At 61.2% G+C, this 98969-nt stretch carries 100 protein-coding genes and 2 pseudogenes (1 of these 102 cut by a window edge); 49 read left to right on the top strand and 53 right to left on the bottom strand.

The genetic code is table 11. The annotated features are described in order from the left end of the window. The 3 genes and pseudogenes from BN1123_RS06450 to BN1123_RS06440 form a co-directional block, all read right to left on the bottom strand. Positions 1-216: pseudogene (locus tag BN1123_RS06450) on the bottom strand (DUF342 domain-containing protein); the annotation flags it as partial. A gap of 255 nt (positions 217-471) precedes the next feature. Continuing rightward, positions 472-1635, bottom strand: coding sequence for a competence/damage-inducible protein A (locus tag BN1123_RS06445; protein ID WP_042025937.1), 1164 nt, complete (start codon positions 1633-1635; stop codon positions 472-474). 51 nt (positions 1636-1686) lie between these two features. Continuing rightward, positions 1687-2925 (bottom strand): HD-GYP domain-containing protein, encoded by a 1239-nt coding sequence (locus BN1123_RS06440; protein WP_042025936.1) that lies wholly within the window; start codon positions 2923-2925, stop codon positions 1687-1689. 144 nt (positions 2926-3069) lie between these two features. On the opposite strand from BN1123_RS06440, the gene metA reads away from it, so the two are divergent. After that, entirely contained in the window at positions 3070-4020 is a 951-nt protein-coding gene (gene metA / locus BN1123_RS06435) for a homoserine O-acetyltransferase MetA (RefSeq protein WP_042025935.1), read from the top strand. On the opposite strand, the gene BN1123_RS06430 is transcribed toward metA, so the two are convergent. Next, the gene (locus tag BN1123_RS06430; protein ID WP_042025934.1) at positions 4021-4536 is read right to left on the bottom strand and encodes a cyclin-dependent kinase inhibitor 3 family protein; all 516 of its coding nucleotides are present in this window, start codon (positions 4534-4536) and stop codon (positions 4021-4023) included. It lies immediately after the preceding gene. A 135-nt stretch (positions 4537-4671) separates the two neighbouring features. Here BN1123_RS06430 and BN1123_RS06425 point away from each other — a divergent pair, with 135 nt between their 5' ends. Then, a complete protein-coding gene (locus tag BN1123_RS06425; RefSeq protein ID WP_026456350.1) occupies positions 4672-5142 on the top strand; it encodes an Lrp/AsnC family transcriptional regulator in 471 nt (156 codons plus the stop codon). A 61-nt stretch (positions 5143-5203) separates the two neighbouring features. Here the strand turns inward: BN1123_RS06425 and BN1123_RS06420 are convergent, their stop codons facing one another. Then, positions 5204-7168: an LTA synthase family protein gene (locus BN1123_RS06420; RefSeq protein WP_042025933.1), complete on the bottom strand. Its 1965-nt coding sequence runs from the start codon at positions 7166-7168 to the stop codon at positions 5204-5206. Between the two features lie 257 nt (positions 7169-7425). Here BN1123_RS06420 and BN1123_RS06415 point away from each other — a divergent pair, with 257 nt between their 5' ends. Together BN1123_RS06415 and BN1123_RS06410 are read left to right on the top strand one after the other, a co-directional pair. Next, positions 7426-7683: a DUF2442 domain-containing protein gene (locus BN1123_RS06415; protein ID WP_042025932.1), complete on the top strand. Its 258-nt coding sequence runs from the start codon at positions 7426-7428 to the stop codon at positions 7681-7683. A gap of 261 nt (positions 7684-7944) precedes the next feature. Continuing rightward, complete coding sequence (locus BN1123_RS06410) at positions 7945-9573, top strand: alpha-amylase family protein (RefSeq protein WP_042025931.1); 1629 nt, start codon at positions 7945-7947, stop codon at positions 9571-9573. Between the two features lie 77 nt (positions 9574-9650). On the opposite strand, the gene BN1123_RS06405 is transcribed toward BN1123_RS06410, so the two are convergent. Then, a complete protein-coding gene (locus tag BN1123_RS06405) occupies positions 9651-11093 on the bottom strand; it encodes a RimK family protein (RefSeq protein WP_042025930.1) in 1443 nt (480 codons plus the stop codon). Positions 11094-11278: 185 nt separating this feature from the next. Between BN1123_RS06405 and BN1123_RS06400 the strand changes: the two genes are divergently transcribed. From BN1123_RS06400 to BN1123_RS06390, 3 genes are read left to right on the top strand one after another with little or no spacing between them, the layout of a single operon-like run. Continuing rightward, positions 11279-11824 (top strand): GNAT family N-acetyltransferase, encoded by a 546-nt coding sequence (locus tag BN1123_RS06400; protein ID WP_042025929.1) that lies wholly within the window; start codon positions 11279-11281, stop codon positions 11822-11824. Next, the gene (locus BN1123_RS06395; RefSeq protein ID WP_042025928.1) at positions 11811-12056 is read left to right on the top strand and encodes a DUF3624 domain-containing protein; all 246 of its coding nucleotides are present in this window, start codon (positions 11811-11813) and stop codon (positions 12054-12056) included. Before BN1123_RS06400 ends, BN1123_RS06395 begins: the two co-directional genes overlap by 14 nt. A 42-nt stretch (positions 12057-12098) precedes the next feature. Then, on the top strand, positions 12099-12845 hold the full coding sequence (locus tag BN1123_RS06390; protein WP_042025927.1) for an SDR family oxidoreductase: 747 nt from the start codon (positions 12099-12101) through the stop codon (positions 12843-12845). A 65-nt stretch (positions 12846-12910) separates the two neighbouring features. Here BN1123_RS06390 and BN1123_RS06385 read toward each other — a convergent pair whose 3' ends face one another. Continuing rightward, positions 12911-14383, bottom strand: coding sequence for a C69 family dipeptidase (locus BN1123_RS06385; protein WP_042025946.1), 1473 nt, complete (start codon positions 14381-14383; stop codon positions 12911-12913). A gap of 451 nt (positions 14384-14834) precedes the next feature. Between BN1123_RS06385 and BN1123_RS06380 the strand changes: the two genes are divergently transcribed. Both BN1123_RS06380 and BN1123_RS06375 read left to right on the top strand, forming a co-directional pair. Then, complete coding sequence (locus tag BN1123_RS06380; RefSeq protein WP_042025926.1) at positions 14835-15287, top strand: hypothetical protein; 453 nt, start codon at positions 14835-14837, stop codon at positions 15285-15287. 141 nt (positions 15288-15428) lie between these two features. After that, a complete protein-coding gene (locus BN1123_RS06375) occupies positions 15429-16580 on the top strand; it encodes an iron-containing alcohol dehydrogenase (RefSeq protein ID WP_042025925.1) in 1152 nt (383 codons plus the stop codon). Positions 16581-16647: 67 nt separating this feature from the next. Here BN1123_RS06375 and BN1123_RS06370 read toward each other — a convergent pair whose 3' ends face one another. The 3 genes from BN1123_RS06370 to BN1123_RS06360 form a co-directional block, all read right to left on the bottom strand. After that, positions 16648-17106, bottom strand: a complete 459-nt coding sequence (locus tag BN1123_RS06370; RefSeq protein WP_042025923.1) for a methylglyoxal synthase — start codon at positions 17104-17106, stop codon at positions 16648-16650. A gap of 167 nt (positions 17107-17273) precedes the next feature. Further along, positions 17274-17750: a bacterioferritin gene (gene bfr, locus BN1123_RS06365; protein WP_042025922.1), complete on the bottom strand. Its 477-nt coding sequence runs from the start codon at positions 17748-17750 to the stop codon at positions 17274-17276. Positions 17751-17882: 132 nt separating this feature from the next. Continuing rightward, the gene (locus tag BN1123_RS06360; RefSeq protein ID WP_026456376.1) at positions 17883-18089 is read right to left on the bottom strand and encodes a bacterioferritin-associated ferredoxin; all 207 of its coding nucleotides are present in this window, start codon (positions 18087-18089) and stop codon (positions 17883-17885) included. Between the two features lie 137 nt (positions 18090-18226). Here BN1123_RS06360 and BN1123_RS06355 point away from each other — a divergent pair, with 137 nt between their 5' ends. Then, the gene (locus tag BN1123_RS06355) at positions 18227-18541 is read left to right on the top strand and encodes an HlyU family transcriptional regulator (RefSeq protein ID WP_042025921.1); all 315 of its coding nucleotides are present in this window, start codon (positions 18227-18229) and stop codon (positions 18539-18541) included. After that, positions 18538-20586 carry a tRNA(Met) cytidine acetyltransferase TmcA gene (locus tag BN1123_RS06350; RefSeq protein ID WP_042025920.1) on the top strand — a complete coding sequence of 683 codons (2049 nt, stop codon included), beginning with the start codon at positions 18538-18540 and terminating at the stop codon, positions 20584-20586. The genes BN1123_RS06355 and BN1123_RS06350 overlap by 4 nt, the downstream gene beginning before the upstream one ends. Positions 20587-20645: 59 nt before the next feature. Here BN1123_RS06350 and BN1123_RS06345 read toward each other — a convergent pair whose 3' ends face one another. The 8 genes from BN1123_RS06345 to BN1123_RS06310 all read right to left on the bottom strand — a co-directional run bounded on the left by BN1123_RS06345 (position 20646) and on the right by BN1123_RS06310 (position 31903). Beyond that, the gene (locus BN1123_RS06345) at positions 20646-21617 is read right to left on the bottom strand and encodes a SanA/YdcF family protein (protein WP_042025919.1); all 972 of its coding nucleotides are present in this window, start codon (positions 21615-21617) and stop codon (positions 20646-20648) included. A gap of 171 nt (positions 21618-21788) precedes the next feature. Next, the gene (locus BN1123_RS06340; protein ID WP_042025918.1) at positions 21789-24539 is read right to left on the bottom strand and encodes a collagenase; all 2751 of its coding nucleotides are present in this window, start codon (positions 24537-24539) and stop codon (positions 21789-21791) included. 216 nt (positions 24540-24755) lie between these two features. Beyond that, a complete protein-coding gene (locus tag BN1123_RS06335) occupies positions 24756-26150 on the bottom strand; it encodes an AMP-binding protein (protein ID WP_042025917.1) in 1395 nt (464 codons plus the stop codon). Between the two features lie 13 nt (positions 26151-26163). After that, positions 26164-27093, bottom strand: coding sequence for an o-succinylbenzoate synthase (gene menC / locus BN1123_RS06330; protein WP_042025916.1), 930 nt, complete (start codon positions 27091-27093; stop codon positions 26164-26166). Continuing rightward, positions 27093-27953 carry a 1,4-dihydroxy-2-naphthoyl-CoA synthase gene (gene menB / locus BN1123_RS06325; protein ID WP_042025915.1) on the bottom strand — a complete coding sequence of 287 codons (861 nt, stop codon included), beginning with the start codon at positions 27951-27953 and terminating at the stop codon, positions 27093-27095. Before menB ends, menC begins: the two co-directional genes overlap by 1 nt. A gap of 87 nt (positions 27954-28040) precedes the next feature. Continuing rightward, complete coding sequence (gene menH, locus BN1123_RS06320) at positions 28041-28844, bottom strand: 2-succinyl-6-hydroxy-2,4-cyclohexadiene-1-carboxylate synthase (protein WP_042025914.1); 804 nt, start codon at positions 28842-28844, stop codon at positions 28041-28043. Then, positions 28804-30549: a 2-succinyl-5-enolpyruvyl-6-hydroxy-3-cyclohexene-1-carboxylic-acid synthase gene (gene menD / locus BN1123_RS06315; protein ID WP_042025913.1), complete on the bottom strand. Its 1746-nt coding sequence runs from the start codon at positions 30547-30549 to the stop codon at positions 28804-28806. Before menD ends, menH begins: the two co-directional genes overlap by 41 nt. 34 nt (positions 30550-30583) lie before the next feature. Continuing rightward, entirely contained in the window at positions 30584-31903 is a 1320-nt protein-coding gene (locus tag BN1123_RS06310) for an isochorismate synthase (protein WP_042025912.1), read from the bottom strand. 208 nt (positions 31904-32111) lie between these two features. Here BN1123_RS06310 and BN1123_RS06305 point away from each other — a divergent pair, with 208 nt between their 5' ends. After that, complete coding sequence (locus BN1123_RS06305; protein WP_042025945.1) at positions 32112-33017, top strand: 1,4-dihydroxy-2-naphthoate polyprenyltransferase; 906 nt, start codon at positions 32112-32114, stop codon at positions 33015-33017. 105 nt (positions 33018-33122) lie between these two features. Further along, complete coding sequence (locus BN1123_RS06300; protein WP_042025911.1) at positions 33123-33341, top strand: DUF6500 family protein; 219 nt, start codon at positions 33123-33125, stop codon at positions 33339-33341. A gap of 79 nt (positions 33342-33420) precedes the next feature. Here BN1123_RS06300 and BN1123_RS06295 read toward each other — a convergent pair whose 3' ends face one another. Next, a complete protein-coding gene (locus BN1123_RS06295) occupies positions 33421-34818 on the bottom strand; it encodes a PepSY-associated TM helix domain-containing protein (RefSeq protein WP_042025910.1) in 1398 nt (465 codons plus the stop codon). A gap of 288 nt (positions 34819-35106) precedes the next feature. On the opposite strand from BN1123_RS06295, the gene BN1123_RS06290 reads away from it, so the two are divergent. Beyond that, positions 35107-35499: a hypothetical protein gene (locus BN1123_RS06290; RefSeq protein WP_042025909.1), complete on the top strand. Its 393-nt coding sequence runs from the start codon at positions 35107-35109 to the stop codon at positions 35497-35499. Here BN1123_RS06290 and BN1123_RS06285 read toward each other — a convergent pair. Both BN1123_RS06285 and dbpA read right to left on the bottom strand, forming a co-directional pair. Further along, positions 35496-35786 carry a YkgJ family cysteine cluster protein gene (locus BN1123_RS06285; RefSeq protein ID WP_026456947.1) on the bottom strand — a complete coding sequence of 97 codons (291 nt, stop codon included), beginning with the start codon at positions 35784-35786 and terminating at the stop codon, positions 35496-35498. The two genes, BN1123_RS06290 and BN1123_RS06285, sit on opposite strands and share 4 nt — an antisense overlap. A 74-nt stretch (positions 35787-35860) precedes the next feature. Then, on the bottom strand, positions 35861-37240 hold the full coding sequence (gene dbpA / locus BN1123_RS06280; protein ID WP_042025908.1) for an ATP-dependent RNA helicase DbpA: 1380 nt from the start codon (positions 37238-37240) through the stop codon (positions 35861-35863). 507 nt (positions 37241-37747) lie between these two features. Between dbpA and BN1123_RS06275 the strand changes: the two genes are divergently transcribed. After that, on the top strand, positions 37748-38953 hold the full coding sequence (locus BN1123_RS06275) for a NupC/NupG family nucleoside CNT transporter (protein ID WP_042025907.1): 1206 nt from the start codon (positions 37748-37750) through the stop codon (positions 38951-38953). Positions 38954-39006: 53 nt separating this feature from the next. On the opposite strand, the gene BN1123_RS06270 is transcribed toward BN1123_RS06275, so the two are convergent. From BN1123_RS06270 to BN1123_RS06255, 4 genes are all read right to left on the bottom strand, one after another. Continuing rightward, positions 39007-39507 (bottom strand): metal-dependent hydrolase, encoded by a 501-nt coding sequence (locus tag BN1123_RS06270; RefSeq protein ID WP_042025906.1) that lies wholly within the window; start codon positions 39505-39507, stop codon positions 39007-39009. An 88-nt stretch (positions 39508-39595) separates the two neighbouring features. Continuing rightward, positions 39596-40156 carry a cytochrome b/b6 domain-containing protein gene (locus BN1123_RS06265; protein WP_042025905.1) on the bottom strand — a complete coding sequence of 187 codons (561 nt, stop codon included), beginning with the start codon at positions 40154-40156 and terminating at the stop codon, positions 39596-39598. 46 nt (positions 40157-40202) lie between these two features. Continuing rightward, positions 40203-40472 carry a PepSY domain-containing protein gene (locus BN1123_RS06260; protein ID WP_042025904.1) on the bottom strand — a complete coding sequence of 90 codons (270 nt, stop codon included), beginning with the start codon at positions 40470-40472 and terminating at the stop codon, positions 40203-40205. Between the two features lie 120 nt (positions 40473-40592). After that, entirely contained in the window at positions 40593-41045 is a 453-nt protein-coding gene (locus BN1123_RS06255; protein ID WP_026458268.1) for a YaiI/YqxD family protein, read from the bottom strand. 118 nt (positions 41046-41163) lie between these two features. On the opposite strand from BN1123_RS06255, the gene zntB reads away from it, so the two are divergent. After that, a complete protein-coding gene (zntB, locus tag BN1123_RS06250; protein ID WP_042025903.1) occupies positions 41164-42129 on the top strand; it encodes a zinc transporter ZntB in 966 nt (321 codons plus the stop codon). A gap of 9 nt (positions 42130-42138) precedes the next feature. After that, entirely contained in the window at positions 42139-42657 is a 519-nt protein-coding gene (locus BN1123_RS06245) for a mechanosensitive ion channel domain-containing protein (RefSeq protein WP_026457682.1), read from the top strand. A 41-nt stretch (positions 42658-42698) separates the two neighbouring features. Here the strand turns inward: BN1123_RS06245 and BN1123_RS06240 are convergent, their stop codons facing one another. From BN1123_RS06240 to lpxL, 7 genes are all read right to left on the bottom strand, one after another. Beyond that, complete coding sequence (locus BN1123_RS06240) at positions 42699-42947, bottom strand: hypothetical protein (protein WP_042025902.1); 249 nt, start codon at positions 42945-42947, stop codon at positions 42699-42701. A gap of 65 nt (positions 42948-43012) precedes the next feature. Beyond that, positions 43013-43591 (bottom strand): DNA-J related domain-containing protein, encoded by a 579-nt coding sequence (locus BN1123_RS06235; RefSeq protein WP_042025901.1) that lies wholly within the window; start codon positions 43589-43591, stop codon positions 43013-43015. Continuing rightward, on the bottom strand, positions 43588-45375 hold the full coding sequence (locus BN1123_RS06230) for a cation:proton antiporter (RefSeq protein ID WP_042025900.1): 1788 nt from the start codon (positions 45373-45375) through the stop codon (positions 43588-43590). Before BN1123_RS06230 ends, BN1123_RS06235 begins: the two co-directional genes overlap by 4 nt. Positions 45376-45546: 171 nt before the next feature. Beyond that, a complete protein-coding gene (locus BN1123_RS06225; RefSeq protein WP_042025899.1) occupies positions 45547-46068 on the bottom strand; it encodes an MltR family transcriptional regulator in 522 nt (173 codons plus the stop codon). Positions 46069-46184: 116 nt separating this feature from the next. Next, positions 46185-47333, bottom strand: a complete 1149-nt coding sequence (locus tag BN1123_RS06220) for a mannitol-1-phosphate 5-dehydrogenase (protein ID WP_042025898.1) — start codon at positions 47331-47333, stop codon at positions 46185-46187. Positions 47334-47370: 37 nt separating this feature from the next. Continuing rightward, entirely contained in the window at positions 47371-49299 is a 1929-nt protein-coding gene (locus BN1123_RS06215) for a PTS mannitol transporter subunit IICBA (protein ID WP_042025897.1), read from the bottom strand. Positions 49300-49941: 642 nt separating this feature from the next. Then, positions 49942-50865, bottom strand: a complete 924-nt coding sequence (gene lpxL / locus BN1123_RS06210; protein ID WP_042025896.1) for an LpxL/LpxP family Kdo(2)-lipid IV(A) lauroyl/palmitoleoyl acyltransferase — start codon at positions 50863-50865, stop codon at positions 49942-49944. 204 nt (positions 50866-51069) lie between these two features. Here lpxL and hldE point away from each other — a divergent pair, with 204 nt between their 5' ends. Then, on the top strand, positions 51070-52497 hold the full coding sequence (gene hldE / locus BN1123_RS06205; protein WP_042025895.1) for a bifunctional D-glycero-beta-D-manno-heptose-7-phosphate kinase/D-glycero-beta-D-manno-heptose 1-phosphate adenylyltransferase HldE: 1428 nt from the start codon (positions 51070-51072) through the stop codon (positions 52495-52497). A gap of 101 nt (positions 52498-52598) precedes the next feature. Here the strand turns inward: hldE and tolC are convergent, their stop codons facing one another. Continuing rightward, complete coding sequence (gene tolC / locus BN1123_RS06200; RefSeq protein ID WP_026456748.1) at positions 52599-53921, bottom strand: outer membrane channel protein TolC; 1323 nt, start codon at positions 53919-53921, stop codon at positions 52599-52601. 309 nt (positions 53922-54230) lie between these two features. On the opposite strand from tolC, the gene nudF reads away from it, so the two are divergent. From nudF to parC, 9 genes and pseudogenes are all read left to right on the top strand, one after another. Next, on the top strand, positions 54231-54872 hold the full coding sequence (gene nudF / locus BN1123_RS06195) for an ADP-ribose diphosphatase (protein WP_026456747.1): 642 nt from the start codon (positions 54231-54233) through the stop codon (positions 54870-54872). Positions 54873-54968: 96 nt separating this feature from the next. Then, on the top strand, positions 54969-55418 hold the full coding sequence (locus BN1123_RS06190; protein WP_042025894.1) for a DUF1249 domain-containing protein: 450 nt from the start codon (positions 54969-54971) through the stop codon (positions 55416-55418). A 22-nt stretch (positions 55419-55440) separates the two neighbouring features. Beyond that, positions 55441-56259: a 3',5'-cyclic-AMP phosphodiesterase gene (gene cpdA / locus BN1123_RS06185; protein WP_042025893.1), complete on the top strand. Its 819-nt coding sequence runs from the start codon at positions 55441-55443 to the stop codon at positions 56257-56259. Positions 56260-56269: 10 nt separating this feature from the next. After that, positions 56270-56857, top strand: coding sequence for a YqiA/YcfP family alpha/beta fold hydrolase (locus BN1123_RS06180; RefSeq protein WP_042025892.1), 588 nt, complete (start codon positions 56270-56272; stop codon positions 56855-56857). A gap of 2 nt (positions 56858-56859) precedes the next feature. Next, a complete protein-coding gene (locus BN1123_RS06175) occupies positions 56860-57483 on the top strand; it encodes an NUDIX hydrolase (protein ID WP_042025891.1) in 624 nt (207 codons plus the stop codon). Positions 57484-57519: 36 nt separating this feature from the next. Beyond that, positions 57520-57633: pseudogene (locus BN1123_RS20765) on the top strand (GFA family protein); the annotation flags it as partial. A 114-nt stretch (positions 57634-57747) separates the two neighbouring features. Further along, positions 57748-59634: a DNA topoisomerase IV subunit B gene (gene parE / locus BN1123_RS06170; RefSeq protein ID WP_042025890.1), complete on the top strand. Its 1887-nt coding sequence runs from the start codon at positions 57748-57750 to the stop codon at positions 59632-59634. Between the two features lie 20 nt (positions 59635-59654). Further along, positions 59655-59966 carry an antibiotic biosynthesis monooxygenase family protein gene (locus BN1123_RS06165; RefSeq protein ID WP_042025889.1) on the top strand — a complete coding sequence of 104 codons (312 nt, stop codon included), beginning with the start codon at positions 59655-59657 and terminating at the stop codon, positions 59964-59966. 63 nt (positions 59967-60029) lie between these two features. After that, a complete protein-coding gene (parC, locus tag BN1123_RS06160; RefSeq protein WP_042025888.1) occupies positions 60030-62321 on the top strand; it encodes a DNA topoisomerase IV subunit A in 2292 nt (763 codons plus the stop codon). A 136-nt stretch (positions 62322-62457) separates the two neighbouring features. Here parC and BN1123_RS20760 read toward each other — a convergent pair whose 3' ends face one another. Next, on the bottom strand, positions 62458-62703 hold the full coding sequence (locus BN1123_RS20760) for a hypothetical protein (protein WP_082037479.1): 246 nt from the start codon (positions 62701-62703) through the stop codon (positions 62458-62460). Between the two features lie 447 nt (positions 62704-63150). On the opposite strand from BN1123_RS20760, the gene BN1123_RS06155 reads away from it, so the two are divergent. Next, the gene (locus tag BN1123_RS06155) at positions 63151-63363 is read left to right on the top strand and encodes a hypothetical protein (protein WP_042025887.1); all 213 of its coding nucleotides are present in this window, start codon (positions 63151-63153) and stop codon (positions 63361-63363) included. Between the two features lie 140 nt (positions 63364-63503). Here BN1123_RS06155 and BN1123_RS06150 read toward each other — a convergent pair whose 3' ends face one another. Further along, positions 63504-63755, bottom strand: a complete 252-nt coding sequence (locus BN1123_RS06150) for a hypothetical protein (protein WP_042025886.1) — start codon at positions 63753-63755, stop codon at positions 63504-63506. 690 nt (positions 63756-64445) lie between these two features. Here BN1123_RS06150 and tnaC point away from each other — a divergent pair. The 3 genes from tnaC to BN1123_RS06140 all read left to right on the top strand — a co-directional run bounded on the left by tnaC (position 64446) and on the right by BN1123_RS06140 (position 67499). After that, a complete protein-coding gene (tnaC, locus tag BN1123_RS22000; protein ID WP_082037478.1) occupies positions 64446-64565 on the top strand; it encodes a tryptophanase leader peptide in 120 nt (39 codons plus the stop codon). 179 nt (positions 64566-64744) lie between these two features. Next, complete coding sequence (gene tnaA, locus BN1123_RS06145; RefSeq protein WP_042025885.1) at positions 64745-66202, top strand: tryptophanase; 1458 nt, start codon at positions 64745-64747, stop codon at positions 66200-66202. A gap of 82 nt (positions 66203-66284) precedes the next feature. Next, positions 66285-67499 carry an aromatic amino acid transporter gene (locus tag BN1123_RS06140; RefSeq protein WP_042025884.1) on the top strand — a complete coding sequence of 405 codons (1215 nt, stop codon included), beginning with the start codon at positions 66285-66287 and terminating at the stop codon, positions 67497-67499. A 199-nt stretch (positions 67500-67698) separates the two neighbouring features. Here BN1123_RS06140 and BN1123_RS06135 read toward each other — a convergent pair whose 3' ends face one another. From BN1123_RS06135 to BN1123_RS06095, 9 genes are all read right to left on the bottom strand, one after another. Beyond that, positions 67699-68139: a hypothetical protein gene (locus BN1123_RS06135; RefSeq protein WP_197064454.1), complete on the bottom strand. Its 441-nt coding sequence runs from the start codon at positions 68137-68139 to the stop codon at positions 67699-67701. Positions 68140-68456: 317 nt separating this feature from the next. After that, on the bottom strand, positions 68457-69359 hold the full coding sequence (atcC, locus tag BN1123_RS06130; RefSeq protein WP_042025882.1) for a cold adaptation protein AtcC: 903 nt from the start codon (positions 69357-69359) through the stop codon (positions 68457-68459). Between the two features lie 11 nt (positions 69360-69370). Next, positions 69371-70138 carry a cold adaptation protein AtcB gene (gene atcB / locus BN1123_RS06125; RefSeq protein ID WP_042025944.1) on the bottom strand — a complete coding sequence of 256 codons (768 nt, stop codon included), beginning with the start codon at positions 70136-70138 and terminating at the stop codon, positions 69371-69373. Between the two features lie 12 nt (positions 70139-70150). Beyond that, entirely contained in the window at positions 70151-70681 is a 531-nt protein-coding gene (atcA, locus tag BN1123_RS06120; RefSeq protein WP_042025881.1) for a cold adaptation protein AtcA, read from the bottom strand. Between the two features lie 6 nt (positions 70682-70687). After that, positions 70688-70972, bottom strand: coding sequence for a cold adaptation protein ActJcold adaptation protein ActJ (gene atcJ, locus BN1123_RS06115; protein ID WP_026458058.1), 285 nt, complete (start codon positions 70970-70972; stop codon positions 70688-70690). Positions 70973-71271: 299 nt separating this feature from the next. Continuing rightward, entirely contained in the window at positions 71272-71793 is a 522-nt protein-coding gene (locus tag BN1123_RS06110) for a protein disulfide oxidoreductase (RefSeq protein ID WP_042025880.1), read from the bottom strand. A 3-nt stretch (positions 71794-71796) separates the two neighbouring features. Next, positions 71797-72543: a DsbA family protein gene (locus BN1123_RS06105; RefSeq protein WP_042025879.1), complete on the bottom strand. Its 747-nt coding sequence runs from the start codon at positions 72541-72543 to the stop codon at positions 71797-71799. Positions 72544-72553: 10 nt separating this feature from the next. Further along, positions 72554-74608, bottom strand: coding sequence for a protein-disulfide reductase DsbD family protein (locus BN1123_RS06100; protein WP_042025878.1), 2055 nt, complete (start codon positions 74606-74608; stop codon positions 72554-72556). A 51-nt stretch (positions 74609-74659) separates the two neighbouring features. Next, positions 74660-75034, bottom strand: a complete 375-nt coding sequence (locus BN1123_RS06095; RefSeq protein ID WP_042025943.1) for a hypothetical protein — start codon at positions 75032-75034, stop codon at positions 74660-74662. A gap of 164 nt (positions 75035-75198) precedes the next feature. Between BN1123_RS06095 and BN1123_RS06090 the strand changes: the two genes are divergently transcribed. The 4 genes from BN1123_RS06090 to pspG all read left to right on the top strand — a co-directional run bounded on the left by BN1123_RS06090 (position 75199) and on the right by pspG (position 77271). Next, positions 75199-75927, top strand: a complete 729-nt coding sequence (locus BN1123_RS06090; RefSeq protein ID WP_042025877.1) for a 1-acylglycerol-3-phosphate O-acyltransferase — start codon at positions 75199-75201, stop codon at positions 75925-75927. Positions 75928-76135: 208 nt separating this feature from the next. Beyond that, entirely contained in the window at positions 76136-76798 is a 663-nt protein-coding gene (pspA, locus tag BN1123_RS06085) for a phage shock protein PspA (RefSeq protein ID WP_042025876.1), read from the top strand. A 2-nt stretch (positions 76799-76800) separates the two neighbouring features. Next, complete coding sequence (locus tag BN1123_RS06080; protein WP_026457503.1) at positions 76801-77007, top strand: PspC domain-containing protein; 207 nt, start codon at positions 76801-76803, stop codon at positions 77005-77007. A gap of 45 nt (positions 77008-77052) precedes the next feature. Next, positions 77053-77271 (top strand): envelope stress response protein PspG, encoded by a 219-nt coding sequence (gene pspG / locus BN1123_RS06075; protein WP_042025875.1) that lies wholly within the window; start codon positions 77053-77055, stop codon positions 77269-77271. Between the two features lie 75 nt (positions 77272-77346). On the opposite strand, the gene BN1123_RS06070 is transcribed toward pspG, so the two are convergent. After that, complete coding sequence (locus BN1123_RS06070; RefSeq protein ID WP_042025874.1) at positions 77347-77682, bottom strand: GIY-YIG nuclease family protein; 336 nt, start codon at positions 77680-77682, stop codon at positions 77347-77349. A 44-nt stretch (positions 77683-77726) separates the two neighbouring features. Between BN1123_RS06070 and BN1123_RS06065 the strand changes: the two genes are divergently transcribed. Continuing rightward, positions 77727-78461, top strand: a complete 735-nt coding sequence (locus BN1123_RS06065) for a substrate-binding periplasmic protein (protein WP_042025873.1) — start codon at positions 77727-77729, stop codon at positions 78459-78461. On the opposite strand, the gene rarD is transcribed toward BN1123_RS06065, so the two are convergent. Further along, complete coding sequence (rarD, locus tag BN1123_RS06060; RefSeq protein ID WP_042025872.1) at positions 78443-79330, bottom strand: EamA family transporter RarD; 888 nt, start codon at positions 79328-79330, stop codon at positions 78443-78445. The two genes, BN1123_RS06065 and rarD, sit on opposite strands and share 19 nt — an antisense overlap. A gap of 98 nt (positions 79331-79428) precedes the next feature. Between rarD and BN1123_RS06055 the strand changes: the two genes are divergently transcribed. Further along, on the top strand, positions 79429-80010 hold the full coding sequence (locus tag BN1123_RS06055) for a uracil-DNA glycosylase family protein (RefSeq protein WP_042025941.1): 582 nt from the start codon (positions 79429-79431) through the stop codon (positions 80008-80010). A gap of 13 nt (positions 80011-80023) precedes the next feature. On the opposite strand, the gene BN1123_RS06050 is transcribed toward BN1123_RS06055, so the two are convergent. Continuing rightward, complete coding sequence (locus tag BN1123_RS06050; protein WP_042025871.1) at positions 80024-80881, bottom strand: DMT family transporter; 858 nt, start codon at positions 80879-80881, stop codon at positions 80024-80026. Positions 80882-80972: 91 nt separating this feature from the next. Between BN1123_RS06050 and BN1123_RS06045 the strand changes: the two genes are divergently transcribed. Beyond that, positions 80973-81890: a LysR substrate-binding domain-containing protein gene (locus BN1123_RS06045; protein WP_042025870.1), complete on the top strand. Its 918-nt coding sequence runs from the start codon at positions 80973-80975 to the stop codon at positions 81888-81890. Here BN1123_RS06045 and znuB read toward each other — a convergent pair. After that, the gene (gene znuB, locus BN1123_RS06040) at positions 81877-82656 is read right to left on the bottom strand and encodes a zinc ABC transporter permease subunit ZnuB (RefSeq protein WP_042025869.1); all 780 of its coding nucleotides are present in this window, start codon (positions 82654-82656) and stop codon (positions 81877-81879) included. The two genes, BN1123_RS06045 and znuB, sit on opposite strands and share 14 nt — an antisense overlap. A gap of 21 nt (positions 82657-82677) precedes the next feature. After that, entirely contained in the window at positions 82678-83442 is a 765-nt protein-coding gene (gene znuC, locus BN1123_RS06035) for a zinc ABC transporter ATP-binding protein ZnuC (RefSeq protein ID WP_042025868.1), read from the bottom strand. Between the two features lie 95 nt (positions 83443-83537). On the opposite strand from znuC, the gene znuA reads away from it, so the two are divergent. Both znuA and BN1123_RS06025 read left to right on the top strand, forming a co-directional pair. After that, complete coding sequence (znuA, locus tag BN1123_RS06030; protein ID WP_042025867.1) at positions 83538-84452, top strand: zinc ABC transporter substrate-binding protein ZnuA; 915 nt, start codon at positions 83538-83540, stop codon at positions 84450-84452. Between the two features lie 73 nt (positions 84453-84525). Further along, complete coding sequence (locus BN1123_RS06025) at positions 84526-85200, top strand: transglutaminase-like cysteine peptidase (RefSeq protein WP_042025866.1); 675 nt, start codon at positions 84526-84528, stop codon at positions 85198-85200. Here BN1123_RS06025 and BN1123_RS06020 read toward each other — a convergent pair. Then, complete coding sequence (locus tag BN1123_RS06020) at positions 85195-86124, bottom strand: TAXI family TRAP transporter solute-binding subunit (RefSeq protein WP_042025864.1); 930 nt, start codon at positions 86122-86124, stop codon at positions 85195-85197. The genes BN1123_RS06025 and BN1123_RS06020 overlap by 6 nt on opposite strands. After that, the gene (locus BN1123_RS06015) at positions 86121-87419 is read right to left on the bottom strand and encodes a LapD/MoxY N-terminal periplasmic domain-containing protein (RefSeq protein ID WP_042025863.1); all 1299 of its coding nucleotides are present in this window, start codon (positions 87417-87419) and stop codon (positions 86121-86123) included. The genes BN1123_RS06020 and BN1123_RS06015 overlap by 4 nt, the downstream gene beginning before the upstream one ends. Positions 87420-87679: 260 nt before the next feature. On the opposite strand from BN1123_RS06015, the gene mepM reads away from it, so the two are divergent. Beyond that, positions 87680-89017, top strand: coding sequence for a murein DD-endopeptidase MepM (gene mepM, locus BN1123_RS06010; RefSeq protein WP_026456082.1), 1338 nt, complete (start codon positions 87680-87682; stop codon positions 89015-89017). Positions 89018-89092: 75 nt separating this feature from the next. Here the strand turns inward: mepM and BN1123_RS06005 are convergent, their stop codons facing one another. Next, positions 89093-90037, bottom strand: coding sequence for a D-2-hydroxyacid dehydrogenase (locus tag BN1123_RS06005; RefSeq protein ID WP_042025862.1), 945 nt, complete (start codon positions 90035-90037; stop codon positions 89093-89095). 163 nt (positions 90038-90200) lie between these two features. Here BN1123_RS06005 and BN1123_RS06000 point away from each other — a divergent pair, with 163 nt between their 5' ends. From BN1123_RS06000 to BN1123_RS05980, 5 genes are all read left to right on the top strand, one after another. Continuing rightward, the gene (locus tag BN1123_RS06000; protein ID WP_042025861.1) at positions 90201-90782 is read left to right on the top strand and encodes a YjaG family protein; all 582 of its coding nucleotides are present in this window, start codon (positions 90201-90203) and stop codon (positions 90780-90782) included. A gap of 467 nt (positions 90783-91249) precedes the next feature. Continuing rightward, positions 91250-92440 (top strand): Na+/H+ antiporter NhaA, encoded by a 1191-nt coding sequence (gene nhaA, locus BN1123_RS05995; RefSeq protein WP_026456084.1) that lies wholly within the window; start codon positions 91250-91252, stop codon positions 92438-92440. Next, the gene (locus BN1123_RS05990) at positions 92437-92841 is read left to right on the top strand and encodes a hypothetical protein (protein WP_042025860.1); all 405 of its coding nucleotides are present in this window, start codon (positions 92437-92439) and stop codon (positions 92839-92841) included. The genes nhaA and BN1123_RS05990 overlap by 4 nt, the downstream gene beginning before the upstream one ends. Further along, positions 92828-93760 carry a transcriptional activator NhaR gene (gene nhaR / locus BN1123_RS05985; RefSeq protein WP_042025859.1) on the top strand — a complete coding sequence of 311 codons (933 nt, stop codon included), beginning with the start codon at positions 92828-92830 and terminating at the stop codon, positions 93758-93760. Before BN1123_RS05990 ends, nhaR begins: the two co-directional genes overlap by 14 nt. Before the next feature lie 48 nt (positions 93761-93808). Next, positions 93809-94111: an ArsR/SmtB family transcription factor gene (locus tag BN1123_RS05980; RefSeq protein ID WP_026457879.1), complete on the top strand. Its 303-nt coding sequence runs from the start codon at positions 93809-93811 to the stop codon at positions 94109-94111. Positions 94112-94160: 49 nt separating this feature from the next. On the opposite strand, the gene rpsT is transcribed toward BN1123_RS05980, so the two are convergent. After that, positions 94161-94424, bottom strand: coding sequence for a 30S ribosomal protein S20 (gene rpsT / locus BN1123_RS05975; RefSeq protein ID WP_042025858.1), 264 nt, complete (start codon positions 94422-94424; stop codon positions 94161-94163). A 191-nt stretch (positions 94425-94615) separates the two neighbouring features. On the opposite strand from rpsT, the gene murJ reads away from it, so the two are divergent. From murJ to ileS, 3 genes are all read left to right on the top strand, one after another. Beyond that, on the top strand, positions 94616-96181 hold the full coding sequence (gene murJ, locus BN1123_RS05970) for a murein biosynthesis integral membrane protein MurJ (RefSeq protein WP_042025857.1): 1566 nt from the start codon (positions 94616-94618) through the stop codon (positions 96179-96181). Between the two features lie 61 nt (positions 96182-96242). Then, positions 96243-97217, top strand: a complete 975-nt coding sequence (gene ribF, locus BN1123_RS05965) for a bifunctional riboflavin kinase/FAD synthetase (protein WP_042025856.1) — start codon at positions 96243-96245, stop codon at positions 97215-97217. Next, on the top strand, positions 97217-98969 hold the 5' portion of the coding sequence (gene ileS / locus BN1123_RS05960) for an isoleucine--tRNA ligase (RefSeq protein ID WP_042025855.1). The gene runs 1109 nt beyond the window's last position; only the first 1753 of its 2862 coding nucleotides appear in the window; its start codon is at positions 97217-97219; the stop codon falls past the right edge of the window. The genes ribF and ileS overlap by 1 nt, the downstream gene beginning before the upstream one ends.

Here is a 98969-nt window from a genome sequence, read left to right as displayed (position 1 = left end):
GGTAGAGACGGGGGCTGCGGGGTCAGTCAGCAGGGTATTGAGCAGGGCGATGGCCTGCTTGATCCCCTCGGTGAGCGGTTGGTAGCGGCGACAGTTGGAGGCGAGCAGCAGGCTCTGCACATCCTGTTCGGTGACCGGTTTGGTAAGGCCGGCGGCGATACGCAGGCAGACCTGTTCCATGTCGCTTGATAGCAGCAGCCACTCTTTGCGTAACACTCGCTCTCCTTGCCGACTCAAGGGGGTTGGACCCCGCTGGTCATTTACTAACCATTCAATGATGGATTATTCGATATGTGCCGGCAGTATCCAGAGATTTCTTCTGTTTGGTCAATGCATTAAGTGCGAATGAGTGATGCAGGCTGAAGAATTTCGGACGTGGGTGGCGCGCGTATCCGCCCCCCCAGGCAAGGGGACGGCAGCGCCCGTGGCCAGTGCCGCTGATGGCGTTGGCGGGTGGGGGATAGGCAATGCTTATGAGCGAAGTTGCGCCGTTCGGACCATGGTCAGATAGTCGCCCAGTTCGGGCAGCCCTTGCAGGTGACGGCGCAGCATATCGAGGGCGGCGAAGGCAATGATTTTGCGAAGGCTCTCCTGATCCGGATGGTTTGCCTTCAGCGTCTGGCCAACCCGATGGCCATCGGCGCAGAGCAGCAGCGGTACCCCGTCCGGGCCAGCCCGACCTATGGTGAGGCTCAGCCCGCTGGCGGAACCTGTCAGCTGCGCGAGATCGTCGCTCAGGGTGTGGCTGAAACCTGCTTCCAGCGCGGGGTGGTCATGACAGAGGGCGAGCAATGCACCCCGGCTCTCCCCTTCCTGCAGAGTGAGGGGGCGCTCCCCCAGCAGCGCCAGGATCTGCCGGGCTGGCTCCTCGTTGCCGCGGCCCACCAGCCAGGGTTGGATCTCCCCGAGCAGGCGCACCTCGGCGCCATCCATGTCTGCCGCGCTGGCTCCGTGGCCAATGAGTTTGAGTTCGATGAGGGGCATGGAGGAGCGGTAACCGAGCTCGATGCCGGCTGGCCAGGGGGCTGCATCCAGCTTGTCGCTGAGGGCGGATTCCGAGATGCCGAAGGTGTAGAAGCGGCGCAGTTCGGTGTCCGTCTGCTCACCCGCCAGGGATTTGAGGCGCGGCAAAATCTGCTCGCGCACCATCAGCTTGAACTCGAACGGCACGCCCGGGGTGAAGAAGAGCCGGCTCTGGCTGTGGTTGCTGGCATGGCTGACCACAAAGCCGCAGGCGGTGCCGACCGGATTGTCGAGGAGCTCGCACCCTTGCGGCAGCCAGGCCTGCTTGGTGTTGCTCTGTGGCATGATCCTGCCCCGGCTGGCATAGCGGGCCTCAATGCTGGCGAGCCACTCGGGGAACAGGGTCAGAGGTTGCCCGAAAGCTTCGGCGGCCGCCTGGGTGGTGAGATCATCGGCGGTGGGACCCAGGCCCCCGCATACCAGCACCACATCGGCGCGGCTCGCGCTCTCCTGCAGTGCGGTTTTCAGATCGGCGAGGTTGTCCCCGACCGTGATGCGACGGCGCACCTGCCAGCCTTGTTCCAGCAGCAGGGCGCTGAGCCAGGCGGCGTTGGTATCCACCACCAGTCCCGTCACTATCTCGTCTCCGGTGCTGATGATCTCGATGCGCATGGCGGGCTCCTCGGGGCTGGGGGTAAAGGGGTCGTGAGCCATGGCTGGCTATCAGGGTTTGTTGTGTTCGAAGTAGTAGCTGATCCGGGTACGCGGATTGAGGTACTCGAAGACGGCAGGGGGCAAGCGCTTGGGATGGATCACCTTGGCGATGGTCAGCTCGACCTGCTGCAGGTCGATGATGGCCGCCTCCTGGCGCGGAATGCGCGGGTCATACACCAGCACCGAGGGGTAGAGCAGACGGGAGGTATTCACCGACATCACCAGCCCGACCTGGCCGTTGGAGAGCTGCACCACGCTGCCTGGCGGGTAGATCCCCATCAGCCGGATCAGCATGCCGAGGTAGTCCGGATTGAACTGTGCCTTGCGCTGCTTGTAGAGGCCGCTCAGGGCCGAGTAGGGCACCTTGGCCTGGATATGGCAGAGATTGTCATACTCGTTGATCAGCGACACCATCTGGGTGAGGGAATCGAGCTGCCCCCCCTTGAGCCCTTCCGGCCCGCTGCCATCCAGGTATTCGTGATGGTGCAGCACGATGCCCTTCGCCTCGGCCGGGAAATCCTTGGCCAGATTGAGCAGTTCCAGCCCGTAGCGCGGATGCTGGGCCATCAGGTTTTTTTCCGGCTTGGTGAGGGGCTCGGTCTTGCGCAGGATCTGGCTCGGGATCTTCAGCTTGCCGATGTCGTGGAACAGGGCTCCCATGCCGATCTGGCGGATCTGCCCGGCGTCCATGCCGCACTCCCTGGCCAGCAACATGCTGAGCACGCTGACGTTGAGGGAGTGGAAGTAGAGGTTGTTGCCATCCTCGCTGTCTGAGACCAGGTGCAGCACCATCTCGTCCACCGCCAGCAGCTGATCCGTCATGGCGTTGACCAGCTCCTGCGCTTCGCCGATGGCGTTGAGGGGGCGGGACTGGATCTTGCTCATCACGTTGCGCACTTGCGCCAGGGATTGCTGGAATTGTTTCTCGCACTGCTGCAGGTTGCGTCTGTACTGCTGCAACTGTTCGATGCGGCGCAGCTTCTCCTGTTGCATCTGGATCTGGCGCAGGGCGGTGTCCGGCCCTTCGCTCGTTTGTGCCTGAACCTGGTTCAACGGCTTGGGCGGCGCGTCGCTCTTGTCCGGGATGATGGTCACCAGCTTGAGGCCAAGCCGGCGAATGAGCTCGATCTCCTCTTCATTCTTGAGCTTGAAGCTGGAAAACAGGAAGGGGTGTTCGCGCCAACCCAGTGGCAGAGAGACGAAATTGCCGACCTGCAGTCGGTCTACGGAGATCTTGATACCAGTCATTGTCCAGGCTGCGAGAGACACACTGAGCCGTATGCTAGTCAAACGCGGGATCGAATACAAAAGGTATCTGATGACAGGTCAGGCGCTTTATTATAGGCTTCTGGATGTCCAGACATATTTACCGATGCAGTACAGGGAGTAAGCATGCCGATCAAGATTCCGGATCAGTTACCCGCCGCCGAGGTGCTGGGGCAGGAGAACATCTTCGTGATGACGGAGTCCCGGGCCGTCACCCAGAATATCCGCCCGCTGCGGGTATTGATCCTCAACCTGATGCCCAAGAAGATCGAAACCGAGATCCAGCTGATGCGGATGCTCTCCAACTCGCCGCTGCAGGTGGATGTGGATCTGCTGCGCATCGACGATCGGGAGTCGAAGAACACGCCCCGGGCGCATCTGGAGAACTTCTATCACGACTTCGAACAGGTGCGTGGCAACAACTATGACGGCATGATTATCACGGGGGCGCCGCTCGGGCTGGTGGAGTTCGAGGAGGTGGTCTACTGGCCGCGCATCGTCGAGATCATCGAGTGGTCCCATCAGCACGTCACCTCCACCTTGTTCCTCTGCTGGGCGGTGCAGGCGGCGCTGAAAGCCCTCTATGGCATGGAGAAGCAGACCCATGGCGACAAGCTCTCCGGCGTCTATCGCCACCATCGCCTCGACGAGCACGAGCCGCTGCTGCGTGGCTTCGACGACGAGTTTGTCGCCCCTCACTCCCGTTATGCTGCGTTTGATGGCGACCTCATCCGTGCCCACACCGATCTGCAGATCTTTGCCGAATCAAAGGAGGCGGGGGTCTATCTGGCGGCGACCAAGGATTGTCGCCAGGTGTTCGTCACCGGCCATCCCGAATACGACGCCCTGACCCTGGATGGGGAGTATCAGCGGGATCTGGCGGCCGGGCTCGATCCCGCCATTCCGGTCAACTACTACCCGAACAATGATCCGAGCCAACCCCCGAGGGCCAGCTGGCGAAGCCATGGTCACCTGCTGTTTGCCAACTGGCTCAACTACTACGTCTACCAGCTCACCAGCTATCGGGTGGAAGATATCGGCAAGGTGTTTACCTACGAGAAGGGCGGCAGCCAGTGATCAACCGCCAGCCAGCCTGAGGGTCAGGGCATCCAGCCAGTGGCGATGGCAGGCCAGGGCAAACGCCTTGGGTCTGCGGGCCCTGATGGCTGCCATGGCCTCTTCTTGGGATTGACCGAGGGAAATCAGCAGGGCGGCGGCAACCAGACCGGTGCGGCCGCTGCCGCCCTTGCAGTGAATGACCAGGTGCTTGCCATCGCCAAGCAGCTCGCGCAGCTGCGGCAGCGTCTGCAACCAGGCCTGCTCGAATGCCGTGTCGGGGGCCTTGTCATCCTCGATGGGCAGATGGAACCAGCGCATGCCTTCACGCTCGACCTGTGTCCCCAGGTTGCCCAGGCCGTGGCTGATCAGCTCGGCCCCCGTCATCATGGTCACGACCCCATGAGCGCCGGCCAGCCTCAGCTGCTCGAGGGCCTGGGTCAGCGCAACCTGCTGGGTGCCCGGACAGGGGGTCAGCAGCAACTGGCCATCGACGCGGGGAACCTCCAGGCTCCAGAAGGGATGAGACGGGTGCATGGTGGATCCTCATGAATGGGGCGGGCCCGGTGAATGGCGCCAAGCATAGGTGGGCCGGGCGCGATGTCAACGGTCGTTGTGTTTGCCCGGGTTTACGGGCAGAGTCTAAAAAATTTAGCGGTTCAAGGAGTTAAGATGAGAAACCTGGATCAACTGGATTTGGATATCCTGGCCCATCTGTTTCGCGATGCGGGCATGACCAACAAGGATCTGGCTGCCCTGGTGGGCGTGGCCCCCTCCACCTGCCTGGAGCGGGTGCGCAAGCTGCAGCAAGACGATGTCCTCAAGGGGGCACACTGCGAAGTGGACTACCAGGCTCTCGGTGGCCACATCCAGGCCATGGTTTCCCTGCAGCTGGCCCGCCACAGCCGCCAGATCATCGATGCCTTCCGCGACGCCATCCTGGCGCTGCCGGAGGTGATCAGCCTGTTCCACATGGGGGGCAAGGACGACTTTCTGGTGCACCTCTGCGTCGCCGATACCGAGCACCTGCGCAACTTCGTGTTCGATCACTTCACCTCCCGCGAAGAGGTGGTGCATCTCGAGACCTCCCTGGTGTTCGAGCACAAGTTCAGCCGCTCCCTGCCCTGCTTTCCCCAGGCCTGATCTCCGTTTTCAAAGCACAAAAAAACCGCCGGCTGGCGGTCTTTTTGTGGGCGGTGATCGCTCAGTTGGCGGCGGTACGCTGATCCGGCGCCGTCCGGTAGAGCCCTTGCTGATAGGCCATGCTGCCCCACAGCACCAGCCCGAGGGCGATCTCCTTCATCGCCTCCGGTTGCGGAGCCGGGGTCAACTTCTCGCTGGCGGCGTCATAGACGAATCCTTCCGCTGCCCGCTCCGGCTGCAGGATCACCACATCCTTGCCACGCATCAGGGCAAAGTTCTTGTCGTACTGCATGATGGCCCGCCCCGGCCAGTCGGTGGGCATGCGGGTCAGATCCTTGCCGAGCATGGGGTAGTCGGCGCTTATCCCCATCAGGGAGAGCAGGGTCGGCGCCATGTCGATCTGGCTGACGATCCGTTTGTCCTTCTTCGGCGCTATGCCATCCCCCAGGATGACCCCGGGAATGTGGAAGCGGGGAATGGGCACCAGGCCGGCGCCGCTGATCCGGCTGTCGTGATCGGCGATGACCAGAAACAGGGTGTCTTTCCAGTAGTCGGACTGCTTCGCCTTCTTGAAGAATTCGCCGATGGCGTAATCTGCATACTTGGCCGCGTTGTTGCGGGTCTGCTTGGGCTGTTCATAGAGGGCGATGCGATTGTCCGGAAACTCGAACGGATCGTGGTTGCTTGAGCTGAACACCAGGCTGAAGAAGGGCTTGCCCTCCTTGTGCAGTGCCCGGAAGGTCTCGTCGGCCTTGGCCATCAGATCTTCGTCCGACGCGCCCCAGGAGCCCTTGAATACCGGATTGTCGAAGTCCTTCTGCTCGACGATGGTGGTGAAGCCATTGCCGAGGAAGAAGCTGCGCATATTGTCGAAATGGCTCTCGCCGCCGTAGATGAAGCTGGTGTCGTAACCGCGCTGTTTGAGCAGATCCGCGATGGTGAAGAAGTTGGTCTGGCTCTTGCCCAGCTTGACCACCGCCTGGGCGGGGGTGGGCGTGAAGCCGGTCAGCACTGCCTCGATACCGCGTACCGAGCGGGTACCTGTGGCATAGAGCTGCTCGAAGGCCCACCCCTCCTGCGACAGGGCATCGATATTGGGGGTGAGTGGCCGCCCGCCGAGGGAGCCGACAAACTGGGCGCCTAGGCTCTCCTGCAGCAGGATCACCAGATTCTTCGGCTGGCCGCCATAACTGGCCTCATTGAAGGTCTGGCTGGGCAGGCTGTCGGAACTGAATTCGTGGGGTTCGCGGCCGCTTTCCTGGCGCACCAGCTCCAGGATCCGCTGGCGTGGCAGCTCGCCGTAAAACTGGCTGGCATCCTCTTCGGCACCCATCTGCTTGATGGCAAAGAAGAGGGAGTAGGCGGAGTTGACGGTCAGGGAGTTGACCAGGGGATCATCGGCAAAAGCCACCATGGCCGGATTCAGGGCGCGGTGCCCCAGGCTGGAGCGGGCACCGAGAAAACCGATGGCCAGGATCAGCAGGGCAAACGCCGGACGCAGATACCAGCGCGGGAAGCGGATGCCGCGCATCAGTCGACCGCTGAGCCACCAGCTGCCCGTCAGCACGGCGCCGCTGAGCACCAGAGTCAGCAGCAGCTCTCCCTTGCGACCCGCCCACAGCATGGCGAACACCTCCTTCGGATAGATGAGGTACTCCACATAGAGGCGATTGGGGCGTACCCCGTATTCGCTGATGAAGGAGGGGGTGGAGATCTCGAGAAAGAGCATCAGCCAGAGCCCCAGGGTCAGCCAGACCCGCATCAGTTGCAGCCAGATCCTGCCAATGGCATGAGGGCCCGCCAGCAGCAGGGTCAGCATGGCGGGAACGCCCCAGACCCAGCAGAGGGTGGCGAAGTCGACTCTCAGCCCCTGCAGCAGCATTTCCTGCCAACCGGCGACGGCATCGACCCGCTCCAGCTGCCAGAGACCGAGAGTAATTCTGCCAAGGGTGAGCGAAAAAAGGGCGAGCGCACAGAAAACGGCAAAGGGCCAGAATGGCCCCAGCCGTTGCTTGAGGTTTGTCATAATTGTTCCTGAATGAGCCTGTAAACGTCTGTCCGCAGACGTTTTTTTATTTGTTGTGGCAATATGACAGGGGTGGTGCCGGAAGGTTGCATCCCGGTTTGAGAAAAGAGGTCATCCTCATGCCTCTAATGCAAAATTGTGAGTTTGATCGCCTCTGGTGGACAGCATATCCTGCTGTATGAAATGTGAGCTATGGCGCGAATGGGCGGGATATCCCTTCTTATAATGGCGAAAATTTCTCAATCGGAGCCGAAGGGATGCCGGTCTTTATCGATGTGGAATATTTGCAGGGATGGCGCCTGTTTGTCGTGCTCTCCGACGGCACCACGGGGGCGCTGGATCTCACTCCCTGGTGCACCCAGCCCCTGTTTGCGACGCTCGATTCGGAGCGGCGTGTTGCCCGTGTCTTCATCAACCGTTATCACCAGCTGGAGTGGCCAGCCGGTTGCACCCTGTCGGCCCACGAGGTCTACCACCTGATCATGCCCATCGACGAGCGGGAAGCCTTCAGCTAACAGGCTTTGCACTTGCTCTTCGTCCGTGCGTCGTTATGCCGGTCATCGCGAGTGACGGTTTCGCTCTGGTCACTTTCACCCTGTTTTCGAGAGCATGGCGAGCCTTTCGTTGCGTGCGCCCCATGGACGACTCCCGGGATAAGTCTGGCTAACCCACTGAGACAGATAACGTTTTCAGTCACAGACAGACACTGCCGGGGGCCACTATCATGGCTGAAAACGGGTGCATCAGGCACTTGCGCTCACAGCGGGAACATAACAATGAAACAGGGAACGTTGCGTCATGGCGGCCTCATCGGGGCCGCCCTGTTACTTTCTGCCTGTGGTGGCAGCGGCACGGCGGGCGGGGAGGCTGGCACACCGGTCGTCAATCCTCCGATTGCCCATCCTCCCGTGGTAACGGCCAGTCGCGCCTGTTACGGGGATGATCAGCCAGCCTGCAACCTGCGCATCTATCAGGTGATGGTGGAGTCTTTCGTGGATGGTGACGGGGCTGCCAACTACGGCGTCGGCTACGGCCCCTCACAGCACAACGGCGATCTGCAGGGGATCATCGACAGCCTGGACCACATCACGAGCCTCAACGTCAATGCCATCTGGCTGACTCCCGTCTTCGACTCCTGTGCCGGTCAGGGCGGCGACGACAGGCTGGACGCCACCGGCTACTTCGCCTGCGATTTTTTCAACGTGGACCCCCACTTCGGCAGCAATGCACTGTTCAAGAAACTGGTGGACGCGGCGCACCAGCGCGGCCTCTATGTCTTCCTCGACGGCGTGTTCGGCCACGTGGGCAAGGTGGGGGTGAGCAAGCCTTCGCCCGAGGGGCGCTTGCCTGCCCTCAAGAGTGGCGGCGCCGGCTACCCGGGCCAGCTGGTGGACTACGGCCAGCCCGAGAGTCTGGCCTACTTCAGGGAGGTGGCCCGCTACTGGGTCGAGCAGTACGGCATCGACGGTTGGCGCCTCGATCAGGCTTATCAGCTCGGCCTCGACGAGTGGCGCGCCATTCGCAGCGAGGTGGAGCGAGTCAGTGTGGCGCGCAAGGCGGCTGGCCAGCAGTGGGGCACCCTGGGTTACATGGTGGGGGAGGTATGGAAGGGGGCTGACGAGATCCGGGCCCAGGCCTACGGGCCGAGCGACAACCCGGCGCTCTCCTCGGCGTTCGACTTCCCGCTGCGCTACGGCCTGGTACAGACGCTGGCGGTGGAGGAGTCCGGCAAGGGCGGCCAGGGGGCCAGTGTGCTCGACGCCAGCTGGAACAAGGTGGAGAACTACCCGGACCACGCCATGCCGAATCTGATGTTGGGCAACCACGATCTGGTGCGCTTCGGCGATCTGCTGGAGCGCGGCAACTTCAACCCGGCGGACTACTGGCAGCGCCACAAGGCGACCTTCAGCTTTATGGCGGCCCGCTCCGGCCCTATCACCCTCTACTACGGCGAGGAGTTTGGCGACGAGGTACCCGGTTTTGCCAACCAGGTGACCACGGATTGTGCGGCCCGGGGGCTCTGTGACGATCACGTGGCCCGCAGCGACGGCAAGGTGCCCGGTGTCACCGGTTTTGTGCCGAGCGGTGAGCAGGCTGAACTCAAGCAGTGGCTTGGCGATCTGCTGGCCCTGCGCGCCGCCCACCCCGCCCTTTATCAGGGGGAGCGGGTCAAGCTGGTGGCCGAGGGCAGCGTCTACGGCGACATCAAGCAGACGGCGACTGAACAGATTGTCTACTTGCTCAACGTCTCTACCACGCCCCTCAGTTACAACCTGCCAACCGGCAAGTTGCGCAGCGGCAGCGCCCTGGTGGATCTGCAAAGTGGCGAGAGCCTGGCTCTGGGCGGCAGCAGCGTGACGGTGGAGTTGCCACCCCTGACCGGCCGCTTCCTGTTGTTGCAATGATTCGGTTGCAATAACACGGCAGCAATGATGACAGCGCAATAACGACAGGGCCCCATGACGGGGCTCTTGGCGTTTGCTCAGGCGGCAGCACTCTGGCCCCGGTTCTCCAACCGCTGGCGAAAGGCGCGGGCGAGGCGTTCATAGAGATCGGTTGCCTCCTTGTCTTCGATGTCTCCCCTGATCCAGGGGTTGTCGATGATCTCCAGCAGCACGCAATCGCGCCCCTGCTGGCGCAGATCCACCCCGAACAGACCGTTGCCAAGCTGGTGGACGGCGCGGCGAGCGGTCTGCAGCACTCGCTCCGGTACCTCGGTGAGTGGCTGCGCCTCGATCCGGCTCATGTCGAGGGGATGCTTGCGGCGGCGGATGCGGTTGCCGGGCTCAGGGCGATAGCGGCGGCAGGCAAACAGCGGTGAGCCGTCGAGAAAGCCGATGCGCCAGTCGAACTCGGCGGGGATCCGGCTTTGCACCAGCAGTAGAGCTGAGCGCCCCAAGCCTTCGTCCAAGAGGCGCGCTAGCTGCTGCTCGTCGCTGGCCATGGCGAGGTCGCGCCCCTGCGCCCCGTCGGGCACCTTCACCATCAGTGGCAGGCCGAGCCGCTGCACCAGCTCGTCCACATGGTGGCGACCGCGGCGGGTCACCACCATGGTGGGGGGCATGGGCACGCCGCTGCGCACCATCAGCTCGTAGAGGTAGAGCTTGTTGCTGCAGGCCAGGATGGCGCGGGAGCTGTCGATCACCGGCATCTTGAGCTGCTCGGCGCGGCGGGCAAACTCGAAGGTGTAGTGGCCGACCGCCGTCTCGGCACGCAGCCAGAGGGTATCGAACTCTGGCAGCCGCTCGATGGCGGAGGGCGCCAGGATCTCGGCCTGGATCCCTTGGGCGGCGGCGGCCTCGATGAAGCGCGTCAGTGCCAGTGCATCGCTGCTGGCGCGGCCGTCGGCGGGGTCGACCAGGATGGCGAGCTGATAGAGGGGGGCCGCCTGCTCCTCGTCGCCGGTCCCCACCAGCGCCTGGGCGTGGTGCAGCATCAGGGTCTTTTCGCTTTGGCTCAGCTCCAGCGGGGAGAGGCTCTGCTGCTGGCGCACCGACCAGCCGTGGCGGCCGCGCTTGAGGGTCAACTCCTGCAGCGGCAGCTGGCTCAGGCCGTAGTAATAGCGAGCCAGCCCCGCCAGCTCGCTCTGTTCGCTCTGGCCGAAGATGGCGCGCACCCGGATCCTGTCCTCGCTCTGCTGGGCCAGCCACCCCTGCAGCTTGCGCCACAGCTTGGCGGGCGGTTGCTGGGGTTGCAGCACGCTGATGGCCTGCAGGCCGGGCAGGCAGTGGTGGCCGCGGGCCTGGGCCAGCAAAGAGCAGTAATAACCCGCGCTCAGGTGATCCAGATTGCGACAGAGGTTGATGATGCGGGGGCGCCCGCCGGTAGTCGGCACGCCGTGTTGCAGGTAGGTGCGGGCGGTCAGCAGATAGTCGGCATGGCAGGGCCAGTCGCCCAGCTCTTCGACGATGACATAGGTACTCATATTTTCGGCTCCACAGAAAGGACTGCCGCAAACGGCAGGATCCCCAGTGGGCTTCGATGCACCGACAAGCACGACAATGGCGCGAGGGGAAACAAGAGGTTACAGTGCCTAATATCTGCCTTGGTAACTTGTGATACAAGTCGCATTTTGGGTGCTGAAGATAAATAACCGAACAAGGACTCCCCGTGTTGACCGTACGAGCGGCCCGAACCGATGATGTGGGCGCCATCGTTAAGCTGGAGCGTTACTGCTTCCCCCCCGAGATCGCCTTCGGCCGCAGCCGCTGGCACTATCTGCTCACCCGGGCCAGGGGGCGTACCCTGCTGCTGCTGGATGAGAAGGAGCAACTGATGGGGTATCTCAGCCTGCTGGAGCACAGGGGCTGGGATCGACTGGTGGTGCAGACCCTCGCCATCCGCTGGACGGTGCGCCGCCTCGGCTGGGCCCGTCGTCTGCTGGAGCAGGTGATCCGCGAGGGGCGGGAGGCCGGCTGGGGGGCTATCCGGCTCGAGGTCGGCGAGAGCAACGAGCCCGCGCAGGCCCTCTACCAAGGGCTGGGATTCAGGTTGCAGCAGAGGTTGCCGGATTACTATGGCCATGGCCAGCATGCCCGGCGGCTGGTATTGCCGCTGAGGGAAGAGGGGGCCAGCGGCCAAACGCGAGGACACCGGAGTGAGGCGGCACCCACCGCCGAAGGAAAGGGTCAGGAGCGCCGGGATGAGCTGCGATAACTGCCTGGCCACCGCCATCAAGGCCAAGCTGGGACGCTGCCCCGTGTGCGCTGCCCAAACCTTTGCCATCGGCCTCGCCGGCTGGCTGGCCTGGTGGTGGTTTGGCGCCGACAGCTCGGTCAATGCCCTCACCAGCCTGCTGTTTGCCCTCGCGGGATCGGGCTTGTTTGCGTTGCACCTGCTGGTGTTTCTTTGGCGCAAGGGGACGGGCCGCGAGCTGGATGATGAATGATATCGAATGGGTTCAAGAAGACAGATAACAATGGAGGTTCAGATGATAGCAATGGTAACGGGCGCGTCGTCCGGATTCGGGGCGGCCATCAGCCGCCTGCTGGTGCAGTCGGGCAACCGGGTGATCGGCACCGGTCGCCGCGCCGAACGGCTGGCGGCACTGGCGGACGAACTGGGGCCAGACTTTATGCCGCTGGTGTTCGACGTGCAGGACAAGGCCGCGACCCGGGCCGCCATCGAGGGGCTGCCTGCCGCTTGGTGTGAGGTGGATCTGCTGGTCAACAACGCCGGACTGGCCCTGGGGCTGGAGCCTGCCCACAAGGCACATCTTGAAGACTGGGAGCAGATGATCGCCACCAACATCAGCGGCCTCACCCTGTTGACCCGGCTGCTGTTGCCGGGCATGGTCGAGCGCAATCGCGGTCACGTGATCAACATCGGTTCCATCGCCGGCACCTATCCTTATCCGGGCGGCAACGTCTACGGCGCCACCAAGGCGTTCGTGAAGCAGTTCAGCCTGAACCTGCGCGCCGATCTGGCGGGCACCGCCATCCGGGTCACCAATGTGGAGCCCGGCCTGTGCGGCGGTACCGAGTTCTCCAACGTGCGCTTTCACGGTGACGATGCCAAGGCGGCCACCGTCTATCAGGGGGTCGAGGCAATCCAGCCGGAGGACATCGCCAATACCGTGCTCTGGGTCAGCCAGCAGCCCGCTCACGTCAACATCAACCGGATCGAGATCATGCCGGTGGCCCAGACCTCGGGCCCGCTCCATATCAGCCGTCGCTGAATCACGGTGGCGTCGAGCAAATGAAAGAAGGCACCCTCGGGTGCCTCCTTGCTTTGGTGAGCCCCTTACAGGCTCATGATCTTCTTGAACTCCTCTTCCGAATACTTTTTCTCCGTGCTCTTGGTGAGGTCTGTCATCAGCTTGTAGCGCAGATCCTTCGCCATCTGGTAGGTCTGCTCCAGCTGGCCGTAGGAGTAGTCGGAGGCCAGTTCCACCGCCGTAGCCTTGTCTTTGCTGTAGGCCTGTTTCAGCGTCTGATCGAGCAGCGCCACCTCCTTGTAGAGTTTGGCACTTTCCTTCTGCCAGACGCCCCGCAGCAGCGGCAGGTACTTGTCAGGATTGGTGCCGGCCAGTGCAGTCAGGCTGCGGAACTGCCAGTAGGCGGAGTCATCGGAATAGGTGTCGCTGCCGGCGCGATAGGGCAGGGGATAGGACTCCAGCGTGTTGTAGAGCGGCACCATCACGGATTCCGCGAGCACGCCGTAGCTTTGCCAAATCAATCCCTGGAACTCCCTGGGCATCTCCTTGCGCAGCTGGATGACGTGGGATTCGAGCTGACGATCGATGCGGATCGGCCGCTCCGCCTTGCCGGCCAGCGGCGTCCCCTCATAGGTGGCGCTCAGCACCCTGGCCACATCGGCCACGGCGATGGGGGCATCGGGTTTCATGAAGAGGGGGTACTGCTCCTGGCGGGTCGGCTGCTTGTGAGAGGCCGTCAGCATCTGCTGGCCGAGCCACTCCCGATCCACGTTGTAGGGGTCGGCCACCACGCCGAACGCCTTGGCGAAGTTGAACGATGCCGGGTCGGCCTTGTCCAGCAGCTTGTGCTGTTGCACGAACTCCAGCAGCTTGGGCGAGTGCAGCACATCCGGGCTGTCCAGATTGACGCCGTGGATGCGCAGGCCGTTGGCCACCATGGCATAGCTGTCATCCGGCACCCGCACCGCGATCCAGTGGTGGCCCGATCCTATCTCCATCAACCAGGCCTCGTTCACGTCCGCCAGATAGAGGCTGTTGCCCTCACCGGCACCATATTTCTCCACATAGTCGCCGAGCAGTTTGACCCCCTCCTTCGCGCTCCTGGCCTGGGGCAGGATCAGGGTGGGGATGATGGCCTCGATGACCCCCTTCTCGATCAGCGGATCGGCCTTCTTGGCCCGCTCGTTGACCTCGGCACTGGTGGTGGCCGAGATGGCGACGTTGAACTCGTTGATACCGCGCTCCTCGTAATACTTGCCAGCGGGATCCAGGGTGACGGCATCCCAGTCATGGATCGAGGAGTAGGCCAGGAAGGCCTTGGGCATGGGTACTTCCAGCCCGTTGCCCAGTCGCCAGACCTTCTCTTCGTTCTGCTTGGCGGGATGGAAGGCGAGGTACTTGTTCCAGTTGTTGATGCCGAAGTCTTCGTTTCTGGCGATCATCACGCTGCCATCCGTGCTGGCGCCCTTGCCGACGATAAGGCCGGTGCAGGCATCGGCACTGGTGCCAAGCAGGGTGAACAGAGTGGCGGAGAGCAGGGTCAGAGAGTGTTTTTTCATAGAGTTGCCCGAGTCATTGTGGTGGGTAAAAGTCAGGCGGTGGGATGGATAGCTGTTGCCGCAGGCCAGAGGCGGCACAGGCAGGTGCCGGTGAATAGGTCTGTAAATTTATCAATATGCAAACATTTCATCCATAACACTGCTTGCAGGTCATATTCTGCGCTAAGGATTGTATTTCGTTGTGGTCATTTGTTTTGTGATCTTGGCGCCAATCCCCGATTTTTGACACCGCTGCCAGCGGATGGCGGATCCCGAGGGGAAAACCAGGGGGCTGAGGAGTCATGATTCTGACGCCGCTGAGCCTGCCATCCGGTGCATTCCCCATGTCGGCAGGCTTGTGGGCCCGTTTGCCAAGTTGGCCTGTAACTTGCTGGTTTTATTGACAATGGTGAGGCCTGACGCCTCACGTCACCGAATCAGCCCACCCGTCATGCAGACTGGAGCCCTTTTTATGGATATCAAACCCTACAGCCAGCAGCTTGCCCAGAGCGCCTCCAACTCCCGCGCCCTCGCCACCCTCAGCAGTGCCGGGACGGGTGGTCAGGGGGGCGGCTGGGAAGAGCTGGTCAGCCTCTCCTCCCAGCGGATCACCGGTCAGGCCCAGCAGGTGCTGACCTATGAGCATCTGGCGAAGAACAGCAAGCTGCCCCCCGCGCTGGACATGAGCTCCGACAAGGGGGCCGTGATGCAACAGCTGGTGGACAAGGCGCTGGGATTTGATCGCAAGAAGTACAACGAGCTGGAAGAGCAGTTGCAGACGATCGCCGGCGACAAGACCCTGACCGCCGAGGAGCGGGAGCAGCAGAGCAAGGCACTCAAGGAGCAGCAGGAGGCGATGCTCAAGGAGGCCATGGATCGTCTGACCGGCAAGACGAGCAAGAGCGAGACTGCCACAACGGCCTGAGTTTGTGTTGCCGGATGCCCGCCAGCCTTGCCGGCGTTGGCCAGCATCGGCCACCGGCGGGCAAGATACTGCCACCCGTTTTGACCTCACTTCCCTGCAGGCGCACAATGTTCCGGCATCGTTCAAGCCTAGGAGTCCGCCGTGTACAACTTCCAATATGCCAATCCGACCCGCATCTGCTTCGGTGAAGGTCAGATCGCCAGCCTGCCGACGCTGATCCCGCAGGGTAGCCGTCTGCTGGTGCTCTACGGGGGTGGTAGTATTCGGCAAAACGGCGTCTATGAGCAGATCCGCCAGGCTTTGGCCGGCATGGAGTGGCAGGAGTTCTCCGGCATCAGTGCCAATCCCAGATACGAGCGTCTGATGGAGGCGGTCGAGCTGGTCAAACGCGAGCGCATCGACTTTCTGTTGGCGGTCGGGGGCGGCTCAGTGGTGGATGGCACCAAGTTTGTTGCCGCGGCGGCCTGCTACGAAGGGGATGACCCCTGGGATATCTGCGCCAATCAGGCGGACGTCGCCAGGGCGTTGCCCCTGGGCTGCGTACTGACCCTGCCGGCCACCGGCTCCGAGAGTAATCCGACCGCCGTGGTGAGTCGGGGGGATGCCAAGATCTCCTTCAGAAGCCCATTGGTGCAGCCGCAATTTGCGGTGCTCGATCCCGCCACCACCTACAGCCTGCCCGCCCGCCAGACCGGCAACGGGGTGGTGGATGCCTTCGTCCACATTACCGAGCAGTACCTCACCTTCCCGGTCGGGGGCGAGGTGCAGGACAGGCTGGCGGAGGCCCTGCTGCAGGTGCTGGTGGACAATGGCCCCAGGGCGCTGGCGGAGCCCACCAACTATCAGGTACGCGCCAACCTGATGTGGGCCGCCAGTCTGGCGCTCAATGGCCTGATCGGCTGCGGGGTGCCGCAGGATTGGGCGAGCCACGCCATCGGCCACCAGCTGACGGCGCTCTACGGGCTGGATCATGGCCAGAGTCTGGCGGTGGTGCTGCCCTCGCTGCTGCGGGAGCGGGCGGCCCAGAAGCAGGAGAAACTGGCCCAGTTTGCCGAGCGGGTGTGGCACTCGACCCGGGAAGACAAGGCGCTGCGCATCGAGGAGGCGATCATCCGCACCGAGCAGTTCTTCCAGCAGATGGGGCTGCCGACCAGGCTGGCCGCTTACGATCTCGGCGAGAGCTGCATCCCCGCCATCTGCTCCAACCTCAAACGGGTGGGGCGCACCGCCCTGGGGGAGCAGCAGGACATAGACACGGACGTGGTGGCACGGATCCTGGTACGGGCGCTGTGAGCCCGTCAGGCAAGTGCACAATAACAAGGGCCGCATCATGCGGCCCTTGTGGCATCCGGAGGTGTGATTACTCGGTTCTGGCCTTGATATAGCCAGCGTAATCGGGGATCTGCACGCTGAATTTTTGCTGCATGTGGGGGCTGTCCATGATGAAGTCGGCGGTCGCCTCGTTGGTGGCCACCGGGATGTTCCACACCGCCGCCAGGCGCAGCAGGGCCTTCACGTCCGGATCGTGGGGCACCGCATTGAGGGGATCCCAGAAGAAGATCAGCACGTCTATCTTGCCCTCGGCGATCAGGGCTCCCAGCTGCTGATCACCCCCCATGGGGCCGGAGAAGAGGCAGGTGATGGGCAACTGGGCATTTTTGCCGAGCATGGTGCCCGTGGTGCCGGTGGCATAGATATGGTGGAGCTTGAGCTCCTCCTTGCGGCGCATCACCCAGTTCAGCAGGGCGGTCTTCATGTTGTCGTGAGCCACCAGGGCAACCCGCTTGTGAGGGGCCATCTCGCGTGCGATCTGTTCCATGGAAAATGTCCGTAATCATGTGATGGGAAGATGAGGCGTATCCTAAACGAAAGCCGTGGCGCTTGCTGTACCGGTCGCGCTAACTGTGATCCTGACGGACAGTTTTGCGGGCCGGCAAACGAAGACACCCGCCGTGGCGGGTGTCGGATGGCATGCATGGGGCTCACTCAGGAGTCGTGATGCAGCTGGGATTGCTGGTAGTTCTCCAGGCCGATGCGATCGATGAGATCGAGCTGGGTCTCCAGCCAGTCCACGTGCTCCTCTTCATCTTCCAGTATGTCCTGGAACAGGTCGCGGCTGACGTAGTCCTGCACCGACTCGGCGTAGGCGATGGCCACCCTGAGATCGGGGATGGCGTCCAGCTCCAGCGACAGGTCGCAGCGCAGCATCTCCTCCACCGTCTCACCGATACGCAGCTTGCCCAGATCCTGCAGGTTGGGCAGCCCTTCCAGAAACAGGATCCGCTTGACCAGTTCGTCGGCGTGCTTCATCTCATCGATGGACTCGTGATACTCCTTGTGCCCGAGCGCCTTGAGGCCCCAGTCATCGTAGATACGGGCGTGGAGGAAGTATTGGTTGATGGCAATCAGCTCATTGGCCAGCACCTTGTTGAGGTGGGCAATGATCTTGGGATCTCCTTTCATCGACAGTGCTCCTTGGTTCGTGCCTGCGGCCTCGATCGTTAGAGCTTAGTCGAGAAAAGTGACAAAAGAAGGTCAGACGAGCCTGCTCGTCTGATGGGAGGGGTGAGTCGGCAAAGCCGACAGATGGCCGGATCAAGCCACTTCGTAGTAGAGCGGAGGTTGCTCCTTGGCCAGTTTGTCGAGCTCGGTGGCGATGATCTCCATGGTCATGCGCACACACTTGCCACACTGGGCGCCGACTTCCAGCTCCTGCTTGAGCTGGCGAAACTCGCCGCTGCCTGCCTGTACCGCCTTGCGGATCTGGGTATCTGTGATGCCACGGCACAAACAGACATACATAGTGATTACCTCATGCTGCAATGAGAGAAATCTAAATGAGAATGGTTCGTGATGCAAATAACCATTGGTAATAAGTTGCCCCGCTTGCCACTCATCCACCCCTTGGGGACAATGCCCTGTCACAGAGGGGGATCATCATGCTCAAGAAACTGTTCGGCGCCCTGTTCGGGAACCAGTCACCGCAAGCCGCCGAGGTCACGCCCACCGAATACGCCGGTTATCTTATCTACCCCGAGCCCATGGCGGAGGGGGGCCAGTACCGGTTGGCTGGGCGCATCACCAAAGAGGTGGACGGCACCCTGCTGACCCACCGCTTCATCCGCTCCGATCTGTTTGCCAACCCGGCAGATGCAGAGCGCTTCATGGTGCAGAAGGCCCACACCTTCATCGACCAGATGGGGGAGCGCATGTTCGAACCCAGGGTCAAACCGGGCGACAACACCGCATCATGACGCCATCAGAGGTGGGAGACTTGCGCCAATGCCTGGCCCGTACCGGTGAGCGGCGGCTGATCTGGCTGGAAGGGGAGCAGGCCGACTGCATTGCCCGTGCCGATGCCCTGCTCGGCGAGGCTGTCTTTTGGCTCGGGGAGGGGCCTGCCTGTCATAACCCCCTGCCGGCAGCCAAGGCGTTGCAGCGACTCGGGCAGGAGTGCGACACCCTGGTGCTCAACGCCTTCAGCGGCTTTCACCCCGACGCCTTCGGGGCGTTGGCAGGTACCCTGCGCGCTGGCGGTCTGCTGCTGTTGCTGACTCCGCCGAGGGTGCAATGGCCCGGCTACCCGGACCCGGATCGGGTGCGGCTGGTGGCCCGGCCCGAAGAGGCCGCGCAGGCGGGGCACGGCTTTATCGCCCGGCTGGTGCGGTTGCTGGAAGGGGATCCGGCGCTCTCTTTGCTGCCCCCGGCCGATGGCGAGCCCTGGCAGCCGTTGGGGCCCGATCGCCCCTTGAGCGACGATCAGGCCCTTGCCCTGCCCGCCATCCACAAGGTGCTGCACGGCCATCGTCGCCGTCCGTTGGTGCTGAGCGCCGACCGTGGCCGTGGCAAGAGCAGCCTGTTGGGGATCGCCGCAGCCGAATTGCTGCGTGACCAGCCCGACCTGCAGATAATTGTGACGGCCCCCTCCCAGGGGACGGTCGCCACCCTGTTTGACCACGCGGCCAAAAGGCTTGGCACCGCGGTGGAGAAGCTGGCGGGCATTGCGTATTGCTCGCCGGATCGGCTGGTACAGGAAGGGCTACAGCCCGATCTGCTGCTGGTGGACGAAGCCGCCGCCATCCCGACCCCTCTGCTGGAGGCCATGCTGGCCCGTCACAGCCGCATCGTCTTCGCCACCACGGAGCACGGTTACGAGGGGACGGGGCGTGGCTTTCATCTGCGCTTCAAGCGGGTGCTGGACAGGGAGACGCCGGACTGGCAGGAAGTTCACCTGGCCTCGCCAATCCGCTGGAGTGTCCGGGATCCGCTGGAGCCGCTGGTGTTTCGCCTGCTCGGCCTCAACGCCGAGGTGGCAGCTCCCTTGCCGCCGACCCATCCCCACTGGCGGATGATCGAGCAAGACGTGTTGGCAAAGGACGACGCGCTGCTTAACCAGGTATTCGGCCTGCTGGTGCTGGCCCATTACCAGACCACGCCAAGTGATCTCAGAGCCCTGCTGGAGAGCCCAAGCCTCGACATCCACCTGCTGGAAGAGGCGCAGAGCCTGCTCGGGGTGGCTCTGGTGGCGCGGGAGGGCCAGATAGAAGCCGAGCTGGCGGAGGCGATCTGGGCTGGCCGGCGGCGACCGCGTGGTCATCTGCTGCCCCAGTCATTGCTGGCCCACGCGGGGTGCAAGACGGCTGGGGAGCGCAGCTACGCCAGGGTGATGCGCATCGCCATCCACCCCGAACTCCATCGCCATGGTCTCGGCTCGCGGTTGCTTGGTCAACTGGAGGCTTACTACCGCCAGGCGGGCCTCGACTACCTCGGCTCCGCCTTCTCGGCCAGCGCCGATCTGCTGCCATTCTGGCGCAAGGCGGGGCTGGTGGTGCTGCGCATCGGGTTGCAGCGGGATGCCGCCAGTGGCAGCCACGCCGCCCTGCTGCTCAAGGCACTCAAGGCGGAGCATGAGCCCGAGCTGGCCCTGTGGCGACGGCGTTTCGTGGCCCAGTTGCCGACCCTGCTGGCGGGGGAGCTGAAGGGGCTGGATCCAGAGCTGGTGTGGCAGTGTGTGCAGGACTGTGAGCCTGCCTCGGGTGAGCCGGATGCGTTCGTGTGCGATGAGCTGGCCTGCTTTGCTCACCATCACAAGCCGTTCGAGCTGTGTCAGCCCAGCCTGCAGCGCTGGCTGGCGGGCAATATTGACCGGCTCGCGCCGCTAACGGCCGACGAGCGCCAGCTGCTGATCGCCACCATCTGGCAATATGCAGACTGGGCCCGCCTGGCCGACCGGCTGCAACTGGCGGGCAAGCCTGCGCTCATCAAGGCACTGCGTGCCCTGCTGGCCCGTCTGCTGTAACCGTTGGCAACATCCCCTTCAACGAAAACGACCCGCCAATTGGCGGGTCGTTTGTCATATCAGGTGGCCATGGCGGCGCTGGTCGCAGACTCAGGCGCTTGCTGCTCTACCGGTGGCGCGATGGCCGGCTCGGTTTCTTGCTGTTTCACCGGCGGCGCGACGACTGGCTCGGATTCTTGCTGTTTCACCGGTGGCGTAACGACTGGCGCGGGTTCTTGCGGTTTCACCGGCGGCGCGACGGCCGGCTCGGGTTCTTGCTGTTTCACCGCTGGCGTAACGGCTGGTTCGGATTCTTGCTGCTTCACCGGTGGTGTGACCGCCGGTTTGGGCTGCTTGATGCAGGGATGCCGGGTACCCAGGGTGCTCAGGGGCTCGCAGGGGACGGGCAGACCGATGGGAACCGGGTCGCCGAGAAACTTGGGTCCCTTGTCCAGCACGTAGAGGTCGAGCAGCCCCATCACCCTGGCAAACACCTCCCGGATCCGGGTGCGGATCCCCTGATAGGCGCTGGGATCCTCGGCGTTGAAGCCGATAGCATTGATGCCGAAGTGGTGGGCGATGAAGATGGCTCGCTCATTGTGAAAGCCCTGGGAAACCACGGTGAAGCGCTCCTGGCCGAACACCTCCTTGGCCCGTACCACGGAATCCAGCGTCCGGAATCCGGCGAAGTCCATGTAGATGGCAGCTGCCGGGATGCCCGCCTTGATCAGGGCGCGGCGCATCTGGCGTGGCTCGTTGTATTGCAAGGTGGCGTTGTCGCCGGAGACCAGGATGTAATCCACCTTGGCGTTGTTGTAGAGCTCGGCTGCGGCCTTGATGCGGTACTTGAAGTAGTGGTTGGGGCCGCCACCTGCAAGGTATTTGGAGGTGCCCAGTACCACGGCTACCGGGTTGTATGGCACCTCGTCCACCTCGTCATAGGTGTATTGGCGGGTGTCGGAGACGATCCACTCGCCATAGGCCAGCAGCGAGGCAATCAGCGCCAGCAGCAACAGCAGGGAGGCGAGGAGGATCTTGGCAAACTTCTTCATGCGCGGTGCGATTCGGGTCTGAAGTTGAAGTGGTTTTCGGCATTCTATTACAACTCGGGGGCGGGCGTCAGACTTGATAGCAAGGGGCTGTCTGGCTGGGGCAGGGCTTGTCGCAGCGGCAGAGGATAAAAAAGGGGGCAGCCATGGCTGTCCCCTTGTGTATCAAATGAATCAGTGCGCGGAGTCATTCCCCTTGCAGGCGTCGGACTCCTTGTTGGCCTGCCACCAGGGCAGCAGTTCCCTGTTCAGCCAGGTCTGATAAGCGGCACTGTCGCTGGCGATCAGTCGATCCATCTCCCCCTCGAAGTCACTCAAGGCCTGCTGGCGATCCGGGTTGCGCAGGGCCTGCGCCAGGGCCAGCCAACTGGCGTTGCGACCGGTGTCGTTCAGGAAGCGGTGAACGGTATAGGACCAGGAGTAGACCATGTCGCCGCCCTGATCGTAATCGAGGTGGAGGATCTCCCCCAGGGTCGGCTGCCGGTCGGCGGGGCGGCCGGCTACATTGTCCAGACCGCGGGCGAAGCACTGGCCGTGGGCGATGTACTCCGCCAGCCCCTCCGCCCACCAGGTGGTGCGGTTGAGGGGGTACTGGCCGAAGCTGCCGTACTGGTTGAAGCGGGCATCCAGATAGTGGACGTATTCGTGGCGCAGGTTCCACACTTGGAAGGCGGGGCGCTTCCACTCCGCCTCGTAGGCGAAGAAGCGGGCCTGGTTGCCCGGACGAGCCGGATCCCCCTCGATATAGATGCCGCCATTGTCGGTGGAGACCCCGAACAGGGCGCCGCCATAGCGGTTCCAGTCGGCGGAGGAGTCGAAGATCACCAGCTCGAGGGTCTCGTTGTGATCGTCGGCCACCGGCTGCCAGCCTGTCTCCATCTGCTGGTGGAACTGCTGCTCCTCCGCCCCCAGCTCGCGGCAGATCTCCTCGGCCTGGGCCTGGGTCAGATCCTGGGCCCGCAGGCGCAGGGTGGGTGAGCAGGTGTGTTCGAACGGCAGTATGTCCTCCATCCGGATGGGGGTGCAGAGGCCGGCGAAGTCACCGCTGATGCAGGCCTCGCTGGTGCGATCCGTGTAGGTGAGGTAGTAGCTGGAGAGGGTCAGGGAGACATCCTCCAGCAGCGTGGCCGGGTGGGGGCCGCCCGGGATCAGGCCGTGGTGACGCATGATGGCGATGACATCGCGGTCCAGCAGCTGGCGATAGCGGGCCGCCTCGTCCGGTCGGCTGTAGCTCATCATCCGGTAGAGGCGGCTGTGGGCGTCGAGGATGTTGTTGAAGACAAACAGATCCTGCGACCCGTCACGCTGTTTCCAGAGCGACAGCTCGCTCATGCCCAGTTGGCGCAGGCTCTGGCGCAGAGAGGGCTCCTGTGCCATGAAGGTGGCGCTGAAATCGGCCTGCTGGCCGGCGTTGGCGCTCTGGTCGATCAGGTTGAGCAGCTCGAAGATGCCGTCAGCCCAGGGCTTGTGGCCGTTGATCTGGGCGGCATGCTGCGCCGCATAGGCGATCGCCCGGTTGAGCTGGGCCAGCATGGGGCCGGCGCTCTGGCGAAACGCGCTTTGCTCCAGCTGCCCCTGGGCGGCGACGCTCCAGGCCTCCAGCACGGTACCGGCCTGATCCTGCGGTTCGGTGGTGAGCAACAGGGGGTGATCGAGCAGTGCCATCATCACGGCCGCGAGTTCCCGGGCCACCTGATCGCTCTCCCGGCGCACGCCATCATGGTAGTTGTGGGCGCGCACATAGTAGAGCAGCTTGTCCATGGCCGGGTGGGTCGGCTGGTTGGCGGCCAGCAGGGCGCGCATGCCGCGCACCACCGCCATCAGTTTGGCGTCGTCGTGGCCATAATCGGCCTGCCAGGCGGGACTGTTCTGGCCGCTGACATCGGTGACCAGCTGCGCCGCGTCCGCATCCAGCAGCGTCGTGTCGGGCTGATCCGGCTCGCCGCAGGGACGGCCGCTGGGGCGGTGGCACGCCAGTAGCTCCTCCTTGCTGGCCAGTACGATGGGGCGCTGTATCACCCGGCTCTCCTGCCACTCGTCGGTCTCCGGCAGGGGTTGCCACTCACGGCCGCTGACCGGGTTCTGATAACCCGTGTCTTTCAGGGTCACCATCACCTCGCTGCCGGCCGGAATGACCTGGCGGCAGAGGCGGTAGCGAACGGTGTTCTCCCCCTCCTGCCGCTCCATGGGCTCGTCACACTCCTGCTGGATGGCGGCGGCCTGCTCCAGCTGCCAGCGATAGCTGCGCCAGACGTGCAGCTCGCTGACCTGGCTGGCTGCCAGGCTGCCGGGGACGGGCTGCAGGCGGAAGAATACCTGCTCCAGTCGGCCATCCCGCTCGCTCGGGGTCTCTTCTTTCACTTCCAGCTGTTGCCAATCCTGCGGCTGATAGTGCCACTCGGGCTCGGCGCAGTGCCCTTGGGCGTTCAGTTCGCAGCGATCCAGCTCCTGCTCGGTATGACCCAGCAAGACGGGGTCGGGCAGGGGGAAGCGATCTGCACGGGAGGCGGTCGGCGTACCGGCCAGCTGTTCCCAGCGCCCCTCCTTGAGGCCATAGCCGTAGTCGTAGCTGGTGGCGGGCACCGCCTTGCCGGCCGGCACCCGCTGCTCGCAGCTGAGATAGCGGATTTGCCAGCCCGCCTCGACCCGCAATTTGGGCTCGCTACAGTGATTTTCGGCCAGCGAGGCGAGATCGCTCTCCTGCCAGTCGAAGCGACGATAGACCCTGAGTTGCTGATAGGGGGCACTTGCGTCGCGTGCCTTGAGTTCGTAGGTCACCTCGGTGACGCGGGGGGCGAGCTGGCGGTTTGATTCACCGGTCAGCCGGTAGTCTTGCCAGTCGGTGGGGGAGTAGTCGGCCTGTGCCTGGGCGGCAACAAGCAGCGGGGTGGCCAGCAGCCACCACCTTGAGCCTGAACGAGTCATTGTTATCCCTTCGTTTTTTATTGTCTACGTGGTGAAGGGAGGGCAATCTACTAGGCCCCAAAAGGATATCAACTGTAAATTAACACACTGAAAAATAGATAAAATTTATATCAGACGCCAGTTTGTGACTCGGACGGGGCTTGATTGAAAGTAAAGACTCACATGCGGCTTTTTTGAACGATGGGTAAAAACATGAAATGTGACGAATGTCACATTTCATGTCTTGTTTCCCGCGTGGTTCCGGGCCGTGTGGGCCAGATGCTGACGGGAGGGCTTTAGGTTGCCGCCGAGATCGGGCCAGGGCAGCCAGTGATCCGGCACCATAAAGCCGGGCAGGGAGGCCTTGATCCAGGCGGCCAGTTCGGCATGGGGAACGGGTTCTCCGTGCCAGTCGATAAAGGCGGCGGGGCGCTGCCCCCACTCGTCACTCGGCACCGGCACCACCAGCGCCTGGGCGATAGCGGGGTGATCCACCAGCCGCTGCTCTATGATTTCGGGCTGGATGTTCTCCCCGCCCGAGATGAAGAGGTTGTCGAGCCGCCCCTCCACCACCAGCTCGCCGTTCGGGGTGAGGTGCCCCTTGTCGCGGGTGTGAAACCAACCCTCTTCGTCGATAGGCAGATCCAGCGCGCCATCACGGTAGTAACCGGCAAACAGGGTGGCACCACGCACGCAGATCTCCTGTCCCTTGATGCACAACTCCCGCCCCGGCAGCGGGCGGCCCACCATCCCCGCCCGGGTGGGCAGGGCGGTGCAGACCTGGCTGCCCATCTCGGAGAGGCCGTAGCTCACCTTGGGGGTGAGCCCCATGGCGGCGAGGCGCTCGACCAGCGGCTGCGGGATGGCGGCGCCGCCGAGCAGCAGCTCGCGCAGGCGGGTACGTGCAGGATCGAAGCCCCGGGCCAGCAGGCGCCAGAGCTGGGTCGGCACCAGGGACAGGTGGGTGATGGGCTGGCGCTCGAGCCGCGCCTCGAGGGGACGGCTGCGATCGTCCAGCACCAGGGAGGCACTCGCCAGAAAGACCCGAAACAGAATGGCGTAGCCGCCGACATGAAACAGCGGCAGGGAGAGCAGCCAGCCACACTCACCGTCGAGGGGAATGAGGGCTGCGGAGCCCCGGGCCGAGGCCAGATGGTTGGCCAGCCGGTGCACTACGGCCTTCGGCGTGCCGCTGGAGCCCGAGGTGAGGATCATGTTGTTGAGCTGCTCTGGCACCAGCGGCCACTCGTCATCACCTGCTGCCAGCTCGCGGCTGAAATCGAGCCGCAGCGCCTGCCAGTCACCGCTCGGCATGTCGCCCGCCGACCAGAAGGCCCGGGCGTCGAGGCAGCCGGCCAGTTCGGCTTGTCGGGTGAGCGGAAAGGCGGGGTTGAGCGGACAGAACACGATACCGCTGCGCACGCAGGCCCAGGCCAGCAGCACATTCTCCAGCGCGCCGCGCACCACGGCGGCCAGATGATCCCCGCGGGTGAGCCCGGTTCGGGCGAGCTGGTCGCACAGGCTGTTGAGGCGCAGATCGAGCGTCCGGTAGCTCAGCGGGGTGTCGGTGTGGATGGCGATGCGATGGGGGGCGAGCCTTGCCCAGTGGCGAACCGGGCAAGTCTCCTGCATTGGGGCGGGGAAATCAGTCACGGTAAAACAGGGTCTCCAGGACACCGGTATCCGGCTCCCCGGCTTCGTTTAACAGGTCCGCCGCCATCCAGCGACGGGTATCCAGCCCGGGGGCCTGCTCCGGGGCCCACTCTCCGGCGAGGTGGAACAGCTGGTTCAGGCCAAGGCCGGATTCGAAACAGGAGGAGATGATCACCTTGAGCCGCAGCTCGCGGGCGCGGTTGATCAGCGCCTCGCAGCGTTCCAGCGAGCCGAGCAGCATGGGCTTGAGCACCAGGGCGCGCAGCTGCGGGATGGGCTCCCATGGCTTGCCCTGGGCCAACAGCTCGTCCAGCGCCACCGGCATGCCGGTGCGGCTGGCCACGAAGGCGATGTCAGCGAAATCGGCGCAGGGGTCTTCCAGATACTCGATCCGGTTCGGGTCCAGATGGCCACAGAAGGTCCAGGCCTCCTCGCGGGTCCAGCCCTGGTTGGCATCCAGCACCAGCTTGAGGGTCGGAATGCGGTCGCACAGCAGCCGGATCAGCGCCAGCTCGTCCCGCATGGGATAGCGGGCCACCTTGAGCTTGGCTTTGTTGGGTGTGCGATGGAGCCACTCTTTCCAGTGTTTCAGCAACTCCTGGGGGGAGCCCTGAATAAGGGGATAGGGTTCGGGCAGGGGGGCCGTCTGTGCGGGCCAGACCCGGCGGGCACAGTCAAAGCCAAATTGCACCGAAGGCAGGCGCGGGGCTATGGGTTGCCCCGCGGCCAGTTGTTCCAGACAGGCGATGGCCTCGGCATGTGCCTCGGCCAGGGTCTCTTTGGAGAAACCGGGCAGGGGGGCTATCTCCCCCCAGCCGTCGCCAACGCGGACCAGCAAGCCCTCGCGCGCCACCTCCACCTTGCCGTGAAAGGTCAGGGGCTGGGTAAAAGGCAGTCGGTAGCGATAGAGGGCGAGTGTCATCAGGGGTTCCGCTTGTATTTGGAGAAGTCGGGGCGGCGCTTTTCGTTGAAGGCATTGCGCCCTTCCTGACCCTCTTCGGTCATGTAGAACAGCATGGTGGCATTGCCCGCCAGCTCCTGCAAGCCCGCCTGACCATCGCAGTCGGCGTTCAGCGCGGCTTTCAGGCAGCGCAGGGCCATCGGGCTATGTTGCAGCATCTCGCGGCACCAGCGCACGGTTTCACGCTCCAGGTCGGCGACCGGCACCACGGTATTGACCAATCCCATGTCGAGGGCCTGCTTGGCGTCATACAGACGGCACAGGAACCAGATCTCGCGGGCCTTCTTCTGGCCGACGATGCGCGCCATGTAGGAGGCACCCCAGCCGCCGTCGAAGGAGCCCACTTTCGGGCCGGTCTGGCCGAACATGGCGTTGTCCGCAGCGATGGTCAGATCACACATCATGTGCAGCACGTGGCCGCCGCCGACGGCGTAGCCGGCCACCATGGCCACCACGGGTTTCGGGCAGGTGCGGATGTCGCGCTGGAAGTCGAGCACGTTGAGGTGATGAGTCCCCTCGTCGTCGCGGTAGCCACCGTAGTCGCCCCGGATCTTCTGGTCGCCACCGGCGCAGAAGGCCTGCTCGCCAAAACCGGTCAGGATGATGGTGCCGACCTGATCGTCATAGCGGGCATCGGCCAGCGCCTGCAGCATCTCTTTCACGGTGCGGGGGCGGAAGGCGTTGCGTACCTGGGGACGGTTGATGGTGATCTTGGCAATGCCATCGCCAGACTTGTGATAGAGGATGTCCTCGTAACCGGCGGAGCAATCGCGCCACTCGACAGGTGCGTACAGTTCCGCTTCCGTCATTGCCTCAATCATGGTTTTTTCCTTCTAGTCTGTGCGAGCGAAAATGGAGCAATCACGGCCTGCTGGACAGGTGCGTACCGTCCCGCTTCCGTCATTGCTTCAATCATGACTCTTCTCTTCTGGTTGGTTGACCCACTTCGCAAGGAACCGGGCAAAGATCTCGGGCTGGCTGGCGTGCAGGTTGTGGCCGCCATCCAGTACCAAGTGGTTGATTTTGCGATGCTGACTCGCCAGCTGGCAAGCCAGGTGGTGGAATTTCTGATCCCGCTTGCCGCTCACATAGGTGACCGGCAATTCGGCCTTTGCCAGCCAGGGGGCGAGATCGGGCTGTTGCCCCAGCGAGGTGGCGCGCAGCATGGTGGCGATGGCGCCACCCCGGTTGCCGAGGCGACGGGCGATCTGGCGGGCTCGGGCCGTTTCATCCAGATCGGCAAAGACCCCCTGCCGATACCAGTCCGCCAACACCTCGGCCAGTGGCTCACGCTCGAAGCGTCGGGCCCACCCCTCGTCGTGGGCGATGCGGGCGGCCCGCTCGGCAGCAGGCAGACCGGGATGGCAGTTCTCCAGCAGCAGGGCCTGCAAACCATTCGGGGAGCGGCTGGCGTGATAGAGGGCGAGGCGCCCGCCGAGGGAATAGCCCGCCAGCAGATAGTGCTCGATATCGTGGGCGGCCAGCTCGTCACAGAGCCAGCGATGGGCCTCGTCAAAGCCGTTCACCCGCACTGCGTGGTTGCGGCCGTGGCCCGGCAGGTCGAGGGCCACGCAGCGGATGGCGGGCAGGCGGTCGATCACCGGCTGCCAGTCAGCGGCATCCCCCAGCAGGCCGTGCAGCAGCACCAGGGTGTGCGGCCGTTGGGGCTGTTCAGGCGCCACGGATGGCGGCCCCCAGCGCCTTGAGATCATCGGCCACCTGTTCGCTCGGCACCCGGATCTCGATCAGGGTGACGCCGGCACCGAGCGCCTCGGTATAGGCCTGCTCGAACTCGGCCAGGCTGTCCGGCGCACGATAGGCGAGGCCGAACATGGCGGCGGCATGCTCGAAACACAGGCCATGGGGCAGCCGGTAGTAGCTCTCCAGCAGCTCCCCTTCGGTGGGCACCGGCAGCATGCGAAAGATGCTGCCGCCATCGTTGTTGAGCAGGATCACCACCAGCGGTCGGCTGGCCTTGCCAAGCAGGGCCAGGCTGTTGAGATCGTGCAATGCGCTGAGATCCCCGAGTAGCAGGGTGGTGGGCTCGGCGCTGCCCTGTTCGACCGATTGTGCGAAGCCGTAGGCGGTGGCAATGAGGCCATCGATGCCGGAGGCGCCGCGGTTGGTCATCACCCGGCTCGGCCCCTGGCCCGGGGTGCCCAGCATATCCATCAGCCGGGCCGGCATGCTGTTGCCGACAAACAGCTGACCGCAGATCAGCCGGTTGAGGCGATGGCACACCCCCAATTCGGAGAAGCGTTCGCAGGCGGCGGCGATCTGCCGACTCGCCTTCTGTTGCAGGGCGTCCAGCCGGTGCCAGGGAGTCGCCGTGGCTGCGACCGGATGAGCCGCCACGAAGGCGCTGGCGCTGCAGAGCAGGCGGTTGCGCAGCCGGTAGTCGGGGTCGAGCCGGGCCGGCTGCGGATCCACCAGCCAGTAATCCTGCCAGGGATGGCGCTTGATAAACTGACCGAGGCGCTTGGAGACCAGGCGGGCGCCAAATTGCAGCAATACCTCGGCGCGCCCCAGTTCGGCGACGAAGCCGGGATCGTTGAGCGCCAAATCCATGTGGATGAGGTTGCGAGCATCGAAGCGGATCTGGCTCTGGATATCCGCCAACAGGGGCCAACCGAGGCGCTCGGCCAGCTCGACCACCGCTTGCGCCTGGTCGGGGTGGGAGATCCGCCCGGCGATGATGACGCCGCGCTTGCCTTGCAGCTCGCTCCAGCCGGCCTGGGGCAGGCAGCTCTGCTCACCCAGCTGCCAGGGGCTCCAGGGGCGAACCGAGGTGAGCCAGTCGCCGAGGGGGGCCAGATAGGCGGCAAAATCCTGATACTGGTCGCCGGGGTAGAGGGGCTCGGGATACATGCAGTTGATGTGTACCACCCCAGGCGTGCGTGCCTGTTGTGCCAGAGCCTGATCCACCGAGCTCAGCACGAAGGCGGCGGGGATGGTGGGGGTGGGGCTTGGCAGGCTCTGCTGAAAAACGGGGTAGTGGCCGAAGATCCCCTGCTGGTCGATGGCCTGGTTGGCGCCGTTGTCGATGAGCTCGTGGGGGCGGTCGGCGGAGAGAATGATGAGCGGCACGCCGGTGAGCTGGGCCTCGGCCACCGCGGGCCAGAGGTTGGCGACCGCGGTGCCCGACGTCATGATCACCGCTACCGGGCGGTTGCTGCCCTTGGCCAACCCCAGCGCCATGAAGCCCAGACCCCGCTCGTCGAAATGCAGATGGCGGCGAAACCCGGAGTGGGCGGCGGCGGCCATGGTGAGCGGGGCGCTGCGCGAACCCGGGGCCAGCGCGATATCGCGCACCCCGAGGCGATAAAGCTCCTCCAGTAGCAGGGAGGACCAGACATGGTTGAAGGTGGCGTGCTGAGTGGGAAAGACGGTGCTCGCAAACACTTCACTGGCGGACATAAGCGCTCTCGCGGGTTGGAAAGAGGATGAACGGCTATCCCAGCAGGGAGAGCACATTGGCGATCTTGTTGTCGAGCTCGGCCCACTCGGCGGCGGGCTCGGAACCTGCCACTATGCCGGCGCCGGCAAACAGGGTGACGCTGCCAGGCTGGATGCGGGCACTGCGAATGGCGACGGCAAACTCCGAAGTCTCCCGGCTCAACATGCCGCAGGCCCCGGCATACCAGCCGCGCTCGTAGGGTTCGTTTTCGCGGATGAAAGCCAGCGCCGCTTCGCGCGGGGCGCCGCCCACAGCAGGGGTAGGGTGCAGGGCTTCGAGCAGCTGCCAGTCGCAGACGCCGGGCTTGAGCTCGGCCTCGATGTCGCATTTGAGGTGCTGCAGCAGGCGCAGCTTCAGGATGCGCGGCTCGGTCAGGGTGGCGTCGTGGGCCAGCTGGGCCAGGCGGCTCAGGATGTCGGCATGCACCAGCCGATTCTCCAGCCGGTTCTTGCTGTCGGCCAGCAGCTCGGCGGCCAGGGCTGCATCGGTCGCCTCGTCGCCGGAGCGGCGGATGGTGCCTGCCAGCGCCTCGCTAAAGAGGTGGCGATCCTCGCGTCGGTAAAGGCGCTCGGGGGAGCAGGCGATAAAGGCCTGCTCGGGGGAAAACTGGAAGCCGAAGTGGAAGCAGTCCTGGGCATGGCCGATCCACTGGTTGAGCATGACCCAGGGGCAGACATCCTCGCCGCCCTGGTGGCTGGTCAGCACGCTCTCGCGGGAGAGCACCACCTTGGGGGTGTGGGCCTGAAATTCGGGGGAGGTGACCTGCTCCACCAGGCGCTGCCACTGGGCCGGCTCAGGGCAATCCTGACGCTGCCAGCGCTGCTTTTGCAGCTGTGCCAGGGGCGCTTCCGGCTGCAGGGCGTCGAGGGCGGCTTCGGCGGCGGCCAGCTCGGACTCGAGGTTCTCTTTGGTCAGCCAGAGATTGAGGCAGAGGCTGACACACTCGCCGCGGCGCACCAGCTCGATGCGGGGCAGCACGAAGCGGCAGGCGCCAAACCCTTGCCAGCCCGGCTGGGCCGGATCGAACGCCACGCCGCCATAGTAGCGGGGGCTGTCGTCATGATACTGGCTGGTGTTGGTGCAGACCTGGCGGATGGCATCGGGCTCGGTCAGTTCGTGGATGGCGCCCAGGGCAACATACTCGGGGCGATCCTGGCCACGGGCATGCCAATAGATGCGGGGGTAGAGAGTCTGCGCCGCGAGCCAGCCCAGGAAGGAGCGAACCTCGATCCCTACGCGCAGTCGTACGAAGCCGCTGACGTTGTTGTGACGCAGGGCGTCCAGTTGTTGCTTGATATGGGTCTGAGCCAACATGGATGTAGTGTCTGAACCGGGTAGTAACGACCGATCCCGTAGCAGGATGCCGTAGGTTTATGCCAAAGGGCGATGATTTCCTATATATTATCTGCCCATTCGTCCATGTAAATCGCCCGAGGGAGCTTCACTTCCGGGGCCCAGTATACCCAAATCCGGTTCGATAACCCTTAACACGATCAATATCCGATTGTTTGGCCATCACAATATGACAAATACCTTATCTACATGGTTGCTGGCGGCTCGTTTGCGAACATTGCCGCTCGCTTGCTCGTCCATTCTCCTGGGTTCCGGGCTGGCTGCCAGCCGCGGGGCCTTCGACGGCACCATCATGGCGCTCTCCCTGCTGACCGCCATCCTGCTGCAGATCCTCTCCAATCTGGCCAACGACTACGGCGATGCGGTCTCCGGTGCCGACAACGGCGAGCGGATCGGTCCCCAGCGGGCCGTGGTCTCCGGCCTCATCACCCGCAAGCAGATGTGCGTGGCGATGGCGCTGACCGCGCTGGCGGCGGTGGCGAGCGGCCTGTCGCTGCTAGGCTGCGCCTTCGGCGGCCAGTGGCTGCAGATCCTGGCGTTTGTGGTGCTGGGCGGGGCGGCCATCGTCGCTGCGGTGACCTACACGGTGGGCAAGACTCCTTACGGTTATCGCGGCTTTGGCGATATCTCGGTGTTCCTCTTCTTCGGCCTGCTGGGGGTGCTCGGCTCCTACTACCTCTTTACCAAGACCCTGCAGTGGGATCTGCTGTTACCCGCGGCCGCCTGTGGCCTGCTGGCCACCGCCGTGCTCAACATCAACAACGTGCGCGACATCGAAACCGATGCCGCCAGCGGCAAGATCACCCTGGCAGTGCGCCTCGGTCGCAATCGCGCCATCGCCTATCACTGGGTGCTGCTGGGATCTGCCGTGCTGGCGACCGTACTCTTCATCCTGACCCAGCCGGCCAGCTTCTGGCCCTGGATCTTCCTGCCGGCCATGAAGCCACTGACCGATGCGGCCAGAACTCTGCGAGAGAGTTTCGATGGCGAGGTGCTGACAGGCGCCCTCAAGAAGACTGCCATCAGCGCCTTCCTCTACAGCCTGTTGCTCTCCATCGGGCTGGCGCTCTCCTGAGTCGCGACCCGTTTTGGCAATGAAAAAGGGCTCCCGGACGGGGGCCCTTTTTGCTGGCTGGGGTATGCTGCCTTGCATGCCACTCACCAAGCAGGGAAAGCCGCCATGCGCGACTCACTCAGAGAGAAAATCATCCAGGTCTGCCAGCAGAAAATTGCGCAAAAGGGGGAGGTGGTCGGGCTCTCCTTCTATGCCTTCTTCGCCAACAAGAATGAGGATCCCGAGTTGTTGATGGAGGCGGCGACCTGGTGGATCCAGACCCACAGGCTCGATCACTTCGAAAAGGCCAGCAAGATCCTCCGGCTGGTCGAGGCGATGAAATAGCCGGACTGAAGCAGCAAGGGCTCCCCATCGGGAGCCCTTGCTATTGAATGGCATTGTCACTCGGTCGTGAGAGTGGGGCCTAGCCGATCTCCGCCAGTTTGGGGGCGCGGCGGGAGAAGATCAGGCTGTCCAGCAGCCAGATGGCGACCATGGAGGCGCCCACCAGCGGGAAGCAGATGCCGAGCAGGATCAGCAGGGCGATGGCGCCACGCATGGGGGGGAGGCTGGCGGGCAGCGGCGGGGCGGCCAGGCGGCCCTGCGGGCGACGGCACCACCAGATCCACAGGCCGCTCACCGCGCTGGCCAGCACCATGAGGCAGATGAGCAGCATGGCGAGCTGGTGAGGCCAGCCATAGAGCTTGCCCATGTGCAGCATGACGCCGGTCTCCACCGTCTTGGCCACCGGGCCGTAATCCTGCCAGCGCACGTCGGCCAGCACCTTGCCGCTGTATTGATCGATGTGCAGGGTGGCATCGTTGCGCGGGTCGTCGGCAAACAGGGCGATGGTGAAGACACCGCGATCCCCCGCCGGCGGCGTGATGCTGTAACCCGGGCTGACCCCGCGCTCGCGGGCAATCTCCACCACCTGTTGCAGCGGGATGCGCCGGCTGGCCATCACCACGCCGTCGTGGGTACTGCCATGGTCCATGGCGCCATGATCATGGCCCTCTTCCACCATCCGGGAATCCGGCATGGGGGTATTTTCCACCGCCCAGGGCACTGTCTGCTCATGAGCCTGGTTGAGGCTGCGGGCAAGGGGGGCCGATTTGGGCACCTGGTTCCACATGGCGGCGGGGAAGCGGTTCCACACATTGGCAAACTGATCGCCCCAGAAACCGGTCCAGGTCATGCCGCTCAGCAGCAACAGCAGCAGAAAGCCGGCCCCCCAGAAGCCGACCACAGCGTGCAGGTCACGCCACCAGAGGCGGCCACGTTGGTGCATTCTGGGCCAGAGGATGCCGCCCATGCCCGGTCCCTTGCGCGGCCACCAGAGATAGAGGCCGCTGATGAGCAGCACCAGTCCCCAGCCGGCGGCCAGCTCGATCAGCCGATCCCCCGTGGTGCCGAGCAGCAGATCGGCGTGCAGGGCGCGCGCCACCGCCTGCAGGTTCCACTTGTTGTCCATGGTGCCGAGCAGGTCGCCGCTGGCGGGATCCATGAACAGGGTCAGCTCCTGGCCCTGTTGCATGACGATGAGCTGGGCGCTGGCATCCGGGCTTGCCGGCGGCAGGTATTTGCGCAGGCTGGCATCCGGCATGGCAGCCATCGCTCGGGTCAGCAGCTCATCGGCGCTCAGGGTCTGGGCCGTCGGGGTCACCTTCATCAGCTCGGGGTACATCAGGTTGTCGAGCTGAGGCTTGAACAGATAGATGATGCCGGTCAGGGAGAGCAGGATCAGGAAGGGGGCGACAAACAGGCCGGCATAAAAGTGCCAGCGCCAGATCCGTTGGTAGTAATGGGCATCCCTGTTTTTCATCTCGATTCCTTGTGTCGATGACCAACATTCCTGCTGGTGGAGTGTTTTATGGCCGCGGATGATAACAGCAACGTTTTGTTAACGGCAATGCCACATCTCTGGTCGGACCCTTGCGTGAAATGAAAAGAGATTGTTGATAAAGATCATAATGAGTGGAAGCAAGGGGTCGCCATGGGGGCTGTGGCAGTATGGGAACCGGATAGTGTTTTCGATGCTGTAGATTTTTTGATGTAAATCATTATCTTATAGCAATAGCCACTGGAGTGGCGCCGGTCAGGGAGGAACGGAATGCAGCCGCACGGCAAGTTTGCAATGGAACGCAGGGGGCAGATGCTTATATGCCGCCCGAGTGGTGCCTTCAATCTGGCGGGAGCCATAGCCTACGAGGCCCGCTTCCGCGATGCGCTGGCGGAACTGCAAGGCGGCCCCTGGGGCATAGTCGAGGTTATCACCGAGTTCGAGGCGGCCGGCCCCGAAGTGCTGCACCGCTTTCATCGCCAGTTTGACTGGTGCGCCGGCAGCGGTTGCCAGTATCTGGCGGTGGTGTTGTCGGGAGGCTTCAAGCGTTATCTGGCCGATCAGGTCTTCGCCGGCGTACCCTTCAAGGCGGTGCACTACTGCGAATGCGAACAGGCTGCCATCACCTGGCTCGAGGCGCAGCTGGCCCGCTCACCTTCTTAACCGAGTTTGATAAACCACTTGTCCCGTTCGTCGATGCAGTCGGGTTCGCCCATTTCGAATTCGCGGCAGATCAGGGGGCGCACATCATAGATGCGACACATCATGGTATTGCGATCGAGCGCCGCGCACCAGCCATCGTCCAAGCGTTGCATCACGGGCACTTCGCCCTCCCGCTCTTCGATGTAGCGATCCGGCACCCCTGTGTCGGTCAGCAGCATTACTTCCAGGCGGCAGCAGCAGGCTTCGCAGTTCTGGCAGCTTATCTGTGGCTCAGTTGTCCGGGTCATGGTCTCTGTCTTGTCGTCTTGCGACCTTGGTGAAAATGAAACAGGCGCCATGCCGGCGCCTGTGCTCGTCGGGCTTAGCCCAGTTTGCGGGCGCGGTAGCTGCGTCCCTTGATCTTGCCTTCCTGCAGCCGCTTGAGCGCCGCCTTGGCCACGCTCTGCTTGACCGCGACGTAGGAGTACTGCTCGGCGATCTGGATCTTGCCCACATCTGCCCCGGCAATGCCACCCTCGCCGGTCAGGGCGCCCAGGATATCCCCGGCCCGCACCTTGGTCTTGCGACCCGCGTCGATGGAGAAAGTCACCATCTGGGGCGCAAGCGGCTTGATAGTGCGGCCGATGGCATCGAGATCGCCCTGTGGCAGCGGTGCCTGCTGGTACTCCTCGATGAGGTTGACGCGCTGCGCTTCGTTCGGCTGATAGAGGCTCAGGGCCAGACCCTGCTGACCGGCGCGGCCGGTGCGGCCGATACGGTGCACATGCACCTCGGGGTCATAGGTGAGCTCATAGTTGATGACGGCGCCCAGCTCCTTGATGTCGAGGCCACGGGCCGCCACGTCGGTAGCCACCAGTATGGTGGCGCTGCCGTTGGCAAAGCGCACCAGCACCTGATCCCGTTCGCGCTGCTCCAGATCGCCGTTCAGCGCCAGCGCCGAGAAGCCCTTGGCGGCCAGGTGGTCGGCCACATCGTTACAGGCGCGCTTGGTGTTGCAGAACACCACGCAGGAGGCCGGTTGATAGTGGCTCAGCAGCCAGGTGAGGGCGTCGAGACGCTGGCCGGTCGGCACTTCATAGAGCTTTTGTTCGATGGCGCTCTCCTGGTGCAGGGACTCCACGCTCACCTCGACCGGGTTACGCTGCACGCCACGGCTCATCTGGGCGATCCCCTCCGGATAGGTGGCGGAGAAGAGCAGGGTCTGGCGATCCCGCGGTGCATAACCGATGACCCGGTTGATGTCTTCGTCAAAGCCCATGTCCAGCATGCGATCCGCCTCGTCCAGCACCAGCGTCTTGAGGCAATCCAGATCGAGGGTGCCCTGCTCCAGATGCTTGAGCACCCGGCCCGGGGTGCCGACGGCGATGTGGGCGCCAAAGCCTAGGGTGGCCGACTGCGGTGCGGTCGGGGTGCCGCCACACAGGGTCACCAGCTTGACGTTTGGCAGGGTGCGGGCCAGGCGACGGATCTCGGTGGCCACCTGATCCGCCAGCTCGCGGGTCGGGCAGAGCACCAGTGCCTGCACCTCGAGCCGGTTGACGTCGAGGCTGGCCAGCAGGCCGAGACCGAAGGCGGCGGTTTTGCCGCTGCCGGTTTTTGCCTTGGCGATCAAGTCTTTGCCATCGAGCACCAGAGGCAGGCTCTGGGCCTGGATCGGGGTCATCTGCAGATAACCTAGGCTGGCGAGGTTCTCTTGCAGGGCGGAGGAGAGGTTCAGGCTGCTAAATTCGCTGTTGTTCACAAAAGGACTCTATTTCACGGAAAACGGGGTGCGCGGCGCGCAAGGGGGCGCATCATACCAGAATGTGACGTCCGATGTGGCGGAAATTTGAACGGTTGACCGAGGGGCTGTTGACGGTGTCATTGGTTTATCTGCCAGAGTTTGATGGCACGCCAACGGCAGCTGCGAAGAAATTAAATAAAAGGTGTTTGGTTATATAAGATAAACGTTTTGCTGATGTCTTGTTTAAATAAAGGAATGTTTCGGCTCCTGTTTAAACAGGGTTAAAAATATCAAAGCTCAATAAATGTTATCTGATTAATAATTTATCGTATTGAATTTGCACGATTTTGGTGTTTTTTGCTCAGGGTGTTAAAAACGGATTTTTCAAGATTAATTTAAAAACGTTTTTACCATAGCAAGCTCCCGCTTATTGAGTGGGAGTGTGATGGTTCTCTGATTTTTAAATATACGAATCTCTATGATGGCGCCGGTCGAAAATTACAATTCACCCAGGTGCTACAGGTTATGGAATATCTTCACTTCGTGCTCGGACTCGCGATGGTCCTTGCGCTCTCGCTGCTGGTCAACCGCCACAACTGGAAACAGATCAAGGTGCGCTACATCATCCAGCTGCTGGTGGTCGAGCTGGCGCTGGCCTGGTTCATGCTGAACTCGGAAGTGGGTCTGGCAGTGGTGGGAGGCTTTGCTGCCGGCTTCACCAAGCTGATGGAGTTTGCCAAACAGGGAACCGACTTCGTGTTTGGCGGCCTGGTCAACGAGGGGGCCTTCTCCTTCTTCCTGATGGTGCTGATGCCCATTGTCTTTATCTCGGTGCTGATCGGCATCCTGCAGTACATCCGTCTGTTGCCGCTGGTCATTCGCGGCATCGGTACCGTGCTGGCCAAAATCAACGGCATGGGCAAGCTGGAATCCTTCAACGCCATCAGCGCCATGATTGTCGGCCAGTCTGAAAACTTCATTGCTCTCAAGAAGATACTGCCGCACCTCAACGAGAAGCAGATGTACACCCTGGCGGCGACCGCCATGTCCACCGTCTCCATGTCCATCGTCGGCGCCTACATGCAGCTGATCGAACCGCGTTACGTGGTGGCCGCCCTGGTGCTTAACATGTTCAGCACCTTCGTGGTGTTGTCCCTCATCAACCCCTACGAGCCGGACAACACGGTGACCGACGCCAAGGCGCTGGCCGAGGGGGACGAGCACCACACCCCGAAGAAGGAGAACTTCTTCGAGATGCTGGGGGAGTACATCATGGCTGGTTTCACCGTGGCGGTCATCGTCGGGGCCATGCTGGTGGGCTTCATCGCCCTGATCGCCCTCATCAACTACCTGTTCGAGATGGCGTTTGGCGTCAACTTCCAGCACGTCATGGGCTACATCTTCTACCCCATCGCCTGGATCCTGGGCATCCCGGGCAGTGAAGCGCTGCAGGCGGGCTCCATTATGGCGACCAAGCTGGTGACCAACGAGTTCGTGGCCATGATGGATCTGGGTAAGATCGCCGCCGATCTCTCGCCGCGCACCGTCGGCATCCTCTCCATCTTCATGGTGTCGTTCGCCAACTTCAGCTCCATCGGCATCATCGCCGGTGCGGTGAAGGCGCTCAACGAGGAGAAGGGCAACATGGTCTCCCGCTTCGGCCTCAAGCTGGTCTACGGCTCCACCCTGGTGAGCCTGCTCTCCGCCGTGATCGCAGGCATCATGATCTGATCATTCGCTGCCTTGCGATTGTCAGGCCCCCGGCTTTTCGGCCGGGGGCTTTTTCATAGGCGCCAGCCGCACCACCAACCCGCCACCAGCAGGGTGAGGGTGCAAAAACCGGTCTCGAGGGCGCCGCCACTTTTAAGGGGCCAGCCCGGCAACCGGTAGCGCCGCTTGCCGGGCCACAGCAGCGGAATACCGGCCGGAGTGAGCCAGTCCCCCAGCAGATGGCTGAGATAGCCGACGATCAGGGCATCCTTGACACCAACCGGCAGGGTATCGGGGGGAAGGCTCTGGTTCAGCCCCCAGATGGCCACAGCCACCGCCAGCAGACTGTGGGTGAAGCCGCGATGACCGAACAGCCGGGATAGCGGCTTCGAGATCCACGGCAGCCGCTGTCCCAGCACAGATTTGGGGTGATCGAGATCCGGCAGCAGGGCGCTGGCCAGTGCCGCGGGAATGGCGTGCCACAGGCTGGCATCGGCCAGGGCCGGGGTGAGCTGGAATTTGTGGGCGAGCAGGGTGCAGGTAACGGAAAACAGCAGGTGCCCATGGGCGGTCATGGTTGTCACGGTGTGGAGAAACGGCGGCGCATCTTACCAGTGTCCCCGGGGATTGCAGCAAAAAACCGGGGCCGGCAGGCCGGCCCGGTCACTCGTTGCGCGGATCTTCCACCTGGACGTGAAGGGGCACCCGTTTTTTGCCGAGCACCATGGCCCGCAGCAGATCGCTGCGGGTGAGGCGATCGGTCAGGATCACCACGGCAGCATGGACGCCCACCGCCGCCATCAGGGTGTTGGCGATGACGCCGTGCAGCTCCTCAAGCCAATCCTCGCCCCAGAAAGCATCCCAGGTAGTGAGCCAGCCGGTGACGATAGTGCCGAGCAGCGACAGCAACAGCAGCCAGATCATCAGGGCGCCAACCGGATTGTGCCCGAGGTAATAGGGATGGCGCCCCTGCAGCAGCTGGCGCAGATAGGCACGCACCCGGGCCGGGGTGGGCCACCACTGGCCGAAGCGGGCATAGTAGGAGCCGACCAGTCCCCACAACAGCCGGATCAGCAGCAGGGCACCCAGGGCATAGCCGACATATCTGTGGTTGCGGCTGCCCTCTTCCAGCACGAAGAAGTTGAGCAGACAGAGGGTGACCGTCAGCCAGTGAAATACCCGGATGACGGGGTCCCATACCCGGGTTTCAGTCCAGTTGGTCATGGCAAGGCTCCATAGAGAGGGCCGCGGGGTGCGGCCCGTCGGGACGTCAGTTGTCGATCTCTTCTTTCACCTTCTTGAGATCGGTCGGGTCGAAGTAGATCTCGACACGGCGCTTCTCCTTGTCCCAACCGTAGATCTCGTAGCAGTTGGTGTCGGTGACCTTGAACTTCTTGATCTCGTAACCCATCGCCTTGATCTGCTGCTGGGCATCGGCCTCGCTCAGCCAGCTGGCCTTGTCGGTCTGGGTACATTGGGGTTCGGCCAGGGCGGCGGCACTGAACAGGGGGATCAGCAACAACAGGGGGGAGAGTTTCATCACGGGCTCCTTGTGGATGTCAGTCAAACATCCACAAGGCTAGTTCGTGAGGCTTAAGAAAGAATTAAGCGCGAAACGGGCGGCGTGCTTTTTTGCAGGCAACGGGGTAGAGCGCCAGGGTCACCCCAGCTTGCCGCGGATCAGCCACTTGTCGAGGGCGTTGGCGAAACGCTGCTTGTCGGCGGCGTTGAGGGGGGCCGGGCCGCCGGTCTGAACCCCGGCCGAGCGCAGTTCCTCCATGAAGTTGCGCATGCCGAGCCGCGCCTTGATGGTCTCGCGGGTGTAGATCTCGCCGCGGGGATTGAGCGCCTCGCCGCCGGCTTCGATCACCCAGGAGGCGAGGGGGATGTCCCCCGTTATCACCAGATCGCCGGGTTGGACTTGCTGGGCGATGACATGATCCGCCACGTCGAATCCCTTCTCCACCTGCTGGGTCTTGATGAAGGGGGAGGGCGGCACCCGCAGCCCCTGATTGGCTACCAGGGTGGTCACCACCTGGGCGCGGTGAGCGGCGCGGTAGAGGATCTCCTTGATGGGAATGGGGCAGGCATCGGCATCAACCCAGATCGGCATGGCGTGGTTTCCTGTAGGCAAAAAAACGCGAGCGGGCATGGTATCACAGGGGCGGGCTGAGTCGGGGTTGCCTTTGGTGTAAGCTGGGCCACAGAGATTGAATCAGCGAGGAGAAGAGATGGATCGGGTGCCCAGTGATGTGATTTATGCCCTGACCCTGGATGGCAAGGGGGGCATGACCCCGCTTGCGGCAGGCAGCGAGGTGCCGGCGGAGGAACCCGGCTGGTTGCATCTGGATTACGGCAATCCGGAGGCGGCACGCTGGCTGTTGCAGACCCCGCTGCTGAGCGATGCGGCGCGCGAATCCCTGCTCGGCCAGAGCAACCGCCCCAAGCTGGTGCGGATGGGGGAGACGGTGCTGCTGATCCTGCGCGGCATCAATCACAACAAGGATCACAGGCCCGAAGAGATGGTGGCGCTGCGGATCTTCATCACGCCGGACCTCATCATCAGCAGTCGGCGGCGGCCGCTGCTGTCGGAAAAAGATGTCTTCGAGCAGCTGAAGCTGGGGGGCGGCGCCGACACCCCGGCCGACTGGCTGGTAGAGGTGTGTGATGCCCTGACCGATCGGGCTGGGGAGTTTGTCGAGGAGTTGCACGACCAGATCCTCGATCTGGAGGAGCAGGTGTTGACCCGGGATCTGCCCGCCAACGGCCGGCTGGCGCTGATCCGCAAGCAGCTCATCATGATCCGCCGCTACCTCTCGCCCCAGCGGGATCTGGTGGCGCGCCTTGCCAACGAGAAGATCAGCTGGCTGGACGAGGATGACAGGCGCCGCCTGCTCGACATCGCCGATCGGTTGCGGCGCTGGCTTGACGATCTGGATGCCGGGGTGGCGCGTACCGCTGTGCTGGCGGACGAGATCAACAACCTGATGGCGGAGGCGACCAACCGTCGCGCCTATCAGATGTCGGTGATGGCGCTGCTGTTTTTGCCCGCCAGCTTCCTGACCGGCCTGTTCGGCATCAACCTGGGGGGGATCCCGGGGGCTGACAGCCCGACCGCCTTCTGGATTTTCTGCGGTTCCCTGACCGCGCTGGCCGTCGGGTTGGCGGTCTGGCTCAAGCACAAACGCTGGTGGTAACCCATGAGCCTGACCATGTGGCAATCCATCGGCCTCACCCTGCTGCTGTTGCTGGCCCATGCCCTGCTGCGGCGGATCATTCGCAAGAGCCTGCTGGCGCTGGCCCAGACCAAGCAGGTAAGCGAGAACCGGGTCATCTACGTGGCCCATGTGTTCCACTTCCTGCAAGGGTGCGCCACCCTGCTGATCCTGGCCGGGGTGTGGGGGCTCGACTTCTCCCGGCTGGTGGTGCTGGCCTCCTCCTTCTTCGCCGTGCTGGGGGTGGCCATGGTGGCCCAGTGGTCGATCCTCTCCAATATCACCGCCAGCATCACCATCTTCTTCGCCTTTCCCTACCGGATTGGCGACCGGATCCGCATCCTCGACAAGGATGACTCCGTCACCGGCGTCATCACCGAGATAGGTCTCTTCTATGTGCGGGTGCGTGATGACAACGGCGATCTGGTCACCTATCCCGCCAACCTGATCCTGCAAAAACCGGTCAGGCGACTGGAGGGCAAGGAGCCGGAACCGCTGCAACCGGAATGAAAAAAGGCTCCTTCAAGGAGCCTTTTTCTGGTTGGGGGCGCTCAGCGCTCGAAGAAGCGGTAGAGGTGTTCTACCTGTACCGGGCAGTCCGCCACCAGGTGGACATGCTCGCGGGCCTGTTCGACCGTGCCGAAGCTGATGGGGCAACCCAGGGTGTCAGTCAGCTCGAACAGAGAGCCATCCTTGCCGCGAAACTCGATGATCCAGCCGGGAATGGCAATGTCGTGCAGGATCTCGGCCTCTTGCAGGGTCTGTTGCTGATAGAGCTTGCGAAGTTCACTGACGGTCATGATGCGCTCCTGTGGAGGAATATCCCTCTTCAGTTTATGTCCGGCACCAAAGAGCCGCAAAGGGCTCACTCTCGCAGGCACTCCCAGGCCCAGCGGATGCGCATGAAGGCCTCTGCATCCCCGCCCCGATCCGGGTGGTGGCGCAGTGCCAGTACCCGCCAGCGCTGGCGGATGGTCTCCCGGGTCGCATCGGCCGCAAGCCCGAACAGGGCCAGCGCTTCCCGCCGGTTCTCCTCGCCATCCAAGCCCTGCCAGAAGCGGTTGAGCAGTGCCTCTACCTCCTCCCGGTCGGTCTGCCAGAACACCTGCCAGTCGCAGTAGTAGTCGCGAAGAGAGTGGTTGTGCGCCATTGTCTTTTCATCCGTCGACTTGCCAGCACGAGCCTCCAGCCGGATATCCAGGGTGCTGATCACCAGCCACCATCCCTCCTCATAAAGCTCCTCCTGCAGCTGGTAGAGGGCGTTCATGATGAGGAAGTTGACCCGAAACAGCTGCAGTTGCTCATCCTCGGACAGGGTGGGGATGGCCCCCTGCCGGCGCAGTTCGGCCAGCAACTCGTGCACCTTGTAGCTGCCGCTCGCCTGTTGCAGCAGTGCCAGCAGGGGAGCGAGCAGCGGGTTGCCTGGAGGCGTGCCGGTGCTCACGGCAAGGGGTCCTCTTTTGGCGGTTGCAGGGCGATCAGCAACTCACCGGCATCCGGGCTGACCGGCCCCGTCACTATCTGGGGCGTACCCTTGGCATCCAGCAGGAACAGCGGGATGGCGCCCGGGTTGGCCTCCTGATATTGCGCCCAGTCGAACGCCTCGCTCAGGCGGGTCCCCTTGATCTGGCCGCCGCGGCTCAGCAGGCTGCTCAGGCGGGCGTAGGTGACCTCGGACCCGAACAGGTTCTGGCGGGCGCGGAAGGTGGCACTCTCCCGATTCGCCTTGCCGTGCTGTTCGCTGGAACGCAGGGAGTAGACCCTCTCCTCCCCGTAGAGGTGGGCAAAATGCAGCACCCCGAGGGCGTTGTTGTGGCGGTTGGGGGAGAGGGCCAGCACGTTGCTGATGCTGGTGAGGGGCAGATGCAGCTCGGCATGTTCCGACTGGGGATTGCCGAAGTAGCAGGGCAGGTTGCTCATGCGCGCCTGGCGGCAGAACTCCCAGGCCGGGTCGCAGAGCTGAACCGGCACCCCCTGATCCGCCAGCGCCTTGCCGATGGCCCGCGCCACCGAGTTGGCACCTATGATGAGCAGGGTGTTGGGGGCGCTTTGGCGCATCTGGAGCAGCTCTGCCAGCGGTGCCGAGGTGAGGCTCTGCAGCACCACGGTGGAGATGATCACCGCAAACACCAGGGGCACCAGCTTGTCCGCATCCGGGATACCGGCTTCATGGAGGCTGATAGCAAAGGAGGCGCTGACCGCCGCCGCCACTATGCCGCGCGGTGCTATCCAGCCGAGCAGGGCCCGCGCGCGCCAGGAGAGATCCGACCCCCAGGTCGAGACCAGGATGCAGAGCGGGCGGGCGATGAATTGCACCACGCACAGCAGCGCCAGCACCATGGGGCCGAGCTGCCAGAGCTGGGCCAAATCGAGGCGGGCCGCCAGCAGGATGAACAGGCTGGAGATGAGGATAACGGCGAGGTCCTCCTTGAATGCCAGCACCTCCTCCAGATCCAATCCCTCCTGATTGGCGAGCCAGATGCCGAACACGGTCACCGCCAGCAGGCCGGATTCGTGGCTGAGCCAGTCGGAGAAGGTGAAGGTGATCAGCACCAGCGCCAGCACACCGAACTTGTGCAAGGTGACCGGCAGCCAGTCCTTGCGCATGAGCAGGGTAGTGAACCAGCCTGCCGCCACCCCGGTCAGGGTGCCGATGCCCACCGTCTTGGCCAGGGCTAGCAGGGTGTGGCTGACCAGATCCCCCTGGCTGCCGAGGCGCACCGCCTCAAACACCAGCACCGCAAACAGGGCGCCGATGGGGTCGATAACGATCCCCTCCCAACGCAGGATGCGGTCCACCTCCCGGGTGGGGCGGATCACGTTGAGCATGGGGGCGATCACGGTCGGCCCCGTCACCACCAGCACGGCGCCGAGCACCATGGCGACCCGCCAGTCCAGTCCCAGCAGGAAGTAACCGGCGCTGCCGATGACGGCGAAGCTCACCAGCATGCCGGTGGAGCAGAGGTTGCGTACCACCTTGCCGATCCCCTTGAGCTCCTTCAGGTGCAGGGTCAACGCCCCCTCGAACAAGATGATGGCGACCGACAGCGATACCAGCGGGAATAGCAGATCCCCGAGCAGGGCATCCGGGTCGAGCAGGCCGCTGACCGGCCCCAGCGTGAGGCCGGTCAGCAGCAAAAACAGGATGGCAGGCACCCGCAGTGACCAGGCAAGCCATTGGGCCAGCACGGAGACTAGAGCGATGCCAGCCAGGGAGAGAGCGATCATGAAGACCTCGATTCAGGAGATGGACCTGGAGCTAGTGTAGTGGGGTTCATGGTCGGATTGACACCCCGTAGAGTGAGGAACAGAGACGATGGCAGGGAGAAAACGGCAATGGGACATGCCGGAAAAAGGGAGGGCGACTCCTTGTCGCCTGGCTCGGGCCGCAGGGCCTGATTAGATGGGGCTTTCCTTGTGGAGCTCGTTGACGCAGTCTGCGATCGCCAGCACCAGTGCGGAGCGCACCATCTGATCGAGTCGGTTGAGTTGCATCTGGTAGAAGGGCCAATCCGCTTCGTCTGCGGGGGGCTCCTGGGAGAGCATGCTGCCGGAGTTGATGCCGTGCAGGCGCTCGAGCAGATCACGAACCGGTTTGTCGCAGAATCGGTAGTCCTTGGGGTCGCGCACCAGAAAATCGCGGAACTTCAGATAGGCTTCAAGATCTTGATAACGTTCGAGGGAGATGAGGCCGAGGGCGAAGATGAGCTTGAGCCGTACCTCCAACTGACCGAGGGGGCCGCTCTGGTTGAGCAAGGGTTCGATGGCGTATTTGACGGCGTACTCCTCCTGACGAAAGGCTTGTCGCATCAGGGAGTCGACCGCTTCTTCCAGGATGGTGACGGCTTCGAGAAAGAAGCCTCTGGGGCCATCCTGCTCGTTTAGTCGTTCCAGTACTTCATCTTCCTGGTGTGTGGTCATAACTTCATTGGGTCCTGCTGACTTGGGAGAGAGAAGGCCTCTCTCCCGGTTGCTGTCATATGGGGCGGATTGGCCGATCCTTCAATGGCTTGTGATCACAGCGAGCGCCCCTCCGATCACTTCATGCTCTCGTAACGGGCGACGATGGTGCCCACTATCTCACTGTCGGCCTCCAGTCCGGTCACCCGGGCCAGTGCCCTGGCCGGGCCCAGATCCGCCAGCAGGGTCTGCAATTCCACCGCCTGGGGATCATCGGCGTTGCGATAGTGCAGCGCCGCGGCGATCCCTTCCTGCAGGTGATCATTGGGCAGGCCGTACTCCAGGGTGCCGAGCAGTGGCTTCACCAGCCTGTCCCCTGCCGCCAGCTTGCGCAGCGGCTGACGGCCAACCCGGTCGATCTCGTCCACCAGATAGGGGTTGGCAAAACGGGCCAGGATCTTTTCGATATAGGCGGCGTGCAGACGCGGGTCGAAGCCGTAGCGTTTCACCAGCACGGCGCCGCTCTCTTCCATGGCGCGGCGCACCTTGCTGCGGATCACCGGATCCTCGATCGCCTCGCGCACGGTACGATAGCCCCTGAGTTTGCCGAGGTAGGCGGTGACGATGTGGCCGGTGTTGAGGGTGAACAGCTTGCGCTCGACGAAGGCCATCAGGTTGTCGGTGGGCTCCATGCCTGCTACCTGGGGCAGCTCGCCCTTGAACTGGGTCTGGTCGACGATCCACTCGCTGAAGCTCTCCACCGTTACCTCCAGCGGATCGTCGTTGGCCGCGGCCGTGGGCGGGACTATGCGATCCACCGCCGAGTCGACGAAACCGACGCAGGATTCGAGGGTGGCATGATACGCGACCGGCAGGTACTTGAGTACCTCCTGCTTGAGGTGGCTGGTGCCGCGCACCATGTTCTCGCAGGCGATGATGTTGAGCGGAGTCAGGTTACCGGCATCGAAGCGTGCCTGTAGCCCCTTGGCCAGGGTGCTGGCAATCTTGTCCAGAATGTTGGGACCGACCGCCGTGGTCACCAGATCGGCGGTGATGAGACGGGCGATCACCTCATGACCGGCGGAGCTGACGGCGGCGACGTTGCGCACCACGTCCAGCTTCTGGTCTGCCCCTACCACGTGGACCCTGTACTCCTGACGGTGGTTGAGCTGGTCGATCAGGGTCTCGTTGACGTCGGCGAAGGTGACCTGGTGGCTGGCATCCGCCAGCAGTTTGCCGATGAAGCCACGACCGATATTGCCTGCACCAAAATGTAAAGTTTTCATGATGTTAACCTCTATAACCAAAGACGATGAAGGATGATTAGGCAGCCTGTTCGGCACCCAGCAGATCCAGGAAAGCCTGGGGATCCGTGGTGCTGGCCAACTGGTCGATGAGACCGGGTTCATCCAGTGCATTGGTCAGGCGGGTTATCACCTGAATGTGTTCGTCGTTGCGGGCGGCGATGCCGATCACCAGGCGTGCCACCTCGTCCGCCGCCTCACCGAACGGAACGCCGGCCGGATACTGGCAGATGACGATGCCGGTACGCTTGACGTGCTCCTTGGCGGCGATGGTGCCGTGGGGCACGGCGATGGACTCGCCGAGATAGGTGGAGACCAGCTGCTCGCGCTCCAGCATGGCGTTGACGTAGTCCGGTGCCACATAGCCCCGCTCCGCCAGCAGCTTGCCGGCCGCCAGGATGGCCTCTTCCTTGTTGTCGGCCTTGAGGCCCAGATGAACGTCCTGCAGGCTCAGGGTGAAGACTTCCGGCTCCTGCTGCTCATAGTTGTCATCGTTGGCAGCCACCAGCAGCCTGGGGTTGGCCACGTCGTCGTTGGCGGCGCGGGCCTGGGTCAGGCTTTGTACCAGCTCCTGATAGAGCGCGTTGTCGAGGAAGTTGGTGAGCGAAATGTGATGAGCATTCGGCGCATGGCGGCGGGCCCGCTCGGTCAAATCCTTGTGGGTGATGACCCAGTCCACCTGATCATCGAGCTGATCGATGGCGCGGTTGGTCACGCTGATGTCGAGACCGGCGGCCTGCACCCGCTTGCGCAGCATGCCGGCACCCATGGCGCTGGAGCCCATGCCCGCATCGCAGGCAACCACGATATTGCGTACCGCCATCAGTTCGCCATTGCTCTTCTTGGCGGGGGCGCTTTCCGGTTTGCCGCCTTTCATGGCTTTCATCTTGCGAGTGGCTTCATCCAGCGCATCGGCCTCGTCGGCTTCCGGCTGCTGGGCACGGACAAAGACGGCGGCGACCAGGAAGGAGACGGTAGTAGCGGCGGCGATGGAGAGCAGCACGCCCACCAGGGAAGCCTTGGGTGTCATCAGCAGCACGGCGAAGATGGAGCCCGGAGACGCCGGGGAGACCAGACCCGCGTTGAACAGGGTCAGGGTGAAGACCCCTGTCATGCCACCGGCGATGACGGCCAGAATGAGGCGCGGATTCATCAGTACGTACGGGAAGTAGATCTCGTGGATGCCACCGAAGAAGTGGATGATGGAGGCGCCGGCGGCAGATTGCTTGGCGGCGCCGCGACCGAACACCATGTAGGCCAGCAGCACGCCCATGCCAGGGCCCGGATTCGCTTCGATCAGGAAGAAGATGGAACGACCCTGCTCGGTGGCCTGCTGGATCCCCAGCGGCGAGAAGATGCCGTGGTTGATGGCGTTGTTGAGGAACAGGATCTTGGCCGGTTCGACGAAGATGGAGGTGAGGGGCAGCAGGTTGTTGTCAACCAGGAAGCCGACACCGCCCGCCAGCATGCCGGAGAGCACCTTGACGAAGGGACCGATCACGAAGAAGGCGAGGATGGCCAGCAACATGCCGATGAGACCGGCGGAGAAGTTGTTGACCAGCATCTCGAAACCGCTCTTGACGCGTCCGTCCATCGCCTTGTCGAAGCGCTTGATGGCCCAGCCGCCGAGGGGGCCAACCATCATGGCACCCATGAACATGGGGATGTCGGTACCGACGATGACCCCCATGGTGGTGATGGCGCCCACCACGCCGCCCCGCTCACCACCCATCAGCTTGCCGCCGGTGTAGCCAATCAGCAGCGGCAGCAGGTAGGTGATCATGGGGCCGACCAGCTTGGCCAAGGTTTCGCTCGGCAGCCAGCCGGTGGGGATGAAGAGGGCGGTAATGAACCCCCAGGCGATGAAGGCGCCTATGTTGGGCATGACCATATTGGACAGGAAGCGTCCAAAATTCTGTATCTTGACTTTGGTATCCGGTGATAACATGACGGCACCCCGTTTTAAGCCTGTTTGATTGAAAGTAGTAGTCGGGATGACGGGTTTTGCCGAACCCCCATCCCTAGTCGTCTAAGCAACTTCAATCTACCAGCTTGCGATCAAATTAGGCTGAAAACGGGGTGTCTTGTGATCTACATCTCACATACCCCGGGGTGGCACATCTATTCATAGTGACGCCGATCACATTAAATTTATGTAATTCGGCTACATTTCGACATTTCCTGTTTTTTACTCCCATTTTTTGTGATCGATATCACCATTTATCGTTTGCGCAAGATACTGAAATAGATGATCTGTATCACAAATTTAATTTTTGCATCCAAACGAGGCTTGCTGGCGAGTGCAACTATTCGGGGTGGTAGCAATCGATTTCTGGCGATCAAATCCTGCTCACCAATGAATCAATAAATTTGTAACCCACTTTCAGTTTTTGCCCTAAGTAACTAGGTCTCGTTCGTTTAGCATCAGGTGTTACTTGCAGAGGGGAGAAAGGGATTTATGTGAGCGTCGATTTCTCTTGCCAAAGGCCGTTTGATGAGGGCGATGAGAGAGAGCATCGAGGTTCGTGGAAGGCCCATAAAAAAACCGCCAGCAGGCGGTTTTTTTATGGGCTTTTTATCACAGGGGGCGTTAGTAGAAGCCGGCGTCCTCGGGGGAGGGGCGGGTCTTGAAGCGGCGGTGCAGCCACATGTATTGCTCCGGCGCCTGCCGAACGGCGGCTTCTATTTCCCTGTTGGCACGGGCGGCATCGGCCAGGTCATCGCCAGTGGGGTAATCGGCCAGCGGTGCCCCTATGTGCAGGGTGTAGCCCTCTTTGGTGCGGATGTTGTAGCAGGGCAGGGTGACGGTGTTCTTCACCCGCGCCAGGGTGGCGGTGCCTGTGATGGTGGCGGCCTGCTCCACCGCGAAGTAGGGTACGAACACGCTGGCATGAGCACCGTAGTCGTGATCCGGCGCGTACCAGAGCGCGTCGCCGTTGCGCAGCGCCTTGATCATCCCCTTCACGTCGGTGCGATCCACCAGGTATTTGTTGGAGGCACAGCGGCCATGGTACTGGGCATATTCCAGCACCGGGTTGGTGTTGGGGCGATAGACGCCGACCCCGGGACGTACCAGACCGAAGCAGCGGGCATTGAGCTCCAGAGTCAGGAAATGACAGGAGAGCAACAGCATGCCCTGGCCCTGTTCCACGGCGGCGATGACGTGCTCTTCTCCTTCTACCTTCATCAGGTTGCGCATCCGCCAGTCCGGCCAGAACCAGGCGATGCCCACTTCGAAGATGGCGCAGCCGACGCTCTCGAAATTCTGCACAAGCAGCTTCTCCCGCTGATCCTTGGTCAGCTCGGGCATTGCCAGCTCCAGATTGCGGCGGGCAATTCTGACCCGCGATTTGAGCACCTTGGCGGCGAGACGACCGAGGTGGCGCCCCAGCCACATCTGGCTGCGCCACGGCAGCAGTGTCAGCAGCCAAAGCAGGGAGAGGCCGAACCAGCTGGCCCAGTAACGGGGATGAAACAGGCGGGGCTCAAGGCGGGGAGCGTTGTCGTGTGCCATGGCTAATCTCTTGTTCGCAAACACAATCGGGAGATTCTATCCGAAAAGGGGGCGAGTGGGCGAATGGCCGTGCGCTGGTCAGAGGGGTCGTTGCGTCCGCTTTACGTGACAAGGGTTGGCAACCGCGTTCGGCTTTTTCTACACCGGCTAAAAGAGTGTGATAAAATCGGCGGCTGATTTTTCAGGTTTTGAGAGTCTATACAGATGAAGATCACCCTGCCCGAGTTTGAAAAAGCCCGCATTCTGGTCGTTGGCGATGTCATGCTTGACCGCTATTGGCATGGCCCCACCGGCCGGATCTCGCCCGAGGCACCGGTGCCCGTGGTCAAGGTTGAGCACATCGAGGAGCGCCCGGGCGGCGCTGCCAACGTGGCCCTCAACTCCGCCGCGCTGGGTGCCCAGGCTGTGCTGCTGGGCCTGACCGGTCAGGATGAGGCGGCCGATGCCCTGGCTGGCCAGATGGCCGGCGTCAAGGTCGCCTGTGACTTCGTGCGTCTGGCCGACTATCCGACCATCACCAAGCTGCGGGTGCTGTCGCGCAACCAGCAGTTGCTGCGCCTCGACTTTGAAGAGGGCTTCCATGCGGTCGATGCGTCCCTGCTGATGGGCAAGGTGGAGCAGGCGCTGCCGAACTCCGACGTGATGATTCTCTCCGACTATGGCAAGGGTGCCCTCAACGACGTGCCCGGCATGATCAAGCGTGCCCGCGCCGCCGGTATCCCGGTGTTGGTCGATCCCAAGGGAACCGACTTCGAGAAGTATCGTGGCGCCACCCTGCTGACCCCCAACATGTCCGAGTTCGAGGCCGTGGTAGGCAAGGTGAAGAGCGAAGACGAGCTGGTCGCCAAAGGCCTGGAACTGGTCAAGCGTTTCGAGCTGGATGCCCTGCTGGTGACCCGTTCCGAAAACGGCATGACCCTGATCCGTGAAGGGCAGCCCGAGCTGCACCTGCCGGCCCAGGCTCACGAGGTCTATGACGTCACCGGTGCCGGCGATACAGTGATCTCCACCCTGGCTACCTCACTGGCGGCAGGCAAGAGCCTGGATGAAGCCTGTGCCCTGGCCAACACGGCTGCCGGCATCGTGGTCGGCAAACTGGGTACCTCCACCGTCAGCCCGGTGGAGCTGGCCAACGCGCTCTACACCGAGCAGGAGACCGGCTTCGGCGTCATGTCCGAGGCCCAGCTGAAGGTGGCCGTGCGCGCCGCCCGCCTGCGCGGCGAGAAGGTGGTGATGACCAATGGCTGCTTCGACATCCTGCACGCTGGTCACGTCTCCTATCTGGCCAATGCCGGCAAGCTGGGGGATCGCCTGATCGTGGCGGTCAACACCGACGAGTCGGTGCGCCGCCTCAAGGGGCCGGGCCGTCCGGTCAACCCCACCGAGCGTCGCATGGCGGTGCTGGCTGCGCTGGGTGCCGTGGACTGGGTTGTGCCGTTTGGTGAAGACACGCCGCAGCGTCTGATCGCCGAGATCCTGCCAGATCTGCTGGTCAAGGGGGGCGACTACAAGCCGGAAGAGATCGCCGGTTACGCCGAGGTGACTGCCAACGGTGGCGAAGTGCGTGTTCTCAACTTCGAAGACGGCTGCTCCACTACCGACATCATCAAGACCATCCGCGAACGCGGTTAAGGTCGAGCGGGGCCCGCTAAGGCTGGCCCGGCTTCCTGACCTGGCAACGGGCAGCAAAAAGGCGACCTTGTGGTCGCCTTTTTCATATCCGGGTAATGCTATCAGGCCTTGGGTTTGGCGCTGGCGGGCATCAGTCCCTGGTTCACTTCTACCAGATCCTGCTCTTCCAGGATGCCGGCCGCCTGTTTCAGGCTCAGGATGTTGAGGATGTAGTTGTAACGGGCGGCAGAGAGCTTCTGCTTGGCGTCGTACAGCTTGCGGGTGGAGTCCAGCACGTCGACGATGGTACGAGTACCGACCTCATAACCGGCTTCGGTCGCCTTCAGGGCGCTGTCGGCGGAGATGACGGACTGGCTGTAGGCACGTACCGAGCCGATGCTGGCGTTTACGTTATTGTAGGAAGAGCGCACCGTGCTCTGCACCGAGCGGAAGTTCTTCTCCAGCAGCTCGCTTGCGGCCACATAGTTGAACTGTGCCTGTTTAACCTGGGAGCTGGTGGCGCCGCCGCTGTAGATGGGCAGCTTGAAGGTCAGCCCGACATTGGCCTGGTTGCCATTGCTCTCGGGGTTGATCACTTCATCCTTGTAGTCGGTGTTGCTGGCGGAGAGACCGGCACCCAGATCCAGAGTCGGTTCGTGGCCGGTCTTGGCCAGATCGATCTGTTCCTTGGCGATGTCTTTCGCGATGCGGGCACTGTGCAGTTGCAGGTTCTTGTCCAGCGCCAGCTCCAGCCACTTGTCGGAGCCAAAAGCGGTCTTCTGCGGGCTGAAGCGTTCGGTGTTGAGCACATCCAGCGAACGATGGTCTATACCGGTCAGCTCGCGCAGGGTCTCGTAGCTGTTGTCCAGCTCGTTCTCGGCGCTGATCTCGTCCGCCAGCGCCTGGTCACGGGAGGCTTCGGCTTCATGCACGTCGGTGATGGCGGTCAGACCCACCTCGAAACGCTGCTGGGTTTGCTCCAGCTGACGCTCTACGGCCACCTTGTTGGCACGCACGAATTCCAGGGTGTCCATCGCCTTGAGCACGTTGAAATAGGCCTGGGCGGTACGCAGCATCAGGTTCTGGATTTCAAGGTTGTAGGCGACGTCAGACTGGGTGGCACTCTTCTCGGTCAGATCCAGGTTGACCCAGTTGCTGCGACGATAGATGGACTGATCCAGAGAGAGGGAGCCGCTGGCGGTGGTACCGGTCTGGGTATCGTTCTTGTTCTGCAGGTAGTTCAGACCAGCGCCCAGGTTGATCTGGGGCAACAGGGCTGCGCGGGATTCATTGATCTTCTCGAAGGCTTGGTCGCGTACTGCCTTGGATTGCAACAACTGCGGGTCTTTGAGCTGGGCCTGTTGGTAGATGTCGAGCAGGTTCTCGGCATGGGCACCGGCACTGACGCCCAGCAACACCATGACGGACAAGAGTGTTCTTTTCATAGATCGTTTTAACCTTATGTAGTAACCCAAAATGGTTGCTGGAAGAGGGCAAATATTGTCACCGACCAAGCTTGATTGCAGCTTAATCACTCTACTAGTTAGCAAAATTTAATGCCAAGAGTCTCCGGTCCAGTGACGGGAACGTCAAGAACCGAACGCTATTTTCTCCCCCCTGTGCCTAGCCAAATGGTCTGTGGCTGCTAAAATCCACCCCTCATTGACCTTGGTGCAGAGAGTGAATGAATGTTCATTCATGTTCCTCGGATTTTATGGTCAAACAGATTCAAGTCAAGCTAACGGGAGCCTCGTATGTCACAGCATCCCCTGCCGCAGGATCGGCATTATGCCGCCGAAGACGTAAAAATAATTTCAAAATCATCGGGTTATAACGGCTTCTTCAAGGTGAACGTTTATCGTTTGCAGCACAGGTTATTTGCTGGTGGCTGGAATCAACCCATAGTCCGCGAGCTGTTCGAGCGGGGCCACGCCGCCGCGCTGCTCCCTTATGATCCGGTACGCGACCAGATTGTGCTGGTGGAGCAGTTTCGCATCGGCGCCATGGAAACCAGTCGCACCCCCTGGCTGCTGGAGCTGGTGGCCGGCATCATAGATGAAGGGGAGACTGCCGAGGCCGTAGTACGTCGCGAAGCGGTGGAAGAGGCCGGCATCGAGGTGGGTCGCTGCGAGCACGCCATCAGCTATCTGGTGAGTCCGGGTGGCAGCACGGAGCGGATCGAGGTCTATGTGGGCGAGGTGGATGCCAGCAAGGCCGAGGGACTGCACGGTTTGGCGGAAGAGGGGGAAGATATCCGGGTGCACGTGGTGAGCCGCGAGCAGGCCTATGCCTGGCTCAAGGAGGGGCGCATCGACAACGCTGCCTCCGTCATCGCCCTGCAGTGGCTGGCTCTCAATCATGGCGAGCTGCGCGCCCGCTGGCTGGCGGATCGCTGAGATGGCGATGACCCGGCTTCAGGCCAGCATTCACATGCCAGATCTGCTCGCTTGCGAGTTCAACTACCCGTGGGATTGGATTGATGGAGTTGCAACATGTCGTTAGTCCAGAGCCCGTTCAAACGTTATGTGCCTGATTTGATGTCCCTGCAGCGCACCTGCGAGGTGAACTATATGGCGCTGATGAAGCTGCTGCCCCCGGGTGGGGAGGTAGGGACCGAGCGGCGCTACCGGGTCGGTAACGATCTGCAGTTCCAGCTCACCGTCTGTGGCGAGAGCCGCTTTACCAGCGAGGTGCTGCTGAGCCAGCACAATCCCGAATTGCCCGAATACCTGCAAGCACAAATAGAGATTCGTTTGTATCATGATGTGCGAATGGCGGAAGTGTGTGCAACGCAACAGATTTCTCGTTTGCAACCACGTTATGATTATCCCAATAAAAAGATGCACCAGCGGGATGAAAAGGAGCAGGTAAATCTGTTTCTGGCCGAATGGCTGAAATTTTGTCTCAGACATGGTACCAGTCCGATCAATATCTCCAGTTGAACAAATATAAAGAAGCGTGATTTTGGAAACAGAGCTACCTCAGGCGCAGGACGGCAGTGTGCACCTGCTGCAAATTACCGATACCCATCTTTTCGCCAGCGCCGAGGGGCGGCTGCTGGCTGTGCGCACCGCAGAGAGCCTGGCCGCCGTGCTGGATCAGGTGCAGGCCAACGCCCACCCTTACGACCTGATCCTGGCCACCGGCGATCTGTCGCAGGATCACAGTCCGGAGTCCTACCAGCGCTTCGCCACCATGATGGCGCCGCTCTCTCGCCCCATCTACTGGCTGCCCGGCAATCATGACGACAGCCCCCTGATGACGGAGCACTTGCATGCCGCCGGGATCAGCGAGGCCAAGCAGCTGGTGGGCGAACACTGGCAGGTGATCCTGCTCGACACCCAGGTGCGCGGCAAACCTCACGGCATGATCGGGGATCACCAGCTGGAGGCTCTCGACAACGCCCTGCGCCAATATCCGGATCGTCACGCCCTCATCGCCCTGCACCATCAGGCGGTGCCGGTGGGCTGCGCTTGGCTGGATCAGCACAACCTCAAGAACGCCGACGACCTGTTTGCCGTGCTGGCCCGCCATCCGCAGCAGAAGACCATACTGTTTGGTCACGTTCACCAGGAGTTCGACGAGGTGCATCGCGGGGTACGGCTGATTTCCAGCCCCTCCACCTGCATCCAGTTCAAGCCGCTCTCCGATGGTTTCGCGTTGGACGAGTCCGGCCCGGGCTGGCGCTACCTCACCCTCTACCCGGGTGGCCGCATCGCCAGCCAGGTGTGGCGCCTGCCGGTCGGCCAGTTCGTGCCCGACCCCAATGCCACCGGTTACTGAGGAGCACAGCATGAAACCCGTCCTCCTCTACCTGCACGGTTTCAACTCCTCGCCGGGTTCCGCCAAGGCCCAGCAGATGGCGTCCTGGGTGGCAGAACATAGGCCCGATATCGAGGTGGTGATCCCGGCCCAGCCCAATACCCCGGCGGCGGCCTGGGCGGCCATCGAGCAGACCATCGCGGATCTTGTCGCTCGCCATGGCACTGCGCTGCGGCTCGGCGCCGTGGGCAGCTCCCTCGGCGGCTTTATGGCGACCAGAGTCAGTGAGTTGTATGGCTGCCGCTCGGCCTTGATCAATCCGGCGGTGCGTCCCCATGAGCTGCTCTGCGACTATCTGGGTCCCCAAACCAATCCTTATACCGACGAGCGCTACGAGCTGTTGCCGGCGCACATGGACGAGCTGAGAGCGCTGGCGGTGCCGGTGACCGCCCCCGAGCGGCTCTGGGTGCTGCAACAGCAGGAAGATGAAGTGCTGGACTATCGCAAGGCGCTGGAGGAGTACCGCTTCGCCCGCCTGTCGCTGGAGTGCGGTGGTAACCACGCCTTCGTGGCGTTCGAGCGCTACCCCGCCCAAATCGTCCGCTTCCTCGGGCTCTAGCCGTGCAACCGCCGCTGGCCGCCTTCCTCGAACAGGTACTGGCCACGGCGCAAGCGGGGCTCACCTACTCCAAAGACCCTTTCGATATCGCCCGCTTCGAGGCGCTGAGAGCGGCCACGGCAGCCCTTATTGTCAGCCAGAGCGAGCTGGCCCCCGAGGCCATCAGCGACTGGATCGCCCTCGACACTGGCTATCCCACCCCCAAGCTGGATGTGCGTGCTTTCATCGTGGATGAGGCAAGGCGGGTCCTGCTGGTGCAGGAGCGCTGCGACGGCGGCTGGACTCTGCCGGGTGGCTGGTGCGATATCGGCGACTCGCCGGCTGCTGCCGTGGTGCGCGAAGTAGTGGAAGAGACCGGCCTCGAGTGCCGGGCGGTGCAACTGCTGGCCCTGTTCGACAAGCTCAAACACCCCCATCCGCCCCAGCTGCCCCACGCTCACAAGGCCTTCTTCCTGTGCGAGGTGACCGGCGGCCAGCTGCTCACCGAAACCGATGAAACCCGGGGGGCGGCTTATTTCCCCATCGAGGCACTGCCCCCACTCTCCCGCCACCGGGTGGTGGAATCCCAGCTGCATACCCTGCACCGGCATGTGCAAGAGGGGCGGGGCGATACCCTGTTCGATTGATTCACTCGGCACGTGGATTGGTGGCAAGGAGGCAAGATGATCAAGCGTATCGGCAATACCCCCATTCAGGTGAAGCACAAGGCCAGCTGCGATTGCGGGGCCCTGGTGCTGGAACTCAGCTTGCCGGACGGCGTGGTAGCGCCCCGCCGATGAGTCAAAAGCGGGCCGCGCGCCTATTCAGATCAAGCTTTCTGTGCGGGGCGTTTGTCCTGATCCCGCCTAGCAGTTAAGATTCCCTCCAAACGTCAATTCGCAAGGCCCTCCATGTCTACTCAATACAATGCGGATGCCATTGAGGTCCTCAATGGCCTTGAACCGGTGCGTCGTCGCCCCGGCATGTATACCGACACCACCCGGCCCAATCACCTCGGCCAGGAGGTCATCGACAACAGCGTCGACGAGGCGCTGGCGGGGCATGCCCGCAATCTGGAGGTGATCCTCCACGAGGATCAGTCCCTCGAGGTGATCGACGATGGCCGCGGCATGCCGGTCGACATCCACCCGGAGGAAGGGGTGTGCGGGGTGGAGCTCATCCTCTGCAAGCTGCACGCGGGGGGCAAGTTCTCCAACAAGAACTATCAGTTCTCCGGCGGTCTGCACGGGGTGGGTATCTCGGTAGTGAATGCCCTCTCCGATCGGGTCGAGGTGACGGTGCGCCGCGACGGCCAGGTCTATGACATCGCCTTCGAGCGTGGCGACAAGGTGCAGGAGCTGACCATCACAGGTACCTGCGGGCGTCGCAACACAGGCACCCGGGTGCGTTTCTGGCCGCAGGCGAGCTATTTCGACTCCCCCAGGTTCTCGGTCTCCAAGCTCGAACATCTGCTCAAGGCCAAGGCCGTGCTCTGCCCGGGCCTCACCATCAAGTTCCTCGACAAGAACACCGGCATCAAGCTTGAGTGGTGCTACGAAGACGGCCTCAAGGATTACCTCATCGACGCGGTCAAGCAGTTCACCTGCCTGCCGGAGCAGCCCTTCGTCGGCACCTTCAGCACCGATCAGTCGGCGGTGGACTGGGCCCTGTGCTGGTTGCCGGAAGGAGGCGAATGCCTCGCCGAATCCTATGTGAACCTCATTCCCACCGCCCAGGGCGGTACCCACGTCAACGGCCTGCGTCAGGGCCTGCTCGACGCCATGCGCGAGTTCTGCGAGTTCCGCAACCTGCTGCCGCGCGGGGTCAAGCTCACCCCGGAAGATATCTGGGATCGCTGCGCCTACATCCTCTCCATCAAGATGCAGGATCCGCAGTTTGCCGGTCAGACCAAGGAGCGGCTATCGTCCCGCCAGAGTTCGGCGTTTGTCTCCGGTGTGGTGAAGGATGCCTTCAGCCTTTACTTGAACAGCAACACCGAGCTGGCCGAACAGCTGGCCGAGCTCTGCATCTCCAGCGCCCAGCGCCGGATGCGCGCCGCCAAGACGGTGGTGCGCAAGAAGATAACGCAAGGCCCGGCGCTGCCCGGCAAGCTCACCGATTGCGGCTGCGCCGATCCCATGCAAGGCGAATTGTTCCTGGTGGAGGGTGACTCCGCGGGCGGCAGCGCCAAGCAGGCGCGGGATCGCGAGTTCCAGGCCATCATGCCCCTGCGCGGCAAGATCCTGAACACCTGGGAGGTGGAGGCCGGTCAGGTGCTCGCCTCGCAGGAGGTGCACGATATTTCGGTGGCCATCGGGCTCGATCCCGACTCCAACGATCTCAGTGGCCTGCGCTATGGCAAGGTGTGCATCCTGGCGGATGCGGACTCCGACGGTCTGCACATCGCCACCCTGCTCTGCGCCCTCTTTGTGAAGCACTTCCGCGCCCTGGTGGAGCAGGGCCACGTCTATGTGGCCATGCCGCCCCTGTATCGTATCGATATCGGTAAGGAGGTGTTCTACGCCCTCGATGAGGACGAGAAGAACGGCGTGCTGCAGCGGGTCGAGGCCGAGAAGAAGAAGGGCAAGGTGATGGTGACCCGATTCAAGGGCCTGGGCGAGATGAACCCCAAGCAACTGCGGGAAACCACCATGGATCCCAACACCCGTCGCCTGGTGCAGCTCACCATGGACGAAGGGGAAGAGACGCTGCAGCTGATGGACATGCTGCTGGCCAAGAAGCGCGCCAGTGATCGCCGCGAGTGGCTGGAAGAGAAGGGCAACCTCGCCGAAGTGTGAGTGCCGGACAAGGAGCACAGATGATAGCCAATACCCCGGAACCCCCTTACTACGCGGTGATCTTCACCTCGCAGCGCACCGACGTGGATGAGGGCTACGCCGCCATGGCCGAACGCATGCTGGCACTGGCCCGCACCCAGCCGGGTTTTCTCGGCGTGGAGTCGGCCCGTGACGGGGTGGGCATCACTGTCTCCTACTGGCGCGATCTCGAGTCGATCCGCCACTGGAAGAGCGATCTCGAGCACCGGGAGGCCCAGCGCCTCGGCCGCGAGCAGTGGTATCGCACCTTCAAGACACGCATTGCAAGGGTGGAGCGCGATTACGGTCTGTAACGCGCCCTTGCCCACGATTTTGGCGGCCACGGCCGCGACCCAAATAACCAAGAGAAGCACCACATGAGTGATCTAGAGCTCAGTCTGGACGGGGTAGAGCGCCAGCCCATGCGCGCCTTTACCGAGCAGGCTTACCTGAACTACTCCATGTACGTCATCATGGACAGGGCCCTGCCGCACATCGGCGACGGCCTCAAGCCCGTGCAGCGGCGCATCATCTACGCCATGAGCGAGCTGGGGCTCTCCGCCCTCTCCAAGCACAAGAAGTCCGCCCGTACCGTGGGTGACGTACTCGGTAAGTACCACCCCCACGGCGACAGCGCCTGTTACGAAGCCATGGTGCTGATGGCCCAGCCCTTCTCCTACCGCTACCCGCTGGTAGACGGTCAGGGCAACTGGGGGGCGCCGGACGATCCCAAATCCTTCGCCGCCATGCGTTATACCGAGGCGCGCCTGTCGCGCTTCTCCGAGCTGCTGCTCTCCGAGCTGGGGCAGGGCACGGTGGAGTGGACGCCGAACTTCGACGGCACCATGAAAGAGCCGGTGGTGCTGCCCGCTCGCCTGCCGCACATCCTGCTCAACGGGGTGACCGGCATCGCGGTGGGCATGGCGACCGACATCCCGCCCCACAATGCGCGGGAAGTGGCCCACGCCTGCGTGGAGCTCTTGGACAACCCCACTGCCGGGCTGGATGCCCTGATGGCGCACATCCAGGGACCGGACTACTCGACCAACGCCGAGATCATCACCCCGCGCGACGACATCCGCAAAATCTACGAGACCGGCAAGGGTTCCATCAAGCAGCGGGCGGTCTGGAGCGAAGAAGATGGCGACATCGTCATCACTGCGCTACCCCATCAGGCCTCCGGCGCCAAGATCATGGAGCAGATCGCCGCCCAGATGGTGGCGAAGAAATTGCCGATGGTCACCGATCTGCGGGATGAGTCGGATCACGAGAACCCGACCCGTCTGGTCATCGTGCCGCGCTCCAACCGGGTGGATGTAGAGGGGCTGATGGCCCACCTGTTCGCCACCACGGATCTGGAGAAGAACTACCGGGTCAACCTCAACATCCTGGGTCTGGACAACCGGCCCCAGGTGAAAGACCTCAAGACCATCCTCACCGAGTGGCTGAGCTTCCGTCGTGAGACGGTGCGCCGCCGTCTGCAGTATCGCCTCGACAAGGTGCTGGCCCGCCTGCACATCCTCGAAGGCTTGCTCATCGCCTATCTCAACATCGACGAGGTGATCGAGATCATCCGCACCGAGGAGGAGCCGGGCCGGGTGATGATGGAGCGCTTCAACATCAGCGAGACCCAGGCCGAGGCGATCCTCGAGCTGAAACTCCGCCACCTGGCCAAGCTCGAAGAGTTCAAGCTGCGCGCCGAACAAAACGAACTGGCCGAAGAACGCGACAAGCTGGAACTCATCCTGGGTTCCGAGCGTCGTCTCAATACCCTGCTCAAGAAAGAGCTGCTGGCGGACGCCGAGAAGTACGGCGACGATCGTCGCACTCCGCTGGTGGAGCGCGCCACCGCCGTGGCCCTGACCGAGAAGGAGCTCACCCCGAGCGAGCCGGTCACCGTGATCCTGTCTGACAAGGGATGGGTGCGCGCGGCCAAGGGCCACGATGTGGATGCCGAGGGGCTCTCCTACAAGGCGGGGGATAGCTACCTCACCCACGCCTGCGGTCGCAGTAACCAGCAGGCGGTGTTCCTCTCCACCCTGGGACGTACCTATTCGCTGGAGGCCCACACCTTGCCATCCGCCCGCAGTCAGGGCGAGCCGCTCACCGGCCGCTTTGCGCTGGGGGCTGGCGAAGAGGTGCGTCATCTGGTGATGGGCAATGAGGGCGAACCGTATCTGATCTGTTCCGACGCCGGTTACGGCTTCGTCTGCAAATATGACGACCTCATTGGCAAGAACAAGAACGGCAAGGCGCTGCTCACCGTGCCGGAAGGTGGCATGGTCATGGCGCCCCAGAAGATAGGCGCGCCGGACACCGATCTCTGCATGGCCATCTCCAACGAGGGGCGCATGCTGCTGTTCCCGCTGAGTACCCTGCCGGTACTCGGCAAGGGCAAGGGCAACAAGCTCATCAGCATCCCCTCTGCGCGGGTCAAGGCGCGAGAGGAGTTTGTGGTGATGGCCGCCGTTATTCCGCAGGGCCAGTCGGTGACCCTGTTCGCCGGCAAGCGCAAGCTGACCCTGAAACCCTCGGATCTCGACTACTACCGCGGTGAGCGCGGCCGCCGTGGCGCCAAGCTGCCCCGCGGTTTGCAGCGAGTAGATAGAATAGAGATTGAACCCGTCGCCGGTGCCGAACCGACAGCGGGGGAAAACCAGGAAGGGTAATTAATAAAAGGGAGCGAATTGGTTGCTCCCTTATTATTAATTTTAACTATTGAAGTTTAATTGATTTTTGTGATATGTGATGAATATTTAAGTTCGCAATGTCAGGCCTAATCTGTGATTTTGCTTACGCATGGTCCTATATTAAGTTTTTTATCTCTTGAATATTGGAATAGCCACGTGATTTTAGTTCTTGTAAGGCTGCGCCAGATTTTAATGGTGAACTACCTCGTTCGTTTATGAATATACGAGCTAGTTCTCGATCACTCTTCATGGGCATTTCTTCTCTGTACTGCCTAGACCGTTCAAGAGCTCCTTGCCCTTCTTCTAAGGCTGCCTTACCTACTTTTTTGGCTATATCCCCTGCAGATTCCCAGAACCCCATGCTACCTCCACCTTATGGTTAACTTAACCGATTGGACTCGATGCCACTTTACGGCTACGGCATTTCGGGCAGTAGTCAGGTGTGCCATAACCTGCTCTACTTGTCCATTCATGCTTGCAGTCTAAGCACTTTGCTCTATAAATTGTTGCCATTAATATCAACCCTCATGATTATTATAAAAATGTATAGTGCACTATACATGGGATTCGTATGAAAAATGTGTGATGCGGATTACAGAATCATGTCGAACTGGGACCTATAGCTGATTAGTACGGTGTAGTTAGACGATTCGTGAAAATCGGTTATTATTGTCCTGCTCTTACCAGCCCCCTCTTATTTGCCCTTTTTACCTATCTACACAGTGCTGATGGAGCGGATGTTCAGACCCCGCTAGTCGCCCCTGCTCGCTAAGCTTAAAGGGAGCAGCACAGTGCCAGGAGGCCAATCATGGAGATCGACAAAGCCATCGGACTGATCGAGGCCCACGGGGTCTTTCACGGGGATCACTACAGCTTCAACAGCGACGATTTTGTGCAGTGGTGCGAGGAGGATGCCCAGCAGACCCTCACGCTGGAGCAGGCCAATCAGGACCTCTCGCCGTTTTGCATCCGGGTTGGTTACTCGGAGCCGGTGCGGATGTGGCGCTACTACCTGACCTGATCAGGTCAGGCTGCGCCACCACAGATAACAAGAAGGAGCCGATAAGGCTCCTTCTTCCATTCTGGTTTGCCAAAGCAGGGCGCGGGAGCGCTGGCTTCACTCCGCCAGCCCTATCAGAGGTGTATGACGCAGCGAAATGGTCAGGCAGGGATCCTGCCATTGCGCACCAGGGCCCGCCGGATATTGCGGCACATCTTGCCAAAGCTGGATAGCTCGTCAAAGGTGGGCGGGATGCCGCGATTGATCTGGTATTGCCAGTAGCAGAGCTCGGTATCGACCAGTTCCATCAGCTTCTTCGGGCAGCCGATGCAGGTGTTGTCGGGGCCGCATTTGAAGGTGTCGGCCTGATAGAGGGGGAACTCCTGTTTGACGGCATCGATGATCTGCTGCATCGCGGTAATGCGGTCCGGTTTTCTGCTCATCTTGTCAAATACCCCACTTCATATCAGGCGGGGATTATAAACGCTGAGCCCGGCGGCACAATTGCGCAAAGGGGGTAGATAAGATGACTGGATATATCCAGAGCTTTTGTTGGGGAGGCTGTTTATCACGAAATGCCGATGATGGTGCACGTAACGAGTCGGTTTAATCTGTCTGTTAAATTATCAATTGATTAATAACCTCTCATCTCATTCCAATGGGTAGCGTATTTATGGTTTTCTCTTTTTATATTGAGTGACGACCCCTGACCTTAATCTCTTGAATACAGAGGGATATAAAAGGTTGGCCATCAGTCGGTCATCTTGCTGCCAGGAACAGGAGCATCTGATGGTCCTTGATAAGGGGAGGAGGGGGAACCGAGCTGATTGCAAGTGCAACAAAATTTAACATGGACTGATGGCCATCCGTTGGTGAAATCACCCGGTAGGCGGATGGCTTTTTATATTTCCTTGTATTTAAAAAATCATTAAATACAATACGTTATGGTTTCCCCTGTTATGTTTATACTTTATTTGGCTGCGCTTGGCTCTATGCCGTGACGGGGCGAGCGTCACTCCCGTTACAAAAAGAGTTGTATAAAATGTTATCAAGATCCCAGTTTACTTATCTGGCGTATTGAACCCGGATGCCTTCTGTTCATAATGAGCTGGTCATATCGACATTTTATTTTCAACTGGGTGGGCACCATGAATCGCACATTCACTTCCTGCAAATGGTTCAATCTTGATCGCAAGATAGCCTTCTTCTTCCCAATCAAATAAGCCTTCCGTTGTGGGCCGGCGGCCCCTTCTGCACATTTTCCTGTGCTGACATTCTGTTTCTGATATCTGGTTTGTCGCCATTGTAGCCAAGCCGGGTCTCTATTTATCTATTTTCCTGCGCACTCTTTAATTTGCGCCGGATGGCGATCCCGTTCGCCAAAATAATGCCGAGGTTTACCATGGAACATTTCAAACACCTGCCCGAGCCGTTTCGCATTCGCGTTATCGAACCGGTAAAACGCACCACTCGTGACTACCGCGAGGCCGCCATCAAGCAGGCCGGCATGAACCCCTTCCTGCTCGACAGCGAAGACGTCTTTATCGATCTGCTGACTGACAGCGGCACCGGCGCCATCACCCAGGACATGCAGGCGGCCATGATGCGCGGCGACGAAGCTTATAGTGGCAGCCGCAGCTTCCACGCCCTGCGCAAGGCGGTGCAGGAGATCTTCGGCTACGAGCTGACCATCCCGACCCACCAGGGGCGCGGCGCCGAGCAGATCTACATTCCGGTTCTCATCAAGAAGCGTGAGCAGGAGAAAGGGCTGGATCGCAGCAAGATGGTGGCGCTCTCCAACTACTTCTTCGACACCACCCAGGGTCATACCCAGATCAACTGCTGCGTAGCAAAGAACGTCTATACCAAGGAAGCGTTCGACACCAGCGTCACCGCCGATTTCAAGGGTAATTTCGATCTCGACAAGCTGGAGGCGGCAATCCTGGAAGCGGGTCCGGCCAACGTGCCCTATATCGTCAGCACCATCACCTGCAACTCGGCCGGGGGCCAGCCGGTCTCCATTGCCAACCTCAAGGCGGTTTATGCCATCGCCCGTCAATACGAGATCCCGGTGATCATGGACTCCGCCCGCTTCGCCGAGAACGCCTATTTCATCCAGCAGCGAGAGCCCGGCTACGCCGACTGGAGCATCGAGCAGATCACCCGCGAGGCCTACAAGTATGCCGACGGCCTCGCCATGTCCGCCAAGAAGGACGCCATGGTGCAGATGGGTGGCCTGCTCTGCTTCAAGGACGAGTCGATGCTGGACGTTTACAACGAGTGCCGCACCCTGTGCGTGGTGCAGGAGGGCTTCCCCACCTATGGCGGTCTGGAAGGGGGCGCCATGGAGCGGCTGGCGGTCGGCCTGCGCGACGGCATGCGCCAGGACTGGCTCGCTTACCGCATCCAGCAGGTGCAGTATCTGGTGGACGGGCTGGAGGCGATCGGCGTGGTCTGCCAGCAGGCAGGGGGACACGCGGCTTTCGTCGATGCGGGCAAGCTGCTGCCCCACATCCCGGCGGATCAGTTCCCGGCCCACGCCCTGGCCTGCGAGCTCTACAAGGTCGCCGGCATTCGTGCGGTCGAGATAGGCTCCCTGCTACAGGGTCGTGACCCGGCCACCGGCAAGCAGATGGCCTGCCCGGCCGAGCTGCTGCGCCTGACCATACCGCGCGCCACCTACACCCAGACCCACATGGATTTCATTATTGAGGCATTCCAGGAAGTCAAAAAGAACGCCGCCAATATCAAGGGGCTGGCCTTCACCTATGAGCCGCCGGTGCTGCGTCACTTCACCGCCCGGCTTGAAGAGGTGGCGCCGAATACGGCGACGACGACCAGGCAGCTGGCCGAAGCATAACAACCAATAAGCAAAGCAAGGCACAGAAGATTCTGTGCCTTTTTTGAATCTGCATTCAGGGAACAAGACAGGGGGGAATACGATGGCCAAAAATCCATCCATAGTGGGGGGCGCTTGCATCATAGCGAGCGTCTGTGTCGGGGCAGGGATGCTGGGACTGCCCAGCGCCGGGGCGGGGGCCTGGGCCAGCTGGTCCACCCTGGTCATTACCCTGACCATGATAGTGATGACGGTCTCGGGCTGGATGCTGTTGGAGGCATTCAAGGGCTATGAGCTGACCGTCTCCTTCAATACGGTGACCCGGGATCTGCTGGGATCCAGGGTCAATATGTTCAACAACCTGGCGGTCTATTTTGTTGGCGGGATCCTGCTCTACGCCTACATCACCTCGTCCGGGCTGATCCTGCATGGGCTGCTTGGCATCGACAGCAAGATCGCCTCCGTGCTGTTTGTGCTGTTCTTCTCCAGTCTGGTGTGGCACTCGACCCGGGCGGTGGACCGGATCTCGGTGGTGCTGATCGCCTTCATGCTGTTGAGCTTCGTGTTCGGGGTCTCCGGGCTGGCGATGCGGGTCAATGTGGATCAGTTGTTTGACTCCATGCACCAGGAGATGGGGTATGCCCCCTACGCCCTGGCCCTGCTGCCGGTGGCGCTGACCTCGTTCGGTTATCACCACTCGGTGGCCTCGATGCGTGCCTATTACGGGAGCGAACACAAGGCCAAGAGGGCCATTCTGGGGGGCACCCTGATCGCCCTCGGTTTCTACATCCTCTGGTTGGTGAGCATCTTCGGCAACCTGCCGCGCCAGCAGTTTGGCCCCGTCATCGCCCAAGGGGGCGAGGTGGACGCGTTGCTCAATGCGCTGGGGTCGGTGATCGACTCCCGCAGGGTCGACCATGCGGTGCACGCCTTCTCCATGGCGGCGATTCTCTCCTCCTTTATCGGGGTGGGGCTCGGGGTATTTGATTACCTGGCGGATCTGTTCAAGTTCGACAACAGTCGCCGTGGCCGCGCCAAGTCGTGGGCCGTGACCTTTTTGCCGCCGCTCCTGATGTCACTCCTGTTCCCGTTCGGCTTTATCATCGCCATCGGTTACGCCGGAGCGGCCGCTACCGTCTGGACCTGCATAGTCCCGGCCCTGCTGGTGATGAAGGCGCGCAAGGCCGAAGGGGGAGATCAGGGCTTCGTGGCACCGGGCGGCCAGGGCATGGTGATGGGGGTTATCCTGTTTGGCATCCTGATCGCGCTGTTCCATCTGCTCAATATGGCAAACCTGCTGCCCATCTTCACCGGGTAGTAGCGCAGGCAGAAATCGGATAGCACAACGCCCGGCAAGCCGGGCGTTGTTATAAGGAGAGAGGGGAGGTAACAGGCAAGATGGATTCGTTAAGCGGCAACATGAGATCTGTTACCCAGCCAACGGATCAATAAATCATGGCCAATTTAATTTCATCCGGGAGATGACGATATTTCCCCCGTACTCCCTTCTGGCCAAATTATTTTTTCATCAACTTTTCAAATTCTGCCTTATCGATTCCTTTCTCAATACCAGACATGGCCTTCTGCACTTCAGGAGCGGAAAACAATTCGCTGGCGGCGACCTGTCCCAATAACTGGAAGCTGGTACTGATGGTATTGGTTCCTTCATAAGTCAGTGCTTTGGTTGCCTGATCCCGGCATGAACTGGTCAATAATTTGGTAAAGAGTTTGCCCAGCGTGGCATTGGAATCATCCAGTTCTTTTTGTGATACGTTACTGATGGATTTGACGGCCGGATGTGCCGATGCCGAGGCGAACATCCACTTGACGAGAGACGTTCTGTCATCTTTTGTTGTTGATTCTACAAGGCATTTCGCAAGATCATCCCCATAGGGGCCGGCATTGGCGGTGTGCGACAGGAAAAGAGCTGCGATGATCGCCAAGTATTTCATTTTCATGATGTGTCTCATGGATAATAGTGGATCGGTTTTGGATTAATGCACTGAACTGTGAGTGTGAATCACGGGTATATTAATCGAGAGCATACCAAAATCAAATGGCTCCCTTTTGTGACCGATATCCTCCTTCCTGCGGCTTCCCCCGGTGTTTATTTATTCCGTGCTGTGATGAAAAATACCAGTCGTTTGATGTGTGCTGATCTCTTGGCCTGTTTTTGATTTCAGGGGGGAAATATTGTGCTGGTTGCCGGATAGCACAACGCCCGGCAAGCCGGGCGTTGGATTACAAAGAGGGCGCCCTGTTGGCAGGCTGGCTATCAGAAGTCGTGATAGAGGGGCCAACCTAGCAGCGGGTGCTTGATGCCGGCGCGCATCTCGAAGCTGTCGAGCTTCTCCGGCGAGGCGTTCTCTTTTTGCAGCAGCTGGTACTGGCGCACAAACCCCAGGGTGTGGAGCAGGTTGGGGACAAAGCCCGGGCTCAGCTCCTGGCGGATCGCCGCGGCCATGTCGGCGGGCAGTTCGCCAAGCATCAGGGCGAGCTGGGTCGCCAGATGGTCGGTGTCGTACCACTCCTCCTTGAGCTCAATCTCCCGCGCCAGCTTGCGCTTGAGATCCTGCTTCACCTTGAGCGGGGCGGCGCCACTGCCCTTGCCGCAGAGGATGCGATAGAGCAGGGCCTCGGCCAGCTTGTCTTCCATGGTAGGGTGATCGTTCTCGCAGGCGAAGAAGTGCTGGTCGATAAGCCCCATCAATCGGTTCTTGTTGTGCTCGGCCAGCGCCTTCTCGTACTCCTGCCACCCTTGCCACTCCTCCACATCGGGGGGGCTGGAGATCTTGTCCAGCAGGCGGGCATCCACATCACCGTAGAGGCTGTTGCCGGTCTGCCTGGGGCTGACGGTGATGAGCATGGACCAGCCTTTCTGGAACGGCTTGATGGGCCCCTCCGGCGCCTGCAAGAGGGCCAGCGCCTTGGCCGGATCCCGCTGGGAGAGCTCCTGCAACCCTAAGCTCACCACGCCGATGACGTCGTGAGCGGCCTGTTCCAGCAGGTGCATCTTGTACTTGTTGTAGTACTTGTCGGCGAATTTGAGGCTCATCAGCACCGCCTTGCCCTTGATGGCGGCCAGTTGCTGTTGGCTCAAACGCTCGTTGTCGCGGCCAAAGCGCAGCACCTGGGTGAGAAAGGGGCCCTGGTTGGCATCGCGAATGACTAACTGCATGAATGGGCTCCTTAATCCAGAAAGCTGAACATGTCGTCGACGTCGCCGTACTCGTCTTCCTCGACCTTGTTCTTCTCTTTGGCCTGCATAACCAGCTCGGCGGCGAACTTGTTGATGATGCCATCCCAGGTGGAGTGCTCATTTCGCAACAACGCCTTGATGGATTTCTCCACCTCGGGAGCCAGCTCGCGGATGAGCATCAACAGACTTCTTGGGTCATCCAAGGCGTAGTCGTGGACATCCTCGCTCTGCTGGCGTTCGCTGTAGCGCAGGGACTCTTCGAGATCTTCCTCCTCGGCGTGCAGCACGTCGCGATAGCCTTCGTCATCCTCGTAGCGATCGCCGCGATAGAACTCGATAAAGGGGATGGCGAGGTAGAAGAGCCCGGCCGGGTCTTCGGCGACGCACTCGAGGATCTCGCGCTGCTTGGCTTCGCTCTCCTGAGTGCGGATCAGGTAGTTGAGGAAGTCGAAGGTGTGCTGCTGCAGCTCGTCGGCGTTGTTCTTGATCGCCTCTTCCCAGTAGAGGGGCTGCTGGCAGACGATGTCGCGGATCCGCTCCGGGGTCATCAGCTCGGAGATGATGGAGGGGAAGGAGATGTCGTGCTGGCCGTTGATCTGGGTCAGGGTAACGATATCAATGTTTTCAATCACTTCTGCCAGCTGATCGTCAGACATGGTCTTGGCGATCAGTTCGAACTTCTCGCTGGCCTGCTTCGGCTCGACCACGGCCAGCTCTTTGATCTCGATGGCGGTAATTTCTATCAGACTGTTGTTCATGCGTTGCCCCAATTAGAAACGTACTTCGTCGTACATATCCTGATCGCCGTCGTCGCGCTCATCGCCATTGTAGTCGGCGTCGGCATCTTCCCCGTCTTCATCCTCGTCGTCGCGCAGCTCATAGTCATCATCGGCACGGCGGCTGCCGCGTGGCAGCGGATTGTCGAGCTGGAACAGCACGGCGCAGGCTTCCATCAGCTGATCTTCGCTCTGGGCGCGCACCGCTTTGACCAGCGGCAGCTCGGCGTTGCTGAACGCCACCGACACTTTGAACTCGTCCCAGGAGGGCTGCTCGCCACTGGTGAGCCAGCGGGTCCACTGCGGTTTGGCCTTGGGCGGAAACTGCACCCGGCCATAGAGGGCGAGTGGCAGGTATTCGGGCATGAACTCCAGCATGCTCATGTCGGCCAGCAGCAGGGCCTTCATCTTGCCGGTGAACTGTTCCAGCGCCTTGGGGTCGTCCTGATCCCGGTAGGATTCGATATTTTCACTGGCATCGCTCAAGAGGGCCTTGAGTCGTGCCTGATCCCATTTTTTTTGCATGATGCCTCAGGGGTAGAATTGGTCCCACATCTCCTGCATGGCAGAAGCGGGATCGGTCACGATGACGTTGTTGAAATCCTTGATAAAAGCGGCCCGCTGCTTTGGATCGGACAGCACTTCATAGGCCTGCTTTATCTGGTGCAGCTTGATGGCAGCCTGCTCTTTCTCGTCGTCAGTGGCCCCGATCAGCTTGTCGGGGTGGTACTGGTTCGACAGCCGTCGATAGGCCTTCTTGATGTCGTTTTCACTGGCGTTGGACTTGACGCCCAGCACCCGAAAGTAGTTGTTCATGGCAGATCCTGCCTCACTGGCATCTTGGAATTCACACTGCGGGTGCCTGGTCGGGCTTGGCAAACCAGGCACGGCAAAAACCCGTCATTTTAACGGAAACGGATCCGCACCGCCACGCATTGGCGATGATATGGCGAGCAAGTTGCATCACCGGGCTCGTTGGCAGGCGGACGAATGGCGTCAGACACAGCGTAAGTGCCGATTGTTACCATTCTGGCAATGGCGAGAGGTGCTATCTGTGACGGCGGTTGAAAAAATGCCCGGCATGGCCGGGCATTTGCAATTGGCGTGGCGCCGGGTTAGTAAAGGCTCGCCCACCACAGGCGCAGCGTCAGCCCGAGCCCCGAACTCCAGCCCGTGGTGCTGCTTACCAGCTCCCCATCCTTGACGATGAGGAAGGTGGGGGTCACCCCCACCTGCCAGCGGGCGGCGAGCGCTCCCGATTCGTCATTGTGGGTGGGAAAGGTGAGCCCCTTCTTCGCCATCCCTTCACGCAGTTGGGCGTCGCTGCCGGAGCGTAGCGCCACTGTCAGCACGTTCTCCCCCTCCTGCCACAGGGTCTCCACGGTCGGCGTGGTGAAACGGCATACCCCGCACCAGCTGGCCCAGTAGTAGACCAGCAGCGGCTTGCCCCGGCTCAGTGTTGCCAGATCCGTGGTGGTGCCATCCTGCAGGGTAATGGGGGCGCTCATGGCTCCCTCAGGCAGGGTGGGACTGCGCCACAAATCCAGCAGGGTGGAGATAACCAGCGCCATCAGCAGCAGCCAGAGCGCCTCCTTGCCCCAGCGTTGCCAGCGGGGCCGGGTGGGTGTGGTCGCCATGATTTACCCCAGCTTGGCCAGCTCGTCTTTCACCAGCTGCTCCAGCTCCTCATAGGGGATGGCCCCCGGTACCAGCTGGTTGCCGATGAGCGTTGCCGGCGTGCCCTGCACCCCCAGGATGGTGCCGATGCGCAAGCTATTGCGCAGCTCTTCGGTGGCCTTGGCATCGGGCTTGAGCGCCGTGTTGCCGGTGGCGGCCAGCGCCTTGTTGATGTCCGCCTCGGTCAGCATGCCCTGCTTGCTCATCAGCTTGTCGTGCAGGGTGAGGAAGCGAGCCGGATCCTGTTGCCACAGGGTCAGGCTGTACTGGGCCGCCTTGGCGGAGCTCTGCCCCTTGAATGGCAGCAACTTGATCACCAGCCCCAGATCGTTGGGATAGGCCTTGAGTAGCTTGGTGAGACGGGGATCGAACTGCTTGCAGTAGGGGCAGTTGTAGTCGGTGAACAGCACCAGGGTCAGCTTGGGATTTTTGGCGCCAAGGCGCGGGCTGGTGGTGCTGTTGAACAGCACATCCTTGTTGCCCTTGATGAAGTCGCCGAGCTGGGCCGCCTGTGCCGCGGCGTTCTGCTTCTCCCAGGATTCGGCCGCCTCGTCGAGGATCTTCGGGTTGGCCACCAGGGTTTCGCGAATGAGCTCCTTGATGCGTGCCTCCTGCTCCGGGGTAAAGGGAGCGGCGTGCAGGGCCGGCGCCGTCAGCATGCCGGCAGAGAGGGCGGTAAACAGGGCGAGGGTGCTGAGAGTCGGTTTCATGGGGTTCTCCTTAGAATCGGGTTATGCCGGGGCGGATGAGGCCCGCCTGGCTCAACAGGGTAAGCAGGTCGTCCTGGTCGAGCAGGGGCGAGAGGGTCTCCCCCTGTGGCAGGCCGGGGCCGTAAATCTGGTTGAAAGGGACGGCTGCGGCGCCGCGCTTGCGCAGGAAGGCGGCGATGGCGTCGTCGGGTCTGCTCCAGTCGCCGCGCAGGGCTACCACATCGGGGGCCGAGAGGGCCTCTTGTACCTCATCGCGCAGCAACACGTTGTATTTGTTGGCCTTGCAGGTCACGCACCAGTCGGCGGTGACATCGACGAAGACCCGTTTCTTCTGGGCCAGCGCCGCAGTGATGGCTTGCTCCGAGAGAGGCTGCCAGACTACCCGATCGACGCTGTTGCTGCCCTGAACGGTGAACGCGCCTCCCAGCAGCAGGGCTCCGCCGATGAGGGCCGAGAGGGAGAGGGCAAGGGTGAAGCCCCGGATGCCGTAACGCCAGATGACACCTACCAGCAGCACCAGCACCATGACCACCATCAGCCAGCCGGTGGTCGTGCTGCCCAGATGATTGCCGAGCAGGCTGGCGAGCCAGAGGCTGGAGCCCAGCATCATCAGCCCGAGCAGGAGGCGCAGGTGGCTCATCCAGCGGCCGGGTTTGGGCAGCCAGAGCGCGATGCGCGGCACGGCAGCCACCAGCAGCCAGGGCAGGCTCATGCCAATACCGAGTGCCGTGAAGACGAGCCAGAGCTGGCCGAGTGGTGCCGCCAGCGCAAACGCCACCGCGGTGCCGAGGAAGGGGGCCGAGCAGGGGGTGGCCAGCAGGGTGGCAAAGCTCCCTTGCAGGAAGTGGCCACCCAGACCTTGGCCACCGCGGGTGGCGAGCCGGGTGGTGAGGGAGCTGGGCAGACGGATCTCGAACAACCCCAGCAGATTGGCGCAAAACAGCAGGGTCACCAGCACCATGAAGCCGATGAACGTCGGGCTCTGGAACTGGATGCCCCAGCCGACTGCTCCACTCATTCCGAAACTTGGGGCGCGCAGCAGGCTGCTCATAGCTGCCAGCACCCAGAAGGAGGCGATGATCCCGGCGCTGGCGGCGAGGAACTGCTTGCGCACCTCGCTTTGTTTTCGCTCTTGGTTTTGCAGCACGGACCCCAGCTTGAGGGCCAGCACCGGCAGCACGCAGGGCATCAGGTTGAGGATGAAGCCGCCAAGCAGCGCCGCCCCCAGTAACCAGAGCAGGGGCAGGCTCGGTTCGGGCAGGCTGAGGGGCTCGCCGATGGGGGCCTGGCCCTGCCAGGCCTGCTCCCCGCTGGTGAGCAGTACCCCGAGCGCCTTGCCGCGCAAGTCAGGTGCATCCCCCTGCCAGCCATCGCTGACCGGTACTCGGGCGATCAGGGTGGTCTCCTTCACTTCAAGCTCGGGCTTGCCGAATTCCGCCCCTTCAAGGGCATCGATAAAGAGCGCCGGTGTCTGCCAGCCGGCGGGCCGCTCGGCCATCACTTGCAGCTGGTTTTGCTGATAACCCAGGCTGATCCGGATATCGGCGGGCAGCGGCTGGGGCAGGTTGCTCACCGCCTTCGCATAGGCAAAATCAAAGCCGGCCGGCGCCTCGCCTCCGGCCGCGAGGGTGAAGGGGTAGTCGGTGAGGATGCAGACATTGCTGCAGGTCGAGAGGCGCAGGGTCCCCTTGAGCGGTTTGTCAGCGGGATAGTTCAGGTTGAGCGGGAAGCTTACGCTCTTTTCGTAACCCTGGGTGCTGAGGCCGGCCACCTCGAAATGGCGCGGCGCGGGCCAGTGCCACTGGAATGCCTCGACCGGCTCGTCCCACAGGATCCGGGGCGCAATCCCCCCTTCACCCGGGCTGTGCCAATAGGTTTTCCAGCCTGACTCGAGTTCGACATCGAGCAGGATGCGGGCCTTCTCCGGTGCGCTGCGGTCGGCCTGCAACCGCACCCTGGCGTGATCGTTCTGGGGGCTGGTGAGCCAGCCCGTGTCGCTGGCCAATCCTATGGATTGCCACAGCAAGCAACCCAGCAGCAGGGTTGCCTTGAAGAGATTTGACATCTGTTTGGTCTCGCAAAAATGAGTGATGACTGACGAAGAACGCAGCCGGGCTCATTCCCGCCAGACGCAGAGGGTGAGGTGCAGACGCCGCTCCGGCGGCGAGATGGCCCTGGGGGGCGGCAAGGGTGGCGTGTAGCGCCAGAGCGGCGCCAGCAGGGCGATCAGCAGTGCGACGGCAAAGAAGATCTGTTCGATGCAGAGCAGGGTGGTGGCACTCAGCCATTTGCCATTGAGCTGGCAACTGGTGGGTTGCGGACTGGGGCTGGCCTCGGCCTGCTCGTCGCCCGTTACCTGGGTGAGCTGGATCTGGCAGCCGATGGCCTGATCGAGCAGGGCCAGCCGGGCCAGCGGCTGGGCCGCACAATTGAGCACCAGCAGGCAGACCAGCAGCAGTAGGTGTTTCGCCACGCGTTGTTGGTGAATCATGCTCGCCCCGTCCATCAAGATGGCCACATCCTAGCGAGCAATGGCAAGCGGGGCAAGCCGGGGGCCCGGCCGTGGCGGTGAGCCTGGTCAGTTCTGTCTGGCGAACGCTTGTTCGCTAAAAGGGGGATCAGTATACTGCGCCGAGTTCAAATTCGAGGTGTTCGATGCTCAAACTTGCCCGTGTGCTGCTGCTTGGTCTGCTGCTCGTCTTCTGGTTCCTGTTCGGTCTGCTGCTCTGTCTGGCCCGTCCGCGTCACCCCAACAACGTCTATGTCTTTGCCCGCATGTATCACGCGGTGTGCCCGCTGATCGGGATCCGGGTCAAGGTGACGGTGGATGAGGCGGTCAAGTCGGTGGGGCCGGCGGTCTATGTCTGCAACCACCAGAGCAACTACGACATCTTCACCGTGACCGGCGCCGTGCAACCCGGCGTGGTGGCGGTGGGCAAGAAGAGTCTGCTGTGGCTGCCCTTCTTCGGCCTCATCTTCTGGCTCTCCGGCAACGTACTGATCGACAGATCCAATCGTTCTCGCGCCATTGGCACCATTGGCCAGGTGGTGGATCGCATCAAGGCGCGCGGCACCTCCATCTGGATGTTCCCGGAGGGGACCCGCTCCCAGGGGCGTGGCCTGCTGCCGTTCAAGGCTGGCGCCTTCCATACTGCCGTGCAGGCCGAGGTACCCGTGGTGCCCATCGTCTGCTCCAGCTATTTTGGCCAGATCGACCTCAACCGCTGGGACAACGGCGAGGTGCTGCTGGAGGTGATGGCTCCGGTATGCAGCAAGGAGCACGGCGCCGCCGGCATCCGCGAGCTGTCCGAGGTCTGCCGCAGCCGGATGGAGGAGAAGCTGGCCGAACTGGACAGCAGGCTCGGCCACCACAAGGCCGCATGACGCCTCGTCGCGCAAAATGAGGGGGAGCCGCAGGCTCCCTTTTTTATTGGTGAATTTCACCATTTTGTTGGTGATATTCGCTAACTCATTGCCGGTTATTCAGTGTCATTAATTCCCATCTCATTGTAAAGAAACATAAAAACATCTTGGCACGGCACTTGTAATGCTTTGGGAAGAGCTAACCATCCCATCAACAAGGAGCCAGACCATGAGCGTATTCAGCCGCCTGACCGACGTGATCAATGCCAACCTGCACAGCCTGCTCGACAAGAGCGAAGAGCCGGAAAAGATGTTGCGCCTGATGATCGAGGAGATGGAGCAGGTCCAGGTCGAGATGCGTACCCAGGCCGCCCGCATCATCGCCGAACAGAAACAGCTGGAGCGGCACCAGCAGACATTGCAGCACCAGATCCAGGAGTGGTCGGCCAAGGCCGAGCTTGCCCTGCAGAAGGGGCGTGAGGATCTGGCTCGTGCCGCCCTCACCGAGAAGCTGGCCGAGGTCAAGCGTTGTGAGCAACTGGAGCAGGACAAGGCCCGAGTGGCCGAGGTGCTGGCCCAGCTGACCGCCGACAGCGAACGGTTGGCGGCCAAGCTGACCGAGGCCCGCGAGAAGCAGAATATGCTGACCCTGCGCGAGCAAACTGCCCACAGTCGCCTGCGGGCCCGCGCCCAGGTCGACAACCAGCGGATGCACGAGCTGATGGCCCGTTTCGACGGTTTTCAGGGGCGGATCGATCAGCTGGAAGCCCAGCTTGAAGCGGCGACCCTGGGCCAGAATCCTTCGCTTGAGGCCCAGTTCCGCGAGCTGGAGCTCAATGACGAGATAGAGCGTGAGCTGGCTCGCCTGAAAGGCCAGAAGGCGGAGGTGTGATCATGCGCCCCTGGCCCAAGGATCTGGTACATCGCAAGCTGACCGGGGTGTGCGCCGGGATTGCCAATCGGCTGGGGGTCTCCCGTGTCACGGTGCGAATCGTGGCCCTGATCGCCCTGATCCTGCTGCCGCCGGTGACTCTGGCCGCCTATCTGCTGGCAGTGCTGGTGATGCCACCCCGTTATGAATTGAAACGCTGGCTGGATTGACCGCAGGGTCAGCGAGCCGGCCCCATCCTCTGTAAGGAGCAAGATATGCTGGAATTTTTCGTATTGCTGGTGGTGTTGGTGATCATGGCGCTGACCGGCTTTACCCTGATTGCCATGTTGCTGGTCAGCGGTTTGTTCGTGCTGCTGGGAGCCCTGGGCGGCATGCTTGCTCTCATCATCAAGCTGGCGCCCTGGCTGCTGCTGGTACTGGTGGTCTGCTGGCTCATCAGCAACCGCAAGCGCCGCACCAACACCTACCTCTAGTTGTCATGTGTTGTTAATGCTTCCCGAACTCCCTTTGTTGGCCACTCAATAGAGTGGCCTTTTTTATGTTTGCGCTCAAACGTGTCGGGACTGCCACTCCTGATACCAGGTTGGCCAGAAGGCGGGCTCCTGCACCAGCCGCTCCTTGACCGCTTTGGGCTGCTGCTTGAGACGGTATTCGATGCGCAGGGCCGTGCCCTTGTCTGCTACTTGTTGTTGCCATGCCAGGATAAGCGGCCCCTTGCCACGCAGGGCACGGGATCCCTTGCCACTTTGGTGTTGGCGCAGGCGGCGACCCGGATCCGTGCTGATCCCGGTGTAAAGGGCGCCTGTGGCCGTGCGCACCATATAGACGAACCAGTCGGTGGGTGGGGAAGAAGATAAGGCGGGCTGTGCCGCGGATTTTTTCATTCGTGTTCTCTGTGCCAAACTCAAGGCTAACCTTGGGAGGTGCAATGCGATTCTGGCTCTGGTTGTGGTTCCTACTGGCGACACCCGCGATGGGAGAGACGCTCCGTCTCTACGATTACCATCAGCATCTCCCTTTCAACACCGGGCCTGATGCGGGGATGAGTCGGGAGCTGGTCAAGTATCTCAATGAAAAGCTGGGGGGTGAACCCAGAATAGAGCTCTGGCCGGTCAATCGTGCCAGACTGGCGCTGGAGATGTCGGATCCCGGCTTCGACAGCCTGGTTGCCTGGGTCAATCCGGCCTGGATGGGTGATCCCATGCGCGAACGCTACCTCTGGACCCTGCCCATCATGCGCGATACCAACGAACTCATCTCCAGCGTGAACAAGCCGGTCATCTATCACGGGCCGGATTCACTCAAGGGGCTGGTGTTCGGGGGCGTCGAGGGGTATCGCTACCAGGGTATTGATGAGGCCGTGGCGAGGGGAGAGGTCATTCGCCATGATTCCAAGAAGGTGAAGAGCAATTTCAGCATGCTGGTACGGGGCCGTATCGATGTGACCCTGGTCCCGGGCTCGGCGCTGGCCTTCTTCACCCGGGATGCTGCGTTCGAGGGCAAGCTGTTCGTCTCTCCCTTTGCCCAGTCCACCTATTCCCGCCACATATTGCTGCCCAAGTCTCGCCGCGATCTGCATACCAGATTGAACGACATCGCCGAGCAGATGGACAGGGATCCCCGCTGGCACCAGGTTCTGGAGTCCTACCGCACCGCCCCCTGAGGTCGTCTGAGGCGATGCAGCGGCAGCAGGCTGACCAGCAGGCCGGCCCAGACGAAGGCAAATCCCACCGATTTCACCGGATCCGGCGTCTCGCCAAACCAGTAGATGGCGATCAGGAAGGCGAGGCTCGGCTCGATATATTGCAACAATCCCACCGTGCTCATCCGGGTTCTGGCGACGGCGTAGCAGAACAATCCCACCGGCAGCAGGGTAGCGGGAGCACTGCCGATCAGCAGCAGCTTGTCGGTCAGATCGCCATTGACGAACATTCCCTCGCCCTGCCACGCCAGCAGGCCGATCAGCAACAGGGCGACGGGCAGCTGCACCAGCGCTTCAAGGTAGAGGCAGGTGCCGGTGTCGTAGTGGATCTTCTTCTTGATGAGGCCATAGAGGGCGAAGTTGGCACCCATGATGAGGGAGAACCAGGGCAATTGGCCGTAGCAAAACAGCATGTAGGCGAGCCCCGCCAGCGCCAGGGCGACCGCCAGGTGCTTCTGCGGGGTGAGCCTCTCTTTGAGGAAGAGCACGGCGAACACGATATTGAACAGGGGTGTCATGAAGAAGGCGAGGCTGGTTGCCAGCACCTGGCCGGTGGTCAGGCACCAGGTGAACATGCACCAGCTGATGGACATGACGGGGCCCGCCAGCAGGATGAGGCCAAGCTGGCGTGGCTCGCCGCGCAGGCTGGCCCAGGGAACCTTGTGACCGATCAGCACGAACAGGGCACCCAGCAGCACCACGGACCAGAGCACCCGGTGAGAGATGAGCTCCCACATGTTGACCTCGGGCATGAACTGATAATAGAGCGGCAGCATGCCCCACAGAATGAAGGAGAGGGCGGCCGTGCCTGTACCTAGCCAGTTTTTCATGATCACCTGTTTATTAAATTAAACGCGCGTTGAGATGATATGTGTCTCGTTTGGCTTTCACAAGAGGGAAACCGGGAAAAGCTGTTACTATGAGCCCCATGCAACGTATCGATATCCTGTTTGAGCAAATCAGGGCCTGCCGTCTGTGCGAAGCCCATCTGCCGCTAGGGCCGCGCCCGGTGATCCGGGGGGCCGGGAGTGCTCGTCTGCTGATCATCGGCCAGGCGCCCGGTACCCGGGTTCATGCCAGCGGCATCCCCTGGGACGACGCGTCCGGCGACCGGCTGCGTCACTGGCTCGGAGTGGACAAGGCCACCTTCTACGATGAATCCCGCATCGCCATCATGCCGATGGGCCTCTGCTACCCCGGCAAGGGCAAGTCGGGGGATCTGCCGCCCCGGCCCGAGTGTGCCCCGACCTGGCACGACAAGGTGCTGATGTTGCTGCCCAATATCGAGCTGACCCTGCTCATCGGCCAGTACGCGCAAAACTATTATCTGCGCGAGTCGGGCAAGGGGTCGCTGACCGAAACAGTGCGCAGCTGGGCAGAGTACGGGCCCGGCTGGCTGCCGTTACCGCACCCTTCACCGCGTAACACCTTCTGGCTCAGGAAAAATCCCTGGTTCGAGCAGGATGTGCTCCCGCACCTGAGGAAGAGGGTCGCTCCACTGCTGGTGTGACCCTAGGTTTTGTTCAGACCGCAGGTTCGGCCAGCGGTTTTGGCTTGCCACGGGCCATGGCCACCAGCGGCAATATGATGCACAGACAGCCCAGCAGCAGCGGCAGGCCGGGCTGCTCGTCAAACAGCCACACCCCGATGGCGACAGCCATCAACAGGCCCGTATATTCCGCCGAGGCGATCTTGCTCGCCTCCGCCTTGCGATAGGCCATCACGCACAATCCGGCATAGACCATGATGAGTGCCGATGAGCCGAAGGCGGGCCACCACATCTGCCACTGCCACTCTCCCCCTTCCCAGAAGGCCAGCGCCAGGATGAAAGGCATGCTCAGCACATTGGTGAAGAACAGGGTCTGGGCGATGGGCTGCTTGAGCGGGATCCGCTTTATCAGCAAATTGTTGACCGCCATGGAGAACGCCACCCCGAGTGCCGCGAGTGCAGCCCAGTTCACCTCAGTCGGGCGCAGCACGATGAGCACCCCGACGAAGCCGATAAAGGCCGTCAACACCTTCTGGCGCGAGATGGCCTCCCCCGCCAGCCACACCGCCAGCGGCACCATCATCAGGGGCGCAGCGTAGAAGAGGGCGTTGGCGGTGGCGAGCGGCAAGCGGGTGAGGGCGATCACCATCAGGCAGACGCCGACCGCCCAGATATGGGCTCGTAGCAGATGCCACTTGAGTGCCACCGGCGGGTGGCGACGCCACGACCAGAGCAGCCAGGGGGCCAGCAGGATGGCGGCAGAGAGCTGGCGGAAAAAGACAAACTGAAAGATGGGCTGGCTCGGTTCCAGCACCTTGACCAGTGCATCAGAAAAAACCGCCACCATGTTGCCCAGCACCAGATAGAGGATGCCGATCCCGACTGCATTCATACCGCCTCCCGTTTCAGAGGAGAGAAGGGTAGCCCGGGCGCAGTTATCCAGTAAAATGATAAAAAATAACCATCTATGAGATTTTTGGATAATGAAATTGCCCCCCCTGCGCGCCGTCCAATATTTTGAGGCGGTTGCCCGTTTGTTGAGCTTCTCCCGTGCGGCCCTTGAGCTCAACGTCAGCCAGAGCGCGGTCAGCCACCAGATCCGCTTGCTGGAGGATTTTCTGGGAGAACGGCTGCTGTTGCGCCAGGGGCGAGCGCTGTCACTGACGTCCCAAGGGGAGGTCTATTTCGAGGGCATTGCTGCGGGTCTGGCCCAAATCGCCCAGTGCAGCGAGCAGCTGCGTGGTGGCGGCGAGATGCGGCTGCGCCTCGCGGTCTACAGCTCGTTTGCGGTGAAGTGGCTGATCCCGCGCCTGGCCGGTCTGCGCCAACTCTATCCCGAACTGGATCTGAGCCTGGAGATGGTGGCAGAGGATCCCGAGCTTTCTGATCGGGTGGCGGATTGCTTCATCACCGTCTCCCCCGAGGGGCGCGGCTATGTCCATGATCTGCTCTATCGGGAGCGGTTGATGCCGGTGTGCAGCCGGCGCCTGTGGCAGCAGGTGGAGGGGGAGTGGCCTGCTGCCCTGTGGCAGCTGCCGTTGCTCTCCATCCAGGCGATTTACAGGGAGAAGGGGGAGGATTGGCGGCGCTGGGCGGAGGCGGGCGGGCTGATGATTGCGCCCGAGGCAAGAATGCACCACTTCAGCCACATCCTGCTGGCGCTGGAGGCGGCCAACTGGGATCAGGGGGTGGCACTCATCAATGACTACATGCTGCAGCCGGAGGATCCCCGACTGGTGCGCTTGCCGCTGCATGCCCTCGAGACCGGGGATAACTTCTATTTTGTCTGCAAGCGATCGCGGGCCCATGAGCCCGCCATCAACCGGCTGCGCCAGTGGCTCTGGCAGGAGGCTCAGGCCAGCCTGCGCCCCGGGGAAAACGAGCCGCTCAGGCGCGTTTGAACTGGCTCAGGATAAAGAGGCTGGTGGCGCAGACGACGACCGATGGACCGGCCGGGGTATCCTGATACCAGGAGAGAGTGAGGCCGCCCAGTACCGCCAGGCAGCCGATCAGCGCGGCAAAGCCGGCCATCTGCTCCGGCGTCTGGCTGAAGCGGCGAGCGGTGGCAGCGGGAATGATCAAGAGCGAGGTGATGATCAGAGCCCCGACAAACTTCATCGCCACGGCGATCACCAACCCGATCAGCAACATCAGCACGCAGCGCAGCACATCGACCCGGATCCCTTCAACCCGCGCCAGTTCCTCCGAGATGGTCATGGAGAGTAGGGGATCCCACAATCGCCACAGGGTGAGCAGCACCAGGGCGCCGCCACCATAGATCCAGAGCAGGTCCATCGGCTGTACCGAGAGCAGGTCACCGAACAGGTAGGCCATCAGATCGACCCGCACGTTGTCCATAAAGCTCAAGGTAACCAGACCCAGCGACAGGGCGCTGTGGGCCAGGATGCCGAGCAGGGTGTCGGTGGCCACCTGCTGGTTGCGGCTCATGATCACCAGCAGTATGGCCATAGCGAGGCAGCAGACCACCACCGCCAGGGTGAGATCCACCTGCAGCAGGATGCCCAGCGCGATGCCGAACAGGCAGGCGTGGGAGAGGGTGTCGCCGAAATAGGCCATCTTGCGCCATACCACGAAGCTGCCGAGGGGGCCAGCCAGCAGAGCGATGCCGAGACCTGCCGCGAGGGCATATAACAGAAAGCTGTCCACTTGAAGGTCCTATTGCTTGCGCTATTTGTTGAGAGAGGGCAGGCGAATGACGGGAGCCTGCGGTTCATGATGATGGTGTTCGCCGTCGCAGTGGTGATGGTGGGTGTAGACCGCCAGCACCTCCTGCTCGGGCCGCCCGAACAGACGGGCAAATTCGGGGTGGCGCGCCACGCTCTCCGGTTCGCCATGGCAGCAGACGTGGCGATTGAGGCAGATCACCTCGTGGGTGCTGGCCATCACCAGGTGCAGGTCGTGGGAGACCATCAGCACGGCGCAGTTGAGCTCGGCGGCCAGTTGACCGATGAGGGCATAGAGCTCGATCTGGCCGTTGATGTCGACACCCTGCACCGGTTCGTCCAGTACCAGCAGCTCGGGTTTGACCAGCAGGGCGCGGGCCAGCAGCACCCGCTGCATCTCGCCGCCTGAGAGTTTCTGCATCCGGTTGTCCAGCAACTCCTGGGCACCGACCCGGCCCAGAGCCTCCTCAATGGAGAGGCGGCTGTTTTTGCCCAGTTGCAGGAAGCGGCGAACCGTCAGCGGCAAGGTGGGATCGAGATAGAGGCGCTGGGGGACATAACCGACCCGTAAATCACGGCTACGGTTGATCTCGCCGGAATCCGGGGTGAGCAGGCCCAGCACCAGTTTGCTCAGGGTGCTTTTGCCTGCCCCGTTGGGGCCGACCAGGGTGGTAATTTTGCCTTTATTGAGGGTAAAGGAGACCTTGTCGAGCACAGAGCGTCCATCGAACGACAGACTGACCTCTTTCAGCTCCACCAGTTGGGTCATGACAACTCCGGGGTTTACAGCCAGTGAGAGTTATAATATAACAAAAAAATTGGTTTGTTATATTATCACACTGACACCTGCTGACGAGACCCCCAATGCGAATTCTTGCCCTGATCACTGCCCTGCTGGCAGTGAGTTTGCCCGTTCGTGCCCTCGAGGTACTGACTACCATCAAGCCCCTCGGTTTTATCGCCGCCGCCATCACTGACGGCGTGAGCGAGCCCAAGGTTTTGCTGCCAACCGGCGCGTCTCCTCATGATTTCTCCCTGCGTCCTTCCGATATTCGCAGCATCAATGGCGCCGATCTGGTGGTGTGGGTCGGTCCTGAACTGGAAGGCTTCATGGCCAAACCGCTGGCCAACCATCCTCATGTGTTGACCCTGACACAGGTCGAGGGCATGCCGCTGTTTGACTACGCCAGGCAGGAGGGGCATGAAGAGCACGCAGATGAAGAACATGAAGGTCATGACCACGATGGCCATGAGGGACATCACCACGAGGGCATCGATCCCCACCTCTGGCTGGGACCGACCCAGGCCAAGGTCATCGCTCGCGCCATCGCCGTCGAGCTTGGCAAGCAGGATCCGGCCAACAAGTCTCGTTATGAGGCCAATCTCGCCGCCTTTGATGCCAAGGTCGATGCCAAAGACAAGATCATTGCTGAACAGATGAAGGCGGTGAACCAGAAGGGATATTTCGTGTTCCATGAAGCCTATGGCTACTGGGAGCGCCATTACGGCATGAGTTCGAAGGGCCACTTCACCGTGAGTCCGGAACGCCGCCCGGGAGCCAGAACGCTGGTGGAGATCCGCAAGGCGCTGGAAGAGAAGCAGGCCAGTTGCATCTATGCCGAGCCGCAGTTTTCCCCCGCCGTCATAGAGTCGGTAGCCCGCAATACCGGGGCCAGGGTATTGCTGCTGGACGAAGTGGGTGAGCAGGTGCCGCTCGGTCCGGATGGCTATCCCCAGTTCATGCAGCAATTGGCGGATGCCTTCGCCCAGTGCCGTTAAGCCTGTCCTTGTCGCGATAGCGCTTGGCCCGCCTACTATACTGACCTCCAGCATCTGGCATGGAGTGTCCGGTATGAAATGGTGGCTCGTCCCTGCCTGCGCGTTGGCCCTTTTGGGGAACAATGTGCAGGCCTCTCGTCTCTCTGACTATATCGCCAGCCCCGAATTGCAGGCCAAGTTGCAGGAGGTGTATGGCGGCAGGGCGATCCAGCGGGCCGAGGCATTCTCCCGCCTGCTTGCGCCGCGGGCCGGCACCACGGATCAGCAAAAGCTCGAGCTGGTGAACAATTACTTCAACAATCTGACCTACAGCGATGATCCCAAGCTGTGGGGGATGGAGGATTACTGGGCCAATCCGCTGGAATTTATCGGCGCCCGCGGTGGAGACTGCGAGGACTACAGCATTTCCAAATACTACACACTCATGGAGCTGGGGGTAGCGGAGGGGAAGTTGCGGTTGGCCTACGTCAAGGCGGTGAGATACAACCAGTTTCACATGGTGACGCTTTATTTTCCGACCCCCAAATCAGACCCGTTAGTGCTCGACAATATCAACAGCCGGATCCTGCCAGGCAGCAAGCGCACCGATCTTATTCCCGTCTACAGCTTCGATGCCAAAAGCATCTGGATCATGAAGTCCCGTCGGGAGGGAACCCTGGCGGGGAGCGCAGACAGGCTGGCGCAGTGGACTGCCATGAAGACCCGCTTCTCCAGCGAACATCTGCGCACGCCACGCCGTCAGTTATAGTTTCCCGGCCGCTTTCAACTCGGCAAAATAACGCGCCGCACCGGGGTGTTGTTCAATGCTCAGCACAGGACCCGTCTTGTTGCGGGCCCGATAAAACATATTGGCATAGCCATAGGTCTGTTCATTGAACTTGGTTTGCTGGTCCACCATGGCCTTGGTCAGCTGGTAAACTGCCTCTTCCGGCATAGTGGCATTGGTGACCAGAGTGGCGGCGATGGCGAAGGTCGGGGTCGGCTTGAGATTGCCCGGATAGATGCGGGCTGGTATTTGACTGCGCTGGTAGTATTTGACGTCTTGGATCAGTTGTTCCCTGAGCTCACCATCTACCGGCAAGAAACTAATGGCGCAGCGTTTGGCGGCATTGAGTACATGGCGGTTCGGATGGCCCATGACGACGGCGAAGGCATCTATCTGTTTGCTGCACAGGGACTCGGGCAGGTTCGCCATGCTCTTGAGGTCGAGATCCTGCTCTTTTATTCCCAGCAGGTTGAACAGCGCCAGAGCGGTTTGGCGGGTACCGGAGTTTTTCAATCCCATGTCGATGGGGGCAAGTTTGAGCTGCTCCAGTTTGGTGATATCACCATCGGCGCGGATCACTATGGTAAAAGGCTCAGCATGAGTGGCGAACAAGGCTCGCAACTCGGGTTGTGGCTTGCCGGTGAAAGGGCCTGCGCCCTGGCTGGCCTGGTAGAGCCAGTCTGACTGCACCATGGCGTAAGAGACGTCGCTGCTCTTCAGGCGCTGCAAGTTCTCCAGTGAGCCGGAGGTGGCTTGCAACTGGCAGTTCAACTGCGGAGCCAGGCGACAAAATTCCCCCATGATTTGATGGTATATCCCCTGTTCACCCCCGGTGCCAATGGTGACGGAGGCTGCCGTGGCAGCCGGTTGCCAAAGCAGGGCCAATAATAGGCTTATCCTTCTCATGATTGAACCTCCCTGGCATATCCGTCGATCCCCCAACTGCGCAACTTGTCTACTTTAGCCAGCTCGCCCGCCTCGGCCAACAGGGTGTAACCGGCTGCATGCATAGTTTGCGAGACCAGATGCCAGTAAAGAGGAGCCTCTGTTATCTGGCAGCAGATAAACACGGGATTGAGAGGATCGAGTTGATTGAGGGTGTCCGCATTGAGAGGAATGGCGCTGAAAGCGAGTTCAACCCCCTGCTCTTGCAGTGAGAGCAGGAGGGACTGCCCTTGATTCGGAAAGGCGGGGAGATCCCAGCGCCAATCCAGTGTCTTGCCACGGCCCTGGGTCAGCAAGGGGGCTATTTCCGGCCATTGTGGGTGGTTGAGCAGGGAAAGCGGCAAAGAGATGCCCTCGACGTTTTGTTGTAGCCATGGCGCCAGGGCCGCTTCGATAACTGAGAGCTCACTGTCGGCTGACACTGTTTGCTCAGGCAGGAATCGTTGATAGAGGGGGATCTCTCCCTGGGTCGAGAAAAATGTTTGCAGATAGCCTCCTCTAGCTTGTGAAACCATTCCATGCAACGGAACGTGAGGTGTCATAGGAAGCTGTTTACCCAGTTGGGTGATCTTGAGGCGTTGTTGCAGCAGATCCCGTTTTCGTTCCGAGATCAGTTGATTGATGGAGGATGTCACTTCTCTGAGATCGTGCAGCCAGGGGGTGGACAAGGTGTTGTTGTACTGATGCTTGCGAAGCCGGCCAAGTTGCAGGTTGATCTCTGTCAGTGGTTGCAGCAGTCGCTTGCAGGCCCAGGAGATCGCCAAGGTAAAAACCAGCAGCCCTGCCAGCAAGGCAAAGCCGGTGCGGCTGATGGCATTCCACAGATGCTGATAGGCATAACCACTGTGTCCTTCCAGCGTCAGTGTGCCCAGTATGCGCCAACCATCGGTCAGCTCTTGTTCGCTCCTGACAGGTGGCATGTCAATGACCGAAGGGAGCCAGGACGGCACATTCTGCTGGGAGGATTGAAATACCTTGTTGAGCAGTATTTGGCCATCGGGATCAACCAGGGTCACAGCGCTGACAAAACCGCCATCGAACATGGCATTGACGATGGTTTCGGCCAGTACCTTGTCATCGTTGAGCAGGGTGCCCTGCAGTACCAGACCCAGGGCGGTAATCGCCGTTTCCAGATTGGCCGACATCTGGTCGATGATGGATTGGCGGACGGTCGTGATCTCAAGCAGAAGCAGCAGAACGGCACCGATTAGAAACAGAACGAAAATCATTCTGTTTAACAATTTGGCTAGCGACATATCCACTCCATGGAAAAGTTATTGCAACATTTATGTGCCTTGTTCCGAATCGAGTCTGACCCAGTTCTTAAAAATAAGAAAAAATCGTTAAAAAAGGCGATCATTTCTGCCCATAAGGGAAGGTTATGCATAAAATGTGAGGTTCATGCAGATTGCGATGAACTTTTTGTATCTTTATTTGTCCAAAAATCAGTTTTATACGGTTTTGTCACAACTGACATCGCAACTCACACTATTTAGATCTAAACACAGGATAGCGGATGAAACGTCTCCGTCCCTTGGTCGCGCAGGCTGCCAACTGGGAACCACCGGTTCCCCGCAAACACTTTTATGCCATGGTAATGCTGACGGCCATGACCCTTTCAGCCGTCGCATTGCTCCCGGCACCAGGCGATATCCTGGAACGGCCATTGCGCCTTGAGTTGCCAATTGATACTGCCGGTACGGCAACCAACGAAAACAACACCGATTTCAACGAAATCCCGGATCACGAGCTGGTTGAGCCGAGCACACCCGAAGATGACATCCCGGTCGATACCACCCCGCAGTGGCAGGATTATCAGGTCCGCAGTGGCGAGAATCTGACGGCGATCTTTAACAATCTGGGACTCTCTACCACCACCCTTTACAAGGTGCTGGATGCTGACAACAAGAACTATCTGGCTCGTCTCAAACCCGGGCAAAATATCGAGCTGCTGATCGATCAGGACAACATACTGCAGCAACTCAAGATCCGTCTGAATATCAAGCAAACACTGGTAATGTCGCGCAGCGATGATGCCTACACCTCCTCCATGCTCAACGAAAAGGTGGAGTGGCAGCCGCAGCGTTACAACGGGGTGATCAACGGCAGCTTCTATGTCAGTGCCCGTAATGCCGGCATTCCGGCCAACCACATCCAGAAGATCGCAAACCTGTTTCAATGGCGGCTCAACTTTGCCAAGGACTTGAAAAAGGGCGACAAATTCAAGGTGCTGGTGCGTCAGGAAACAGTGGAAGGCAAGGGCACGGGCAACAGCCAGCTGCTGGGAGTCGAAGTGACCAGTCAGGGCAAGACGGTATCGGCCTGGCTTGCCGGAGATGGCAACTATTACGATGGTGAGGGTAACAGTCTGGAGCGCGGTTTCCGCCGTTATCCCACCCACAGCCGTTACCGGATCAGCTCCAACTTCAACCCGGCGCGCAAACACCCTGTGACGGGGGCTATCCGTCCCCATGAAGGCACCGACTTTGCTTTGCCGATAGGGACGCCAGTGTTGGCAACCGGTGATGGCGTCGTCCAGAAGGCGACCAGTCACCCGTTGGCGGGCACCTATATCGTCATCAAACATGGACGAACCCTGGCGACCCGCTATCTGCACCTGAGCAAGCTGCTGGTCAAGCCGGGCCAACGGGTGAAGATGGGCGACAAGATTGGCCTGTCGGGCAATACCGGCCGCTCTACCGGTGCCCACCTGCATTACGAGCTGCGCATCAACAACCGTCCGGTCAATGCCATGACAGCCAAGTTGCCGATGGCCGAAGCGCTCAGTGGTAAGGAACGCCGTCAGTTCCTGGCCCAGGTGAAGAGTTATCGCAAGGAGCTGGAGGCGAGTTGATATCATCTCTTGCTGACGCAATAAAAAGGCCCCGCCACACAGGCGGGGCCTTTTTCATTGGGAGGTGGGGCCGGATCAGTATCCCTTGTCGAAATCGATCTTGCCCTCCAGCGGTTGACCGTCGATGAAGCGGATATAGTTGCGCACGAAGATCTGGGCCACATCTTCCGGGAAACTGTAGGCGCCGTTGTGCGGGGTCACGATCAGATTGGGCTGCCCCCAAAGCGGGCTGTCAGCCGGCAGGGGTTCCTGTTCGAACACATCCAGTACCGCCATGGCCAGCTTGCCGGTGCGCAGGGCGGTAAGCAGATCATCGGAGTGGACCGCGCTGCCACGTCCCACATTGAACAAAATGGCCCCCGGCTTGCAGTGTTCGAAACGGGCCGCATTGAAGAGGTGGCGAGTTTCCCGCGTGGCAGGCAGCACGCTGACGATGACATCGGCCTGGGCCAGCAGCTTGTTCAGGGCAGGGAGCTGATAGACCTGTTCAAATCCGGCTCGTTCCCGCCCGGATCGGCTGATGCCGAGCACCTTCATACCAAAGTGTTTGCCGGTATGGGCGATATGCTGGCCAATGCTGCCGGTACCCAGGATCAGCATGGTGTGCCCCTTGAGACCCTGATAGGGGTGGCTCTGCCACAGGCGTTGCTTCTGTTGCTCCCGGTAGAGCGGCAGCTGACGCATCAGGCTGAGCAGATGGCCGAATACATATTCGCTCATCAGCGGCCCGAAGATGTCGCGTACATTGGTGAGCTGGTAATCTCGACGGCTACCCGCCTCCAGCAAGACGTCGACCCCCGCATAAGTGGATTGCAACCAGGTCAGCTTGCGGGCTTTTGTGATCAGGGGTTTGGCGCGGGCCGGTTCCGCCATCAGGATATGGGCTTCGCCGATCAGTTTTTCCGCATCGGCCTGATTGTCTGCCCGCAGAATGCGCAGGTGAGGGAGGTTGGCGGCCTTGAGCAGACGTTCGTAGTGAGCATTATCCTGGCTGAGCAAAAGAAGGGTGCGTTGGCTCATACTCTTGTTCCTTATCAGAATTCGCGGCGCAACGAGATGTCGCCCTTGCCCTCATCTTACCCGAGTTGATGTTGCAACATAGCCGACCAGGGCGCATTTTCGTTTTCGCCACGTCCTGTGTGGGCTACAATCTGCCCCACATTTTGCAAAGGATCCGACTCCAGTGTTTGGTGACAAGTTTTATAAGCGACTGGCCGAGCTACAGCCTTGGCAGCAGACCGTCTACACCCTGGCGCTGGCAGAGCGCATGTACCCCAACTATGCCCTGTTCAGCCAGGCCTCCGGTTTTGGCAATGCCGCTTCTTTCCGGCATGCGCTGGACCAGATGTGGAACTACCTCACCGTCAAGGGATCCCGGGTCAATCTGGGGGCAATCCTCGAAGATTTCGAGTCGCACATTCCGGATCCCCGCAAGTTTGAATCTTACGGTGCCTACCCGGCGCTGGATGCCTGTGTGGCGCTGGGGTGTGCCTACAACTCTGTCATTTGCCGGGTGGGGGAAGAAGCCAATGACGCCAGCCATGCCTCGGTTGGTACCGTGGCCGGCTTTATCGATATGCTGGAAGAGCGCGAGCTGAGCGAAGAGGAGCTCTACGAGCACGAATACATGGAGGCCGAGCTGGAGTTTCAGGTTGAACTACTCAAGCGGGTTGCTCACGAGCGCGACAGTGATCGCATCCTTGCCATCAAGAAGTTTGCCTCCCAGGGGGGCGTTTCCAACATAGGCATCAGCCTGGAAGAGTAATCTCTCTTTAGTTCGAGGTGACACCTTCGTCACTCAATCAAAAAGCCAGTCATTCTCCTGACTGGCTTTTTTTATCGAGTTTTTATTTACCGCCTCAGGGTATAGCCTTAAGTCAGGGGGAGGTGTGACTGGCGCGTCATATGTTGTTGCTTGCGAAGATTTCCAACGCACCAGGATGAACATGACTCAACTACTCCGGCGACGGCTCATGGGGCCTTTGAGCAAGCCTGTGACAACCTGGATGGAGCAGTACCAACCAGAGTGGAGTTTATTCATGAAAATAACTGGAAATTCATTTTAATGACTAGGTTATCGGTAGTGAATGGGGATGGAAAAGGCGCATGGAAATTGTGCGCCTCCGTTTTTCGTTTCGGTATTTCCGTTGTATTGAGCAACAAGAAACGATTTTCCATCAGTTGTTACGCGTTATAGACTCAAACAAAAGCAATACTGTGGACTTTTTAACCATGAGTGACGTAATCAAGAAGTTTCTGAAACTGGAGGCTGCCTCCGGGATTATTCTGATCATGGCGGCATTGCTGGCAATGGTATTGGCCAACACAGGATTGGCTGGTGGGTATCAGGCATTCCTCGATACCCAGGTACAGGTACGTATCTCCGCCCTTGACATCAACAAGCCGCTGCTGCTCTGGATCAACGATGGCCTGATGGCGATTTTCTTCCTGCTGGTTGGTCTGGAAGTCAAACGCGAAATGCTGGAAGGGGCGCTCTCGTCCCGTGTGCAGGCGACCTTCCCGGCCATTGCGGCCGTAGGCGGCATGCTGGCTCCGGCCCTCATCTATGCCTTCTTCAACTATTCGGACGAAGTAGCCCGCGCTGGCTGGGCGATCCCTGCCGCTACCGATATTGCATTTGCCCTTGGCGTGATGGCGCTGCTGGGCAAGCGAGTGCCGGTGAGCCTAAAGGTGTTCCTGCTGGCGCTGGCGATCATGGATGACCTGGGGGTCATCATCATCATTGCGCTCTTCTATACCCAACAGCTGTCGTTGGCAGCGCTGGCGGTAGGCATCATGGCGACCCTGATCCTGTTCTGGATGAACCGCCGTGGCGAGGACAGGATTAGCCTCTACATGGTGGTGGGTCTGGTACTTTGGGTGGCCGTGCTCAAGTCCGGTGTTCATGCGACTCTGGCTGGTGTGGTGGTGGGCTTCATGATCCCGCTCAATGGCAAGCGTTATGCGTCGCCGCTCAAGCATCTGGAGCATGCGCTGCACCCCTGGTCCGCCTTCCTGATCCTGCCGCTGTTTGCCTTTGCCAACGCTGGGGTCTCGCTGGAGGGGATTGGTCTCTCCTCCCTGATGAGCCCGGTGCCCATGGGGATCATGCTGGGATTGTTTGTTGGCAAGCCGCTCGGGGTGTTTACCATCAGCTGGTTGTCGGTCAAGCTGGGGATCGCCCAGTTGCCGAATGGAGTCAATTTCAAGCAGATTTTTGCGGTCAGCATTCTCTGTGGTATCGGTTTTACCATGTCGATGTTTATCGCATCGCTGGCCTTCGAGCATGGCGGGATGGATTATGGCAGTTACTCCCGTCTCGGGATCCTGGCGGGTTCCACCATGGCAGCGCTGGTTGGCTATCTGGCACTGCGGTTGTCTCTTCCCAAGGGGGAGGGAGATCAAAATGCGGAGGGATTATGAAAACACCATGGTTGTTACTGTTGCTGGCCAGCCCCCTTGTCTGGGCTGATGGTCTGGAAGAGTGCAAGCGGGACGCAGCCTCGGCCAGCTGCTCTACCTACCTGAACGGAGTAGTGGACAGCGCCCTGCTGCTCGGTGACAAGCAGGCCAAGGCTCGTTTCGGAGAAACCTTCTATGAGCGGGCCTTAAGCAGCCGGGCGGGGGAGCGGCTCAAGCACACCAACAAGCGTTATTGTGGTGATCGCCAGCCGGATAAAGATCGTCTCAAGGCCAGCTTGATGGAGCAGTTTACCTTGAACAAGGTTGACTCGGTCAGCGACATGTATGACATTCTGGCGGTTGAACTCAGCTGCTACCGGAGCCCGCGAAAAGCGGTAACCCCATCGGATGTCACACCTTAACTACAACCACCTCTATTATTTCTGGATGACTCAAAAGAAGGGCTCCGTTACCCAGGCAGCGGAAGCCCTTTTTTTGACACCACAAACCGTGACCGGCCAGATCAAGCTGCTGGAGCAGCGCCTGGGTGGCAAACTGCTCAAGCGCAAGGGACGTTCCCTCGAAGCGACCGAACTTGGCCAACTGGTTTTTCGCTATGCCGACAAGATGTTCAGCCTCTCCTACGAGATGCTGGATATCGTCAACTATCGCAAGGAGAGCCAGATCCTGTTCGACGTCGGTATCGCCGACGCTCTCTCCAAGCGCCTCGCCAGTCGGGTGCTGCTATCTGTCATCCCCAACGATGGCTCCATTCATCTGCGCTGTTTCGAATCGACCCACGAACTACTGCTGGAGCAGCTCAGTGAGCACAAGCTCGACATGATCCTCTCCGACTGTCCGGTGGATTCCAGCCAGCACGCGGGGCTGCTCTCCAAGCGGCTCGGGGGCTGTGGTGTCAGCTTCTTCTGCAAGGCGCCGTTGCCCGAGAAACCCTTTCCGGCCTGTCTGGAGGAGCGCAAGCTGCTTATTCCCGGACGCCGTACCGCCATGGGACGTCAACTGACCCAGTGGTTCGAGCAGCAGGGGGTATCGCCGAGTATCCTGGGTGAGTTCGACGATGCGGCCCTGATGAAGGCATTCGGTTTCTTCAATCAGGGTATCTTCATGGCTCCCACCATCTACCGGGAGGAGATCCTGGAGGGGGAAGAGGTGATGTTGCTGGGGGAAACCCAGGATTTGACGGAGGAGTACTACGTCATCTTCGCCGAGCGGATGATCCAGCACCCCGCAGTCAAACGGGTATGCGAGAGTGATTTCACCTCCCTGTTTGCCGGGCAGGAGAACTTCTCGGCGATCCAGCCTGCCACCCTGTCGTTTTAAAACGGCTCGTCACCACGTATCATCGCCGACTGGCAGAGGAGACATTTGATGCAACTGGAAGAGATGGAAGCCAAAGCCGGTCAGGCGGTGGCGCTTCTCAAGGCGCTGGCCAATGAACGCAGGCTGTTTATCCTGTGCCAGCTACTGGAGCGAGAGCTGTCGGTCGGGGAGCTTAACGAGCGGTTGGGGCTGAGTCAGTCTGCCCTGTCACAGCATCTGGCTTTGTTGCGGCGAGATGAATTGGTCACGACCAGAAAAGAGGCCCAGACGGTCTTCTATTCGCTGCGCAGCCATGAGGTGCGCGAGGTGATCAGTTTGCTGCATCGACTCTACTGCAGCGAAGAGAAATAAAAAACCGGCACAATGGCCGGTTTTTTCAGCTTTGATCAGCGTGAGCTGATTAAGCCATAGCTTTGATCTGGGCAGACAGGCGGCTCTTGTGACGAGCAGCTTTGTTCTTGTGGATCAGGCCTTTGGTCGCCATGCGATCCATGATCGGCTGAGCAACAGCGAAAGCAGCAACAGCAGCAGCTTTATCGCCAGAGGCGATGGCAGCAATTACTTTTTTCAGGTAGGTACGGGTCATGGAACGACGGCTGGCGTTGTGCTGACGGCGTTTTTCTGCCTGAATCGCGCGCTTCTTAGCAGATTTGATGTTAGCCAAGGTAAAACTCCTAAAACTGTCTTAGCGAGTGTATTGAAAAGGCCCAGAAATATGCCTTCCCAACCACATATTGTCAAATGATTTGTGCAAATAAACACCGCCCCCCGGTGGTGTGTCAGATGGGAGACGGTTAAACTGTCGGCCGATTCTAGCAGCATTCTTTTCATTCTGACAGTTCCAGAGGCCCCGTCTTGAGTAAGAAATTGATCAAATCCGGCATGATAGTGTCCGGAATGACGTTGGCATCCCGTGTGATGGGGCTGATCCGCGATGTGGTCATCGCGAATCTGCTCGGTGCCGGGGTGGCTGCCGACGTCTTCTTCTTCGCCAATCGCATTCCCAATTTTCTGCGCCGCCTGTTCGCCGAAGGGGCTTTCAACCAGGCGTTTGTCCCCGTGATGACGGAGTACAAAAAAAACGGTGACGAGCGGGAGGTGCGCGAGTTGCTGGCCGCCGTAGCGGGCACCCTGGGGGGAATAGTTACCGTGGTGACCCTGCTCGGCGTGGTCGGGTCGGGCGTACTGACCGCCATCTTTGGCTGGGGCTGGTTCTGGGACTGGCTGCATGGCGGACCTGCCGCCGAGAAGTTCGAGCTGGCCAGTCTGATGCTCAAGATAACCTTCCCCTATCTCTGGTTCATCACCTTTACCGCCATGGCTGGGGCCATTCTCAATACCTTCGGCCGTTTTGCCGTCTCGTCATTTACCCCGGTATTTCTCAACATCACCATGATTGCGGCCGCCTGGTGGATTGCGCCCATGATGGAGAAGCCAGAGCTCTCGCTGGCGATAGGGGTATTTTTGGGCGGCTTGGTTCAATTTTTGTTCCAGTTCCCATTTTTACGGCAAATCAACATGCTGGTCTGGCCCAAGTGGGGATGGCATCACCCCGGTGTAGTGAAGATCCGCACCCTGATGATCCCGGCGTTATTCGGCGTCTCGGTCAGCCAGATCAACCTGCTGATCAACACCATGCTGGCCTCTTTTCTGGCTACCGGTGCCATCAGCTACCTCTACTATTCTGATCGCTTGCTGGAATTCCCCCTCGGCCTGTTTGCAGTGGCCATCAGCACAGTGATCCTGCCTGCCTTGTCGAAGAAACATGTGGATGCCGACCCGGCCGATTTCTCCCGCACCATGGATTGGGGGGTGCGGATGGTGGTGCTGCTTGGCTTGCCCGCCATGGTGGGGATCGCGGTGATGCGTGAACCCATACTACGGGTACTGTTCATGCGCGGCGAGTTCGGTTTGCACGAGGTGAGCATGTCCAGTGCGAGCCTGCTGGCTTCCACCACAGGCCTGTTGTCGCTGATGCTGATCAAGGTGCTGGCGCCGGGTTACTACGCCCGTCAGGACACCAAAACCCCGGTTCGCATTGGCATCATGGCCATGGTGGCCAACATGGTGTGCAACCTCATCTTTATTTATCCCCTGGGTTATGTGGGGTTGGCGCTGGCCACCGCTTGCTCCGGCACCCTGAACGCAGCCTTGCTGTTCAAGGGGCTGTATCAGCAGAGCGTCTACCGTCCATCCCGCCAGACCGGCGTGTTCTGTCTCAAATTGCTGGTGGCGACCTTGCTGATGGGGGGCGTGCTGGCTTATCTGTCGCCGGATCTGGCCCAGTGGGGCGCCTGGGGCATGGGCAAGGCCACCCTGGAACTGGCCATGTTGCTCTCCCTGGGGGCTGCCATCTATGCGGTGGCGCTGTTGGCGCTGGGAATTCGGCCAAGACACCTGAAATCGGGGCATGAGGGCTGATCCTGATTGCTGCCTGATATATAATCCGGCGATTTTCATAACAGCAACGTACAAGGCACCGATGGAGCTTATTCGCGGCATTCATAATCTCAAGCCCCGTCACCGGGGATGTGTATTGACCATTGGCAACTTTGATGGGGTTCATCAGGGTCACCATGCGGTACTGGCACGTCTCAAGGAGAAAGCGGCCCATCTGGGATTGCCCGCCTGCGTCATGCTGTTTGAGCCCCAGCCGCTGGAGCTGTTTGCCGGCGCTGCGGCCCCGGCCCGGCTCAGCCGGTTGCGGGAAAAGTATGAAGCGCTCAAGGGGCTGCAGATCGATCGCCTGCTCTGCGTGCGCTTCAGCCACCGTTTTGCCGGACAGGCGGCGTCCACCTTTATCGAGCAACTACTGGTCGAGAAACTCGGCGTGCGCTACCTGGTGGTCGGCGATGACTTTCGCTTCGGCAAGGGGCGGGAAGGGGATTTTCACCTGCTGGAAGAGGCGGGCCGCCGCTTCGGTTTCGAAGTGATCAGCACCCAAAGTTTCCAGCTGTCCCGCCAGCGGGTGAGCAGCACCCTGGTGCGCGAAGCCCTCAAGGCTGGACGGATGGCCGAGGTGGAGCTGATGCTTGGCCGCCCCTATACCATCAGCGGCAGGGTGGCCCACGGCGACAAGCTGGGGCGCACCATAGGTTTTCCTACTGCCAATCTGGCCCTCAAGCGCCAGGTTATCCCGGTCGGTGGCGTGTTCGCGGTGGAAGTGTTATGTTCCGGCAAGACCTTCCCCGGTGTCGCCAATGTGGGTGTACGGCCTACCTTGAGCGGTACACAAGCTAGATTGGAAGTACATCTATTTGATTTTTCTGGTGATCTATATGGTCAACAGGTCAAGGTGCTGCTTCGCCACAAGCTGCGCGAAGAGCAGAAGTTTGCCTCTTTCTCTGCCTTGAAAGAGCAAATCGAACGAGATGCCCTGGCGGCCCGAGCCTGGTTCGGGCTGCCACAATTTCATTTACCCAGCACTCTTTTAGAAAAGAAGGGAACCCAGGACTGATGAGCGACTATAAACACACCCTGAATCTTCCGGAAACCGAGTTTCCGATGCGTGGCGATCTGGCCAAGCGCGAACCCAACATGCTCAAGCGTTGGTACGATCAGGATCTCTACGGCGCTATTCGCCGCGCCAAAGCGGGCAAGCCTTCTTTCATTCTGCACGATGGCCCCCCCTATGCGAACGGCAACATTCACATCGGTCACTCGGTCAACAAGATCCTCAAAGACATCATCATCAAGTCCAAGGGCCTGTCCGGCTTCGATTCCCCCTATGTCCCGGGTTGGGACTGCCACGGTCTGCCCATCGAACTGAAAGTGGAAGGCATGGTCGGCAAGCCGGGCGAGAAGGTTTCCGCCGCCGAGTTCCGCGCCGAGTGCCGCAAGTATGCCAAGACCCAGATCGAGGCCCAGAAGGCCGACTTCATCCGCCTGGGTGTGCTGGGTGACTGGGAACACCCCTATCTGACCATGGATTTTGGCACTGAAGCCAACATCATCCGCTCCATGGCCAAGATCGTCGAGAACGGCCACCTGCACAAGGGCTCCAAGCCGGTGCACTGGTGTACCGATTGCGGCTCTGCCCTGGCTGAAGCCGAAGTCGAATACTACGACAAGAACTCCCCCTCCATTGACGTGCGCTTCAAGGCCGTCGATGAAGCAGCCGTTGCTGCCAAGTTTGACTGCGCCGAAGGGCACACCGGCAAGGGCACCCTCTCTGCGGTGATCTGGACCACCACCCCGTGGACCCTGCCGGCCAACCGCGCCATCGCCATGCACGCCGATCTCGACTATGCCCTGGTGCAGGTCGAAGGGGACAACCCCGAGCGCCTGATCCTGGCTGCCGAGCTGGTCAAGGATGTGATGGACCGCGCCGGCATCGAGCACTACCACAACCTGGGTTACGCCAAGGGGGCGGCCCTCGAGCTGCTGCGCTTCAACCACCCCTTCTACAGCTTCGACGTGCCTGTGGTGCTGGGTGATCACGTCACCCTGGACGCCGGTACCGGCGCCGTTCACACAGCTCCTGGCCATGGTCAGGAAGACTTCCTGGTCGGCCAGAAATACGGTCTGGAAGTGGCCAACCCGGTGGGTAGCAACGGCGTCTACCTGCCGGATACCGAACTGTTTGCCGGCCAGCATGTATTCAAGGCCAATGCGGCTGTGGTCGAGGTGCTGACCGAGCGCGGCGCCCTGCTGCACCACAAGGTGTTCAACCACTCCTACCCCCACTGCTGGCGCCACAAGACTCCGATCATCTTCCGCGCTACCCCGCAGTGGTTCATCAGCATGGATCAGAACGGTCTGCGCAAGCGCGCCCTGGAAGAGATCGATCGCATCGAGAAGGATGGCATCGCTCAGCACGGCCAGAGCGGCTGGGTCCCGGCATGGGGCAAGAACCGCATCCAGGCCATGGTGGAAGGTCGCCCGGACTGGTGTATCTCCCGTCAGCGTACCTGGGGCGTGCCCATCTCCCTGTTCGTCCATAAAGAGACCCAGGAGCTGCACCCGGAATCCGTGCGCCTGATGCATGAAGTGGCCAAGCGGGTCGAGCAATCCGGCATCCAGGCCTGGTGGGATCTGGACAAGGCCGAGCTGCTCGGCGCCGATGCCGATCTGTACGACAAGGTGCCTGACACCCTGGACGTCTGGTTCGACTCCGGCTCTACTCACGCCTCCGTGGTCGACGCTCGTCCCGAGTTCAACGGCAAACCGGCCGACATGTATCTGGAAGGCTCTGACCAGCACCGCGGCT

This window comes from Aeromonas enteropelogenes, from assembly GCF_000819845.1.
Taxonomy (GTDB): Bacteria; Pseudomonadota; Gammaproteobacteria; order Enterobacterales; family Aeromonadaceae; genus Aeromonas; species Aeromonas enteropelogenes.
This window is presented reverse-complemented; position numbering and strand designations above follow the sequence as displayed.

Coding starts and splice junctions, on each gene's coding strand:
- BN1123_RS06445 (WP_042025937.1), bottom strand. CDS start 1,635: ATGCGCATCGAGATCATCAGCACCGGAGACGAGATAGTGACGGGACTG.
- BN1123_RS06440 (WP_042025936.1), bottom strand. CDS start 2,925: ATGACTGGTATCAAGATCTCCGTAGACCGACTGCAGGTCGGCAATTTC.
- metA (WP_042025935.1), top strand. CDS start 3,070: ATGCCGATCAAGATTCCGGATCAGTTACCCGCCGCCGAGGTGCTGGGG.
- BN1123_RS06430 (WP_042025934.1), bottom strand. CDS start 4,536: ATGCACCCGTCTCATCCCTTCTGGAGCCTGGAGGTTCCCCGCGTCGAT.
- BN1123_RS06425 (WP_026456350.1), top strand. CDS start 4,672: ATGAGAAACCTGGATCAACTGGATTTGGATATCCTGGCCCATCTGTTT.
- BN1123_RS06420 (WP_042025933.1), bottom strand. CDS start 7,168: ATGACAAACCTCAAGCAACGGCTGGGGCCATTCTGGCCCTTTGCCGTT.
- BN1123_RS06415 (WP_042025932.1), top strand. CDS start 7,426: ATGCCGGTCTTTATCGATGTGGAATATTTGCAGGGATGGCGCCTGTTT.
- BN1123_RS06410 (WP_042025931.1), top strand. CDS start 7,945: ATGAAACAGGGAACGTTGCGTCATGGCGGCCTCATCGGGGCCGCCCTG.
- BN1123_RS06405 (WP_042025930.1), bottom strand. CDS start 11,093: ATGAGTACCTATGTCATCGTCGAAGAGCTGGGCGACTGGCCCTGCCAT.
- BN1123_RS06395 (WP_042025928.1), top strand. CDS start 11,811: ATGAGCTGCGATAACTGCCTGGCCACCGCCATCAAGGCCAAGCTGGGA.
- BN1123_RS06390 (WP_042025927.1), top strand. CDS start 12,099: ATGATAGCAATGGTAACGGGCGCGTCGTCCGGATTCGGGGCGGCCATC.
- BN1123_RS06385 (WP_042025946.1), bottom strand. CDS start 14,383: ATGAAAAAACACTCTCTGACCCTGCTCTCCGCCACTCTGTTCACCCTG.
- BN1123_RS06380 (WP_042025926.1), top strand. CDS start 14,835: ATGGATATCAAACCCTACAGCCAGCAGCTTGCCCAGAGCGCCTCCAAC.
- BN1123_RS06370 (WP_042025923.1), bottom strand. CDS start 17,106: ATGGAACAGATCGCACGCGAGATGGCCCCTCACAAGCGGGTTGCCCTG.
- bfr (WP_042025922.1), bottom strand. CDS start 17,750: ATGAAAGGAGATCCCAAGATCATTGCCCACCTCAACAAGGTGCTGGCC.
- BN1123_RS06360 (WP_026456376.1), bottom strand. CDS start 18,089: ATGTATGTCTGTTTGTGCCGTGGCATCACAGATACCCAGATCCGCAAG.
- BN1123_RS06355 (WP_042025921.1), top strand. CDS start 18,227: ATGCTCAAGAAACTGTTCGGCGCCCTGTTCGGGAACCAGTCACCGCAA.
- BN1123_RS06350 (WP_042025920.1), top strand. CDS start 18,538: ATGACGCCATCAGAGGTGGGAGACTTGCGCCAATGCCTGGCCCGTACC.
- BN1123_RS06345 (WP_042025919.1), bottom strand. CDS start 21,617: ATGAAGAAGTTTGCCAAGATCCTCCTCGCCTCCCTGCTGTTGCTGCTG.
- BN1123_RS06340 (WP_042025918.1), bottom strand. CDS start 24,539: ATGACTCGTTCAGGCTCAAGGTGGTGGCTGCTGGCCACCCCGCTGCTT.
- BN1123_RS06335 (WP_042025917.1), bottom strand. CDS start 26,150: ATGCAGGAGACTTGCCCGGTTCGCCACTGGGCAAGGCTCGCCCCCCAT.
- menC (WP_042025916.1), bottom strand. CDS start 27,093: ATGACACTCGCCCTCTATCGCTACCGACTGCCTTTTACCCAGCCCCTG.
- menB (WP_042025915.1), bottom strand. CDS start 27,953: ATGATTGAGGCAATGACGGAAGCGGAACTGTACGCACCTGTCGAGTGG.
- menH (WP_042025914.1), bottom strand. CDS start 28,844: ATGATCTCAAGGCGCTGGGGGCCGCCATCCGTGGCGCCTGAACAGCCC.
- menD (WP_042025913.1), bottom strand. CDS start 30,549: ATGTCCGCCAGTGAAGTGTTTGCGAGCACCGTCTTTCCCACTCAGCAC.
- BN1123_RS06310 (WP_042025912.1), bottom strand. CDS start 31,903: ATGTTGGCTCAGACCCATATCAAGCAACAACTGGACGCCCTGCGTCAC.
- BN1123_RS06305 (WP_042025945.1), top strand. CDS start 32,112: ATGACAAATACCTTATCTACATGGTTGCTGGCGGCTCGTTTGCGAACA.
- BN1123_RS06300 (WP_042025911.1), top strand. CDS start 33,123: ATGCGCGACTCACTCAGAGAGAAAATCATCCAGGTCTGCCAGCAGAAA.
- BN1123_RS06295 (WP_042025910.1), bottom strand. CDS start 34,818: ATGAAAAACAGGGATGCCCATTACTACCAACGGATCTGGCGCTGGCAC.
- BN1123_RS06290 (WP_042025909.1), top strand. CDS start 35,107: ATGCAGCCGCACGGCAAGTTTGCAATGGAACGCAGGGGGCAGATGCTT.
- BN1123_RS06285 (WP_026456947.1), bottom strand. CDS start 35,786: ATGACCCGGACAACTGAGCCACAGATAAGCTGCCAGAACTGCGAAGCC.
- BN1123_RS06275 (WP_042025907.1), top strand. CDS start 37,748: ATGGAATATCTTCACTTCGTGCTCGGACTCGCGATGGTCCTTGCGCTC.
- BN1123_RS06270 (WP_042025906.1), bottom strand. CDS start 39,507: ATGACCGCCCATGGGCACCTGCTGTTTTCCGTTACCTGCACCCTGCTC.
- BN1123_RS06265 (WP_042025905.1), bottom strand. CDS start 40,156: ATGACCAACTGGACTGAAACCCGGGTATGGGACCCCGTCATCCGGGTA.
- BN1123_RS06260 (WP_042025904.1), bottom strand. CDS start 40,472: ATGAAACTCTCCCCCCTGTTGTTGCTGATCCCCCTGTTCAGTGCCGCC.
- BN1123_RS06255 (WP_026458268.1), bottom strand. CDS start 41,045: ATGCCGATCTGGGTTGATGCCGATGCCTGCCCCATTCCCATCAAGGAG.
- zntB (WP_042025903.1), top strand. CDS start 41,164: ATGGATCGGGTGCCCAGTGATGTGATTTATGCCCTGACCCTGGATGGC.
- BN1123_RS06240 (WP_042025902.1), bottom strand. CDS start 42,947: ATGACCGTCAGTGAACTTCGCAAGCTCTATCAGCAACAGACCCTGCAA.
- BN1123_RS06230 (WP_042025900.1), bottom strand. CDS start 45,375: ATGATCGCTCTCTCCCTGGCTGGCATCGCTCTAGTCTCCGTGCTGGCC.
- BN1123_RS06225 (WP_042025899.1), bottom strand. CDS start 46,068: ATGACCACACACCAGGAAGATGAAGTACTGGAACGACTAAACGAGCAG.
- BN1123_RS06220 (WP_042025898.1), bottom strand. CDS start 47,333: ATGAAAACTTTACATTTTGGTGCAGGCAATATCGGTCGTGGCTTCATC.
- BN1123_RS06215 (WP_042025897.1), bottom strand. CDS start 49,299: ATGTTATCACCGGATACCAAAGTCAAGATACAGAATTTTGGACGCTTC.
- lpxL (WP_042025896.1), bottom strand. CDS start 50,865: ATGGCACACGACAACGCTCCCCGCCTTGAGCCCCGCCTGTTTCATCCC.
- hldE (WP_042025895.1), top strand. CDS start 51,070: ATGAAGATCACCCTGCCCGAGTTTGAAAAAGCCCGCATTCTGGTCGTT.
- tolC (WP_026456748.1), bottom strand. CDS start 53,921: ATGAAAAGAACACTCTTGTCCGTCATGGTGTTGCTGGGCGTCAGTGCC.
- nudF (WP_026456747.1), top strand. CDS start 54,231: ATGTCACAGCATCCCCTGCCGCAGGATCGGCATTATGCCGCCGAAGAC.
- BN1123_RS06190 (WP_042025894.1), top strand. CDS start 54,969: ATGTCGTTAGTCCAGAGCCCGTTCAAACGTTATGTGCCTGATTTGATG.
- BN1123_RS06180 (WP_042025892.1), top strand. CDS start 56,270: ATGAAACCCGTCCTCCTCTACCTGCACGGTTTCAACTCCTCGCCGGGT.
- parE (WP_042025890.1), top strand. CDS start 57,748: ATGTCTACTCAATACAATGCGGATGCCATTGAGGTCCTCAATGGCCTT.
- BN1123_RS06165 (WP_042025889.1), top strand. CDS start 59,655: ATGATAGCCAATACCCCGGAACCCCCTTACTACGCGGTGATCTTCACC.
- parC (WP_042025888.1), top strand. CDS start 60,030: ATGAGTGATCTAGAGCTCAGTCTGGACGGGGTAGAGCGCCAGCCCATG.
- BN1123_RS20760 (WP_082037479.1), bottom strand. CDS start 62,703: ATGGGGTTCTGGGAATCTGCAGGGGATATAGCCAAAAAAGTAGGTAAG.
- BN1123_RS06155 (WP_042025887.1), top strand. CDS start 63,151: ATGGAGATCGACAAAGCCATCGGACTGATCGAGGCCCACGGGGTCTTT.
- BN1123_RS06150 (WP_042025886.1), bottom strand. CDS start 63,755: ATGCAGCAGATCATCGATGCCGTCAAACAGGAGTTCCCCCTCTATCAG.
- tnaC (WP_082037478.1), top strand. CDS start 64,446: ATGAGCTGGTCATATCGACATTTTATTTTCAACTGGGTGGGCACCATG.
- tnaA (WP_042025885.1), top strand. CDS start 64,745: ATGGAACATTTCAAACACCTGCCCGAGCCGTTTCGCATTCGCGTTATC.
- BN1123_RS06140 (WP_042025884.1), top strand. CDS start 66,285: ATGGCCAAAAATCCATCCATAGTGGGGGGCGCTTGCATCATAGCGAGC.
- BN1123_RS06135 (WP_197064454.1), bottom strand. CDS start 68,139: ATGAAAATGAAATACTTGGCGATCATCGCAGCTCTTTTCCTGTCGCAC.
- atcC (WP_042025882.1), bottom strand. CDS start 69,359: ATGCAGTTAGTCATTCGCGATGCCAACCAGGGCCCCTTTCTCACCCAG.
- atcB (WP_042025944.1), bottom strand. CDS start 70,138: ATGAACAACAGTCTGATAGAAATTACCGCCATCGAGATCAAAGAGCTG.
- atcA (WP_042025881.1), bottom strand. CDS start 70,681: ATGCAAAAAAAATGGGATCAGGCACGACTCAAGGCCCTCTTGAGCGAT.
- atcJ (WP_026458058.1), bottom strand. CDS start 70,972: ATGAACAACTACTTTCGGGTGCTGGGCGTCAAGTCCAACGCCAGTGAA.
- BN1123_RS06110 (WP_042025880.1), bottom strand. CDS start 71,793: ATGGCGACCACACCCACCCGGCCCCGCTGGCAACGCTGGGGCAAGGAG.
- BN1123_RS06105 (WP_042025879.1), bottom strand. CDS start 72,543: ATGAAACCGACTCTCAGCACCCTCGCCCTGTTTACCGCCCTCTCTGCC.
- BN1123_RS06100 (WP_042025878.1), bottom strand. CDS start 74,608: ATGTCAAATCTCTTCAAGGCAACCCTGCTGCTGGGTTGCTTGCTGTGG.
- BN1123_RS06095 (WP_042025943.1), bottom strand. CDS start 75,034: ATGATTCACCAACAACGCGTGGCGAAACACCTACTGCTGCTGGTCTGC.
- BN1123_RS06090 (WP_042025877.1), top strand. CDS start 75,199: ATGCTCAAACTTGCCCGTGTGCTGCTGCTTGGTCTGCTGCTCGTCTTC.
- pspA (WP_042025876.1), top strand. CDS start 76,136: ATGAGCGTATTCAGCCGCCTGACCGACGTGATCAATGCCAACCTGCAC.
- BN1123_RS06080 (WP_026457503.1), top strand. CDS start 76,801: ATGCGCCCCTGGCCCAAGGATCTGGTACATCGCAAGCTGACCGGGGTG.
- pspG (WP_042025875.1), top strand. CDS start 77,053: ATGCTGGAATTTTTCGTATTGCTGGTGGTGTTGGTGATCATGGCGCTG.
- BN1123_RS06070 (WP_042025874.1), bottom strand. CDS start 77,682: ATGAAAAAATCCGCGGCACAGCCCGCCTTATCTTCTTCCCCACCCACC.
- BN1123_RS06065 (WP_042025873.1), top strand. CDS start 77,727: ATGCGATTCTGGCTCTGGTTGTGGTTCCTACTGGCGACACCCGCGATG.
- rarD (WP_042025872.1), bottom strand. CDS start 79,330: ATGAAAAACTGGCTAGGTACAGGCACGGCCGCCCTCTCCTTCATTCTG.
- BN1123_RS06055 (WP_042025941.1), top strand. CDS start 79,429: ATGCAACGTATCGATATCCTGTTTGAGCAAATCAGGGCCTGCCGTCTG.
- BN1123_RS06050 (WP_042025871.1), bottom strand. CDS start 80,881: ATGAATGCAGTCGGGATCGGCATCCTCTATCTGGTGCTGGGCAACATG.
- BN1123_RS06045 (WP_042025870.1), top strand. CDS start 80,973: ATGAAATTGCCCCCCCTGCGCGCCGTCCAATATTTTGAGGCGGTTGCC.
- znuC (WP_042025868.1), bottom strand. CDS start 83,442: ATGACCCAACTGGTGGAGCTGAAAGAGGTCAGTCTGTCGTTCGATGGA.
- znuA (WP_042025867.1), top strand. CDS start 83,538: ATGCGAATTCTTGCCCTGATCACTGCCCTGCTGGCAGTGAGTTTGCCC.
- BN1123_RS06025 (WP_042025866.1), top strand. CDS start 84,526: ATGAAATGGTGGCTCGTCCCTGCCTGCGCGTTGGCCCTTTTGGGGAAC.
- BN1123_RS06020 (WP_042025864.1), bottom strand. CDS start 86,124: ATGAGAAGGATAAGCCTATTATTGGCCCTGCTTTGGCAACCGGCTGCC.
- BN1123_RS06015 (WP_042025863.1), bottom strand. CDS start 87,419: ATGTCGCTAGCCAAATTGTTAAACAGAATGATTTTCGTTCTGTTTCTA.
- mepM (WP_026456082.1), top strand. CDS start 87,680: ATGAAACGTCTCCGTCCCTTGGTCGCGCAGGCTGCCAACTGGGAACCA.
- BN1123_RS06005 (WP_042025862.1), bottom strand. CDS start 90,037: ATGAGCCAACGCACCCTTCTTTTGCTCAGCCAGGATAATGCTCACTAC.
- nhaA (WP_026456084.1), top strand. CDS start 91,250: ATGAGTGACGTAATCAAGAAGTTTCTGAAACTGGAGGCTGCCTCCGGG.
- BN1123_RS05990 (WP_042025860.1), top strand. CDS start 92,437: ATGAAAACACCATGGTTGTTACTGTTGCTGGCCAGCCCCCTTGTCTGG.
- nhaR (WP_042025859.1), top strand. CDS start 92,828: ATGTCACACCTTAACTACAACCACCTCTATTATTTCTGGATGACTCAA.
- BN1123_RS05980 (WP_026457879.1), top strand. CDS start 93,809: ATGCAACTGGAAGAGATGGAAGCCAAAGCCGGTCAGGCGGTGGCGCTT.
- ribF (WP_042025856.1), top strand. CDS start 96,243: ATGGAGCTTATTCGCGGCATTCATAATCTCAAGCCCCGTCACCGGGGA.